Consider the following 115,343-nt stretch of genomic DNA (forward strand, 5'->3'; position numbering starts at 1 on the left):
CTTCTTCGGCATCGGGCGGAATTAATCCCCAGCGAAAATTATAGACTTTTCGTTCTCCATCCTCTTCATACACCACCGGAATAAGCGAACCGGGGGTAATATTATAGTCCGGTTTAAAAAAATCTTCTCGCGCCGTTGATACGCCAAATAGTTCTTCTGCTTCCTCTTTGGATGCCTCTAAGACAAAACGATCACTCATAAATTAATGATTTCCTTTAGCTTTTCACGTAGATTATGTTGCCTTTATACTAAGGTAACCGAATTAAAACCGCCAATGTTTCTTTTACCATGAACATCTTCATTAATGACGACGAACAGCGACTTAGAGCCGGATGGCGACTGTTAATTCAATTCATCTTCATGTTTTTGCTGGTCGGCTTCGGCATACTGGGCGTGCAGCAACTTTTGGCTGATCCGCTCATGGTGTACACCACCATTCCTCAATTTTTGGGAATAATCTTAAGCGTCTGGCTTGCTGCAAAACTGTTAGACAAACGCTCTTTTTTTGATTACGGAATTCATTTTAATAAGCAGTGGGTAAGAGACTTTTTCACGGGATGCCTGATTGCTGCCCTTTCTATTAGCACTATTTTTCTCATTCAGTGGTCATTGGGGTGGATAACTATTATTGAATACGGATGGGAAGCAGAATTGGAAACACCCTTTTTTACCGGGATTACCAGTTTCTTTATAGCTATGCTTATGGTAGGATTTCATGAAGAATTATTCTCACGGGGCTACCAACTTCTCAATATCACCGAGGGATTAAAATATCCCGCTGTTGGATTAAATAGCGCCCTTATAATGGCCATTTTACTTACGTCGTCCCTCTTTGGATTTATGCACTTCTTTAACCCCAATGCCTCATTTATCTCTACATTCAATATTATTTTAGCTGGTGTTGTCCTGGCTGTTCCCTACGTGTTGACCGGTAGTCTTGGGTTATCGGTAGGACTTCACTTCAGCTGGAATTTTGTAATGGGAGGTGTTCTTGGCTTTCCCGTGAGCGGTAAGAATATCGAATTTTCTATGCTCCAGATTAAACAATCCGGAGCTGATTTCTTTACCGGCGGCGCTTTTGGCCCCGAAGCGGGTATTCTTGGATTACTGGGAATGGCAATAATGTTAGGGGGATCACTCGTTTATATAAAGAATAGCCGTCGTGAACTAAACATTGATGAGTTGTTTACAAAAGACTATCAACAAACCACGAAATCAGATGAGCAAACGGCATAAGTTTTGTATATTCTGCTATTGATACGCATCGCTTGGTTTTGAAGCGAATGCATGAAGAACAAACATTAATAAAATGAAAGGTTAGAACGTTGAAGTTTGAAGAAATGACGTTAAGCCCCAATATCATGAGCGGGCTCCAAGACATTAATTACACCGAACTTACTGAACTGCAAGAAGAAGTGATCCCAGCTGTACTGGAAGGTAATGATGCACTCATAAAAGCCGAACCGGGAAGCAGCAAAATCGCCTCCTTTGTAATCCCTGCCCTTGAACAGGTCAACAATAGAGAGGATAAAGATGGCACCTCAGTTCTTATTTTAACCCCTAATCCCGAAGAATCGCAAGAAATTGATGAGCTGGTTTGGGCTATGGGCTATCACGCTCAAATTGAGTGCGCTTCCATCGATATGGATACCGATCTCGAAGAACAAAAAGAGGCTATCCAAAGTGAAGTGGAAGTTATCGCTGGCAATCCCGGCCCCCTCCTTGATGTTTGTCAGGATCTGAGATTTATATTCCGACACGTTGGATTAGTGATTATCGATGCCGCTGACGAAATGGTGGCTCTGAACCTTCAGGATAAAATCCAGAATATTTTAAAGCGTGTACTCAGTGAACATCAAACCCTCGTATATTCAAAAGAGGTTAATGATGATGTCAAAGAGCTTACCAAACAGCATACTAAAGATCCCGTTGCTATCGGATTTGAGGATAAGCCGGGTATGTTGACAGAACCTCCAAAGGTGGATCAAAACTTGACACAGGGATACATCTATGTGCCTAACCGGATGAAGATTACTACCCTGATGGCTCACATTGAGAATACCCCTGATGATAACTGCGTGATTTTTACAGCCTCAAAGCGCGGGACGGATCGCCTCTATCGAACCCTGCGAAAAAATGATATGAAGGCCACAAGCCTCCACGGAAAACTTTCGGATGAAAAGCGGTCACAACGCTTTGCTAACTTTACTAGTGGTGATGTCCAGTATCTCTTAGTTGCCGATATTCCTGCTGCAGAACTCGGTCTCGATCGCGTAACGCAAGTTATCAACTATGATGTACCTAACGATCCGAACGAATATCGTTATCGCGCCAGCTTAGTAGGCTCAGGCACTGCATCACGTATTGTATCGCTGGTATCCAAGCAGGATCGCAGTGATATTAACGAACTGGAAAACAGCTTGGGGCAAGCGCCCAAAGAGTTACCGCTTCCGGATAAAGTGAAACAGAAGCTAGAAGAACGCAAGAAACAGAAGAAGAAAAAGTCACGCGGCGGTAAACGTGATAACCGATCCAAGCGAGGCAACAATGGCCGTGGCAAAAAGAAGAAAAAGGATGATGAGCTGCAGCTCCCACGCCCAAGTTACGATAAGCTTAGTGGCGGTAAGAAGGGCGATTCCCCCAAAGATCAGAAAGATGGTGTTATCGGCCTAATCAAGAAGCTCTTTTCTTAGACTTATAATAATATTACAGATTTTTTAGAAGGACGGGTTGACGCTCGTCCTTTTTTTATTTGAGGGTGGCAGAACTATTCCAGCTCTAATTATCATATGCAAAAGAATAGGTAACACACACCGTTAGTCATAAAAAAAGCCCCGCCGGATAACCAGCAAGGCTTCTAAATAACTTCGATGGTTAAAAAAAGTTAAGCAGTCATCTTCTGCTTCTGTTTTTCCGCTTCAGCAAAGACCACATCTTTTATGGCATCAAATCCTTCGAGTGTTTTTTCAATGTGTTCTTTGGTATGAGCAGCCGTCGGTATCAGGCGAATTAACACAGTACCTTTGGGTACTACCGGATAAGCAACACCACTAACAAAAATACCGTGCTCTTCACGCATTTTACGCATAATAAGCTGACAGAGATCGGTACTTCCTTTGGTCAGGACCGGCGTTACCGGACATTCTGCAGGTAATACATTGTACCCCATGTCCCGGAGTCCACCACGCAGCATATTCGTATTTTCCCACAGCTTTTCTCTCCATTGGGGATTATTACGAATCATCTCCAATCGCTTGCGCGCCGACTTTACAATCGGCATGGGCACCGACTTGGCAAAAATCTGACTCCGTACATTCGCTTTCAGAAACTCTACAACGCGCTCATTAGTAGCCACAAAAGCTCCGATCAGGGCAAATGCCTTGGCGAACGTACCAAAATAAATATCAATTCCATCGTGGCAACCCAAATGTGTCCCCGTACCGGAACCATCTTCACCCATGGTACCTACGCCATGCGCATCATCAACAAGTAAACGGAACGGATACTCTTCCTTGAGGGCAATCATTTCATTGAGAATACCGAGGTCTCCGGTCATGCCAAAGGCGCCTTCTGTTACCACCAAAACTGCTCCATCATCTTTTTTCTTACGGTGGGCACGCTCCAACTGAGTCTTAAAACTATCAATATCGTTGTGCTTAAACACATACTTCTCTGCCATCGCCAACTGCTTTCCATCCACAATACAAGCATGGCTCAGCTCATCATAAATAAGAACATCGTTGCGATCTACCAGTGCGTGAATAACGCTCATAATGCCCTGGTATCCATAATTCAACAGAAAGGCATCATCTTTATGCACAAAATCGGCCAGCTCTTCTTCCAGTTTCTCGTGTTCAGTAGAGTTTCCTGTCATCAGGCGGGCACCCATTGGGCTACTTAAACTGTAATCTTGGGCTATTTTAGCGTCGTACTTTTTGATCTCTTCATTGCTGCCAATACCCAAATAATCATTGATGCTCCAGACGATAACATCTTCATCATTAAATTTCATTACAGGTCCCAGCGGACCTTCAAGTTTGGGGTAGGTATAATATCCGTATCCATCCGAAGTAAATTCCCCTAACGGGCTTGGTCTGGACTCCAGTTTATCAAATAAATCCATAAACTAATCTATACTAATTGTTTGGTTATGTGTAGATGATCTTTTGGAAAAGTCGAAAAAGTGGCTGTAAAAACATTTAAAAAAGGTAATGAAAATAACCCGCATGTCAAAAAGAGCACCCCTCTAATTATAGCCCCCTAAAATATTGATAACAATGTATTTAGGGATAATACAGGTCGATTCTTTTTAAATTTTTACTTCCCGGTATATCATTTTAATCGTTCCTACTCGTCAACTTGCTACCCTTTTCCAAAACCACCTTTTTGAGTAGCTCTATATCTTCCTTATCGGTACGCGGATTGATAAAACAAACCCGAAGTGCCGTTTTCCCTCTGATTTTGGTGCCCGTTAGAAAAACACGCCCATCCGATTCAATTTCCTGTATGAGTTTATCATTCAAGCGGTTTAGAACCGACTCTTCAAACCCGCCGGGGTTATATCGAAAACAAACAATCGAGAGCGGAACCGGGGCCATAAGTTCCAGGTTTTCATCTGAGTCTATGAGTTCCGAAAAATAGGTTGCCTTATCGATATCAGAAGCTATTTCTTTGCGCAAACGAGTTGCTCCGAATGCCTTTATTGTCATCCAAACTTTTAGTGCCTTGAACTCTTTAGTAAGCGGTAGGCTGTACTCCATCAAGTCGGTCCGTCCGCCATTTTGCTCATCAGATTTCAGGTAATCGGGAATAGTACTGAATGTCTTTCGCAGGTGGTCGGGATTTTTAACCAGGGCGCCACCCGCCTCAAAAGGAACATATAACCACTTGTGGGGATTTACCACCACCGAGTCTGCTTTCTCAATCCCTGAAAACAAACCACTTGCCCCCTCGACTTTCGCAGCCGGCCCTCCATAAGCCGCATCAACATGATACCACAGATCATAGCGCTGACAAATATCAGCAACGGCATTCAGGTCGTCAACGGCCCCTGTATTTGTCGTACCCGCTACGCCAATGGCACAAACAGGATGAAATCCCGCATTTTTATCGGTGCGAATTTGCTCTTCCAGCTGATCGATATCAATACGAAATTCATCATCAACTGGAATCTTGCGCAGATACTTTTTGCCCAAGCCCAACATATCCATCGCCTTGTCAAAACTGGAGTGCCCCTCCTCCGAAACATATACGGTCATCGGCCGGGAGCCATAGATCCCCTCATCCGCAACATCAACGGGTGCTTTAATTTTACGCGCTACGGCAAGGCAGTTAAAATTTGCCACCGATCCGCCACTAAGTAACACCCCTGCACTACGCGTTGGATAGCCGATAAACTCAGCTATCCAGCGCATCACCAAGCGTTCCAGTTCGGTACTTGCCGGTGATGAGTGCCACTTCAAGTTATTCTGATTGATTGACGCTTTAATCATCTCCGCCAGCACGGCCACTTGGTTTCCACCACCGGTGATGTATCCGAAATAACGCGGCCCGGCACTATTGGTAATGCTGCTTAATATCTTTTCACCGACCTCATCCAGCAGAGAATCCATGTTTTGTGAATCTTCCGGCAAAGGTTCATCCAGAAGTTCCTGCACTTCAACAGGACTTTTGCCGGCAAAAACTTGTGCTTCGCTGTGTTCTCGGTAGTGCGATATAATCAATTTACCCGCTTGATCTATCCAGCGTTTAAACTGTTTTAGGGAAACATCAAGACTCATTATCTGTAATATTTGTGTTGAAATATTTGATATGAAATAGGTGAATATAGCTCTCTTCTACAGAAACGCCATAGCTGAAACAGCACTCATCCAAAAGCATTAAAAGCCCTCAAAAAAGTACCTCCCCAGACCCAGAGTAAAAATCAGCCAGCCATAAATAACATGCTCTATAGTAACCCAAAACAGGGATTGTGTGCGTTTATATGTCATCCCAAACAATATACCTCCGCCAAAACTGAGCGCTACTGCCACCCAGTTTCCATATACAATGTGTAAAAAAGAAAATACCAATGCACTCAATAAAATATCACTGTTTTTGAAATAGAAAAAGTCCTTGTACCGGTGGAAAAAGAAGGTGCGATATATAAACTCCTGCGGCAATGCCGAAAAAAACGGATACAACACCATCACGAGCATCCAAATCCAGGGTCTTTCAATAGGGAAAGCAAATAAATATTCGGAATGCAAGAACCACGTTAATCCAAAGAGCCCCGGGGCAATTATCAAAAGTCGAAGTACTATGGTTTTACTTATCTCGCTATCATCAGATCTTCGAAACAGTCCTCTTCCGAAAGTGGGGTCATGCCAAAGCATATAGCCGCAATATACGGCAACCAACACAAGTAATACCAACTTAGGCAGAAGATTTACTTCCCAATACTCCACCAACGGCAGTCCTATAAAAATGACGATCCCTTCCAATATTAGGAGTCCTAAAATCGATGACCCAGGATTCTGTTTAGTATCACTTGTTTCAGCCATCATAAGCGAACGTATTTATACTCTGACATGTTTTTACCAATTGTCTTGTGTGGATTAAAACCTCACTTTTTGTCATAAAATTTGTACCTTTACCCGTTTATACAAACGCAAAAATAACTGAATGTCTCAGACCGATACGATCTCCGATAAAGACCAATCACAAACCGACGAAGATCGCCCCATTATAGTTAAAGGGGCTCGTGTTCATAACCTCAAAGATATTGATGTAGAAATACCCAGAAACAAAATGACGGTGGTTACCGGCGTCAGCGGTTCGGGCAAATCCAGCCTGGCGTTTGATACTATTTACGCAGAGGGACAGCGCCGCTATGTGGAAAGCCTTTCCAGCTACGCGCGGCAGTTTCTGGAACGCATGGACAAGCCTGATGTAGACTTCATGCAGGGCATTTCTCCAGCTATGGCTATTCAACAAAAGACCACCTCTTCAAATCCGCGTTCTACAGTGGGCACTACCACTGAAATTTACGACTACATGCGGCTCCTATATGCACGTATTGGCCATACGATCTCTCCAAAATCAGGCAAAGAAGTAAAAAAAGACAGCACCAAGACTGCTATTGAAGAACTGCACAATCAGTTTGATGAGGATACGAAATTTTATGTGCTGTTTTCTATTCCCGAACATGAAGAAAAAGGACTGGAAGACGAGCTTCGGGTGTTGAAAGAAAAAGGCTATCCACGACTGCTCCATATTGAAGACGAAAGTATTTTAGACCTGACAACGGATGATGTGGATCCCGATGACATCAACCCTGAAAATTATCGTGTACTGGTTGATCGTTTAATTTTAAAAGACGATGAAGATACCCGAACACGTATTGCGGGATCCCTTGAAACGGCCTTTCAAGAAGGTGGTGGACGCTGTTCAGTAAAAATTCGCGATGGAAAAGAACTTAATTTCAGTGAGCGTTTTGAACGCGATGGCATGGAGTTTATCGAACCAAAGCCGCAGATGTTCTCGTTTAACAATCCTTTTGGAGCATGCGACAAATGTGAAGGGTTTGGCAAGGTTTCGGGTATCGATGAAGACTTAGTAATTCCCGATCCCGAAGAAACGATTCGTAATGGAGCTATTGCTCCTTATAGCGGAGAAAAATTTAGTCGTCACCTGCGGGATCTCATCAAAGTTTCGGCGCGATACAGTCTGCCGATTGACACTCCCTACCATGAACTTGATGACGAGGTCAAAGAAATTATATGGGAAGGCAAAGATGAGTATATCGGTATCCGTCCGTTTTTTGAGGACGTTAAAAGCCAATCCTACAAGGTTCACATGCGCGTGTTCTATTCGCGCTATCGTGGATACAGCCGCTGCCCCGACTGTAAGGGCTACCGGGTGCGAAAAGATGCTCTATATGTAAAAGTGAACGACAAACACATTGGGCAAGTTGCCGAAATGACCATCGGTCACGCCCGGGATTTTTTCGAAAACCTGGAGCTTACGGAATTTGAAAAAGAAGTGGCCGAACAGGTCCTCTTTGAAATCCGAAAACGGCTCAAATATCTTGACGAAGTTGGCCTCAGTTATCTCACATTAAATCGATTAGCCAAAACGCTAAGCGGCGGCGAGGCACAGCGCATCAGCCTTGCAAACTCTTTGGGCAGCTCGCTGATCGGCAGCCTGTATGTGTTGGATGAACCCACTATCGGGTTGCATCCCCGGGACAACGACCGGTTGATCAACATTTTAAAATCGCTGCGTGATATCGGGAATACTGTACTGGTTGTAGAGCACGATCCCGAGATGATTAAAGCGGCTGATAATATCATTGATATAGGTCCTTTTGCCGGCGTACACGGTGGCGAAGTGGTATTTAGCGGATCATACGATAAGCTGCTCGAAGCCAATACCCTGACAGGGAAATATATCAGCGAACGCAAAGAAATTCCGGTACCTGAAAAACGTCGTAAAGGCAGTGGCAAAACGATCACCCTTGAAGGGGCAATGGAACACAACCTCAAAAGCCTCGATGTAGAATTCCCGCTTGAAAAGCTGATCTGTGTCACCGGTGTAAGCGGTTCGGGAAAATCTACTCTGGTCCACGATACACTTTATGCAGCTATCCAAAATCAAATGGGTACTTACAATGATGAAATTGGTCAACACCGGAAAGTTACCGGCACCAATTATATCGACTCGGTAGAAATGGTTGACCAATCCCCTATTGGACGGTCATCGCGGTCTAATCCTGCCACCTATACTAAAGCTTTTGATGGCATTCGCGACCTTTTCGCCGAGACGCGTCAATCCAAAATAATGGGCTACGAGCCGGGCCACTTCTCCTTTAACGTCCCCGGCGGACGTTGTGAAGCATGCCAAGGCGAAGGCATCCAAAAAATAGAGATGCAGTTTATGGCTGACATCGAGCTAACCTGCGAAGAGTGTGGCGGCAAGCGGTATCGCAAAGATGTGCTACAGGTTAAATATCGCGGCAAAAATATTCACGACGTGCTAAATATGTCGGTTTCAGAAGCCATTGAGTTTTTTGTGGACGAGGACCGCATCACCAATAAACTGCAAACACTTGAAGATGTCGGGCTTGGATACCTCAAACTCGGACAAAGTGCGCCGACCCTTTCCGGCGGTGAAGCCCAGCGAGTAAAACTGGCCAAGTTTCTCAGTAAATCAGCCGGCGACAGCACGCTCTATTTCTTTGATGAACCCACGACCGGACTTCACTTCGAAGATATTGCTAAGCTGCTCGACTCCTTCAACGAGCTCGTAAATAATGGACATACCGTCATTATTATCGAGCACAACTTAGATGTCATTAAATGTGCCGACCATATCATTGATATCGGCCCAGAAGGTGGTTTTGCGGGCGGACAAGTGGTAGGAACAGGCACACCGGAAGAGATCACCGAGGTTGAGGAAAGCTACACCGGTCAGTACTTGGAGGATGTGCTATAGTCCTATAATTGTTCCGATCTTTCAAATATAAAAAGCTGTGCTTCACTTTGAAGCACAGCTTTTTAAAGTAACTAAATTTAGTTCAGCGATTATTTGATCCTAACGTTTCGTATTACTCCTGATCCTTCATCTGGTATGTCGAAGCGATTTTTAAGCTCTTGGTAAGACATGTTTTCATAATTTTTATTCATTCCTTTGGTCTTCCCAGCAGACTGCCCTCCGGGAATAATTACATACCTATAAAAATTTCCGGTATCAAATGTACATGGATCAGTTTCCCCTTTCGGATGGTTTTCCATTCTAAGTTCTATCTCTTGGTAACTGAAGTCAAAATCAAGTCTTTGCCGATCGGTAGGACCACATCCAGTAATAGCTTCTACATGTGGCAGCTGTTGAATTCCATTATTAGCAGAAAAATCTATATAAACATTGACTGAGCCACTATCTATTATACTAGAATCAACTTTCGTTTCTTCAACCCAATATTTTCTGTACGTAGTACCAAATTCCACAAGCGAATCACTCCAAGTGGTATCTGTTGTAAATTCTGTCCAATCGGAGTAAATTACATTGGCGGTTCCCTCTTCGCCCTGAGGACCTTGGTCACCCTGTGGCCCTTGCTCTCCCTGTGGTCCCTGCGGGCCTTGTGGCCCTTCGGGGCCTTCACAGCCTACGATCATTGCCAATCCTATACATAGTGATAAGACAAACATTAGTAAATTGTTCGTTTTTAAATAAGTCATAGTTATTTATGCTTATTTAATTAGTATTGATGAGATGAATTAATAAATTTCCTTGACACTATTTACTTATTGGAAACCATCCTTCCTAAAAAATTGGGCGTAAATATTTACGATAGTTCTCCTTCTATGGGATGTTCTCATTTACCAATGATCAAATCTATTTCAATAAGAAACTACCTACACTTAGTATATGCGTAAGATTTTAGGAAAAGAGGACAAATTGATTATCTAACTGTCTTTACAGATTACGGCATTACAAATAATCCCAATAATCTACTATTACGAGACAAGTTCCCAACTACTTTATTTATTGAAGGGAGGAAAGCAAAAGCTAATCAGTATCTAAAAGATGTGTTGTAACAAGCTACTGGTCCATCGGTACAATTTGGCCCGTAGGCGTTATTTTTTCGCGGGGACCCGGTTCTTCTTGTGGAAATTTATCTATAGACACATTAGGATCACGATCGTTAGGCACGTAATGAACATGTGAGCCGTGAGAGACAGCCGTATACGGATTCGGGTTAAAATATCCGAGTGCATCAGCCAGTGCCACCGAAGCCAACACCACGACCAGAGCTATAAAAATGTATTTGAGCGTATTTTTTGAGGTCATATCATCACTTCCTTCTCCACTTTAAACAGCTTTATAAAGATAATATTGTCAGCTTGATTCCCGAAATGGTATTTTGAACATTTAAGAACTGCCGAATTCATCAGCGTATTATGCTGCGTAAGCTCATATATCTCAACTGGTCTGCATTTTTGAACAGACTTACCAACTTCCAGACCTTTCTGGTGGTGGGGTATATTATTTTCCTGCTGATCCTCTTTTCCAACCTGATCGGTTCTGCGCTGGTTATTGTGTTATTCGATCAAAATCCCATTGTCACTGACCAACTACCCTGGCTAACCGCTGAAATCCATCAGCTTATTATCCTTATTTTTGCCAATGTTCTTTGGATTCTCCATTTCTCTTTTACCAGCACCCGGCTGCTCAATATGAAGGAAAACAGGAAGCTACTAGCCTATGGATACCCTGTAAAAAAGCTGACTTGGTATTTAAATTTAATGGGCTTTTTCCATCCACTCAACGTCATCTACAATTTCACCTGGCTGGTTTTTTTGTTGATGCAGATTAAAAACCTGATGTACATCCCGGTAGTCATTACGGTCGTACTATTGAATTATGCGATTATCTATTCCATTAAACACCGGTTTCTCAAAATCGTTGAAAAGCGTTTTAAAATCATTGTTTTCAGCGCCTTGTTTATAATCTTTGGCTCCATTCAGGCGATTGCCATCATCTCGCGCCGTTTTGAACAAATCATTACCCATTACCTGCCGAGCGTCGAAATCATTAACAGCTATCTATTCTACACTCCCGGCGGTTTGCTGCAATTCACGGCCACCGGCACCTACAACTTGCCCACGGCATCAGCCATTTATGCATTTAGCGCATTACTTATCTTCCTGATTTTCCGCGATCACTTTTTTAAAACCCGTGAAGGATTACAACAACCTGTTAGAGAACGCAAAATTTTCAAACGGGATAAGCGGTGGTACTATCTGAAAAAATGGCTGGGACTTAATGCCGGCAAGTTTTATCACTATGTATTATCTCATTCCTACAACCGCTTGCAGCTCTTAACCATTGCCCTTATTCCCGCTGTATATATCCCTCTTTTGTTGCAGCTGGGTAATAGTTATTACAGCGCCTTACTTATCCCTACCATGCTGGCGGCAATTCCGGTAGCACTGCTTGCCATGGGCATGGCCAATATGTTTGGCTATGAAAACAAAGAATTCCTGCTTCATAAACAGTTTCCCGTTTCGTTTGAAAAGCAACTCAAAGAGCGCTTTTTAGGGATCATTGTCGTTCCTCTACTCATATTCTATGTGATTACAACCGCTGAGATCATTTATCTGCCACAGCTTGGGTCCGTTGTTGAAATTTATATTGCCAATACCTTCTTTTTTGTTTGCTTTACACTCGTATTCCTTTGGGCATCATTTTATTATTACAAAAAAGTTAACTATTCCTCCTTTAGCTTCAAGCATCCGATCATTTCCCAAAAAGTCACTTTTATGATGATGTTCCTGATATTCGGACTCGGCTATGCCGTTTTTGCGCCGCTGGGAGAATTCCAGATTTATCGACTTTGGGTGATGGGAGGATTAATCATTGCTATAGGAATTTACCTTTGGCGTGATATGGATCTGTTAGTCCGCGCTTTCAATAAACATATATTACACAAAGTTTGGGCAGATTCCGGCCAATAAGTCTAATATTCTATTACTGCTACTATGGATGAAGCGATCAAAATTTCGGGACTACAAAAATCATACGGCGCTACTTCTGTACTCAATGATTTTGAGCTGTCGGTTCCCGAGGGAAATATATTTGGCCTTATTGGTCCAAACGGTGCCGGCAAAAGTACGCTGATAGGCATATTAACAGGCCTGCTCGATTTCGATGAAGGAGATATTGTGATTAACGGACGCGAACTTAACGAGCAAAATGAACTTATGATTAAACAAGAAGTAGCCTCCGTACTTCAGCCACCTCTTCTTTTCGAGCACTTCACCAGCCATGACTTCCTACATTATATTTGTGATATATATGAGGTTGATCCCGAAACACGTCAGCAAAAAATGGACTCACTGCTGGAATATTTAGGACTCATGGAATTTGAGCATGCAAAAATTAACAAGCTATCCGCCGGAAGCCGGAAAAAACTCTCCTTCTGTGCAGCCATCCTCAGTGATCCTAAAATCTTGTTTTTAGATGAACCTTTTGAAAGCATCGATGTTATTTCAATTGGACGCATGAAAACCATTCTCAATCGCCTGCAACAAAAGGGGGTTACCATTATCATCACTAGTCATATTCTGGAAATAGTGGAGAACCTTTGTGATGATATTGCCATTTTGCACAACCAGAAAATTATTGCCTACCTCGATTCAGAAACCCGCAAGAAACTGCAAAAAGATGCCAGCCTCAGCGAGATTTTTGAGAGTTATGTACAGGTGGAAAAACCCAAAAATGATGTGCTTAAATGGCTCTAGGGATAGCTTTTTCAGATCCTGAAACAAGTTCAGGATGACATCTGATTAGTTACGCTTTTGATTTAATAGATCTTTTAGTTCTGGGTTTGACTTTTCAATCAAGTTAAATTTCCACTCCCGGTGCCAATTCTTTAACTGCTTTTCTCGTTCTATCGCTTCTTCTATATTCGGATACTCTTCGAAATAAAGTAACACATTCAAGTTATACTTAGCTGTGAATGTTGATCCTTTCCCATATTTATGAGTTAGTATTCTTTCATCTAACTCGCTGGTAACACCAATATAAAGTACGGTGCGCTTAATATTAGATAAGAAATAAACATAACCATTTTTCCCTGATGAATTTCTATACGCCATATCATTGTCCCTTAACATGTATTAAATAGTAACTGATTCAATGTGTAAGACCTTTTTTAGGCTATAAACTTACAGTTTTAACTTCTATGTCATCCTGAACTTGTTTCAGGATCTGCATATTTCCGTATCTTTTGGATAACACTGCGTTGAAATAAACAAATCAACCAAAACTCTTTCTCGGTAACACTATAGAAGCAGTACGGCTTACCGATCTTATACAAATCTTGCCATAATATTATGACCTCAGGATTTCGGCATACCATCACCGAAAGAAAAAGGAAATGACTTTACCCTCCTTGTTAGTTATAATAATACATTAAATGCCAATTCAGGGGCCTCGATTATGCAATCAGAAATAGCACGGAAAAAAGCCAAAAACCCTAATCACGAAGTGGGATATTTTGAACGCCTAGCCACCCATGTCCGCGATCTCCGCGACACCCCGCCCGATGTGTTTGAAGATGTTAGTTTTACGGATTGGTCGAGTCTGAGCTGGGAAAAAGTAAATCGTCCCTATAAAGTGGACAAATGGGCTGAGGGCAAAAAGAAGTGGGAAGAAGAACACGGCGAACGCATGGGGGTCAAAGAGGGCTGGAAGCACTTCAACAAATCTTTTCATCAGCTATTTATAAAAGACGTGCCCGAAGAGAAGCAGCAAACAAGATCAGCCATTTGGAACAACCTGATGAGCATGGATATCCATGGGGCGGGCGAAGCACTGGAAGAGCTTGTACAACTGCTGGTTTGGAACAAAGTGCATCGTGTGGAAGACGCCATCTGGGATCCCCGCGGCAAGCGTGCGCTATTTGAAGACCTCGACGTTGAAAAACCAGAAGTACTGTTTTTGGGTGCAGCCGACGGATACGAAGCCATGCAATTAATGGCGCAATATCCCGGCGGACACGCCGTACTGGTTGATTACGATGAGTTCTGCAAGACCGACCGCTATGGTAAATTTCCCGCTCAATATCCGTTTTTGGGAAACGATCCGGCTACCGGCAGCCAGAAGATATACTACAAAGAGGATATAAATATTGATTTTGTAGTCGAGGATATCCGTAACTTAAAATACGGCAAAGAGTTCGATATTGTAGTCAGTATAGGACTCATCGAGCATTTTCCCGATGAATACAAACACGAGGCTTTTGAAATGCATCGTCGGTTCTTAAAACCCGGCGGCTATGCTATTCTTACCACTCCTCGAAATCAGCTGCGGAGCAAAGCATTTTATACGGTAATGAGCGACTATATGAATTACGGTTACCGCGAGCTTATGGATGTTCAGCAGATGGGACTTTATGCCTGGGAACACGGCTTTGATATCTTGCGCGCCGGATATATCAAAGCTCATAACGGGCTTATTTGCAAGGTGCGTTAGCTTCCTTCCGCCTCTATTATCTTCACCGAAGTTGCTACTATGTTATACTCTTTTCCTGACATTTTCATATCGTCAGGATCTGCGCCGGCATCTTCTGCATAATGCTTGGCCTGATCTTCAGAAAGCTCTTTAACCTTAAGCACGCCCATTAACTGCACCTTCGAACCGGCAGCATCTTTCGGAATAAAGAACTTGTAATCCTTAAACGTAACGCGAATACTTTGATCTCCGGCTGGAAGGATGAAAAAACACCCTTTCTTTTGGCATACCTGTTTTATAACCCCCTTGGTTGCCACCTCCTGACCTTTAAATATATTACTGTTTCTAACTAAATATCCCGGCGAAAAAAACTGGGTATCCTCCGGGAACTCACTGCCATAAACCTCATAATTCTCTCCCGTTTCTACCGGCTTTGCCAGCTGTATGTTTTCAGCTGCATTTTGGGCAACACCGATATTTGTTAACAATAATATTCCAACAATGATAATAGCTAAATCTTTCATGGTCGATTTTATCTTTTTCGGTTCAAAATAATGGCGAAACAAGTTCACAAACCTTCTCAAGCATCTTGCGGTGTTCCTCGGTCATGGAATCTTTCTTGTGCGAATCAATATCCAGCTCGGCAACAAATTTCCCGTCTTTTTTTACAGGTACTACAATCTCTGCTTCCACATGCACGCTGCATGCCAGATAATTATCTTCCTTGCTCACATCCTGCACAACAAACGTTTCGTTCGTTTCCGCTGCCTGACCACAAATCCCTTTTCCAAATGGGATACGCGTATGATCGGTTTCTTCTCCGACATATGGTCCCAGCACAAGCTCACGATCGACCTCGGGATCAACAAGATAGAATCCTACCCAGTCGAAGGCGTCAACCTGTTCAGCCAATAACTCACAGATTTGCTGCAATTTTTTTTCACGGGATTGATCCTCACGATCTGCAATTTTGCTAACAGTACCAACAATCGATTCGTAATGTTGTCCTTTTTTTTGCTCCATCAATATTCTATTAAATGCTTAAAAATTTGAATCTAAATCTAAGATTAAATTTAACATTTGAAAAGGGTACTTCGTTGGGAAAAATGGTTCAACTTTTATCCACCATTTCCTATCTTTAGGGTCTATGTTTGAAGATTTATTAAGCCAAAGCAACGTTTTTACTACTTACTTATCGGGAACCACTACTCTTTTTATTGCCGCCTTCACCTCTATTATATCGGTTGCTAATCCCCTGGCTGCCATGCCCGTATTTCTTTCGCTGACTGATAACAATACCGATACTGAACGAATCTATGTTGCCAAGAAATCATCTTTCTACATGTTTTTAGTTCTGATCATTTTTCTTTTAATCGGAACCTATATTATGAGCTTCTTTGGCATCAGTCTGCCGGGAATTCGTATAGCAGGTGGACTCATTATTTTACGCGCTGCATACGCTATGTTAAATCCAGGTGTATCAGAGAAAAAAATATCAGATGAGGCCCAAGAAGCAGCAAAGGAAAAAGAGGATATTTCTTTTAGTCCCATGGCTATGCCGATGTTATCGGGCCCCGGAAGTATTGCAGTCGTTATCGGATTGGCTTCACAGGCTGAGGGAATTTTCGACCTAATCATCATGAGCGGTGCCATCGTATTGGTAGCTCTTATTTCGTACGGTGTGTTACGGCTGGCTCCGTTTTCAGCAAAGTATATCGGTCCCACCGGGATGAATGCCATTACCAGAATGATGGGATTTATCGCAATGGCCATCGGTGTGCAGTTTATCCTGAATGGAATTTCTAAGTTTTTTGGGGTCTGAGAAAGTTAAAAGTGAGAAGTGAAAAGCAAGAAGAAAAACCAAAAAGCAACTATTTTACAGTAATTGCTAAAGCTGTTTCAACTTAGATAACATAGCAAAAAATTCATTTATCAAATCATCGATACGCGCGAGTTCGCATTTTTTAGTAAAGCCAAGTTGTTTTGAGATTTCCAATTGTGTATCTATTTCAACCAAGGAAGATCTAGCTATTTCATAAAACCTTTTCCTTTCTCGCTTAGAAGATCGAGAAGCCCCTTCAGAAATATTAGATGGAACCGAAACAGAGACCCTTCGTAATTGACTAATTCATCTAAACTTTTCTTTACTCGGAAAATTATTAGTAACTGAATAAATCTCTGTTACAATTAAGATGCCCTTTTTCCAAACTTCTAACTTTTTATGATCAAATTTTAACATTTTATCAGGGTCTTGTTAAGATTCTTTAGTAAGCACCTTCACTAAGCAATAACTTACAATCTTATCTTTTTACTTTTGCCTTTTCCCTATTCAACGCTGTCTTTCCATAATCAGCCGCAAGCCATCAAGGGTGAGCATAGGATCAATAACATCAAAGTAGTCGGTATGTTCGGCAATTTTTTCAGATAAACCTCCTGTGGCAATCACTTTTACCGATCCTCCCAACTGTTTTCGCATTCGATCAATGAGTCCTTCAATCATACATAAATGACCGAGCACCAAACCCGACTGCATGGCCTCCATTGTACTGCCGCCAATAACCTGCTTCGGGGGCTCCAGCGGAATCTGCGAAAGCTGAGCGGTTTTCCCCACCAACGCATCAATGGTAACTTTTAGTCCTGCAGAAATAGACCCTCCCAAAAGTTCGCCCGGTTTTCTCACAGCCATCACCGTCGTTGCCGTACCAAAATCCACAACAATACAATCATCCTTGAACAACCCATAAGCGCCCACGGCATCAGCAATAAGATCAGCACCTACACTTCGGCGATTTAACCGTTTAATAGTTAACCCTGTCTCCACATCCCCATTCAAAATCAAAGCTTTGGTATGTGATTTTTTCTCAAAAACCTCGCTAATCGTCTGTGTAAGCTGGGGCACTACACTGCTGATGATAATCTGATCAAACCTGTTGAAGCCAAGATCAAATTCGCTGAACAAACTATTAAAAAGCACCGCATATTCATCGGCCGTTTTATCGGTATCGGTCTGGATGCGCCACTGGTGTTTCCATTCTCCTTTTGAAGAAGCTCCAATAACAATGTTACTATTTCCGATATCAAGGGCGAGCAGCATATTTCCACAATAATTTGGTTAACATTTTCAAGCAGCTAAAATAGGAGGGCTCTCAACTACTTCAAAATTTGTATTATATTATCATTTCTGATATGCTCCCTTCAGCGAACAACTGCAATAAAAGTTAACATCATGGAATCAGCGGATCGCCTGCATCGATTGTTTGAATACGATAACTGGGCTAACGAACAAGTCTTATTGAGCCTGCAAGACCACCTTGGTTTTGAGGGATCTGAAAGAGCTGTTACATACTTTGCCCATATTGCCGGCTCCCAACAAATGTGGATGAATCGCATTAATGGTAAACCGCTGGACGATATTCAAATTTGGCCGGATTATGGATTACCAGAGGCACTTCAGCAGCTTAAAACGTTAAATCAGCAATGGAAACAATTGATTGGGGCCAACAAAAACAAGTTGGATAACATCATCTCCTATACCAATTCAAAAGGAATTCCCTACGATACATCCCTCTCCGATATTTTATATCATGTTATCATTCACGGGCAACATCACCGGGCACAGATCGCCAAATTGTTACGAAATGCAAAAATTGACCCGCCGGCCACCGATTTTATCTTCTTTACCCGTTCGAATTAGTATATTCACCCTCCAAAAATCGCAATCACTAAAAAACGGCTTTTAGTTTGAAACTTATAGAACAAGCACTCAGCGCTTTTTCAAGTTTTATGTGGGGCATGCCGCTCGTTTACCTTCTGGTAGGCGGCGGACTTTTCTTTCTGATCTATTCACGTTTTGCCCCCTTTAAATATTTAAAACACGCCCTTGATATCCTTCGCGGCCGCTATGATAATCCAGACGATCCCGGCGATATCACCCACTTCGAGGCCTTATCAAGTGCCCTGGCTGCAACCGTAGGCATGGGAAACATCAGCGGCGTAGCTGTAGCTATCTTCATGGGCGGCCCCGGTGCTCTTTTCTGGATGTGGGTCAGCGCCTTTGTAGGCATGGCTACCAAATTCTTTACCTGCACACTGGCTATTCTGTATCGAGGCGAAGATTCTGAAGGCAAAGTGCAGGGCGGGCCGATGTATGTGATTCGCGAGGGACTCGAAAAAAAATGGGGGGATAACTGGACATATCTATTTAAACCCTTAGCTGGAATTTTTGCCTTGGCTGGGATTTTTGGTCCTCTCCCCATTTTTCAAGCCAATCAGCTGACACAAATCCTGCGCGATAGTATTTACATACCTCAAGGCTGGGTTACAGCCAACGCACATATGGGCGGGGATTTAATTACAGGACTTGTGCTCGTTGTATTGGTTTCCATCGTTATTTTTGGTGGCATTACCCGTATTGGAAAGGTTACCTCTCGACTGGTTCCTGCAATGGTTGTTATTTACGTAGGATGCGTGATTGCTATACTTGCTGCACATATAACTGAGATTCCCCACTACCTGGGACTTATTGTTACTGATGCCTTCACCGGAAAATCTGTGATGGGCGGTGCGGTGGGATCTTTGATTGTCATTGGTATACAGCGCGGCGTGTTTTCTAATGAAGCCGGCCTCGGAACCGAAGCACTTGCTCATGGTGCGGCAAAAACCAAAGAGCCGGTCCGTGAAGGATTGGTTGCCATGCTCGGACCCGCCATTGATACGATAATCACTTGTACGATGACTGCCCTTGCAATTTTGGTCACCGGAGTCTGGAAATCCACCGAAGCAAATGGCGTTACCCTTACCCTAAACGCCTTTAATGAGGCCCTCCCCGAATTTGGTACATATCTGCTCGTGATCTGTGTGGTATTTTTTGCAATTAGTTCTATGCTTACCTACTCGTATTATGGGACCAAGTGCCTGGGCTATTTGATTGGTGCTGACAAACAACATTGGTATAATTACTTTTATGTGGCTTCCATCATATTTGGATCTATTGCCTCTATTGGCGCTGTAATTGACCTCATTGATGGTATGTTTGCCCTGATGGCAATACCCACGATGGTTTCAACCATCCTGTTGGCGCCCAAGGTGAAAGAAGCGGCCACCAGTTATTTTAGTCGCATTGATACGTTTGAGACCTTTAAGTGACAAGGCCAACTAAATTTTACCGGTGAGAAATCCATCCTAAAACCATTATATTCAAGTAAATTCATTTAACTACTGATTATGGCTGATGTCATCCTTGGAATCGATCCAGGTTCGCGTAACACCGGCTATGCTATCCTCACCGAGGAGAACAACAAACTGGTAGCACTGCGCTGTGACGTATTAAAGATGGCCCATATGGACGACCACTCCGACCGGCTGCAATACATTTTTGAGGAAGTTTCAAAGATTATCGCTTCTTTTAATCCCGATACCTGTGCCGTAGAAACACCCATTTATGGCGTTGACCCATTGGCTATGCTAAAATTGGGACGAGCCCAAGCAGCGGCGATGCTGGCTATCACTAATCACGACATTGGGGTTACTGAATATTATCCCAAACAAGTAAAAAAGTCGATTACCGGAAATGGCAATGCCAGCAAGGAGCAAGTGGCTTTCATGCTGCGCAAAACTGTAGATCTGCCTGACGAAAAACTATCCAAAGATGCCACTGATGCATTGGCTGTTGCATGGTGCCATCTGATGAAGCAAAACAGTTTTAACCGGCAGGCTCCCAAATCCCAAGAGAAATCGCATCAAAATAACAGTAAATCAAGCTGGGCCGATTTTGTAGCAAATAATCCTGACCGGGTTAAAGATTGAATTTGCGAATACCACTCTGGATCCCGATATGTAGGGACAAGACATTGTTTCAAAATCTGTAAGCTTTTATTTATTGTATTATAGAACCTGAAAATACATTCAGGATGACATTAAATCTTATTTCTGTTTTCATAATCCTACTTTTCACATGATTGCATATTTAAAAGGCGTCGTCCACAATAAATCACCGAACCAAGTTATTGTTGATGTCCGTGATGTGGGCTACCTGCTTGAAATTTCCAATCAAACATACGATAAATTACCGGATACAGGCGACGAGGCGGAACTGCTGGTTTATCATCATGTAACTGACAACGATCAGCGGCTATTTGGCTTTGCCAGTCAAAATGAGAAGGACCTTTTTGAGCTATTGATTACGGTAAAAGGCGTAGGTCCAAAACTTGGGCTTACTATTCTTTCGGGCTTGCCCGCACAACAAATAACGGGCGCAATTGTGCAAGAGGATAAATCTGCTCTGTCGAAAATTAAGGGTATTGGCAAAAAGACGGCCCAGCGGATGATCTTAGAGCTTAAGGACAAGATATCAGAAATGGTTGATGCCACTTACTCACCGGAAGAATCCGCAAATATTAGTAGCAATGTAAAAGAGGAAGCCGTTTCTGCCCTGCAATCGCTCGGCTTTAAAAAGCGGGATGCCGAAGAATCGATTGAGCTTGCAGCCAAGGGCGAAGACGTTGATGGCAACGTGCAAAAACTGGTTAAAAAAGCTCTCTCACAAATGGATAAATAATACTGTTCTAATTTCTCCAATATTTGGGAATAAATATTACAAAGAGGGTAAACAGTTCGAGACGTCCGGCCCACATCAAAAAGGCCATCACCATTTTGGAAAGCGGCGAAAAGGCAAGATAGTTATCCATTGGTCCTACAACCCCAAATCCCGGGCCAATATTTCCTATACACGCCGCGGATGCGCTCATAACTTCCAAGGTCTCCAGCTCTAAACCAATACGGTACGATTCTATCTCTATAATCAAAGCTCCTATCAAAAAAGTAAATATATACAGCAGAATCATAATTGTGACACGCCGAGCAGTTGCATCTTTGATAATATTATTGCTAACACGAATCGTTTGAACTGCACGTGGATAGATGGTTGTAAAGAGCTGCTTAACGAATGCTTTTATAGTCACAATCCACCGAAAAACCTTAATTCCTCCACCGGTACTCCCGGCACAGCCTCCGATAAACATCATCATAAATAACATCGTTTTTGCCATCGAGTTCCATGTATTAAAATCATAACTCGCATATCCGGTCGTAGTCACAAAAGTCAGTACTTGGAATAAACTATGGCGTATAGCATCCTGTGGATTATCAAAAATGTCACCAGAAATCATTACAAAAATTATTCCCCCTGTGAAAAGGAGAATGAAACAGTAAAAAAGAAATTCAGTATCTTTATACAGTTTTCGGGGATTACCGGTAAACGCCCTCCACATCAAGGCAAAGTTAACGCCTGCCATAAACATAAATGGAATAATTATCCATTGTACTGTCGATGAAAAGGCAGCTATACTTTCAGCTTCAGGTGAAAAACCACCGGTGGGCATGGTCGTCAATGCATGTGCTACCGCATTATAAAGATCCATTTCAGGGGAAAGCCCAAGTAGATGAGATCCATAAAGCAAGCCGCCGAGCGTTATCGTAAGAATAACATAGAGCAACCACAAAATCCTTGCTGTTTCAACAATCCGGGGCGTAATACGATCGAACTGCGTGCCCGGGGCTTCAGCCTCGATTAATTCTGAACCCCCTACGGATAAACGAGGAAGAATAGCTATCCCAAGTACGATGATCCCCATACCCCCCAGCCACTGTGTGATTTGACGCCACAGCATAATTTCAGGGCTGTGGGTATCAAATGAAATGGAACCCATCACGGTAGCACCCGTTGTTGTAAAGCCACTCATGCTTTCAAACAAGGCATTAATGGGGGTAGCTATCGTTCCATTGCCGGCCAGCAAATAAGGAAGTCCGCCAACCAATGTAACTCCTAGCCACGTTAATGATACCAGCAAAAAAGTTTCACGCAATCCAAGTTTGGGATTTGTATCGAGTCGCTGCAATAAAAACCCACCAATTAAAGACACCCCGATTGGAATAATAAAAACAAGAGGGTTTTCCTGCCCAAATAATGAATACACAAATGGCACGCTTAGTGGTACTGCAAGCCACTTCAAAATAGCCCCGAACAGGCTTAAAACACAGAAAATATCAACCTGCTTCCTCATAATTTTTCCACCATATCTTCAGCCTTACCCGTTGTCAGAATAACTAACTTATCTCCCAATTTGATGATTGTATCCGATGAGGGTATAACAGAATGATTATGGCGAACTATCGCCCCAACAGCGAATGGCTGGTCAAAACGTTGTTTCAATTCTGTTATAGTTTTATCTAAAATTTGGCTTTCTGCATCAATTTTTATTTCAAACACCTCTCCAATATCATGCTCCAACTCCGTTACGTTGCCCGTATAACTATCTTGTATATAGCTGGTTATGCTGGATGCAACAACTTCTCTGGGATGGACAACTCGCGTAATATCCAATGATTCAAAAAGCGATAAATACTGCTGTTCATGAACAACACTTACTAATCGCTGGGTTTCATATTCTTTTCCAATCAACGTTGCCAATATGTTTGTGGCATCATTATCTGTACTTACCAATATGATATCAGATTCAGGAATATTTTCTTCTTCCCAAATCGAACGCTCGGTTATATCTGCCTGTAGCACCATGGCCTGGGACAGATGCTCGGAAAGGAACTGAGCCCGTTTCGGATCCTTTTCAAAGATACGTATGCTCAACGGGGTATCCTCCAATAACAAGGCCGTTTGGTAACCAACATCTCCACCACCAAGAATATCAAACGTATCTTGCACCGGTTCAATCTCCTTTGATGCGATTGATATTCCAAATTCATCCACCTTTTGGGGAGAGCCAAATACCATAATACGATCTCCTTCTTCAAAGACCGTATCCGTCGATACCAGTATAAAATCACTATCCCTAAAAATTCCAGCAATATTAATTTCCGAATATTTATCACTTTGCTGAACGGTTTTATCAATCAGTTCACTGCCACTTTCCAGTCTAAATTCCGACATTTTAACTTTTCCCTGGCAGTACAACTCTTCATTAATTGATTCTTGCCGAGTGGACTGAAACCATAGAAGATCAGTTATTTGCTTTGCTGTTAAATTTGAGCGGTCAACCATGGCATCAATACCAAATGCACCCTCTCGTGTTTTCCAGATGTTTGCAAAAGATGGGTCAGATACACGTGCAATGGTAAAACAATCTGTTAAAAGCTTTGCCATACTGCCGATAAGAACGTTGGTGCGATCTTCGGACGTTGTTGATAGTACAATTTCAGCCTCATCTATTCCCGCTGACTGTAATACCTCTTCCTCAAGTCCATTTCCTGCAGTCACATTAACTTCAAACGGTATGCGATCCAGGTTGCTGGCGTCTTTATCAATCATTGCGATTTCATGATTATCAATAAGATCTTCCATTACACTCAACCCCACCTGCCCTGCACCAACAATTAGTATTTTCATAACAATTTAATTTCTATCATTAATAAACGTGTGGAAATGATAACCAATCAAGAACTCTGTCAAATAAAGCTATAATTCAGAGCAGTATCCCATAAATCGAATGCCCCAAAATTATAAAAAGCTCCATCATCCCAAAAGAAATAACAATTATTTAACAGGCTTGCTGTTTCAATTGCCGATGGGGCTTTGTACTATTGCTTCTTCATTTATGAGCAATTCTTTACTTATCTTTAGATAACATAGCAATCAATTTTTGAGCCGTGTCTGACAAGCAAACCATCTTAGTAGTCGACGACGAACAAGATCTACTCGATTTAATTGAATATAATCTTAAAAAAGAAGGGTATGACGTCCTGAAAGCCGAAGACGGCAAAGAGGGTATCGAAATGGCTCGCGAGCATAAGCCTAACCTTGTGCTTTTAGACATCATGATGCCTAAAATGGATGGCATGGAAGTAGTGGAACGCATGCGCGCCGATAAAAACCTGAAGCATATTCCTATTATCTTTCTGACGGCCCGGGGCGATGAAAAAACAGAAGTTGAAGGTTTGGATAAAGGGGGCGATGACTACATCACTAAACCCATAAGTACCACCAAATTGATCTCCCGTATTAATGCTGTATTACGACGATTTGAGGAGACCAGTCAGATGACGGATAAAATTGAAGTGCATGATATCGTCATCGATAAAGATCGATATATTGTCACCAAAGGTGATGAGGAGTTTCAAATGCCACGAAAAGAGTTTGAGCTTCTATACTTTTTAGCCAGTCGCAAAGGCAAAGTATTAGATCGCCAAACACTGCTCAATCAAGTTTGGGGCAACAATGTTTACGTAGTCGACCGAACGGTAGATGTTCACATCCGAAAAATTCGTGAAAAGATCGGCAGTGAGTATATTGAAACAGTTAAAGGCGTCGGTTACAAATTTAAGGAATGAGAAAAAGACCTTTTCAACATTTATCTCTTCTTGCACTCCGCAGTGCCCTCTATTCGGCACTATTAATAGGCATTGCGGCCGGTGTTGCTGCTAAATTTTTTCTGGACACTACTCTAACCCACCTATTGCTTATCGGCGGGGGAACCTTCGTGCTATCAGGATGTATTGTTTTCCTCGTTATCAATAAACAGCAATTTTCCCGCCTTAAAGTGCTTAATCAAATTAATAAAAATATCCTGAAAAAACGGTTTCGTGATTATGAAGAACTACAGGCAAAAAACCACGATGAGCTTGACTACCTGATCAAGCAGTCGGTGCGGGCCAGCAAAACCGTCGAGCGAGAAATACAACGGCTCAACAGAATTGAAAATTACCGCAAGGAGTTTATCGGGGATATTTCGCACGAGCTTAAAACACCCATATTTGCCATACAGGGTTTTATCGAGACACTGCTAAACGGTGCTATTGATGATGAGGAAGTAAATCGAAAATTCCTCGAAAAAGCCATGCGAAACGTCAATCGCCTCATTTATCTCACCAAAGATTTGATGGAAATCTCCAAGCTTGAGACAGGAGAATTAAAGTCTGATATCCAAAACATCAATCTGGAAGAACTGATTATCGAGGTTGTTAATAATCTGAAATACAAGGCGGAAAAAGCCGAGGTCTTACTAAAAACAGATATCCCGCAGTCCTACAAAGTCAGCGCCGACCGTAACCAAATTCGACAAGTTCTAATAAACCTGGTTGATAATGCCATCAAATACAACGTTGAGGGTGGAAAAGTTACCGTAGGGGTAAAGCCATGGCCGAAAGATCAACATCGGGTATTGGTGTATGTAAAGGATACCGGTATTGGTATCGGCCAACAGCATATTGAACGGGTTACCGAGCGGTTCTTCCGGGTAGATAAATCTCGTTCTCGAGAAGACGGCGAAGGCACCGGCTTGGGACTAGCTATCGTAAAGCATATTATCAAAGCTCATAATGAAGAACTGTTTATTGAAAGTACTCCCAATGTGAGCTCTTCATTTAGCTTTACGCTCAGCAAAGTTAATCTTACATCCAAAGAAGCTGAACCAACCGATTAAGTCCCAATAAAGATTTTGATGAACAACTCGGAAACCACTATTCTATTTTTGATAACCGGCCTCATTACAGCCTGTGGATCGCATAAAGCAATGCCTATCCTGCAAAAAACACGGATGAAGGTCGTCAACAAACAATATCTTGAGGCTATTTTTGCAGCTGAGAAAATTGTAGAACACTACCCAAATACGCCATTTGCAGAATCCGCCCGAGATATTATTCATCTTATCAATAAACAACACCTCGACGAAGAATACACGGTCACCGTTTAAAGGCCAAGTGCTCCGGACAAAATTACTTCACACTTGTTCGTATTTTCGATACCTTCCCTTTCCAAATTCATCAATACAAACATCCATCTATTTTTATGTTACATGCCGTAATCATGGCCGGCGGATCGGGCACCCGATTCTGGCCGCAAAGCACTGAAACTCGTCCCAAACAATTTTTGAATATTTTTGGCGAACGCACTATGCTGCAGGATACCGTTGACCGCATTAAGCCCCTGGTTTCTGCCGATCGCGTTTGGGTGATTACCAATGACAAATATGTTGATTTGGTGCAAGAGCAGCTCCCTGAGGTACCGGCTAACAATATCGTCGGTGAACCGGTTGGCAAAAATACTGCTCCCTGTGTTGCAGCGGCAGCTACGCTAATCCAGAAAAAGGATCCCGATGGAACAATGGTTGTTTTGCCTGCGGATCATTTAATCGGTATGCCCAAAATCTTTTTATCCATTCTGGAAACAGCAAAAACCAAAGCCCAGGAACCGGGTGTGCTGGTGACTATCGGCATCAAACCCGATCACCCCGAAACAGGCTACGGCTATATCGAGTTTGATGAGGATACTTCGGAAAACGTGGAAGGCCGCCAAGTTAAAAAAGTGAATCAGTTCCGTGAAAAGCCCGACCTCGAAACGGCGAAAGAGTTTATCGAATCGGGTAATTTCTTATGGAACAGCGGGATGTTTATCTGGAAGGCTTCAACCATTCTGGATAAATTTAAGCAACATCTTCCTACCATTTTTGATGAAGTAGAAAAACTAAAGTCCTCGGTGGGGACAAAGAATCAAAAAGAAGCTGTTGATGAATTTTACTACGGTTGCACTTCCATTTCTATTGACTATGGTATTATGGAACAGGCCGGCAGCGTGTATGTTGTTCCCGGCTCATTTGAGTGGAATGATGTGGGAAGCTGGCGTGCGGTTTACGACTTAAGATCCAAAGATGAGGATGGCAATGTCGTTCAAACAAATACTTCTGCGACGGCTGACGCCAAGAATAATCTTATACAAAGTGAAAGTGGAAAAATGATTGCCCTTGTGGGCGTTGAAAATATCGCGGTCGTGGAAACAGATAATGCTATCTTGGTTTGTGATCTGGACAGCTCTCAGGGGGTTAAAAAGGTAGTAAACAAGCTCCGAAAGGATAACAAGTTAAAACGATTTGTATAAGGAGCCGTTTTTAATCAATCGTAAGCGTCAATTGGTCGTACGCCAATCGCACGTGTTCAGGTAATCGCTTGTTAGACTGCTCATGATTTACATATGAATTCATGTGGCAGAGATAAGTTTGCGGGATATCAAGCTCATTAGCGACATCCACTGCCTCAGGAATCGTCATGTGCGTGGGGTGTTCCGGCTTCCACCGCAACCCATCCAAAACCATCACTTTAGAACCCCGAATTTGTTCTTTCGTTGCATCGGGCAGTTCTTTAACATCCGTTATATATGACACATCATTAACGCGATAGCCCAACACCGTAACCTTACCGTGAACGGCCGGAAGTGGCGTAATCTTCAAATCCTGAAAAGTGATCGTATCACTAATTTCCTGTAAATCGATATCGGTTGCCCCGGGATAGCGGTTGGGCCCGAACATATACTCAAAACGGCGTCGAATAGCATCCAAGCATGTAGAACTGGCATATACCGGAATGGTTTGCTCCTGCTTATAGCAAAATGGGCGAAGGTCATCGAGCCCGGCGATATGATCCATATGTTCGTGTGTAATCAGTACAAGATCAATTTCCGAAAGTCCGGCACGAATGGATTGCAAGCGAAATTCGGGTCCGGTATCAATAACAATAGAAGACTCCTCGGTTTGTATCCACGCCGAACAGCGCCAGCGTATATTTCGGGGATCTCCATCGATTTGCTCTTTGCCAAATCCACCGGCAGTTGGGACGCCCATCGAAGTTCCGGTACCCAAAAACGTTAACTTCATCGCCTAAATATCAATATCCATTTCTTCAATTTCGCTGTCTTTGTACTTATCAAACCGATCCCACAATTCCTTAAGCTGCTTACGTACCACCGGCTTGATGTAAATATCGCCTAATTCCTGCTCTTTATTTTTAAGAACTCGGGCCAGCAATCCCACCTGTTGCTGCTCGGGTTTCTTCTTGTTTAAAACCACCAGCTTTTGTCCCTCCATCACGCAAGAATCTCCCCGAAAAGTTCCTTTTTCTTTGCGAATGGTATAGCCCAGTTGTTCAACAAGCTCTTCAAGTTCTAAAATCAGCTTTTCGGTTTTCATCAGATTAAAACGTAACTCCTATTTGAACACTGTGACCTTTCAAATCATAATCGTAGATATCATCTTCGATATCATATCTGCGTAAATCATATTTATACCCTATAGATAATCCCTTGTCATCAAATAACCGATCTATATACACCTTACCATGAGCATTAACGGTTCCTATTGATCCACCAAAGAATCCGCCCGTTGCAAAAGAAAATCCATAGGTGGGCACTGCTCCCACCTCAATACGAACATTTTTGGCAGGCCGCCAAACTCCATTTATACCTCCTCCCGCTGCAATCATTCCAAATTGAAACCTACTTACGGTAGGAAATATCAGTGATCGATCACTCGTAATGTTTGTATACCGTGATGCAATACGAAGGGGAATCTTAATATTTACGTTGGGGCTACTATAAATGTTAAGCCCAAAATCATAATTCCCGCCAGTATGAAAATACGATGCATCGTCAATGCCCGTTATTTTGCCCCCTGCCGAAAGATACAGGTTAAGTCCTACTGTATTATATCCGGCTATTATTACAGGTCCGTCGTATTCAAAAATTCCTGCCATTCCATCTCCACTGAAACTTCCCCTGAATGAAGCTTCCATAGACTCTATGCCTATAAATACTTCAGATAACGGGCTTCCGTATCGAGGTTCTGTCGCTCCCACCGAAAACATCTGCGCCTGCAACTGCTTGGTACCTACAGTCATAAGAATAAACAGAACGGACAAGAAGGAGGCTAAAACTTTATATTTTTTTTCGAAAAACAAGGAATTCTTTTTTATAGCTTTACATTTCATATATGTCATCCTTTAAATGAGTACAAAATCTATGAAAACCGCAGGACTCTTAATAATTCTTTTAACAATGTCATTATATACTGCTGATACAACCACAGATTCCGTTTACGAGTTCAAAACTACAAACATTGACGGAGAAGAAACATCCCTAAATAAATATGAGGGAAAAGTTTTGCTGATCGTCAATACCGCTTCGGAATGTGGCTATACTCCACAATATGAAGGCCTTCAGGCATTATACGAAAAGTACAGTGATGATGGCCTCGTGGTATTGGGTTTTCCTGCTAATAATTTTGGTGGACAGGAACCGGGAACGGACGAGGAGATTAAACAGTTTTGTAAGGTGAACTATGACGTTAGTTTTCCGATGTTTTCAAAGGTATCGGTTAAAGGTGACGACCAGCATCCGTTATTCTCATATTTGACAACGGCCAATAATCCTGATTTTACTGGTCCCATTAAGTGGAATTTTGAGAAATTTTTGGTCGACAAGAACGGCAAATTAGTTCATCGCTTCCGGAGTGATGTTAAACCACAGAGCGATGAGATATCAAGGGCAATAGAAAAGGAATTAAACAGTTAGATATGATGTATCCCTAATACATCCCATCACCATCCCGATGGAGGGCCGTAACTGATACTTACGGTCCTCCCTTTTTTTATTCAGTTGAGTAAGTGTGATGTAAGTAAAAATTCCGGTATTCGAACGTTTATTGATTTCCCGTCACTACGCTGCATAGTATAATAACCACGCATACTACCGCGATACGATTTTAGCACACAAAAGCTGTTGTACTCATGCTCAGTTCCCGGCTCAATCGTGGGCTGTATTCCAATTACCCCTGCTCCATCAACCTCGTGATCTTGTCCGCCGGAGTCTTTAATTTTCCAATATCTTCGTAACAATTGTACCGGCTGATCCCCCAAATTTCGAATGGTAACGAAGTACACAAATACATGTTTATCAGCAACAGGGCTTGATTCTTCTTCTAAATAGGTAGGCTTCACCTCAACACTGATATCGTGGGAAACCTCAACAAATGTGGGCTGATACATAAAATAAATTAGCTTAATTTTTTCCTATAGTAATAAATTCCCCATGTGAATCAAAAGATTGAAAATAGCATAAATTATGCTTGACATAAGAGCCAAAAGGTCGTTATATTTGGGCTCTCATTTGGTCCGGTAGTTCAGCTGGTTAGAACGCCTGCCTGTCACGCAGGAGGTCGCGAGTTCGAATCTCGTCCGGATCGCTTTTCGTAAGCCCCTGACTTTCAAAGAGTTAGGGGCTTATTTATTTTTCCCAATTTCATCGAAAATACCTCCTTACTTTTTTCGGGGACAACATAGGGACAACAGAATTGTGTATCCTCCCTTTCAAACTATACACAAAAGGAAAAAACTCTCTTCTCAAGAAAAAGAGCGCCTGCTAGATCTGTTTCTACAAGAACTGCGAATAGTTATTGATCAGTTCGGTGGGAGAATTTTAATAAGGATGGGAGGTTTTACTAAAAGGATCTTACACAAATTCTTTTAGATATTTAGTAGTCCTCTTAATTGAAGGGGCCTACTTTTGTATCAACAACCACATCATTCAGATTCCAAGTTAAGTTTAAATTCTCCTCTCACTTGACAGATTCAAAAAGTGCAAAGGTTATATCATCCAATCGCACTCCCAAGTGATGATCTGACACATGAGTAAGCATGCTCTCTTTTGGCAAATGCACAACTTTTTGTGGTTCCCCCTGTTGATCCATAATTAACCACTGAGATGTATTTCCACGATAATTTAGTTTTAACCATAATCGCTTCTGGGAATCTGTTTTCATCTCTTCCACCGGAACTTTCTGCTCCGGCAGTAGATCACCTAGTGTATTCCACTGCTGTGAGCGGTATGCTTCTTTAAGAGAATCACGTTCCTGTTGACTGATGGGTTGGGAAGGCAACTCAACAGAAATAGTCTTAAGAGTATCAAAAGCCGAAGATATCTCTGCAATTACATCAGAATCTGTCCAATATGTATATAACGTCTGTTCCAGTGGATTGGGTACAATTAGTTGCTTTGAAGAAAACAAGACCGTCGTTCCACCCCGCACCTCACCGTCTAAAACTAAACGGGCAAATCGCCGGTCCTGTAATTTTAGAGATTGTTCATAAGTATCGGTGTCAGCATTGTACCTTGTCAAAAAACTATGGGGCTGTTTGGTTTTATCTCTTAAATAAGCATACGAAGAATGCCAGAGCATATATTTATTATTGGCAGGAGCAGGATAAACTTTTGAAATCGTATTTCCTTCAAAAGGCGTGGGAGAATATTCATTCAGATATTCCAACTGCTTATCAAATTCAACCATCCTCTGATTTTTCTGATCGTAAAGCAAAATACCGCCATCACCATTTTTTGTAATAGCATTAATATCCAATACTTCCCCCGGACCTTTGCCTCTACGGGCTACCAACTTTTTGAGATTGCCCTGCTGATCCGTTTGAAGTAATACCTCTTGGTTTCGATCATACAACAAAAGAGAACCATCATCCCTTGGGATCGATGTATAGCCCAAATGTCCAAAATAAAGAGAATCGACCTGCTGAAATCTATTTATTTCCTCGGGATACTCGTGAGGTAAGCTTTCCAGAAATTGCTCGACGGAGTGATCATCCTTTTGACAGGACACCAGAACTAAAGTTAAGGTTAAAACAGATAACAAATATATGATCCCCGATTGATACCACCTATCCATGTCTAAACTCACTATGTTTAAGCTAATAATTTCTTCTCGATATTTAGCGATTTTATATCGAACGGACAAGATGCCCCCGTATAAGTACCGTCAAACCCGCGAAGTTTTGTCGCCAATATTTGTTTTCTCCCACATCCCCATCAACAACAGTATTAGTAATGTGCTCGTACCCAATCCCCAGATGACAATGGTCGAAAGTAGCTCCCAAAAATCGCTTCCTTCCATTATCATCAGAGGCAACAGGCCACCAATAGTGGTAAGCGTAGTAATAAGCACCGCACGCATCTTGTGCTTATAGACGTAAAGCCAGCTACGGAGCCCCTTTATACCCAATGATCGCATATACTGCTTTTCGTGCATAAGTAAAATAGCATTATTGACCACAACGCCCACACAGAGCAATGTACCGGCGATAGCTCCTCGATCAAAGGCCAGATCATGATACAGCGTCCCCATCATCACGCCGATCAGACTTAGTGGCACGGCCAGAATTACCACTAGTGGATCTCTCCAAGATTCGAGCAGTGCCGAGACGATCATCCAGACGCTCAGGATTGTCAATCCTAATAGCAGCAGTAGGTTTCGCGTATTGTCATCCTCCATACTGAAAATCCCTCCACTTCCGAACTCCATACTCATACCCACCGGAACCGGGGTCTGCTCAATAACGCTCTCTACATAATCGCGCCCCAGCCGATACGGTCCTAAAAAGTCTACATTTACCACCCGCTGATAGGACTGGTCTTCGCGTCGGATCATCGACTGACTTTTCTCGCGTCCCAGCTCTGCCACACTAGCCAGTGAAAACATCGTGCTGTCGGAAGGTGAAAATCGCTTTTCGGTCATCAGTTCTTCGCTCCGGTTTTGGCGATTGCTATTTCTACCAATCAGGTACATTTGTTGACCATCCAGTTCAACGCGTCCAAAGGTGTTGGTGGGATTCACATCCAGCGAAATAGCCGATAATACTTCCCTGCGGTTAAGTCCACTCAATGCCAGCTGTTGATCATTTAGCTGTAGATAATACTGATACAGATCGTCCCGACTACTCCAGCTGCCTGTTCCGTGGATATCCACCTCTTGCACGCGGCGGTTCTGCATGAGGCGACTACGTAGATCGCGGGCCAGAACCAGTAATTCATCGTACGAATATCCGGTAAGCGAAATACGGTGACTTGTTGAACTGCTTCCATACCCGGTACTGATACCATCTCCAAGCCCACTTACCGAAATAGCTGAGTTGCCGATTCGAGCGGCTAAAAACATAGCCTCGGCATAAAACTGGTAGGGTTCGGAACGACTCAGATATTCATCTTTGATATAAAACGTCAGGCGGGCACCACTGTATTCCGAAAGTTGCGTCTCATAAAATGAGAAGGCCTCTTCATAGGGTTCAGCAATTGCTTCATAATTTCGGGCCATTTTGTCCATCTCCTCCAGCGGTGTTCCTTGCGGCGTACGGATATTTACATAGATGCGCTGCTGTTGGTCTCTCCCTCCCCACGGGCTTCCAAAATAGGTTTCATTAAAAAATTGATACGTAATGCCGCCAATCCACGGATCAATATTATCTCGATTATCAAAATAAACCTGGGTAAACTCAGGCCACGTGGTATCTTCCCATTCAGGCGTTTCAACTGCAAAAATTGGGATACCAATGGCTAATATCAGTGCCCCATAAAACAACCAGCGGAATTTGTACCGCCAAACAAACAAATGCATTACCATCCGGCGTATCATCCCAAAAAATCCATTTTCCAATTTTCCGAGTTCTGACCCATTCCCATCAGCTGCCGGTACGATCCAGATCAGGGCATAAGGAATCCAGCTTAATGAAATCAGTATGGAGGAAATCAGCGTAAGGGAAAGCGCAATGGCCAGCGGAATCAGAAAAAGTTGCAGCTCCTCCATAGCAAAAAAGAGCGGGATAAATATTCCAATCGTCGTAAAGGTGCTTCCCAGTACCGGTACCAACGCTCGGGGCAACTGTTGCTGGATATGAGTAATGCGATCATTTTTATCCTCGGGTAGATTCGGATTCACCTGCTCAAAAACAACCACAGCATTATCGATGATAATACCCAGCGAAACCGTAAGTCCAGCAAGCGTGATAATATTAAGCGTATAACCCATGAAATAGAGGGTACTTACGCTCATCAGCAGAGAAAACAGAATACTGCCCAATATCACAAAAGGAGCTCTCAGGCGACGGATAAAAAGCAAGAGCACGCAAAAAACAACTAACAAACTCACGAGCGACTGATATTGCAAAGTCCCAAACTGTTTTCTGAGTTCTTCGGTAGCATCCTGCTCCAACTGCACCGTCATATCACCGGGGAGGACTTCCGTAATCCGATCCATCTCTGCACGAATGCGTTCTGCCACCCCAATAGCATCAGCTCCACTTTCTTTAACAAACTCCACGCTCAGGGCCGGACTCCCATTGATTCGCTTCAACCTTTTGGCAGGATAATCCTGAATACTCACTTCTGCAATATCGGTCAGCTTGATGGTCCGCGGACTACTCGGCAACTCGAGAGGCAGATTTCGTATAGCCTCCAACTTCGAAAACTGCGGTTCCACCAGCATACTGATTCGCTGGCCGGACGGCTCTACATAACCCGAAGAGCGCCACTGCAAATTATCACGAATGGTATTAAGCACCTGTTGCGGATTAATATTGTAGCGTTCTAGCAGATCGGTATCAAACTCTACCGTTAAGGCCGGATCGCGTGCCCCATTGATCTCCACCTCCGCCACCCCTTCGAGTCCCATCAACGGCAGTCGTAAATTCTGGCGGGCATACTCAAGAAGCTGACGAACAGGACGATCACCACTTAGCGAATAAACAACAAAGGTTTGCATATCCTGTAACTCCTCGGGCACCCGTCGGCTGATCGAGGGCCGTCGTAAGTTGGCGGGCAAATCATCCTGAAGCGAAAAAAGGTACTCTTGCAGCTCCACTTTACGGTATTCGACCGGGGCCTTTCTACTAAAGGTAACGGTTATTGTCGCCTGTCCTTCTCTCGAAATAGATTCAATACGCTCCACATCTCGCAGCCGATTGGCCGCCTGTTCTACCTTGCGGGTCACCTCCTGCTCCATCACTTCGGGTGAAGTACTACCCCAATTGTAGCTAACGGTAATAGAGGGCAGACTCAAATCAGGCGACATCTCCAGGGAGATATTCTGCCAGGCAACCACGCCGATGACAACCACCAGCACATAGCTGAGCGAAATAAAGTAACGTCTGTTGAATAGTCCTTTTAACATATTGACAATACATATAGACCTGTGCACACAACTGGCAGGGGATTTTTTAAGCCACTTTTATTCAAAAATCTATCTTACTAATCCTATAAGGGCCAATTGGCTTTAGATACTTTACCTTCTAAAGTGTTTCCAAAAAGAATATGTGATCCGTCTAATGATATAGCAAATCGAAGTGGTATCGGAGAGGGATGTTCTAACCCTTTATAAGTCACTATGGTTAAGTCTCTTCCATTATTGGGAAGCCAAGCTATCGTAACCGGTTGTCCCTCAAGAACATTTAGTAATACTCCTACTCCCTCATCATTTACTGAAATACCATGGGCATATGCAAATTGCAAAAGGGGTTTCCCACTATCTAATCGCGATTTATTTTCTTCTAACAGATAATCGAATAGCCCTTCAATTTCCGGGATCTTCAAACTCTTTTGCCATAACAGTGTTCCTGAATGGGAATATTTCTTCAAAGTGGCTGTAGTTTGTTGAAAGGAAAAAATCCCAGACTCATTACTGCTCAGCAAAACATTATTCTCATCCATTGCAGGGATGTTACCCGAAGAAATAGCCTGGCGCCGCTCATCCAGAGATGGCTTTCGTACATATTTCTTACTCACTGCATCACCGACATATTCCGACCTTTGGGATGTTACATCAATTACTTTCAACAAAGAACCAGCTTCACCACCAGATGGCATTACAAACTCTTGAAAATTAAGGGCTTCCATTCCCACTGGTAAGGTAGGAGTATCTAAGAAATCTAAGGATATATCTTTAATGTGATTACCCGAAAGATCGTACCTAATTAATTTTTGGGCATTATTATCATGAATCAAAAAACCTTGATCAAATTTCCAAAAACCTCCCACACTCAGGAATTCTCCCGGACCGTTTCCTTGTCTACCAAAGGAAAACAACTTTTGACCTTCAAGGTTAAATTTTAAAATCTCATTTAATTTTGCATCATAAATAAGAAATCCATCGGATACTGATTTTATCCAGGCGGGATTGGCTATATCCTTTGTATTATCCGCACTCAATATTACTGAAATATCTTCAACTATATTCCTTTCATAGGTCTTGTTCTTCTGATCAGAAGAACAGGAAAGAATAATCACAAGTAAAAATATAAGATGACACTTTTTGGATAAAAACATTACTTATTATTAAATGAGGATTCCTGCATAGCTAAAATAGTATGCCGAATATAACTTGTGGCTTCCGTATAGTCCTGTGGCTCTTTCTATATGAGACCAAACAGTTGCCACTCTCACGAGGATAAATCTGATAAGGAAATGCCCTTGGAGTTTACTATAATCTTCCTTGTTTGTGGGTATAAGTTTCGTTGTCCGAATAACCGATGAATCCTCCAAATCAAATATTTAACAGTTTGCTTATATAAGTTAAGTTAGGCAAACCTCAATTTAATAATCATTTAGACCTTCAATTTGTCCGATTCTAACGGTGGGATTGTTCCGCGCATCAATTATATAAAATCGATTGTTATCATCCTTCCACATTGAAGTTATTTTGGCTTGCTGTGTCTCGCTTGAAAATGAAAACTCATTTAATTCACCCACTCCCTGCATATTTCCAGACTGATCAAAGATTTCTACCTTAGTCACTCTTTTGTTATCTGCAATTTGAGCACTAAAATGAACTAGGCGACCATCATCTAGCGTAAAAAGGGCCAAGCTCTCACTATTTATTTTCCCAATGTAAGGCCCGCCTCCGCTGAATACAGTAAACTGTATCGTACCATCCTGGGAGTTGCTATTATTAGCTAACGTGTAAGCTTTATCTGGTGCCAGACTACCATTCAATGTATCAGTATTAACCCACCCATTCCTCTGTTTCTGGAACTCATATATATGGCCATCATAAATGCCCGGCACAAAATAAATGCGGCTTGAATCAGCTGCCACTGCATGACCAGCATTAATATTGACATTGTACAATTTTACAAATTCATTATTTGCATTCATTAAATCATCAACATGAGCAAAAGATGTAAAACGGGTTTCAAAGTTTTCATCAAAAATATGTAGTGCGCTAGCTTGAAAGTTGGTCGCTTCCCTCTCAGCACTAGGCTTTTTTCGATTTATCAACAACTTATCGGGTCTTAGCTGGTATAGTTTGCCTGGCCAAACCATGGCGTCCTTATTGGGTTTGACCGTCTTAATTACATTTCCTGTAGAATCAAAATATGTAATACGCCTATTCCTCCCATCTACTGTTATTAATTTGCCATCGCTTACTTCAAAAGCAGATATGCTATTAAATTCCCCGGGACCTTTACCCTCCCTACCAATAGACTGTATAAAGTTCCCTTTTTGGTCAAACACTTTAATAGCCAACTGATCGCTATCTGAAACATATATTCGACCTTCATTATCAACTTTTACATCCTTTGGAGACGTTAAATGCAATGCTCCTGAATCTTCTTTTCCTCCATCTAAAACAGCAACCTCTTTAAACTCAAGTGCTAGGAGGCTGGCCTTTTCTTTCACACCCTCTTCTTCGCAACCAACTATTAGCAACACAAAGAACAACCAAATACAACGTTTTTTTTCATTATAGACATTTCTCATAAAATTAGATTAAGGGAGGGGCAAAATCTCCCCTCCCTATTCATTTAAATTAACAGACGCAAACGGCATTACTTAAATTATCACAGCGGAGACAATAATCACCTTCAATTGAATCTGCTCCGGCCATTACATTTTTCATTTCATCTCGACTAAGTGTTTTTGAAAACTTCATAATAAGTCACCTTTGACTTTATTAAATATTAGATTAAAACCTGTTTTTGCTTTCTCGACCAAGTTCTCTGAACGTTTGTATATCAAATAATTATTTTGTGGTTAGTACTATCCTGTACTTAACTAAATACTCTGATCCTGTTTCTTCATTGGTCTTTTTGCTGTAGAGATACCCATTTTTGATATCATAAATTGGTTGGTCACGCGAAAGCTTTAGCTTTGCAAGCAGTTGACCTGATTCTTTCAGAATCCACCACTCGTACGTATCACTGATTACCCCCGTAGGGACGGCTACCCAAATTCGGTTCTTATCATCTACCTTCAAATCAGCGATTACCGGATTCGCCTCCGGCAGCTCTTCATCAACTTCATCCAGTTTATTCATGACATCATCTTGGCTATAACTGGCCTCCTCGGTATAATCGCTCAGGTCAAAGGGCGATCCCTGCACAGGATAATAAATAGCAGATTGGTAGGCGCCGTCGGAATCGTACTTTTTGATCAAAAATTCCTGCGACCAGGCCCAATATATGTCATCGTTAACGGACAGAACCTTTAGGGTCTTTCCCATAAAACGTAAAGGAGCAGAAGGGAAAGATGTTGGCGATGAGTTTCTTATTTTAAGCATTGATGAAAAGTTATGCGATTTATAATCTAATACCTGTCCCTTCCTATCCATTAACAGATATTTACTCTCCATGCGTCCGGCCGAAGATTTTGGTTCAATGAACGTAACAAGATAATTTCCGTCCGATCGGGGCCTAACGTATCCAAACTCAAAACCCGAAGCAGCCTTATGATCCGTGTTTTTAAACCGATCAAGTAGAATCGTGCGCTCAAGGGTATAATCATCGGTATTATATATATTTAACCGTTTATTGGTGAAATCAAAAACGATCACTTTACCGGCCTTAGCCTGCATATATACGATAAAGCCATACTCACCGGGGCCTTTACCCGGGCCCCCGATCTGGGTACGATAGCTGCCATCAACATTGTACACATATAGTACATTTGGGAAACCAAAGTCTTTCTTTTTATCAAAATCCTTGATGATTATTCTACCCTTATCATCCACTTTGCAGCCTTTAATTTGCGTTAAATACGGCTCTCCTGATTTCCCAAACGTTTGCTCGGGGACAAGCTTTACTGCGTACTTGGGTTTTGTATCTCCTTTAAAAACCGAAACGCTATCAAGATCATGAATACGTTGGGGAATTTCGTCGAGGACATGAATATATGCTACTTGATCTGCTTCTTTTTGTGAAGAACTATTGGAGCACCCTGCAAAAGCAGCACACAGAAATATGATCAGTACTAATTTTTGAAAATATTGCATGTTTTATATTCGTAATGCATGAAAACAAAAGGATATTTTAATACCCTTTTGTTTTATTAATTATATAATTTATTGATAATTCATATTGCATTGTTCAATCATATTATCGTGCGCACTTTGAACAGTATTTACACAGTCTATCTGATCCCAACCACTATACCAATCCATGCACTTGCTTGACAAACAATTATAATACGTACTTGTAGTTTTACAACTACTCCACTGGCAGCCCGAAGCTACTCTACCCGCCTTTACATTTTTCATTTCATCTCGACTAAGGGTTTTCGATAACTTCATAATAAGTCACCTTTAACTTTTATTTTTAATTTAGATTAATACCTGTTTTTCTATTAGCAGGTACAGGTAAAACCTGCTTTTGCTTTCTAGAGCTACCCCTCATCCAATGTAATCTCATACTTTACAATCGTTTCCACCCCCCTCTCATCTGTTTCTCGGGTATATATATAGCCGTTCCTCACTTCTTCGATAGGTTTAGCCCTCGGCCAGTCAAATTTCGTAATGATTTCACCATTTTTTTCCAGCACCCACCACTGATACACGTTCATATCTTCTACCGTTGTGGCAATCCAAAACCGATCTTGATCATCCATTTTCATATCAGTGAGGACCGGCCAGGTTGAAGGAAGGTCCATATTTTTCATGTTCCTGATATATAAGTCACGAACTTCGACTTCAACTGCGGATTCTTGTGTTAAAGGTATTTTCTTTAGTGGATAATAAAACGCCTGTTGATAGTCGCCCTCCAGGCTATATTCTTTAATCAAAAAATATTCAGGTCCGGCCCAGTAGATGGTATTGTCACTTGACAAGACAATAAATGCATTTCCAAAAAAGGGCTTTATGGGCAACAAACCCATAAGAGATCCTTTATGATAGGTACGTACTTCCTCTTTGAATTCGATCAGTTTATCGGATGCAATTTTACCTGTACTGTCAAGAGGATACAACAGACCTTTCATTTCTTTGTTTTGCCATCTTTTGGTTGGATTAGTGCCATGAGATACAAACTCTGCAAGGAAAGTACTGTTATCTCTCACGTATATTTCACGTACTCCCGGATAAGCCTTTGCCAGTGGCTCATATTCATTTCTATTTCTGGCAGGTACGATTATTTTATCAACGGTCAACGAATCGAGCGTAAATAGGCTTAATTTTTCTACCCCAAAATTAGCATCAGAGACATATAAATGATTATTGCGTATCTGTAGCTTTTTAATGTAACTAAATTCTCCAGGTCCCCTACCTTTTCGTCCAAGTTGGTTAATGAACTGTCCATCAGGGGCAAAAACATGAATTAACTGTTTTTCTACATCTGCAATAAAAACCCGGCCCGAATCATCCACAGTGATATCTCCCATTCTTCCTATTAAAACATTTTTGGAACTTCTATAAACAAGTTCTTTTTCGAACTCTATGGTTTTAGGGGGTATTTTACCAATCGAATAGACCGTTAGATTATTTAGTTCTTGAAATTTCCGGGGAGGTTCTTTCTTCTTTTCTAGAGAACATCCCCAAATACCGATAATTAAAAGTAGCAGAACCAATTGTGTCAATTTGATTATTTTCATCTTTTGGAAAAGATATGGGAATCCAAATTTTTTAAACTAAAATTTGTATAGAAGTTCTTACTATAATTAACGTATTGGCTCTTATCTTCAAAAAATAACCTCCCATCCACCCAGGTGGATAGGGAGGGATTTATAGAACTACTTACCTAAATACTATTGTCATCATTAATTCATGCAGGAAACTGACCACACCCTCCACAATCACCCATATCCATACAACCAGATAAACATAGTTCATTATACAGTTGATTAGCATTGGGTGAACATCCTATGAAAAGGATAATAATGGATAAAAATGTAATTTTTGACAGCTCCTTAAGCTCTTTTGAGAAAGTATTTCGAAACATTTATCTCCCTTTATTTACGCGTTATAATCTACAATCAAAGTGCTCTCTTATGATCACACATCTACTCGCTAAGGCTGTAAAACTCTTTAATTAATTGTTGGCTCACCCCTAGCATGCATCTCCATCTGTGGCTCTACGATCTGCAGGTGACTCAAGGCAAAATGCCGATCCACGGCAATAGTGTCGCCCGGAGCTATCTCTTCGTGATTGATGATTGCCCATTCACTATTCTGAGCTTCTGGCTCTACATATACCCATTGCACCTCATTATTTCCAGGGTGCAACTTAAACAGCAACGTGCGACCGCCGTCGCGCGAAAGAATGGCCGAACGCGGCACGCGCACTTTTCCCTCGTGCCGTATTATCTGAATGCGTCCTTCTATGGTCATACCAGGCGTCAAAATTCCATCGGGATTATCCGCCTCAACAATTACCGTCCCTGTTTTACTATCACTGTTAACTACCGGGGATACCGCTTCCACCGCTCCCATTAACTGCTCTCCGCCCGGGGCCGTCAACTGTACCTCCATACCACGATCAATATTGCTAAGTTCGGATTCCAGTACGTCAAAACGAACTCGTACGATGCGATCATCAACCAGTTCTCCCACTTGGGTTCCGGCATTAATATAGGTACCAGATGAAATGCGTCGGTCGGTAGCTAAGGTGCCGGTAAACGGCGCTGTAATTGCAGTATATGATAACTCTAATTTAGCCTGCTGCAACTCAAGCTCTGCCTGGGCCAATCCAGTTGTTATACGTACCATCCGATCTCCAGGATCGTCTCCACCCTTCTTGCCGTTAGCATCTGAACTCGAACGCATGCCCATCTCAATCTGATATGCATTAAGGGCTTCTTCATAGGCATTTTGTGCCTGCTGTACAGCCATTGCCCACTCCCGTCGGTCAAATACTAGCAACGTATCTCCTTCTTGTACTTGCTTTCCTTCAGTGATATACGAGCGCTGAACATAGCCGCTTATTTTGGGCTTAAGCTCTACCGATTCGTTGGCCTCCACCACGCCTTGGCTTTCGACAAACTGATAGATAGGCTCGTCATCGGCCACGGCAAAAACTACCTCCGGGCGTACTTCCGCTGATTCCTGCTCTTCTTCGGAGAGGGGAGTATCATCTTGGTTTTCATTGTTCTGACAACTCAACAAGATGAATCCCATACCTAACGCAAGTAATACTATCCAATGAAAATCGATGATATTTTTTTTCATGATGATATATTCAAACATATGTTTGATAAATAAAATACAAATGTATTGAGAAGCATTGCTTCGGGCAAATAGCCTAAACTATTAGTAGCATTGCCTATATATTATATCTATTCAAAAAAGATTCTTCAGTTTGTTTCTTATACTCTCATTTCAGACTCAACTTCTATTTCTCATTCTTTAATTTCTTGGCTTTTTTTTATTGCAAATTGCTCACTCCACTGAAAAATTATAGGCACCAGGTAGAGCGTCAGCACCGTACTGGTCACCATTCCACCCATCAGGGCCAAGGCCAATGACTGGCGAAAGGCGTAGCCGTCGCCGATGGGCAACAGCATGGGAAACAATCCGAAAATGGTAGTAAGGCTGGTCATCACAACGGGACGAAAACGATGCAATCCGGCTTGGGTAATAGCCTGGTGAAGATCTCCGGTATCCGCAAAATAGCGGCGCATAAAATCTACTTTCAGGATGGAATCGTTAACAGCAATGCCGGTTAAAATCAGGATGCCCATAAAGGACAGGGCATTCAAACTGATGCCCGTGGCCCAAAGCACCATGACCGACCCCACCCAGGCAAACGGCACGGCCACCAAAATAATCAGCGGATGACGCAGGCTCTCGAACTGCACCGACAAAATAATATAGATGATAATCACGCTGATCAGAAGCAACAATCCCATATCCGAAAGGAGTGAGGCTATGCTCAGTACCGCACCACCAACCTGTACTTCGGTACCCGTATCTTGAGCAAAATCAATCAACATATTTCTAACCTGCCCGTCGCTCCACCACCAATCGGTATAGCTGATATCTCCCATATAACTGAGCACTGGAGTCTGGTTGACGCGCTCGAGCTGCTCGGGTTCGGACGTTTGGTTGATGGTAACCAGCTTGGTAAGCGGTACTTTTCGATTATTCAGATCAATTGTAATATTACCGGGCTCGTAAAGCTTCCGATTATATCCGATCAGCCGGATGGGGACATTTTCATCCTGGCGGTTCCAGTCTGTGATCCAGCTCCCACGCGTCAGTGATTCCAGATAAGTTATCACCTCCTCTTCGCTAATACCCAACTGCAACAGTTCCTTGGTTTTAAAACGCAACTGGTAGGTATCAAGCTCCTGCTCGTATTGTTTGGAAAGCGTTATATCTAATCCGGATTGCTGCAGGCGTTGTTCCAGCTGTCCGGCCAGCTGCTCGCTCTGTTGGCGATCTTCATCGACAAGTCGAAAGAGTACCGGCGGCTGATTGGCTGAGGGCAGGATGTCCAGGGCATTCTGCGTACCCAACGGCTGACTACTCCATCCTGGCTGACCGACAAAATACTCTGATACCTCGCTCTGCACCCGGTCGGCCATAGCATAGCCGTCCACTGGTATGCTGATAGTAAATTTGTTAAGTCCTTCCTCAGAAAGATTCGACAGATTCGTCTGATCGGTATAGCCGCCGAGCACACGAATGGTCCGCCCCTCTTCTTTGCTATTGTTTACTTTTCGAATAAGTCCCTGTGCTGCCTGCTGCGTAGCATTTAACGAGGTATTGCCCGGCAATCGCACCTGGTAGCGCACTTCTTCGGGCTCCGTTTCGGGTAGCATGCTTTTGGATAACAACGTAAAGAGGAATCCGGCCATGACAAGCAGGAAACACATGCCGATCAAGAACAGCCCCTTACGGCGGAGTGCCCACTGCAAGCTTTGTTCGTAGCGATCACGCAAACGGTCGAAAAAAAGATTAAAGCCCAACATGGAGGATTCATCTTCCTCCTTCTGGAATTGGGTCACCAATACCGGCAGTATGAGCAGCGCCACTCCCAGCGATGCCAGCAGGCTTATCGAAAGCGTCCAGGCCTGATCCTGGAAAAAGGCGCCCTCGAATCCCCCTAAAAATACGAGGGGCAGAAATACCGAAATAGTCGTGAGCGTTGATGCCGTAACGGCCAGGGAAATTTCCCGAGTTCCAAGATCGGCAGCTTGAAAAATATTTTTCGACTGCGTGCGGTGGCGGTTGATATTTTCGAGCACGATAATAGCGTTATCCACCAGCAGACCTATGGCAAGGGTAAGTCCGCTGAGCGATACAATATTGAGCTGGATATCAGAGATATACATCACAAAAAAGGTCAGAAAGATGCTCACGGGAATAGCTACGCCAATGGTAAAAGGGGTACGCCAGTTGTCCAGAAATAGAAACAGCACAATAAACGCCAGCAGTGCTCCATACAGTAAGGTCTGCAACAGGTTGTTGATGGCGTTTTGGATGAAGCTGGCATTTTCTTGCAGCACGGTAATCCCAATGCCAGCGTTGCGCGCACGAAGCTCATCCAAAAGCGGAAGCAAGGTATCGTAGGCCTCGACGGTATTGGCTCCATACTCTTTTTTGACAAGCACGCTCAGCACTTCCTTGCCATCAACCAGCGAAAAGGACGTGGGATCAGCTTCGGCAAGCTGGACCTCGGCTACGTCGCCCAGCTTCAAAACACGTCCCGTACCAAGGGTTTTCAGCGGAACATCCTTTACGTCATCGATCGACTGAATGCGGCTCTGTATTTTTAGCGAATAACGGTACCAGCCGTCACGAAGTTCACCCATGGCGGTAAACAAATTGGACTGTGAAACCAGGTTTTCTACCTGACTCAACGAGACCTCATACCGATTGAGGGCTTCGGGGCGATAGCGTATTTGCACTTCGGGCTCCACCTCTCCTACCAGTACGGTTTGGGCGATCCCGTCGGCCTGCTCCAGCCTTCGCGACAGGACCTGCTCGGCCCATCGTTTAAGGCTCAGCCGGGTTTCAAAATCGGGATTGGGCTGATCCATGCTAGTTATCCCCAGCACGGCAATAGGCTCATCGGAGGCGGTATTTTGCACGAGTTGCGGACGATCGGCCTGTTCGGGCAGGGTAAAGCGAATTTGGTCGAGCTTTTCGCGGACATTCAGGAAAGACAGATCCATATTCTGTCCCCACTTAAACTGCAGTGATATGATACTCTGTCCCTGGCGCGCAAAGCTATGGGTACTTTCGAGTCCCTGTACAGTACTCAGTACCGCCTCCATCGGTTCGTTGATTCGCTGCTCAATCTCCCTTGGGGCGGCACCACTCCATTCGGTCTGCACCAGCAGTGTCGGCGAATCGACCTCCGGCAGCAGGTTTACCGACAGCTCACTCAGGGCGATCGTCCCAAAAATGAGCGTCGCCAGAATCAGCATGAATGCAGCTATGGGGCGTTTTAGTAGCACGTCTCTGATTTATATTTAAAAAACTGATACAAGTTTAGTGTATATTTTAGAGAGCACAAAATAGCTACATTATTTATGTCAGTTTCTTATAAAATGCAGAGAGTTTACATATTTCTAACACTCCAAAATTGCAAGAAATCTAAAGCCCTAACCATCCATTAGACAAACAAATTTCATCTTCAATTTACTGGTGATAGATCAAGTTGATATCGGGAGATCCGCATTAGACCAGTCTCCTCATCAGTTTCTTGGGTATAAACCTTGCCATCTTTTACTACTTCGATACTACGAGTTCTGGGCCATGAAAACTTCGCCAACAGATCTCCTTCACTGCTAATTACCCACCACTGGTAAATATCTTTATTATCAGTTATCGTTGATATCCATAATCGACTTTTATCGTCTACCTTCATTGCGTCAATAGCGGGCCAGGTAGAAGGATTATCGGCGTTGCGTAGCATATTCTTCTGTTGCTTGTTGTCATATTCTTTAACAACCTCATTAAGATCCAGCTCAATATTGTGATACGGTCGATAGATCGCTTTCTGATACGATCCCTCCGAACTATGAACCTTGATTAGAAAATCTTCCGTCCATGAGGTATATAGCTTGTTATTATCACCAACGCTAAGCAACGATTTTCGTCCATAAGGAGGCGCCATAAACATGATGCCATTATCGCTGCGATCTATGATAAATTCACGGCTTTGTTGTTGAAAAATTCTATCGGATACGATTTTCCCATCTTGGTCCATTAAATAAAATGACAAAGTACGCTGAGAACTTCCCTCGTCCCTCGCAAGTGATTCGCTGAAGTCAACCAACAACTTCCCATCGCTTCGGATAAAAAAACTGGCCGGATACGTACCTGCAAGTTCTTCGATATCTCGATTTTCCCGTGACAACGGGATGGCATGGGAAAATTGAAGTGAATCTAACTGGTAGACATTCACGCGACGCTGGCGAAAATCCTGTGCATATAACTGGTCGTGCTGATGCCTGAGTATTGAAATTGAACTAAACTCACCTGGTCCTTTTCCTTCATTTCCAAGCTGGCGAATATATCGACCATCAGAACGGTAGGAGTGAATTAAATTTTGATCTCCATCCCCAATAAATACCCGTCCCTGATCATCCACAACCACACTTGTGATCCGTCCGAGAATTACCTCCTCGGTTTCACCAAAAACGGCTTCTTGCTCAAAATCGATAGCATGCGCAGGTTCTGCCTCTGGCGATATTACTGACAGATTTTCAAGCTGTTTGACGTCATCCGGAATTTCAACTTCGGGTCCCGATGAACAGCCCGTAAGTAGCAATAATATTGAAATTAGAAGTATCCAAGTAACATTATCCTTGACCATAGCTTACAATTTTAATCGAATTTATTAGTGAATAAATTGCAATTAGATAGATGGAATTGCAACAAAAAAGCAGACAGTGAGTTAAGGTAGATCTGTTAGCTTAACGTTACTTTCATATATTTCTCTGCAAACATATCCGGCATAGGAAAGTAATAGTACTCTTCTTTATCGAAATCCCACTGGACAAAGCTGATTTCAAATACCTGGTTCTCTTCTTCTATATATTTATTGTATTTGTTTAAAATTTAGATCCGATTAGTTTGTTAAACCCTTCTTCACCCATGGGCCTCTTTTTTAAGTGTTTTGTTATATGGAAATACCTTTTTCGGCCCTAATTTGCACCCTAATTAGCCTAATTAGGGCTAATTTAGGGTCATTTATTAACTTAGTTAATAACTTTGATGATTTTTATCGGAATTTTTCGTATGTTCTATCTATATGGAACCGGAAGAAATCAAACAACTGCGACAGCGTTTGGGATGGAGCCTGGCCGACTTCGGTCGGTATTTTGGCGTTACGGCCCAAGCGGTATTGAAGTGGGAGCGTGGCACGGCCCGACCTAATGATTTCGCACTGGCGACCATGATACAGCTTCGAAGCAGGTTAGATGCAGCCGAAGGGGAGAAACAAAAACAACAATTCATAAATGGGCTCAGGCGTGCCCTTCTTACCGGAGGAATCGTTGCCTTACTGGCCTATTTGTTTAACACTGATAACTAACCATGGATACAACACATCAAACAATTACCCTTTCTACCGACAATCGTATATTCTTAAATGGCAAGCAGCTGGCCGAAGTGTTAGACGTTTCGCCCCCATCTCTAACCGAAGCTGTCAAAAATGAATACAATTGCGGAGGTTATCCTGTGGCCGAATGGGCAATCGTCTCAGATACCGGACGCATCAAAGGATATGACGTTCCCGAGTTTTTGGTTTCCGGTGAAAACCAAAATATAGAAAAACGGGCAAATCCAGAGGAAACCCACCCTAATAAGCCTAATATTAGCCCTAATAAGGGGCAAAAGCCAGCAGATAAGCCGCAGAATGTCATACATAATTATTCTTTGCTACCCGAAGGGGAAGATTATGTTCGGCCTGCCGGAATGATTACTCTACCCTTGGTATTAAAGAAAGCACTTGAAAAAGACAGCCCGCAAGGTCGCGCAGTAATTGGGGTATTATCAGCCTTGTTAGGGGCTATAACAGGTCATGCAGTAAGCAATAATGCAACGGGAGCAGGGATTGGTGCATTTAGTGGATTAGGCATAGCTATCCTTATGTATAAATATGTCAATCCGTATAACAATTTGAGCCACCCACCAGCTTCGGTGCACGAAGTATATAACCAAAAAGTCCTTGATACATCTACTCAATCTACAAATCAGTCAGGTTTTCTACCTAATTAGGGTTAATTAGGGCCCATATTAGGATTCCTGTCTAAAAGGGAATCATCTGGCTTTGCTTAATTGGGAAGAAAAGTCATACACTCCTCTGGCTTTTATTTGTATAGGAAAACAAGGCAGTGTAGATGAAGATAATAGCGCCAAGCAAGATATCAGGAGAGATCTTTAACATCATCGATGAAACGGACGAATATTTAGTATTAGTTTCACCCTACATACAAATTACGGGATGGCCAAAACTTTCCTCCAGGCTAAAACACGTGGTTAGTAAAGATATTAAGTTTCGCATGTATGTAAGAGACGGTCAAAAAAATCTGAAATCCATTGACCAGCTACAGAAATTAGGTATAACTCCTTACCTGATACCTAATCTGCATACGAAACTCTATTTCAATGAAAAAGAAGCCCTTACAACCTCTATGAATTTACTAAGGAGCTCTGACCAGCATTCCTTAGAAATTGGCCATAAAATAGAGACCGAGAGAGAATACGAAGATATTGTCGGATATTACAAGCGATATATTTACCCTTTTGAGGAGAATAAATCCAACTTTTCCACCACCCTTGAAGATGAAATCTATGTCAGATTAAAGAGCAATTTTCCAAAGCTTAAGATCTACTCGAACTACAACTCAATGCAAATACGAACAGGGAGCAACAACTTTGATATCGAGATAGAAAAACAAGGCCATGAATTTTTCTTAGTAATCAGATCTATTCTATCCGGGAAGGAATACGATTACCGGTCCCATCTATTAACAGATTTTTCTTTCCCCAACGATTTAGGTATCAACTTCATTGAAGGTGGAGAACGAAGTTATGATTTGGCAATCGGTTTTTCTAAAACCGGGATAAACTCTAAGCAGATTTCCAATGTCATCAACTCTGAAAAAGAAATGGTGGCAAAATTGATATTTTGTTTTATACAGAATATCGAAGATTTCAAATCATCGAAGCTTTTACGTAAAAACTAACCTGAATTTCGGTTAATTAGGGGAAAATTGCCGCTTAAGTACCCTAAAGGCCGATTTTGTCAAATTTCCATTCTAAGCGCCTATCTCCCACCTATTAATATTAAACCATTAAGAAATTTAGGTACTAATAAAAGTTTCTATCGAAACTTTTGTTTTTTGCCCTTTGGAATTACAGTTCTTAGAATGAGGTCTTAAAAAAGTTGGTTACTTAACAATTCAATTCTCATCAATTAGTAAGAATGAAAATAGAAAGTATTCAAATAGAGAATTTTCGGGGCTTTAATGATGAAACCATTAGTTTTGACAATTATACCTGTTTCGTTGGCGCAAACGGTTCTGGAAAATCTACAATCCTTGAAGCACTAAATGTCTTTTTTCGACAATATAAAGATACCTCCACAGATTTAAGCAAGCTTAAAGAGGAAGACTTTCATCATAAAAATACTGACGACCCAATACGAATTACGGTAACATTTTCAAATTTATCTGACCAGGCTAAAAATGATTTAGATGATTACGTAAGGCAAGGTAAGTTAATCGTAACTGCAGAAGCAGATTTTAACGAAAAGACAGGAGTTGCTGAAGTAACACAGTATGGAAGTCGTTTGGGCCTCGATGACTTTAGAAAATATTTTAAAGCTGATAGTTCGGGTGCGAAGGCTGAGAAGTTGAAAAACATTTACCAAAAATTAAGATCTGAATATCCGGATTTACCAGATGTATGGGTAAAAGCGGATATGGAAAATGCTTTACATGAATATGAGGAAAATCATCCAGAAGAATGTATCTCAATTCCAAGTCAGGATGAGTTTTATGGTTTTACAAGAGGGAAAAATAAACTTGACCCTCATATACAATGGGTTTACGTACCAGCCTCCAAGGATCTAACTGAAGAAAGTGAGGAATCTCGTAATTCTGTTTTAGGACAGCTACTTGAAAGAACAGTTAGATCTAAAGTAAATTTTGATGAAAAAACTTCAGAACTTCGTCAGAGTCTACAAGAGGATTATCAAGATATGCTTGAAGCCGAACAAGATGTCTTGAGTGAAATTTCGAATTCATTAGAAACAAAATTAAAATCATGGTCTCATCCTGATGTATCTGCCCAAGTACTTTGGAAAAACGATCCTGAAAAGTCAGTAAAGGTTGATGAACCATGGGCTTACATACAATTAGGTGAAAGGGGATTCGAAGGTGAATTAGCAAGATTTGGCCATGGGTTACAAAGATCTTATATGCTCGCATTGCTTCAAGAACTATCTGACATTGAAGACGAAGACGCCCCAAAGCTGATAATGGGTATCGAAGAACCAGAAATATACCAACATCCCCCACAAATTAGATATTTATCAGAAGTTCTATATGAGCTATCGGCAAAAGACTCACAAATAATGATGTGTTCACATGAGCCGCTTTTTATCCCTGGGGATAACTTTGAAGCTGTTAGACTGGTAAGAGAGAAGCAAAACTCAAAATCATCATATGTTACACGTATTACTTATGATGAGTTGGCCTCTGAATTAAATAATGCAGGACAAAAATTACTGAAAGAAAAAGGGGTATTAGCTAAACTTTATCCCATTTTAAATCCCGTTATAAATGAAATGTTCTTCTGTCAGAAATTAATTTTAGTCGAAGGGATTGAAGATGTGGCTTACGTAATGACCTATTTAATGCTCAATGAAAAGCTAAAAGACTTTCGCAAAAATGGCTGCCATATAGTGCCAGTAGGAGGAAAAAATAGGATTATCAAACCATTGTGTATTGCTAATCTTCTTGAAATACCCACATACGTTATTTGTGATGCCGATACAAACAAAACACGAAAAGATGAGATTATTAAACATAAAAAGGATAATGAAGCGATTTTGAATCTTCTTGGTTATGAAGATGAGGATAAATGGCCCACTAATACGATTTCTAAAGAGAATCTCACAATGTGGAAAACGAATCTAACAGATATAGTATCGGAAGAGTTGGGAGAGGACTGGGATACATATCTTGAAGACTCATACAATTACTATGGTCAACCTGGAGGACTTAAAAAAAATCGATTAGCTATATCAAGGACATTAAAAAATGCTTGGGAGGATGATACTAAATCATCTAAGCTTAATAAGCTTGTTAAGCAAGTAATTAATTTTGCAAATTAATAATTAACAAATTCGTTGACTATATACTGCTGTATGGAATAAATGAAATACTTAATAAACTTATTTTACTTAAAAAGGGGTATAAAAGTGACTGATGGTTATCCTTTCTCCCCCTTTCTAAGTTAATTAAGTAGCTTGTATTCAATTCGTGGACGCCCTCCGGTATCAGTTTTTATTTCTTCGATAATACCGGATTCTATATCTGAGTTTATGGCCTTATCAAGCTGGTCTTTATCAAAGTTGCTCATATTCATGAGGTTCGTTCTACTCATAACATTACCGGATTGCCTTTCAATAAGCTCCCGAATCTTCACGCGGTCGGCATAATTTCGGTTAAATATATAGTTACGATCTAACATATAGACGATGTGATTCAAGACCCACTCACTTAGTTCAATAGCCGCTTCCATATTCCGAAGAGAAATATCTTCATCAGGTTGGTCAAGTTGCTGAAATATGAGTGCAAATTTAAGCCCATACACATTTAATCGTGATATGTATCCCCCAATATCGGGCAATCGCTCAGAAAGAGATTCTGCTTTCCTATTGAGATTATGACTCCATTCTGTGAATATCTGCTCTGCTTCGAGGGAAATTATAACTGGCCTAGCATTAATTTCTACTAACTGGTCAGTTATATTTATAATCCTATTATATAGTCTGCTATTCGGCTTTTGAAGCTCGGTTAAGGCTCTAAACTCCTTAGTTCGCTCTTCCATACATATCGGAAGAATACGTTGTAAAAGCCCCGAAGCTCGTTCATTACTCGTCAAGGTTCGCTGGAAGTTTGGAAGCGTAGTAGCACCAGCCATACACCACACTGGATTTTCCAGCTCAATATCTCCAGCATTTTTTGTAGTTCTCCGTATAGAGTCTTCGGCGTCAAATATGCTTAGAGCCAGATCTCTCATAGAATTTCGTGGCCGAGTCAACTCACTCCATAGAGCCGTAAATTCCGAAGGCATAGAAGTTAAGCTTCCATTGTCTCTGAGCGACTCCCAAAATGTCAAATCTGAAAAGCCATCCGGGCAATAAAGCGTTCTTTTTATAGGCTCTGGATCATTGAATTCTTGATCGGAATCTTCGTAAAGCTCTTTTTCCTGCTCCCACCGCACCATATCCCTGTCATATTGGTCCTTAAATCGCTCCATGATCGGCTTAAATGGTTTCTTTGCTAACGTTAATGCCGTTGATTTCCGAAGAGTAGAACTTCCGGCAAATAACACGGTCCAAATGGTAGGATAAATGGTCATGCCGCCTACTTCTACATATCGGCGTCTCCCAATAGCAGAACCCGTAATAGCCAGAAATGGTGTTATTAGGAACTCATTAGGCACATCCGAAAGCGGACTGCTATAGGTTAAATAATCCTGTATGGCAGAAGGTAATTTATCTCGTAACCGCTCAGGAAGTCTTAAATCATCCGGTGATATATCCAGGTCATTTTTAGATGTTATAGATTGGGTTTCAGAATTTATTATTTCTCTTTGTTGATACAACTGCTTAAAAGTATCCTCATCTAATCCACTTTGGATTAAATCCGTAAAATCTTTCGAGTTACCACCAGTAGTATTCGAAATATTGAAAAGTGATACCTCTTTGTGTTCTGCTATGCTTTTAACGCCTGTTGTTAAGCTTTTAGCCGTTTTATAGGCTGCGTTTGTATCGCAATCCATGAGTACAAATATATTACTATAACTTCCTGTACGTATTTCGCCTTTAAGCCACGTTATCTGCTTCCTTGATAGTTTGGATATCTCTCCGGTTGCCAATCCAACTACATTGGGACCATCTGGATACGTTTGATGAAATAGCATGGCTTCCCGTGGAGATTTAGCTATAAGTAGAGCCTTTTTTTCCTCTTCAAGCCTACGAGTGCCAAAGAAACCCCCACTTGGAGAACTGCCTTTTAAAGTAGCAATCACTTTCTCCTTATTATCTCTCCGATAAAGCTGGCAGCCTGTTTCATAAGGAATAGCCATCCAATCGTGACCATATTTGTTTATGATGCCACAGCCGTAGAAACCCAAAGTATCATAAGCAAGCTGATCATAATTATACGCTTGTTGCACAACAACATGATCGGGCTCTTCCTGTAGCCTTCGCTGGGCCTCCGTAAGCCAAAGTATTCGTTCTGGAGTCCAGAATATTTTTGATTGCCTTGCTGGCCCCTTCGGTTCCCTACCATTAGAGTAGACGTTACTATTGTAGATACTCACCTGCTTATCAATCCAATGAATCACCTCATTTCTATCTACCTTCTTCATGTTTTCTATAAGAATGACGATATCTCCACTATCGCCATTTCCATGATCTCTAAAGGCACCTGTATTTATATTAAGACCAAATGATGGATTCTTATCTTCTCGAAGGGGTGAATTAATAGTGATCCATCCATTCTCATCAGGTTTTTTCTTGTCCCAATTGATCCCAAGCTGATTCAGAAGTAACCGAATGTCATTTGAATTTAACCGTTCGCTTACTGTCATATTAACCCCCGCTCGGCTAAATATTCAAAATACTCCCACGTCTCATCCACAATCTTCTTATCTCTTTGGCTCAATGGGTTAGGAATTCCAGGGATTAACTCCGAACTATTCCCTTTCGTTGAATGCTTCGGTAGCTCTTTTCCAATACTTTTTTCTTTATTAGGCTTGTGAGATATGCTTATATCCAAGCCTTCGTGTGATATGCATATTTCCATTATGCTTCCTCCATTTCGGTTTGGGGTTCAGCATAAGGACGATTTTCGAGCCACTCTTTGATATCGCTTTCGAGCCATCCGACGGTACGGGAGGATATCTTTTTTCTTTTCGGCAGTTCTCCGCGCTTTTCCATGCGCCATACGGTTACGGTTGATACAGAGAGGAGCTGGGCAAGTTCTTTGGGGCGTATTATTTTTATTGAAGTCATGTGATACCAGATTTAGTTAATTGTTACTGTCTGGTATCAGGATAAAGTCCCCGAAAGATGGATTTCTAATCCAACCAACAAAAAATTTTTATTTGTATATATAGATAGGATTCTATGCTAAAATATAGCCTCTGAATCCCAAGCGACTTTTATTTATGAAGGGGGTGCTGTAAACTCACTCTCAATCTTATAAAACAGATCGATAGATAAGGTGGATTTTAAGATGGACTAATTGGATTTTAAAATCACGGTGTGCGAGACGTATAGATCTCCTGATCTGGAAAGACCTTCTGGGCATAAAATTTAATCCACTTCCTAATCGTTTTCCGATCTGGCTTATCAGTGACTTCCTCATTGATACGCCTTTTAATGGCCTCCACCTTTCTGTTAATGCCCTCCAGATTATTCTCCAAAATATATTCTCGCGTGACAGTCATAGCTTGAGCTATCGTACGCGTACTATATTCTTGATAGCTCGCACCTTCTATAAATTCAATAGCCACCTCCCAGGGTTCTGGCCTCTCTATTCGCAGGTAGTCAATTTCGGAGAATTCTTTTCCTACAATTATCTGCTCAATAATGGTCTCCAACGGCATTATATCCCTTGCAAGATCTTCAGCCATCCTCAAAAATGGTTCTCTTTTATTAAGTAATGCCTTCAGCCCAGCCGTTGTTGAATCTATTAAATCCGTTAAAATAAATGCATCCAATTCCTCTACTACAGACTCCCAATTAGACTTGGCCATTTCTATATCAGCTCCTCCCAGAACCACATCTCTGCCAAAAAATCTAAGTTCTGGGAATAGGTTTAGATCAATACCCCCGTTACCTGTGTCTTCTCTTAAAGACAATTCTGCCTCATAAAAAATCACTTTCAGGAGATTTAAGATCTCAGAATTTATTTCATGGGCTTTATTTGACTGACGCTCGATTTGAGTAAAAAGTTTATCTCTATAGGAACTTACAATGTTCAACAAATCCACCTTGGGCGCTTTTAAATCAAACTTCCCTATCACCCTTTTATAATCGCCCAGACTTTCACTTATGGCCAGGATTCTTTTGTTCAAAAATCGAAAATAAGGCCGTACATACCCGCTCCCGGCTGAGTCCTCTTGGCCGAAAAACCGCTCATCGGAGGCGATAAATTGAATTGGTTCATTGATCCCAAAAATATCAATCCAATTTTTGTCTATGCCATTATTATCATTCCACAAATAGTAAAACTTTTCCTCAGCTGACTTATATCTATAAAGATCAGGATTACCAGTAATTGCCAAAAAATTGTCGTTCATAAATCTTTATTCAGTATCTTCTTCATCCTTTTCGTTAAGTATTTCATGTAACCTGTCGGCCCATTTGCTTAACGCCTTTCGCTTCTCCTCCAGGTAGTCATGACGATCATAAATTGCCGTTACTAAATTATCGCCAGACATTTTTTTGTGGTTTAAAATTTTCCCCAATACCGTTCGATCTACTTTAAGCTTGGCCAAATTAGTAGCCACTGTTCTGCGAAGATCATGTGGCCGGAAGTCTTTTACTTTGGATTTAGCTCGTACATTCTCCTTCGCTCTTTTTAAGTCTTGCATAGGCTCTCCTTTATTGACAGGGGACTCAAACACAAACTTACTATCCCCTGTCAGAGGCTTTATATTATTTAGAACCTCTTTAGCAAACCAAGATAGAGGCACTTCATTGGGAGTACTATTCTTTGTAATCGTTTTGGGAATAGTCCAAACATCATCCTGAATATAAGACCATCTCAACTTTGATGTCTCTCCTTTTCTTTGGCCGGTTAAAAGTAACATTTTGAAGATAGATTGGGCAGGCTCATTTTGAATTTCAAAAGCAGCCCATAGCTTTTTTATTTCTTTGTCACTGTAAACCCTGTCCCGCTTGTTTTCACCATGTTCAAATTTCGATGTGTTTGAGACAGGATTCGACTCAGCAAGACCTCGACTCATGCCGAAATTAAAAATTCGCGATAGCCGTGCCCTAATTCGGTTAGCCATAGTCGGAGATTTATCCTTAAGGGCTTTTCTGTCCAGCAAATTAATGATATCTCTTTGTGAGATTTCCTTCACTGGCTTCTTTCCCAAGCTTGGGATAAGCTCGTTATCTACAATGCGAATGTATTCTGCTCTCGTCTTCTCTTTTAGATTTGTCATCCCCTTTTCCTTATATGCTTCTGCTAATTCAGCAAAAGACATCGGATCAGGCTTATTCTTCTTTTTCCTTCTCTCCTCTAAAGGGTCAATCCCTTTGTTGATTTTATGCGAAAGGTCTCTTGCCACATCTCGTGCATCTGCAAGTTTAATTTTTGAATATGATCCAATCGTATATCTTTTGACCTTATCGCCAAATCGATACCGATATACAAAAGACTTGTGCCCGGTTGGCGTTACACGTAAGGCAAAACCAGAAACAACATCATCGTATATTTCTACTCTTTTTTCAGGGGCAGGATAGTTCCTAATAAATAAATCATTGAGTGCTTTTTCGGCCATAGGTTTATCTTTTTTAATTCTGTTGTCCCTGAACTCTCGGGACAACACGGGGACAACAGAATTGTTTAATGTAGAGTAATCAGTCGAAACCTATAGTACTCTATAACTACATGATATGCAACTAATTAGCGCACTTTTTAAACAAAAAGTAATTTTAAGAAATGCATGCCTATACTAACTGTCACGCAGGAGGTCGCGAGTTCGAATCTCGTCCGGATCGCAACACACTAAGCCGCTTGCTCGCAAAGAGTTAGCGGCTTTTTTGTTTGGGAAAGTTGGAACTACTTGAAAGGCTTTTATTCAAATTTGGGCACGATTTGGGCACCAAAATAATACTCCCCCCCTCTCAATAATTGGTTTTCGTAAGCTTTTTACTGTCCCAGTAATAATTCAAGAAATCGGTATGAACTCTAATCTAAAAGAACTAATTGGCCAAGCACAGCCAGGCTCATTACGATATTCCCCAACAATCACAATAAGTTGAGCAGCTTTTATCGAAGGATATTCCAATAAGGAAATGTATTGCGGTCGGTGCTATGAACGGAGCCATAAGTAAAAAACTTGCACATCTTCCTATTAGCACATTCATGATCTATAATCTTCTAATCCCCTTTCAGCATCTTTTCTTCTTGCCACTTCAGCTATCTCTTTCGGCACAACCTCTTTTCCAATTGGAAATAATGAAATCCCGGCAAGTTTAAAATGTTGTATGCCAAAAGGTATTCCGATAATTGTTATAAAACTTATTATCCCAGCTGAGACATGGCTTAAGGCTAACCAAATTCCGGAAAAAACAAACCAAATAATATTACCCAAGGTACCCAAACTCCCTGTACCTATGTCTTTTTTTCCGGTCAATTTATCTCGACTAATTGTTTCCTTCCCAAAGGGGAGGAATGCCAGTTTTGCAATCACAAAACAAGCTTTTCCCCAGGGTATACCAATAATTGAGATATACATGATAACTCCTGCAATCCACCAAAGGAGGCCAGCGACAAGTCCGCCAAACAAAAACCAAAGTACATTGCCTACTAATTTCATTAGATCCTTTTGATTTTCGAAAATAATATTAAACTGAATCTAATAGGTTCCTGACTCAGATACTTCAACACTATCTGTATTGAAATTGAAGGCATGTAACGTATTATTTATAAGTGATACTTTGAGCTTTTGAGCCTATACTCTTCTTCAGAATAGAGCTGATCTAAAGAGTTTTCTCCATAATATTTAAGAAAAACAGACTCCGCATATGAATCTTGCATACCTGCAATATAATCTATGATCAGTCTTTTCCTACTGTCATTTAAGCTATCACAGGGTCTATATTCAGGAGGGAGAAGCTGATTTTCTTTATTAAAACTTTTATCAATAAAAGCTTTGTATAATCCTTCTATAATAGCCTTTCCTTTTGCTTCATAAAGGTGGATTATATCAGACCTATTAATGCACTTAAAAGTTACTTTTTTAAGTGCTTTTGATAAAATACCCCACTTTTTAAAGCCTAATTCCTTCGGTTGTTCTGTATTGGTTTTGTTTTTCATTTCTTTTTCTACCTCAACTAAACCAATATCTTTTATTAAGGTATCTACAATTTCTGAGGTTAACTCTTTCTTGAAAAGGAAAGAATACTCTTCTGATGAATTAAAAGACTCCCCTTTATATGCAAATTTCCTACATTTATCTACAACCTCTTGAAACTTATCATCAGCGTTACTGTCAGGATACTCATTTTTTAGCCATATTTTTAATTCATGAATAAATTCATCAATCGTAAATAGACCTAAACTTAAAGAGTCCTCCAAATCATGCGCTGCATAAGCGATTTCATCAGCTATATCAACAATCTGAACATCAAGAGTTCGTAAACTTATATCATTCTTTTCAGCATATTCTTTTAGCTTTATATAATCATCTTGATAAAGATATTTATCATGATGATTTTTATCATCTTCTGAATAAATATATTTTGAGGTTCCCAATAATGACCTAAAAGTCAAGTTAAGTCCTCTGACATTGGGCACTTTCTTTTCCAGCTTAGTCAAAATTCTAACTGACTGTGCATTACCTTCAAAATTGATCTTTTTATCTAAATCATTTAGGATGCTTTCTCCATAATGACCAAAAGGAGGATGACCTAAATCATGGCTCAATGCACATGTATCAATCACATACATGTCCTTTCCATAGAAAGATAAATTATGATCTTTCATTGCTCTTCTAAGGTTACCAGCAATAGTTCTCGCTATTTGTGCAACTTCTAAGCTATGAGTTAACCTATTCCGATAAAACTTATCATGATGAATACCCAGTATCTGCATTTTACCTTGGAGCCGTCTAAACGAAGAGGAGTACAAAACTCTTGCATAATCTCTTTGATAATCATTGCGTTCACGCTCACTTATTTGAACATCATGTGCTCTTTCATCAAGTTCTTCTATTTCTCTATACTTCTCTTCTATATACTCTTTATCCTGTTTTGATAGTTTAACCTCTCTCTTTTGCAGGCTCATAACATTTTTGAATTATTAAAAATATTATTTAGGGGCTCTAATAAAGTAAATTATCCAAACAAATGAACATCATAAACTACTAATCCCCTTAGTACGTTAAACTATATATACTGGTACTATTTTTGATTGTACAAAATTTGTATACATTTACCGTATGGAAAGGAAAGAAGTTATAAAAATAAGCATATCAGGGAAGCACGGGAAACTGGAGCTAACACCTGACCTGTATGATATAAATGACATAAAGAGCCTGCTTGAGGATGTTGAAGAGATGCTTTTCCCTGATGGGAAAAAGGGGCGTCCACTTATATCCTATGAATTAGAGGAAGGTTCTGTTATTCACAAATTTAAGACCTCCCGTCAGACTGTTGTTGGCTTTGACGCTGTTTTACATGATGTTCAAAAAGAGTCCAGCATTGATCTTTTAGAGCACAAGTCTGCTCTTGCTTTTGAACGATTGCAGAAAACTGCTGACGAAAAAAATCATACATTTGAAATTTCTACATCTGTCTCTAAGTCTGATACTCCATTCATTATTTCACCAGAAACAACATGGCAAAGAACTGATGATATATGGGTTGAAGCCGAATTTTACTTCTATGGAGAACTTACCAATGCCGGGGGAAAAAGCCGCACTAATATACATATCGATACTAAAGAAATGGGATCGGTCACTATTCAAACTGATAAGGATTTTCTAAAAGAAAAGGAAGAAAACCTGTTATATCGGCCATACGGAGTCCGTGCAATAGGCAAGCAACACCTTCAAACTGGAGAAATAGATACCAGTACACTAAAACTTGTGGAACTCATTGATATACAACAAAAATATGATGAAAACTACCTTGATCGCTTGATTGAACAAGCTACCCCACATTGGGAGGGAATCGATGCGGATGATTGGCTGAATGAATTACGGGGTGACTATGAGTTATAGTGTATTGCTGGATACAAGCTTCTTTATCCGGCTGTTAACTAAAACCGACAAGTTACATTCAAACGCACGAGGGTATTTTCAATATTTCATAGACGAAGAATGCATTATGAAAATATCCACAATTTCAGTAGCCGAGTATTGTGTGCGAGGTGATCGTACCGACCTACCGTTTAAATATTTAGAAATTGTTCCTTTCAATATCGATCATGCAAAACAAACAGGAACATATGCCGATATCTTATTCAAGGATAGGGATATAAAGGATGATGACCTGCTTCCACGCCCTATTATCCCTAACGACTCGAAGTTATTTGCCCAAGCCCATCTTGATCCCGATATCGAATATTATGTGACCTCTGATGGTCGATCCGAGAAAACCATATCTACATTAAAGCAGGCAACTAAGGTAAAATTCAATTTTGTTAATATTGAAACTCCTTACCACGAAATGTTCGGAAAGCTACCTCTCTAATTCGGACCATATCTCATCTCTGGCCATCAAAATTTCAGCATAGGCAGAACGTACAAAAATATTTAGGTATCTCTCTCAGCTCCTCAATGCCCAAATATTTTATCGGCAAATCCGGGTCGAGCCTTTTGGTGACTGCCCGGATGATGAGCGCTTGGTATTGTTGATATCATTGAAGCCAATCCACTATACTCGGTCTACTTGCTGGGCCTGCATTTATCGCATACTATTTGATGACAAGAAGATGAAAGATCTACATGATCGCATGCTGGCCATACTGCTCAAAGAAGAGTGGGGGAGTGGCTTAATCCCGACAATCACAACACCAAATAGTTGCTTCAAAAAGTAGTCTGATAAAAGGTATGTTATTGGGAATACAGGTTCTCTATAATAGAAGTAGATATTTCCATACAAATAGGCTATTGATAGTAGCTGGTGGTAAGTCTTTAAGGCATATTTGTGATATTATTAATACTATGATTATTTAATAATTCATATGTATGTATAAATGTAGTTAGCCTTCAATAAAACTATCCTCGAATTAAAATCTAAAAATAATGCAATCAGACACTCTAAAGGTTTTAGATACACTGAATGAAAAGATTGACTTTTTGATACAAAATTCTGGAAGTAGCGATGTAATTTTAGCTGCATTTGTAGGTGCTGCAGCTGCTATTATCCCTCAGTTAATTATTTATGAACTTAGAAGAAGAAAGGAAAAAAATAATAAGATACTTGAGCTTAAATCAGAATTATTTAGACTCACTGAACTTTTACGCGATCATTATAGGGAATTAGCACTACATAAAGCACACAAGTTTTATTGGTGGGCTAATTATAGTCTTGAAAAAGAAAAGGAAGAGAATGGAAAAGAAAATGAAGCTAAAAAAATGCATGACTTTCATATGAGCTCAAGTGATAGTGTTAGAGAAACAGAGCTCAAAATATCAGAAACCTTTTCTCAGTACAATAAAGTGATTTCAAAATTACAAATGCTGACCAAGTACAAACAAAAGGTGCAAGAACTATTAGATAAGTATAAGAACTACGAACCTTCTAAACCGAAAGACTTAAATACAGAGATACCAGAACTTCTTCCAACTCTTGAAAGTGAAGAAGAAAATCGCCTTCAAAAAGAATATAAGACATTCTTAGATATCATTGATGAGATTAATAGTAACTTTATAACCGATTTAGAAAAATAATTCATTTTAGGCTAACCAACGCATCAAGTGGACGTGCCACGCCTTTACCTGTCAATTTTGGCTTCCTTAATTTCTGTCACTACATTTTATTTTAAAAACAACGCTTATCTACTTGCAACTTAGGCTACAATGTTACTATACACTCTTCAATATTAAAAGTACTAAATAGATGGTATCAGAAATCATAGCTTTCTTTTTAGGATTATTTACTTTGATTATTGGCGGATTTCTAAAAAAGAATATTGAAGAAGCCTATAAAAGAAAGAGGATAGCAACTAAACTCGAAGCATATCTAAATTACTGGACGAAAATTATAATTGAAAATGAAGCTGGTCTCAATCTCTTTACAGTTGCAAAGCTTTATGAAGAACAAAAAGAAGGCGCTATCATAAAAAATGATCCCAATGAACTTCAGAAAATTACAGATCGGCAAAAGGCTGAAATAAAAGAGCTATATTCTAATGAACACAAAGAGAAATTTGATAAAAATTTATTGGAAGTGATTGAGACTATTCAAGAATCTACTGAAGAAGAAATTCAAAATGATCTAAAGGATATCGATGATTTTTTAGAAATGATAAGGGAAAACAAATTATTTATTAGTGACGAAGAAGCTGCCTTTCTACCTTGGTTTACAACAGATCAAATAATTAGTATTCGTTTAAAAGCTGATAGGATTTTAACTAAACTACGTACCTTCACCATTCATCTAAGAAATAATAATGAGCCGGATGTTAAAAATACAACAAATGAATTTACCGATATAATTTGGGAAACAATTGAACTACTTCAAGGTATTGAAAGCCTAATTACGACAGCAAAAAGAATTAGGAAAAGAAACGTGATTTTTGAAGCATTGAACCCAAATGGTTAAGTAGGAATTTAATTATGTATTAACTTTCTTTTTACCTAAAGACTATTGGTTTTATAACCACTTCTTTCGTTAATTACTAAATAATCAACAACTTACGGGCAGCCCTAATCACGGGCGTTTTGCTTATGAAAGGAATAACAGAAACCCTTAGAACTACAGTACTATTCGTATGCTTACTTACATTAGTCGGTTGTGCAAGCGGGTCTGCTATTGTAACTGGGAATGAAAGACCGGCCACCAATCCGAATGATGTTAAGCTTTATCTTGACCCCCCTCAGGAATACGAAACCATTGGCATTGTAGAGGCCTCAAGTGAGATTCAGTTATCTTCCCAAGCTGCTACAGATCGAGCAATCAAGGAATTGAAAAAACAGGCGGCAAAAATTGGGGCCAATGGTATACTTATAACCAATACTGAGAGTAAATCTGGGGAAGTAGTTGGATTTAACTCTGAAGGTATTTTCTACGGGGATGCAAGTGACACAAAGACTGCAAAAGGAAGGGCTATTTATGTAACTCGAGAATAAATATTATATCTCCCATGACCGAAAATGAAGCCTTAAAACTTGCCAAAAAATATCTCTCGGATAACATTGACTTAGAAGTTCATTCCGAATCATCCCCTCCAAGTGGGATTTATCGGTCTAATCCCAGCAACGAAATCTTAATAAGTTTTTCGCTGTTCGACGAACCAAGGGTTGGTTCATCAAAACTCCTTTCAGTTTCAAAACTTGATGGAACAGTCCGATATATTGGTCATAAAGGTGAGTAACATTACTTCGTCTAATACCTAAAACAGTCAAGAGATGTCAAGATTTTTGAGCATGGAAATGCCGCTTAAGATCTCTAAACACTACTAATGCCCAAAAAAATCTTGCCTATCCTTTAGTAATTGTAGCAATAAAATTACTCTTTAGGTGCAATAATAGGTAGCTCATTCTATCGTCATCATCCTTTCGGAACCCTCATGACAATTCGTTCAAACAGAACACCATAATGTGGTCAAAAGTAGGACCAATTTTTTACCACCTGATTCTCAATTAGTTCAACGTATTTCAAATTTATGCAAGCATCATGAGCATCAATGTGCTACTCAAGAGCTCTAAACGCTACTTATGCTCAAAGATAATCTTGAACCTGCTTCCCCGATTATTTTAATAAAGTTACCTCTTTTGGGCGTTAAATGAGACAGTCCATGCGAAGGCAATTCTCATTGATAAGTCTTGGATACTACCTCTTCATTGATGATGTCACATTCTCAATTAGTAAAAGAGATTAAAAGATTTGGTGAGCATAACGAGCATTATAATGCTCGTTATGAGCTCTAAATACACTTTATGCTTAAAGTTTTCTTTTACAAGGTTTACCCATCCTGGACATTAATCGGGTATCCGTGTTAAGATATTTTCCTTTGTAAATTCTTTGTTTCTATCTCCTTGTTGAGACCACTCTCATTGTGTCATCATATTCTAAATCAGTTCAAGTAAGTTCAAGTTTATGCAAGCATCGCGAGCATCAATATGCTTGCTACGAGCTCTAAACACTATTGATGCTCAAAAATAATCTTGAACCTGCATTCACAAATTTCTGCCATAAAATTACCTTCCTAACCATCAAAAGACCAACTCATTTAACTGCTCGCGCCGAGCTCTCCAAGAGGGCATATATTTATCCAGCAGCTTCTTAAATCGCTCGGTATGCAAACGCTCTTCTAAGTGCACCATCTCATGGACGATTACATATTCCAGACACTCGGGCGACTTCTTGGCCAGCTCAAGATTAAGGATGATCTTTTGATCCTCTGTAATACATGATCCCCACTTTGTTTTCATTTGGCGAACTTGCCACTCCCTTACCTGCATTTCCATTTTCTGTTCCCACTTTTCAACCAACGGCGGGATCTGCTTCTTTAACTCCTTCCGATAGAACTCTTTGATTACCTCTTCCCTTTTCTCTCGGCTGGCACCCGGACGTACATATAGATCCATATACTTTTTATTACGGATCTGCACTTCGGGTGGGGCCTCGCGCTCTATGATATTAAGCAGGTACCGCTGCCCTTTAAAGTAGTGGCTCTCCCGCTGTACATACTGCCGCTCCGGCTGGCGATTTTGCTCTTCAAAGCCACGTATATGCTTCTTGATCCACCCGAGCTTGGATACAGCAAACATACGAACCGACTCCGTGCTCATGTCTGCAGGGCTCGATATCCGCACGCGTCCCGTAGGCGGATACACCGCCAGGTGCATATTCTTGATATCCTTCTTCACCACATCAATGTCGATGCCGGATACCGATATTTGTGTTTGCTCAATGTCAGTATTCATGCTGCTCGCGGATAATATCCATGATTTCATCCAGATTATAGTTGCCGGGCAATGCCTTTTTAACGGCATTCCGCAGCATCCGTTCCTTGATCGGATTCTCCTCGCGCCAGCCGTCTTTAGCGTTATAGCGGACGGTCTCATCCAGGGCCAGTGCCAGCTGCTTATCCTCACCCAAATTATCATACAGCGCCTTCTGCCCGTCCGTTTCGAGCTCTTCGGGGTATTTCTCTTGCCCCTCACTGCGCTTGACCTTCCGCGCCAGCTTCTCCAGCTTCTTTAGGTACCGAGCATATTCGGCCGCCTCCTGCTTGCGCTTACGAATCAGCTCCTCCAGCAGCTCCGACATCTTATCGTAGTACTTAGGATTGGCGGGACGCTCCTCCACAATCACCTTGCGGATATTATTCTCTATGGTCTCGGCCATTGCATCCTGGTCCTGTTGGATATTCTCTGAGACCACTTCATTTACAGCAGAAATGCCCTTGTTGACAATCAGGTCGACCAGCGTAAAATCATCGAGGGAGGAAATCTTTTTACTGTGCTCGGCGTCAATATACATATCGATCAGGTTACGCATACCCGGCTCGTAGGTTTTTAAGTCGACGTAATCGCCGCTGGCTTGCTTGATATCTTCCTTCAGATCCGAATAGAAGGTCACTTTTTGCTTAATATTAGCAGCTTCTTCTGCTTTATATCCCGCCTCATCCATCTCATTGGCCAGATCTCCGTAGGCCCGTACCAGCGAGGATACCATCTTGTAGAAATTAACGCGCTTCTCCTGGTCCTCCTTGATCTGATCTTCGGTCTTCCCGTCGGTATCGGTACCGAAAAACTCCTTGAACTCCTTTAACGTTTTGGGATGCACCGGCTCGCAGAGCGCCTCCACTTTATCGAGCGCTTCATCCAGCTTTTCTCTGGCCTGCTCGTAGCGATCCTTCAGCAACCCGTCTACATCTTCGTCGTCATAGCCCTCAAAGGCTCCACTGGTATAGGTGCTAATCGACTCTTCCAGACTTTCGAACAGATCCATGTAATCAATGATATATCCATACCGCTTGTCATCACCGTCCAGGCGATTGACCCGACAGATGGCCTGAAACAGGCCGTGGTCCTGCATCGACTTGTCGATGTACAGGTAGGAAGCCGGTGGGGCGTCAAAGCCGGTGAGCAGCTTATCTACCACAATTAACAGCTTCATACGCGCCGGTTCATTCACAAATTTCCTTTTGGCCTCTTCTTCAAACTCCTCGGTGGACTGCCCATCCAGCATCTCAGTGTAGATCCGATACTTGAGCTGCTCTTCAGTTTCACCCTGTCCAGTTTCTTCGCCTTTGATGTCGTTGATGTTAGGCTCAAAAGAGGTGACCACTGCGCAATGTCCTCGCAGGTCGGTCTGCTGGAAGAGCTCGTAATATTTGCAGGCCTCTGCTACCGATGACGCTACCAGCATGGCATTACCGCGACCGGATATCAAACGCGGTTCGGTCTCAAAATCTTTATAAATATCCGTGACTACTTTGTTCAAGCGCGACTTGGAGCTCAGCACTTTCTTAAGCGTGCCCCATCGCTGCTTGAGCTGCATCTTCGCGTAGTCATTCAGTCCTTTGGTCTCGGCCTCAAACCACTCATCTATGCTCTCTTGGTCGGTAATCTTCTGATCAATGTCCCGAGCTTCATAGCGCAAGTCGAGCACTACATTATCATCTACCGCCTCATCAAATTTGTAAGTATGAATATAGGGACCGAATACCTCCAGGCTGGTCTTTTTATCATCTTTGAGCAGCGGCGTGCCGGTAAAACCAACAAACATCGCATCGGGCAGGATGGTCTTCATTGCCTTGTGGAGCTTGCCCGACTGCGTGCGGTGGCATTCATCCACAAATACGTATATGTCGCCTTTAGCCTTAAAGTCGGAGGGCAGCTGCTTCTGGATGTCCTCAAGATACTGTTCTATGTCGTCTTCCCCGTCTCGCGCCCCAAACTTATGCACCAGCGAGGAGATGAGCGGGATATCGTGACTGTTGAGCTTGTCGATCAGATCCGCGCCGCTGGTAGCTCGCTCCATGTTTTCGTTGGCATCATTGAACACTCGCGTGATCTGCTTGTCCAGCTCCGTACGATCGGTGATCACCACCACCCGCGAATCAGTTACGTTCTCACGAATCCACCGGGCCAGCCATACCATCGTCAGGCTCTTGCCACTACCCTGCGTGTGCCAGATGATCCCGTCCTGCCGCTCGGCAACACTCTCCTGGGATGCCTTCACCCCAAAATACTGGTGCGGCCGGCTTACAATTTTGTTGCCCCCATCAAAGAGGATAAAATCATGCATGATCTCGATCAGGCGCTCTTTGTTGCACAGCTGCGTCAAGTGCTTGTCGAGGACATAGCCAAATTCTTGGTCGGTCTCTTCTTTCCACTCCTGGTAGAAGCGGTCGGGCGTGCCGGTGGTCCCATACCGAAGTCCTACGCTGTCATTCCCCGCCATCACCAACTGTATGGTGTTGAAGAAGGGCTTAATAAAATGGTTGGACTGATTATCTAAATTCTGACGAATGCCCTCTTCCACAGATACCTTCGATCGCTTCAGCTCCAGGACGCCCACCGCTATACCGTTCACATACAGCACGATATCGGGACGCTTGGTATGCGTTCCTTTCACCGATACCTCCTGGGCCACTCCAAAATGGTTGTTCTGCGGATGCTCCCAGTCGATAAAATGGACCGTTTCCTTTTTTGCCCCCTTCTCGGCCTTCACGCTCACCCCGTACCGCAGCATGCGATAGACCTTTTTGTTGCTGTCATACAAGTCATCCATCTGCACGGCCGCGGCGCGACTGAGCCTGTGCACTGCCTTGTTAATCAGCGGTTGAGCGATGCCCTGCTCCTGCATCCACTCCTGCAGCAGCTCTTCTTCTACATTTTTGTTATCGGCGCGGTCCTGCCAGTCGCCCAGGTAATCAAAATCCAGGCGCTCTTGAAATAATTGCAGTACTCTATTTTGAGTATTGCGCTCTACTTGTCCAACGTCACTCATTATTCAAAAAGATTTATGTATTGTTTGAATACGTAAAGTCTATTTCGTTCTGCTCCCGTTACCTCTGTTAATATATCAAGATCTTCTAAAGAGTCTATGAGTTTGTAGGCCGTAGGCATTGAGACATCGGCAGCCTTACTTACCCCTTCAGCTGTAATAACGGGACGCTCATATAATTGTCGGACCACCCGTTGCGCCTTGCCAACCCTTTTGCCCATCTCCTGCAGATCTTCATCCACTTTTTGCTGGAGCTGCATAATGGCGTCAAAAGTTTCGATACCATTTTTGGCAGTTTCAATAACTCCAGCTAAAAAGAACTTTATCCATTGTATAATATCATCCTTTTCCCGAACCCGCATAAGGTTGTCATAATACTTGGTGCGATGACGTTCAAAAAAATCAGATAAATACAGAATGGGCTGCTTTAAAATATCTCTGCTGACCAGATATAGCGTAATCATAAGCCTGCCCACTCGACCATTACCATCCAGGAATGGGTGAATGGTTTCAAACTGGTAATGAACAATCGCAATTTTAATCAGATCCGGTAAATGAATTTCCTCATTATGGACAAAATATTCCAAATCACTCATCAGGTCTGGAATACTCTCAGGAATAGGTGGAATAAACAGGGCATCGTTGATCGTAGCGCCGCCAATCCAATTCTGGCTCGTTCTGAATTGGCCAGGCTGCTTTTGCTCTCCCCGTACCCCCTGCATTAACACCTCATGCGTATTTTTAATCAGACGAGAGGAAAACGGCAACTCCTCCAGCTCATTTATAGCTACATCCATAGCTTCTATATAGTTCTGCACTTCCTCCCAGTCATCCCTCTTTTCCGGGGCAACACTTTCTTTGTCAAGAAGGGCTTCCTCCATGTTCGTTTGCGTACCCTCAATTTTACTACTCTGGGTTGCCTCCTTGGCCACGTGCATGCTAATGAACAGGTCGATATTGGGAATATATTCGGAATACATATCCAGCCTTCCCAGCTGCCGATCTGCCTGGCTCAATAGATTAAGGATCTCCATATTATCGAGCTGCCACTGCCGATTCATGGGATTGGGCTGAAAACTCTGGTAATGATCCTGATTTATATATGTACCTGCTTTAAAGTCTTTCACTTAACCTTTAATAAGAATTATACTATTTAATTAAATGGATCTTTCCTTAAATAAGGAAGATACTTATTTAAATCAATCGCCTATTCCTTAAATAAGGCAACCATTTAACCTGGTTATTAAAGATATCATCATAATATTAAATAAAGCGTAGCCTAATTTAAGGAAATGCTGATAACGTTAATTAAGCGCGTATCTAATTAAATAAAAGCCAAAACCTTAAATAAAATGAGGATGGTAACCACCTCAATCCTATATACGAAAAGCACGCTCGGGACAGGATCACACCAACCTCGTCTTCCCGGTTAGCAGCTCTTGCATCATGCCCTGCTTGATTTGCTCGTACTTGGCGCGCTTAGACTGCAAGGCCTGAATCTCCGTATCCATGTCACTAAGAATCTGGGCAATAGCTTTTTGTTCTTCGGTATTGGAAGGAATATATATTGGAAATTCTTTAATTCTTGATATAGCTAATTTAGGCTGGGCACCAATCGTTTTAGTTGTCTCAATTTCATCCTGTATTGCTGGAGACATTAAATAATGTTTGAGATAATTTTTATGACACTGAATGTTAGTAAGTTTATCAGCATTCTCTGTAAGATTTGCTCCGTCTAACTTTTCTGGAACCTCTCCAACTATTCCCAAAGTACCAGCAACAGAGATAAATAAATCATCTATAAATATTCTATAGTTTTTTATTTGATGATATGCTTCCTCAGGTACATACTGAATATTTTGAAGATTAACTCCACCCTGGTACATATCAGCAACCTTTATGTATGGATAAGAATTTTCTGAATCTTGTAAACTCCATCCTTTAGGCAACCTTTTCCCTCCTTTAACATCAACAATATCCTCCAAATTCTTCTCCTCCCACTCCTCATCAAAGCCTGGCAACCGTTTCTTGCCGGTAAGCAGCTGCTGCATGGCGCCTTTTTTGACCTGCTGCTTCTTTTCGATAAGGGCATCGAGTTCGGAAATCAGGGCATCTACATCGCTCAGGGCCTCGGCGATGGCTTTCTGTTCTTCAACGGTTGGGGGGAGGGCAACTTTATGCTCCTTTACCACATCCCAATCTGCCCGAGGCATATGTGTACCGGTTGACTTGTTTGAAGCTTCAATAAAACTATCTAACTGAACAATGTAATAGAGAAATTTGCTGTCAACCCCATCACCTTTTGGAAAGACCCATATTTCAGTAGAGCAAGCTCCGTCAAATTCCGCATAATGAAACTTACGTAAGTAGGGTCGTAGTTTACCAAATAGAACATCGCCCTCTGAAAATATAGTTTTTGTGCTTTTCTGGTCTTGCAAATTGGAATATCCATCAACTTGACCAGTTCCTTGCTGGATATGCTCAAGTTCTATACATCTAATATCATCCCTATCAGTCTTACCAGCTGAGATTCTTAAGCTTGAAGGTTTTGTAATATTTCCAAACTCCTGTTCCTCCCAATCTTTGGGAATCACACCAACTTCGGTACGCTTATATCCTTCGGGAACAGTATTTTTTTTCGGCTTTTCGGTAACTACTTCCATGCAATACCCATCGTTTCCAGGTGACTGTTTACTTTTTCCTCCAGCGCTTCCACTTTGGAGTCAATCTCTTCCACGGCGCGATCGTACCGCTCGGCCAGCTCTTTCAAACGTTGGGTGAGGCTGCGGGACACCGCCTCCACTTCATCTTCAATCTTCCCACGAATGTCGGGCAGCCACTTGTCATCAACCACCAGCGTTTTCACCTCATCGGGCGATAGTTCCGGGTACTTGTCATTCACCTTTTTGCGCAGCGCTTTTTCGGCTTTCTTCACCTTCTTCTTGGCCTTGGAAGCCGCATCGTAGGCGTCTTTGTATTCCCGAACTACTTCGTATTCTTCGGCATCCTCAGGACTGTTTTTAATCTCCTTCAACCGGCTCTTTAAATTGGTCTTGGTTACATTGCCGGCATCGCTCAGGCAGTTGCCCAGCAGTCCATCTTCGTGGGCATGCTCCTGTTCCAGCTCGTCCATCGTCTGGTCGGCCGTTTCCTGCTTCTGTTTAAGCTGTTCAATTTCTTTCTGCTCATCCGGGAAGTAGCGGTCGATCACCAGGGACTTAGGAATGAGCTCGCATTCAAACTGTCCTTTTTTGATCTTGCCCGTGCTGGTTCGTACCGGCTCCAGGGTAGCCTTCCATCCGTCCTCCACAATCATATAGACGTCATCCTTCATGGTATCGGCCCAGTAGTCCATCAGGTGCTGGTAGATGTCGTATTTATCAATGAGCGTGGTATCCGAATAGGCCCTCAGCAGATCCTCCGAAAGGTCTTCAATAAATTCTGTGGGACTGGTGTCTTCGGTGATACCCTTCAAGTCTTCGTAATGCTCATTCTTCCAGGCTTCAAATACATCATCCAGTTTGCGCTGGTATTGTTGAAACTCCGGATGGGCAAAGATGATATCGTTGATGGCGTCCTTATCCACCGTTAATTCAACATATTGCTCTCGCAGCGGTTCAAACAGATCTTGTTTTAGGGTAGGATACACCTGCCAAAATCGATCCAGCTCGTCAATATCCCGCTCGGGAATCCCGCCTTTCAGATGCGCCTGGAGATCCTGGATGTCCTCCTCTTCGGTGGTATCGATATAGCGAGGGATGTTCAGATTGTAATCGTTGTCGGCAATCTCTTCGTTCGGGACCATCCGGGCATAGCCTTCGGCTTCGCTCTGGCTCCGGAAATAGTCCACCACCTTATGGATGTCTTGGTCTCGCAGTCGGTTCTTGTTGCCATCTTTCTTATAACCCTCACTGGCATCGATCATAAAAATACCGTCGCGGTCCTCGGCCTGCTCCTTGTCCAGCACCAGGATACAAGCCGGAATGCCCGTCCCGTAAAAGAGGTTGCTTGGCAGCCCGATCACGCCTTTGATATAGCCACGCTCAATCAGGTTCTTGCGTATGGTCTCCTCGGCATTGCCCCGGAACAGCACGCCATGCGGCAGAATCACCGCCGCCTTGCCGGTGCTTTTCATTGACTTAACAATATGCAGCAGAAATGCATAATCCCCGTTGCTCTTGGGCGGCACACCAAAACCGTCGAAACGGCCATAAAAATCATTTTGCGGATCCAGTCCGTTGGTCCACGCCTTATAGGAAAAGGGCGGATTCGCTACCACATAATCGAAGCGTTTGAGTCCGCCGTTCTCCGTAAACTTGGGATCCGCCAACGTATTACCGCGTTTGATGCTGTGCACCGCTGTCGGCTGATTATGCAGCACCATATTCATCTTGGCCAGCGCCGAAGTGGCGTTATCCATCTCCTGTCCATAAATCGTAATATCAACATCAGCCTCGTTGGCTACCTTCAGCAGTAGCGATCCCGACCCGCAGGTGGGATCATAAACCGTATCCGTGGGCTTGTCCGCCTGCTCTACACCTACCACTTTCGACAGGATGCGAGAGACCTCGGCCGGGGTATAAAACTGTCCCTTGCTCTTGCCGCTCTCGGTTGCAAAATGGCGCATCAGGTACTCATAGGCATCGCCCAGCAGGTCGTCCCCGCCGGCGCGGTTGTCGGCAAAGTCCAGGGCATCGTTCTGGAAAATACCGATAAGCCGGCTCAGGCGATCTACCTTCTCCTTGCCGCTGCCCAGCTTATCGTCGTCATTAAAGTCTGTCTGGTCGATCACGCCCTGCAGTCCGTTGGCCTCGGCAATGGGTGCAATAATATCCTTATTGATGCGGTCCCCGATATCCTGCTTGCCCTTGAGCTTCACCATATCGTCAAAGCTGGATCCCTCGGGAATTACCAGCAGGGCATCATCCTGCCCGGCATACTTATCGGATACGTATTTAATGAAGAGCATGGTCAGCACATAATCCTTGTACTGGGAGGCATCCATCCCGCCGCGCAGCTCATCGCAGCTTTTCCAGATGGAGGAGTAAAGATCACTTTTCTTGATAGCCATATATTATTTGAAGTTGTATCCCTGGAATTGATTTTGATTTAAAATAATATTCTAAGGGCACTTATAAAGATGGATTTTGATAAGAATTGACTTAGTAATTAGACCAATAATAAATCTTAACAAACTTAATACGGAATTACTGAATCCAGTCCTTTAATATCTTCAGGGGTAGTAATGATAAGATTGCCGCCTAATCCATCTTGGTTTCTACCTATGTGAGTATCATCAGGATACAACACTTTATGCTGGGGATGATTATTTCTCAGGTTCCACCCGATGCACCCCTCAACCTGCCTGAGAAGTTTAGCTTTGATATCCAGCGGAGCAAAGAAAATACTAATAGATTGGATATACTTTACCGCATCCTCATGATGTTGCTGATATGCTTCTAACTGTTTAACAGGTCCTTGGGAACTTTTATCTCTCCATAAACCTCCCCAGAGTTGAACGCATTCACCCTTTGAGGCTTTATCCGGATCAAAGATTCCGTAATTAAATCCCAGGGTATGGATCAAATGCTCCTTTTGTCTTTTCCCCATTGACTTGGTTTGCCCCACGTAATGAATAAGATATGAGGCATCCTCCTCCTGGCGAAACGCCCATAAATACACTCCCGGTGATTGCGCATAGGGAGAAGTGAAAATTAAGTCATTCCCTTTATTAAAAGAATAGGGCCCCTGGAAGTTGACGTCAATATCCATAATAAATAATTGGTGATATCATAGTTTAAGCTGGCAATATCGTAATTATTATACTACTAAAATATTAGATTGAGAATTATACAATTGCCCAATATTACTTCATCAATTAAAAGAAATAGATCCCCGAGTAATTCTTTTTATTTTATCCGTTGACATTTAAGGGTAACATTAGGTTAGGGTTTAGGGGCATAGCAAGATAACCCTCTTCTACGTCCCATCGGTATCAAGGATTTCACAATATTAGGTTCCTGTAGAAAGAGTTTGTTATTCCGGTACCGTATTCTATCAATACTTACGAATCTTTTTGTTGGATTTCCCTTGAGTTTCACCGGAAGCTGGATTAGGTCCTGTTTCTTAAGTTCCGTAAATTCTGCTGGGGTCCAGTTAAGAACCTCGGCATAAGATTGTTTATTCTTAATATAGCCAACTCCAGCTGCGCTACTTCTTAGCCGTTGTGCTGTATTAATAGAAAGCCCTAAAATATTTGAAAGACTGGATAAGGAAATAGAGGCAGCGGGTGGCTCGGAGCCGTTGATGGTTCTCCCTATTTTTGGCTCTGACCGCTGCCTCCTTCCTGTTATTGCCAGAGATGCACAAACAACTCCGGCCAAGTATTCTTTAAAATTGTCTAAATCCTTTGGGTACATTACTGCGGCTCTGGCAAACTGCCAGTTCTCAATTTTGTGGATTCTATTAAACCCTCTAAAGTGATACCATCCAGCGGCATGATTATAACCGATCCAGTTCCAGTTAAATAATTCTGAAAAATGCCTATATACCGTTCGCTCACTCACACCCGTAAACTCTGCAATTTGTTTAGCAGGCCGTTGCTGCTTTCTTGCCTTACCAGAATAAAAAACAAACTTTGAAGCAAGGAATGTTTGTACGGGACGAACTCTAACCATACGTGAGCTCGCGAGAGAGAATAAAGCCAATTCCACGGGTATCATTATATAGGCCGGCTTCATTTAATTCACCTGTCTTGCCTAATAGGTGAACTGAGAAATAGCACAAGGGAACTGGCTAAACAATTGCTCAACCTATCAACAGGTACCGGTAATTTATTGACTATTTCACTGGAAGCTTGCTCTTTGACTGGTGGTCGTTTCATTATCTACTATCTTTTTCAATAGCATTACCACCATTATCCAACCATTCTTTTACTTCGGATTGGCGAAACCCAACAGCCCGGGGGCCAAGCTGTAGTTTTTGAACTGGAAACTTTCCTTCATCCATCCACCGGTAGAGTGTGGATATATGTATACCACCAAGTAACTTACATACTTCATTCGGGCGTAATATCTGGAGATCTGAATTGCTCATAGCTTATAGGCTTTTAGTTTTGATTAACCACCTATAAGCTATCTTTAAATTTTACCCCAGGTAAGATGAATAAGGGTTATTAATCCCCTTACTAACCCTCTCTTAAAAATGATAATTCATTAAGGCCAACTTTCGTCGGTGATCCTTCATTGCACTTAATGAAGGCTTACCATCACTTTCAGGATCCGCCTCATGTCTCTTAATCAGCTCTTGATCTATTTTGCAGAAATATGGCTTACCATTACGTTTATAGCATCCATCTTCTTGATGATATAATTCAAAAAACCATTTCTTGGTTTTTGCCTTAGCAAAATCTTCAGCCCGACCACCAGTTCCAGCTATTTTTAACTGTTCTTTTTTAGATAAGTCTTTGTAACGTTTTAATTCCCCAGGATAATTTTTTGTAATTATTTGCTTTTGGATATTCGTTAGAATCTTCAATTTATACTCTACTTTTGCAATATTCTCACAAATCAAAATTCCTTGCAGCACTGGATACGCTGCATAACCATTATATTTTTGGCCAGTAGCTTGTTCATATATTTCTAAAATCTTATTAGTAATTTTAAGAAACTGTATTACAGTATGTATTCTTAATTCAATCCAACCTATTCCATTAATAAATAAATCGTATATAAAACCCTTAAGGTCTGATTTCTTTTTCTTAAGATCATCATTGAATGGTTTTCCTTTACTTTCAGCAATCCTCTCAATGTTATCAATCATTTTGTGACACTTTCTCACATAACCTTCAAGATCATACTTCAGCCGCTTTTTCTGCTTTGGAATGTCGGATATTAAAGTAGCGAAGCCAACCTCTGCATTAAATTTATCTCTTGCATAAGCCTCAACATATTTATCGTAAAGCACTACTGTAAAATCATTTCGATTAGCCAATTCAATTTCTAACTCTTCTATTTCAAGTTCAATAATCCCACTTTTATACAATGCCTTCTCTTCCTTATTCATCTCTTGATCTAAGTCAATCATAGCTATCCTATATTTTTACTTTCTCATGAACTAATATTTTTTGTAATTCTAAAGCCCAAAGATTCATTGCATTTTTCTTTTCTTCTAAGTACCCATGACGATCATAAATAGCAGTTACCTGATCATCACCAGCCAATCCCTTATGATTTAGGATCTTACCTAATACGGTTCTATCAACCCCCAGTTTGGCCATATAAGTGGCAACCGTTCGTCGCAAGTCATGCGGCCTAAAATCCGAAACATCAGACTTTTCCTGTATCGTTACCCTTGCCCTGGTAAGCCATTTCATCGGTGCGTTATCTTCCTTAGGTGAGCAAAAGACATAATCGGTTTCACCGGTAAGTGGCTGAAGCTTATCAAGAATCTGCAAGGCCATGTCTGATAATGGGACAAGATGCTGCTCATTATTTTTAGCAAGGCGCGCCGGTATTGTCCATATGTTATCTCTAATATGATCCCACCTCATGTGCATGGTTTCTGTTTTGCGCTGGCCTGTAATTAATAGCATTTTCAAGACTGATCCGGTAGGCTCTTCCCAGTCATCGAAGTAGGCCCATAGCTCACGTATCTCATCCGGACTATAATACCGACTCCGTTTTTGCTCAACATCCTTACCGGTCTTGGTCTTTTTATACTTGGGCACGTTACTCACTGGATTGGCCTTTTCTGTTAAGCCTCTATCTATAGCAAAATTATAGATCTTAGATAACCGTGCTCTAATACGATTTGCCATAACCGGCGCGGGATCTTGACCTTTAGATTGACCATAGGCTTTGGCATCTAAAAGGCTCATAATCTGATTCCGGCTGATATCATCAATGGGATACTTGCCTAACTTTGGGATAAGCTCTTTGTCAATGATCCGCTTATATTCGGCGCGTGTCCGCTCCTTTAGGGTAGGCACATACTTCTCCTTGAACTCTTCTGCAAGCTCTTTAAAAGTCTTGGGATCAGGTTTATGTTTCCGCTTGTCCTTTTCAGCCTGGGGATCTATACCCGAATCAACCTTGGCCTTTATCTTTGTTACATCCTTCCGCGCTTCCTTTAGGGATTTTGCGGGAAATGTGCCAATCTTATAACGGCGCTGTTTGCCATTAAAATAATATCGGTAAGTAAATGTTTTTGTCCCCGCTCTTGATAATCGAAGCTGTAAGCCCTTTTCATTTTCATCGTAGAAAGTGATAGGCTTCTCACTTGGCTTGAGTGCCTCAATGAATTGGTGCGTTAGAGTCTTTTTAGGCATAACATGGTCTAATCGGCTAATACCGTGCCCAAATTCTAATTTGGGCACGATTTGGGCACAAGAATAACAGGCACTTAGCCATATTTAAAGGAATTTATAAGAATAAATGTACCCCCTAAAATCATGATAACCAAATATTTAGGCTATCTTAGTCTAAAATAAAAGAATTAATAAGAAGATTGTGTTTTCTACCTGTCACGCAGGAGGTCGCGAGTTCGAATCTCGTCCGGATCGCTTTTCATAAACCCCTAGCTTTCAAAGAGTTAGGGGTTTTTTTATTGGATTAAAAAAATTCAAAATTTCTTTAAAAACCCCTCTCGGGGTAACATCGGGGTAACAACGCGAGGGGTACTAAGGCGACTTTACGGCAAAATCCAATCCTCCAATTCTCGCAGTTTCAGACCCATCATTAAGATAATCTCTCTAACTTGGGTGAACTATGCTCTTGGGAAAATATCTTAGGCTTTACATTTCTTTTTTTACCGACTTTTCAAGAGCACCTTTTCAAGCTTCTTGCCCATCTCTTGATGTTTTTGTTTATCCATTTTCTTGAGATTTATGAGTTTCCACCGTACTCCCGGCATTTCCCTTAAGTGACCAACCGAAAATAAGTCCCATTTCGGTTCCGCTTGCTGAAAGCTTAAAAGGAATTCCTTCTGTTTGTCGGTCAATCTATTTAAAAGCAATTTCGGCAACTCTTCCTGAACTTCTACTAAATCATTTAAAGGAACAGGCTCATTGGTCATTCCTTCAAACTCAGCTTTATAGATATTCTCAATATCCACCGGGTTAGGATTTAACAATTCATTCAGGGGACGCGAATGGCTAACCAAATAACCTAGAAACGCCGTCACCATTTGCCCGGTTAATCCCTCATTTTCAAGCAATAGTTTCACATCAAAAAGGTCTCGGGGATGTTGGCGATCCAGTGCTGCACAAATCTTTCCGCCGTAAAGATCCTCCATCGATAGGGTAGGAATAGCTGCATACATTTCGAATTCATCCTGGACCCTAGCTACTAGCTCTTTCTCAACAGATCCAAATAATCTTCCTCGCAACACCGTGTTTACTTCCAACTTTACTTGGGAAGCATCACTTCTAATGAGGATCTTACTCAGTGTCCCACCACTTTTTTGCGTAGTAACGTTTGAACCAGGGATCCTTAATGAAACAGCTTCTGCTATGTGCTCTACTCCCTTTCTAATTTCACTTAATGATTCTTCCCTATTTTTAATTGGGATATACGTTAGATCAATATCAACGGATAGTCGCGGGAAATCCCGCCAAAAAAAATTAATAGCAGTTCCACCTTTGAGAGCAAATTCTTCAACTTCTGACACAATAGGTAGGACTTTTAGCAATAGCCGTACTTGATTCCGATAACGATCGATCATTGGTCCTCCCTGGATAACTCCGGTACTACTATCTTATATTTTTTATTTAGTTTACCGCCTTTCAATATTTCCCTTTTTCCTTTCCCAAAATCTATTTTTGCAGTATCTATTCTCTTGAGCCAACTATGTTGATGATGCTCGGCCATATACATAAATAGTCTCTTTACTCGTACCGAATTACACACTTCGAGTAAATCCTGTAGTACATTTGGGCGTAATGATCCAAGCCCCTCCATGATGTAATTAGCCTCATCAAAGCCTTCCTTCTTCGGTACATCATAAAGATACTCCAGTATCGCTCGTTCAGCAGATGATATTCGGACTTCTATCTCTCGAACTGTTGCATCTGAAAACGCATTTACTTCGTTCGAAAAAAGAGTAACAGACCGTATATCTAATTGGCTCTTCCACTTATCATAACTCTTAAACCATGACGGGAGCCATAGTTCAGGTGTTTTCCATAATATTACCTTGTCACGATCAGCCATTTTGATATAATGCCCGTAACCCTGCAACTCTAATGCTGTTTTACCCCCAACATGTATAGGGAGTTGTTCTAGTTTCTGCAAGGCATATAGGGCCCCTGTCCACGATACTTCATCGCCTTTTCTTTTATATGCTCCTTGGCCAATCCGCTCTAACCACCCACTGTTTTTATAGTTATCAACTGATTGCCGAGATACGTCCTGTCTCTTTAACCAGTTAGTGGTTATAACAGTGCCTTGAGGCCACTTTTGTAATATTTGGTTTATTTTTTTCAATATTTGTCAACGTTTTATTGACATATTTAAATATATTTAAACTAGCAATGGTTTAAAAAATACTATATTTGTCAACAAAATATAGACAAATATTAATTTTTTTAAACTAAATTAGCTTTATGTTCATAAACTTCTCTTGTTCACGAAACGTGAACAGTAATAAAAAAATGAACAAGAGAATTTGGAATTCAACTATGTGCTATTGTTTCTGCATAGGGTCGAATCACATTTTGTACTCTACATATTTTAGCAAATTTATCAATCTCATTGAATGAAGCTTTATTCTCTCTTATTCCATCTTTTAGAGCTTCTATCGCTACATCAAGACCAATCTTATTCCGGAATTTAAAACAATCAGCAATGGTCTTAGCCGGGCTATATACCTGAACCTCTATACCATCTATCTCATGGGTTTCTACGCCTTCGGTAAGACTATCTCCTGAAAACCTGTGAACTTTAATTGGAGGATGATCTAGCTTGGGGTTTCTCCTGGTTCTAGAAAGAGCTATATGAATTCTATGAGGAAGTTGCGTTGTCATACCATGAAAGTGCAGTGCTGAAATCAGACATATCCTGGCCGCCGGAATTTTCGTACCAATAATTGCCAGATCCGGATTGGACAGCGGCTCAGCAGAACTAGCTTTATATACTCCCCGTTCAAGCTTTTCCAGATATCCATGATCACGCATCCAATAAAGAATTCGACTGTGAATGCCTTCTTCAAGTGCCTCGGAAGTACGCATAATTCCACCGTGATTTTCAAACACGGCAAGCGTTTCCTTTATCTTTTCGTTGGATACAGACATAATTATAATTTTGCATACATTTATAAATAAGTGCATGCGATATTATCTACATAAAAACTACTGGAATCAATTCTAAACAACTAATCTCCCACCCTAATTAGCCTAATTAGGCCTAATTTAGGCTTTTTTATTAACTTAGTTAATGACTAAGATGATTTTTATCGGAATTTTTCGTATGTTCTATCTATATGGAACCACAAGAAATAAACCAATTACGAGAACGATTAGGATGGAGTTTAGCCAAATTTGGTCGCTATTTTGGTGTTACTGCACAAGCTGTTCTTAAATGGGAACGAGGGACGGCCCAGCCGAATGATTTTGCTCTAGCTACAATGATCCAGCTAAGAAAAAGATTAAATGCGGTTGAGGGGGAACAACAAAAACAACAATTCATAAATGGACTGAAAAGCGCACTTCTTACCGGAGGTATTGTTGCCTTATTAGCCTATTTATTTAACCAGGATGAATAACTATGGAAACCCAACCTACTGATAATACCTCTCTTACAGACAATTTTATATTCTTAAATGGGAAACAGTTAGCCGAAGTGTTAGATGTTGCAGCCCCTTCTCTTTCTGAAGCTGTTAAAAAGAGATACAATTGCGGGGGATACCCTGTATATGAATGGGCCGTTGAAACAGACTCAGGGCGCATTAAAGGATATGAAGTTCCTGCGTTTTTGGTCCCCGGAGAATATCAATTACTGGCCAAACGACAAAATCCAGTTGATGAAACACCTAAACAGTTTACTATTAGCCCTAATAAGGGTAAAAAAAGTGCAAATAAACCGGAACAGATCATCAATAACTATTCCCTCTTGCCGGAAGGAGAAGACTATGTCCGCCCCGCAGGGATGGTTACCCTACCGTTGGTACTGAAAAAAGCACTTGACCACGATACACCGCAAAGTCGGGCCGTTATTGGCGCTATCATAGCCATGTTGGGTGCTATTACCGGACATGCTGTTTCTAATAATGCTACGGGAGCAGGCATTGGGGCTATGACTGGATTTGGAATAGCTCTTTATATGTACAAGTATTCCAATCCTAATAATAGTTTGAGTAGCCAGCCCGTATTAACTCAATCGGTTAATAACCAAATGTTGTTAAAAGGCTATTCTGAAAGTTCTAATCAGTCAGGCTTTTTGCCTAATTAGACATCTATATAACACGTCTTTTATGGATCTTCATCAAGAAGTAAGAGTTCTAAATTCATCAGTTAAACTAATAACGAGTTATGTAAATTACTCCGTCTGTAATTTTCCTGATGACCGTTCTAAAATAGTAAAGACTGTACTCCCTAAGGGATTAAATGCAAAGAAATATTTTTACATACTACTCTTGGAGCTAATATCGGGAGTTAACAAGGAAATTATTCCAAGTAAAAATAAAGGTGATAATCTATTAAAACTGTTAAATAAAATATGTGATTCACCTCAATTAGATAAGGAATCAATTCATATAAATAAGTTAAATGAGGCCGTTTCTGAATTTCAGAGTTGGTTGATGCATGAATTCAAATACGAAATATATTCACAAAATATCGACGAAGAACTTTTAATTAAATTACTGAGAAAAGATGCTCTTTATTTAATTGGGAATAGGTACAAACATGCACTGCCTCGATCAAATAGAATACTAGAAAAACTATTGAAGATTTATAAAAAAAGTGGTGTAGAAATAAGTCCAGAAAAGGAAATTCTCATTTTAGAAGATATAGATAACTGGCTAATCGATGATTTTGGGGGTTATCATTTTACAAAATTGTGTGAATTAAGTGCTAACGTTTACAATGGAATAGTTCACTATGTAAGACCCGTCTATAATCGGGTTTATGTTAAAGAAGCACAATTCAGGTATTCATACAAAATACCTGAAGAAATTGACTCTGAAGATAGTAAATTCGAATTTTATGAGTTATTGAATAATATCAGGTCTCCATTCTTGCCAACTATAAAAACATGGAAACATTTAGAGAAAAAATATTAATGACTTTTTGAATAGGCTCGACTGTACATTAGACTTAATCTTACTGACTTAGTTATATCAAATTGTAATAATTTTATCCATTAATCTATTTCTTTGTGCTTGCCTCTGCCGATCAAGGATATATCTATCAAGACATATTAGGAGCTTATTTTATAGCTCAGAAACTTAGTGAAGGGAAAACATCTACAAAATTTAATTTTGATCATAAAAAAACTCCTGATGGAGTATCTGACAAGTTTGACGATCTTGCATTCTATCAAGAAGACCTAACAACGTTTCTACAGGTCAAATATAGCAATGATGACCATCAACATGCCTTAACCAAACAGGATTTTTCTTCGAGTGCTTCCTATGGCTTGGCACTATTTGATCTATTCGAGACATGGGATGCTTTGCATCAACCAAATTGTTCTTGGAGAGTATGCTTAGCATGGGATAAACCAGCCGCAGATGATCCTATTTCTAAAGTACTTACACAGATCTCAGATCAATATAGTCTCTTATCCGGAACGACATGTTATCAATTCGATTGTGATAAACTTTGGCCGGAAGGTAATGAAGTATTGCCTTCATGGAGAGCTCTTAAGGCTTGGTCTAAATCAGCTGACCGGGAGCAATTTAAAGCCTTTTTAGATTCCTTAATTATTGAAGTTGGGTATCCAAAGTCTTCACTTCTTCAAGATTACTCAAAGGGTCTTGAAAGCCTGTTAGCTCGTACTATTAAAAGTATTGGTATTGGTGTTTACCCAAACGATCATCTTAATGTTCGTCAAGTTGCAGAGAGCTTAAGTACCATTGCAAGAAGAATGAGAGCTACAAAAAATAGTACTCCTATTAGCTGTAACGAAATTGCTCAGGAGGTCGGCATAACCCAAGATTACGGAGGGATAGAGCAAAACTTTCCTGTTGATGAATCTTTACTCGTTGATACACCAGGACGTGTTGATCAAGTACTTAAGGCTTTAAAAGATCAAAATAAAGTAATTCTCACTGCAGAGCCGGGTGCTGGAAAGTCATGGTTTATTGAAAACCTCGAGAAATATTTAACAGACACCCAGACTGTAAAACACTATTGTTATACAGCACTTGAAGATCCCCTTTCTCTTGATCGAATCACTACCAACGTTCTGTATGGCAGCCTCATCACTCAAATACTTCAATCCGATCAAGATCTAAGACACTATAAGACTAAAAGGTACGCTTCAAATCTCGATGAATTGAACCGTCTGCTTAATAATATTGAGAAAGAAACACTACTAATCGTCGATGGTATAGACCATATTTGGAGAGTTTACCAAAAGAATAGAGGAGGAATTACTGAAGACGAGACAGCTATACTTGAAGCACTTACACAACTCGACTGCTCTAATCCTAATGTTTCACTCCTTGTAGTCTCACAGCCAATTGAGCAACTTAATGAACTTACATCTTTTGATAAATGCACATTAGACCCACTCAAAGAAGAATTCGTTAAAAACCTTTTAGAAAAACATGCTATCCAAAATTATGAAGTAGAGGGTGTTTCGCTTTCACAAGAGATTCATCAGAAAAGTGAAGGCAATGCTCTTTACATTAAATATCTTATCGACCATGCTGTTGAAAATAAGACACATTCCTCATTTGAATGGATAGCTTCACTCCCACCTTATGACTTCAATCTTACTGGATATTATCAGTATCTCTATGAGCAGATCCAGGAAGATGCCGGAGTTCCCAATGTTTTGTGTGGCGCAGACTTTTCATTGACAGAACGTGAACTCAGAGAAATAACTCATCGTGGAGATATTGTTGCTACACAACTCGAACAGTTAAAACCTATCCTCAATTATAAGACGGCTCATGGATATTCTATATACCATGAAAGTTTCAAGCGTTTTATAATTGACAGAATTAAGAAAGAGGGGGCTTCAATTGAGTATTTAGTATATCGGCCTCTAATTGAGTGGCTTGAAACTCATTCCTTTTTCAAATCAACAAAAGCCTATGGTCATCTTTTAAAACTTTATTATGAAGTTAACTCATATGATAAAATAGCAGAAACAATTGATATAGACTTTATCGATAAAAGCCTTTATTTCGCTCAACCCTTCCATAGAATCCGACAAAATCATGATTTGCAGAGAACATCGCTGAAATATGTCGATGAATTTACCCCGATGATTGTTATTGCAGAACAATCAAAAATCATCTATGAACTTGATCATGTCGCTGATAAAGTCCTTGTTAATTATCTTAATGCTATTAAAGGTATTCACGGTAGAGATTTAATGTATAGAGTCCTTTGGGATGGAGAACAGCTCTTAATAAACACTAAAGCTACCCTGAAATTTCTGACTCAACAAGCGTATGAAGGTGAATCCGTTATTCATTGGGATATTGTCTCCTTCACTTCAGGTATTCCCTATGAACAACTCGGTTTCGTCGCAGTTAAACTTCTTCATACCAACAATTATGAAAAGTTTGACGATCTGATTAAGAACGTGTATGAAAATCATACAGAAGCCTTCGAAAATATTTTGGACGAAATAGCATGGTGGAATATTTATGTTGGCGAAGATTGGATTGAAAATACACCTTTATTTAAAGAAATAATCACCACACTCAATGAACCATCAGCTATAAACCTTGAGCAAGCAGTAGAAAATATTGTCAAAAGCGAACATTTTGTCCATGATGAAACCTGGAGGAACAAGATTCGTGATGTTATCAATCTGACAAAGAGAGCATCAAAAGAAGAAATAGAAGATGCTATTGAAGTCCTGTCAGATTATAATTGGTTTCAAAACTGGCTGATTTATCTCATTAAAATTACGGAACTCTCAGAAAGGGAGGAATTTAGTAATGATGAGCTTATTGATGCATTTTCTTATCTAGTTCGAGATCTAGAACCGTTTAAAGGAGAACCCCGGGCTTGTGATCTTCACAAACAACTCCCTTTCATCAAAAAATCTTTTCACCGAGGTTTATTACTCTGTGATGGAGATCAAGCACTCCTTAGCTCATGTTTTGAACGTTTGGAAAGGGTAACCGAGCTAACTACAAGCTTCCAACGTTCATTCAGTGGTCCACTGGCTCAAGAAGAATTTCTAGAATTGATTGAGAGATATTTACCATCTGATGATGTACTAGAAAAATACGAAGATTATTACGGTCCCTTGGGCTCGAGAAGAGTCTACTCGGATGTGGCTGAAATTGCATTCGGATATGCCCGGATATTGAGTGATGCAGGAAAAGAAAAAGAGTCAAAGGAGAAGTATAAAGAAGGTATTCAGGCACTTACAGCATATGGATTTAGAAAAGATCGTACCTTTAGCGAAATATTGTATTCTAGTGTTCCTTTCCAAGAAACCTATGGGACCTTAGATACAGAATGGTTCTTTGAACTGTATCATATGTCCATGACTGTAGTTACTCATACAGACGGCAAGTCAACAAGTAGCTATCCAATTGAATGGTTTAAGGAATTTATAAAAGTATTTCCTTCTGATGCTCTGAGGTTTCTTGTAAGTGAAACACTAGAAAGTAAAGAAGCAAATTGGCATCAAGAGAGTGAATTCTTACACATCTTGGAAGAATATCCAGATATGTTTACCCCAACACAATGGTTCCTCCTGTGTAGATCTCTTCCCCTCGTATCTTCAGAAGAAATTATTCATAATGGCTTAAACGTGATTGATAGGATTGATGAAAACCTTCAAGAAGTCTATAACCGATGGTTACAATCTCGGCCTGAAGTTGATCAAGACGTAACATATTCAACGGAAATAGCAACTAAATTTGAACAGCAATATGGCATTTCTATTCAAATTGAAGAAGAGAATGAGAAAGATATTGATAAATCTAAATCACAATCTTCAGTTGAGCTACCAACAAATTCACTAGATGATACCCTGGCATTTCTTGAAACAAATGATTTCTCGGAACATCATGGATCTGCTTTTCAAGAGGTGGTCACTTCAAATTCTGACTGGGAAAAGAAGAAAGCAATACTTCGCCAAGCGGCTAAGAGTCTAAGGTATGGTCGTGACGTAGGAGACTGGGTGAATGACCTTTTTGAGGTTGGGAGTACTGAATGGCTTTATTTTAATGTTTCTCTTTTTGTGTATCTATATGACGGATGGTTGCACAGACTACACTATAAGAAATACCTACAGCACGCTTTTAATGTTGCACCTGATGAAACTCTTGAAATGTTAAAAGAAATAGTTGGACGCGGTGATGCATTTACCAATCTATTCTCTTGTAATCTCATTAAAGCTTTATCAGAGCTCAAGGTAGAAGAACAGCAAGTCAAACCCCTTCTTGAAAAAACCTTCCAAATAGTAAAACGACGGTTACCTCATCAACCAGACACGGAAATTAACCAGTCATTGTATGATGGACTTAAGGAGTTTAATCGGGATGAGATTTTTGTTGCACTCTTAATTGCTAGGCTCAAAACTCTAACCACTGAAAAAAATCAGGGTATTATCTGGTCATTGACTTATGTTGCAAAGACAGCACCCCAAGCACTATTTAAACCCTATTATTGGGCCTTTTCACATAATACTAAGCTTCTACCCATTCATAGGGCAGTTTTACTCCAGGTACTTATTGACAATGTCGATCAGGATGAAATTCCTGATGAGTTAATTGGACAACTGTTAAATACATATCCTACTGGATTTTTCCTCGAAGATCAGTACATACGATCATTTGTCGATTACAATTTAAAGCTGGATGAGTCTGCAGCAAAAAGTATTCAACTGGAAGCACACGAATATGACAGTGATTTCTTTCCGTATATCCATGTAAAGTATAGAAATCTCACTAAATATTTTTCCTTAGACGGGACATATAAAGCTTACAGTTTTAAAAGAGATGAAATTAGCAAAGAACACAGTTCCTATCAGATTCAAACACATAAATTAATTACTCCGATAGTTTCAAATGCTAATGCTGTATATGAGATAATAAATGCCCAATTTTACGGGGCCTTAAAAGAAATGACTAAATATCGGGATCCATCATATACTTGTAAACTAGATTTTTTCTTACCGGAAATAACTCTACAAGTTGGAGCTTTAGGAAAACGACCTTCGTGTATTCCGACACCGGAGAATTTCCCTTCTTTTGAAGCTCGTGATAAGAACAACACCTTTGAACAAAATGGTTGGATAGTAATAGCCTCAAAGGAAAAGGAACTTTATGGTGATAATATTGAACCTAAGAAACGTAGACATTCATCACTAGTGCTTTCCACTAGTGATGGTCCTACTCCTAAAGATGAGTTTTATGCTCAATACATCTTCAGAACAGACTATTATAAAGAAGAAAATCCTCCAGCTGACCTTCCTATATGTAAGCTTGATATTAATGATACACTTGAGTTCTCCCACATCATCTATGTCTCACCTTTTATTATCCAAGAACTGGAACTATCTATTGATACCAAACTTCATAACGGCTTTCAAGCATATAACAATGAGGGAGAAGTAATTATCAAATTGGCAACCTGGAAGGAAGATTACTTTGGTAGCGTAAGTGATGGAACTGAAGTCCCCCGTCTTGAAGGAGTAGCGGTGATGATAAGAAAGGACTATTATGATCGTCTATTAAATATTTATAAAGATGACAGTTGGTTTGTTCTTAAACAGAATGATACCCAACAGAATATTTGGTCATAAAGATAAATCAGGTATTGTATTTTATAATGGACTCAAAGAAAATTGTTGAAAACTTAATAAAAAAATTGAGAAATAGTGATCATCCGGTTGAGGGAGAGACCATTGATATAAAAGGTGTCTGGTATAAAGAAACTGGAAAGGAAGACTGGAAAGATGAGTTTGCAAAAGATGTTTGTGCAATGGCAAATAACTGGAGAGGGGAAAACGGTTACTTAGTCTTTGGTTTAAAAGAAAGACCAAACTTTATAAATGGTACTAATATTGAACTGGATGAATCTAATCTTCAACAAATAATTAGTTCAAAAGTAACTCCAGCTCCTACTATCACTTTAAAAAACGTAAGAATTAAGAATTCAAATATTTATGTATTGAAAGTTAAAGGACAAGTAACAGACCTACCCTATTTTGCCAAAAAGAGTGATAACAACGAGTATATCTATCTAAGAAGAGGAAGTAGCACTGATCAATGTAGGAAAGCAGATTTGGATCGAATATTAAAAGCGAAAAGAAAAACTAATATTACCATTGAGGTTGAGGCAAATGCTATTTCTCAAATAGATGATCTTAATTATAAATTTAGAAATGCAGATTTAGATGAATTTCTAAATCTATTACATAAGTTAAATCAATATACGGATAGTAATTCACTGAGAGTCCAACGAGAAGTTTTGAGTTGTATTTATGAAGCAGAAAGTAGATTAAGACGAAAATCTTGTACTGAAATCACAAATAAACTCTCTGAAGTAGCTCGTAATGCACTATATCCAATGCATCAAAAACATAAGATGAAGAAGAAAATACCTCTTGAAAAAATAGAATTACTAAAAGATGGAATAAATCTTAGTCATCAAATTTGTTATCGAGGAATAGAGGAACAAGACAATCCAAGAATCTTAGGAAGCGGAATTGGGATATTAAGAATAATCCTACGATTTTCTCATTTAAATGAATTGGATGAAGTTCAAAAAGAAACAATAAAACTATTTGAAAACCTTAAAAAAGCTGCAACGAAATCTGAATTTGATGAGGCAGTTGAATGGATTCAATTTCAAAAAGATGATGCTTTGGCCCTACATAAAGATAAATTGCCTGAACTCCCAAGCAATTTATCTAGCAAATTTGGCATTTAGTAGCTATCTCTAATTACCCTATAGAGAAAGAATTCTTTTGACTATGAGCCGCAATCAAATAATAAGCCTCTCAAAAAATATTTGTCCCGGTAAATAAACCCATAAAAAACGGCTTTCAAATTTCCATTCTAACGCCTGATCTCCTTCCGCAACGTATGAAATCATTAGTCTTTTATCGGCTTAGATATTGATTTTTATCTCGATCACTAAGAATATGGAGACCATCCAAAAATTGATCGATATAAAAGGAGAGCCAGATGAAGAAAATTACCTTCGAACGAAATGAACTCTATGAAAAGGTTTGGGAAAAGCCGGTATCCCATTTGACTGAAGAGTTAGGAATAAGCAGTCATAAACTATACAAGGCTTGTGAAGAGCTAGACATACCCACACCATCTTCAGGATATTGGGCAAAACTGAGACATGATAAAGAAGTCACTAAACCTGAACTTCCTGAATCAGATAAGGAGTCGTTTACTTTAACCATTCGTGAAGGAAAACAGAAATCGAAGTACAAAGAGAAATCCACTAAAACGATCTCTGTTCCAAAAAACCTTTACAAACCTCACAAATTGGTCAAACAAGCCCGTAAGAATCTTAATAAAAAATCCCTGAATCGTTTTAACCGGGTAAGAGGTGGGCGTCCCCTAGATATCTCTGTTGGACCTGATAACTTAGACCGAGGATTACGCATACTAGATACAATCATTAAAGAGGCTGAAAAGAGAGGTTACTCTATTCATTCCTTCTTAGATAACAGTTCCCATTGGATGTATTTTAAAATGGGCAAAGATAAAATCTTTTTTCAGTTAAGGGAAAAAGGGAAGCGTCGGAAACGAAAGCCAGAGGAAAAAGAACGGAGCTGGGACTACGATTATGAATACACTCCATTAGGCAAACTACAGCTTAACCTTTTGGGAAATAAATGGGGGCATCCTAGCAGGCTTATCACTGATACCAAGTCCCAGCAATTAGAAGATAGGCTCGATGAATTTTTCTTTAAGCTTGAATCAATGGCTGAGAACAAAAAACAGAGACGAATAGAGAGGGAAGAAAAACAACGTATCAATAAACTAGAAAAAGAAATCGAAGAAGCAGCTAAAGACCAATTTGAAAACGAAAGTGCAAGAAGGGCTGCTCTTGAAGAACAAGCTCAAACATTTACCAAATCACAATATATTTATGACTTTATAGATGAAATAGAGAGGGAGAAGGCACAATTGGATCTTACCAAAGAAGAAGAATTTAAATTTAAAGCTTGGATAATTTGGGCCACAAATCATGCTGATCGCCTGAATCCAGTTAAGCAAATAGTTAACGAGATTTTGAAATGAACAAGATGTTGTCTATTGACAGCAAATGGTAAGGTTTGGTACAAGTTGGGACTTCCCATTATGCAGCATCTAGCTTCAATAAATTAGTGACAGCAAATAGTTCTTTCTCAATCCTCCGCCATTCCTCTTTCAAATCTACTGTCTTAAAAGTTAGCACCTGATCCTTCCACGTATAAGTAGCATGAATAGAATCTCCCACGTCCGGATAAAGTAGCATTCCTTCAATTTTTTTATTTTGTGGATTAGGTATATGCTGCATGTAGGCAAAAATCTGATACATATTGGGAGATTTAAATGATATCGAACCTATATCTTCGCGCCGAGCCATTGTTTTGGAATAAAACTTAGTATCGATAATAATAATCCGTTCCTCATCCTCTAATACTATATCTGTAAACATAGAAGGGAGTAAGTCGTTGTGCTCCTTTACTGTTGACTCAAATGGCCAAGAAAAACTCGGGCTTTTGACTTTGTATTGATCCTGTTCTCTCTGATAAAAGTTAAAGACAAAAGCTTCAAATAGTCGAGCCAGCTTTTGATGATCTCGGGTAAAGTCGCGGAACTGGTATTGTTGGCCGGATTCATCCAGCGCCGAGGACTCAAAAATAAGCTGACAGACCTGTATCAAAAATCCGTAAAAAGCATTATTGCGATGGATTGGAACTTTAGTAAAATGATGTAGCTGTAAAATAACTTCTTCTACATCGGAAAATCGGTAATAAATTTCCTTAAGCTCCCGATGCAGTCCCTTCTCAATCACAGGCATCTGCAACAGACGTCGGACTGTTGATTTAAGGATGCGATTAGGTAACACATTACGGCTTAGCTCATCATACTGACACCATGCTTTTTTATTTTGGAAAGAAAGACCACCTAATGATTCATCAATTAATAGTTTTCCTCGAATACCAGGTATCTCTTCCTCCTTCTGACGGTAATTTCGATAAAGCCCTCGCTTAAATAAGTAGCTACACCCGTTTGCCAGCACTTTACCTAAGAGGTTTGCGACCTCCTCAAAATCATCAATCCCGGCCTTGGTTAGCTCGGCTTCATCCAGCTTATCCCAAGCGTAGCTTAGCAGATAGTAGATATTTTGGACAGGAACCTGCTTCATATTGTAAGTAGTTGTTCTTCGACTTCTTCTACTTTGGTAGGTTTATCAAACCAGTACTCGTTAAGCAGCGGTATAATTTCGTATCTGATAATATTTTTATACCAGTCTTCGTCACCGTCCTCAGTACCACAAAAATAGCTGTGACCAATTTGATAGCCCGGCCCAGGACCAAGCTCTTGTTTATCGGCTATCTTCTTATTCAGTTCACCGAGACGCTCTACAATTGTATCAATTAAATGATCTTCAACGCCTTGCTCTTTAAGATGAGCCTGAAACTTATCTCCGAAGTTGGGCATCATATCAATAAAGACGAAACGACGGCGGAGAGCATAATCAACCATGGCCAGCGAGCGATCGGCCGTATTCATCGTACCAATCAGGTGTAAATTTTTCGGGATATAAAAATCGGGATCATCCTCACCTTTACGGTACGGCAATTTTACCGTAAACTCAGAACCACGTTTATCATTTTCAATAAGCATCATCAACTCTCCAAAAATCTTGCTCAGATTCCCGCGGTTGATTTCATCAATTACTAGAAAGTAAGGTTTGTTTTCAGGATCTGATTTGGCCCGCTTACACATCTGCATAAAAATCCCGTCCTTCAACTCAAAGTGTTCTTCGGTGGGACGGTAACCCCGAATAAAGTCTTCGTAAGAATAGGATTGATGAAACTGCACTACCTCAATACGATTAGGGTCTTTAACGCCGGACATGAGCCAAGCCAAGCGTTTTGCTAAGAAAGTTTTCCCAGTACCCGGTGGCCCTTGTAGAATGATATTCTTCTTGTACTTCAACAAATCGAGAATATTTTTAAGCTTACCTTCCTCCATGAAGACTTCTTCCAATGCATCTGTCATGGTATAAGGTTGATACTGCTGGATCCCATTCATTGCAAGGTCACGTATCGTCAAAAACTCATCTTCCGTTAACTGGAACAGGCTGCCCTGATTGTTATTAAGCACTGAACAGTTTTCCAGTTCGGGAATAGATTTCAACGATTCCCAGCTTGGCTGATTTGGAGTAAACTCCTTCAGTTTGAAGGTAAACTTTTCTTTATCATCGTCATCTGTATGTAGGGCTTCGGTTACTTCTAATACCGCTTTAACTCGTTTTACAGGAGTAGATTCATATCCAATTATTAAATCACCTAATTCAACTTCTTGGAAGTGTTGGTATATTCGCCGTTTGTTTCCATTCTTATTATGGGAAGTATACCACTGCTCTTGTCCAACTTCGTTGTCAGAAAAACGCCAGATATCCGGATTCGCATTTAGCCACCAGTAATTGCGATCTTTGTCAGCTACCTCTTGACTAATGTCTGTTTCCTCTTCTTTGGATACATGATCTTCGTACAACCAACTAAAAAACTGGTCTAACTCTAACGGAACGGTTGTTTGTGTCCGTTGGCCGATAATCTCTTGATAAAGATCCAAAAGCGGGTTTAAATCCTCATTATACCGGATGAAAAAATCACCAAACGATTCACCACGTTCACGGGAAATATCTAATTCCAGGAAGGTAGTAGCTTCTTTATCACGACGGTTATAAAACACGAATTTCTCAGGAAATAAATATCCGACCAACTCACCGTAAAAAGATTCAGCCAAATATTTTAGGTGATACTCACTGTCCTTATCCAGCATTGCATTGATTCGATCTGACAAGGGATCATCGCCATAGGCCAGATATAAAAATGCCTTACGATAGCGTTCGATGTCATGGTTGGGATCACCGAAAGCTCGTTTTAAAGCCAAGGCATTGGTTGCAAGACCATGGACTTTTTTACCCATTTCTTGAAAATCACTCCAGTCAGCCTGCTCTAATTTTTCTTTTGTAAAGAACTCCTGAAAAAACTGATAGCGCGATTCTAGAAAGTCTGTTTCAGCAAAATGATTGTCTGCTACCTCCGAAAACTTTTCTAAATACCCTTTTGCTTTCGCATATTCATCTGATTCGGCCGCTAATGCTGTCCAAAGGAAGCTTTGCAGATCGAGGAATCCCCGCTTGACCTCAAAAGGGAGGGCATCACCCACAGCTTTTAAATCATCCTTTATGGTCTGGTAAACCTCACCGGTGGGACGATGATGCCATAAGTCACCTTTATCGAGCATTTCCAAAAATGCCTTAATCTCGGTGGGCTTTACAAACAGCTCTTCCTCAGGATTTGTTACAAACATGTAGTACGTAACAAAGGTCCATTTATTCGGCAATCCCTGACCTTCAGCCCAGTCACAAAATAGATCAACCTTTTCTTTACCTGATTCATCCCAGTGATGCTGTACCAGATGAGTAATGGGCTCAGCAAATGCTTCAAGATCGAGACTTTCATCATGCAATAAGGCAAGATCGCCCGTTTTGGGCGTGCCTTTATATAACAGATTATTGTCTTTATGACGACCTATTTTGAGAACTCGTTCATAAATTTCCTCATAATTTTCTTCCTGAAGCAGTTTTCTCATAGAATTTTTGGAAAACTGCTCCTGGGCATCACGGATGATACGCTGTTTGTACGTAATTTCTCTCTCAATAAATCGCGGATCGGTAAAGCCCTTAAAATTCGGAAATATCGCTTCAATTGATGACATTAGTTTTTGTGAGACCTTGTCAATCAAATCAATTTGATCAGCATCCTCCCAGTAGTAGTGCAATTTATCTTGATCGTAAACAAGAGCCTGTAAGAAAGAACTGTGATACTTTTTATAGGGTGACCGCTCCATAACATCATGGTATCGGTAGGCGCTACGGAGCCAAAAACCTGTTAATTCTTTTTGCTTTTCCTTCATAAAATCAGCTGATACTACAACTATTATTGCATCAACTAAATTATCTTTTTCAGCAAAAGAAGATCTATCATCGGGGAGTAATTTTAAACTACCTTCATAGTCTTCATCTTCTAATAATTTTTCATAATCGGGCTTATCCAACGTTAAAAGAAACTCATCTTGCCCATTATGATTACGCAATCCCAGATATAATCGGTTATTTAGATTTAGCGTAAACCGATTACGTTTTTGAGGAACAGTCAAAGCTATTTTGGGTGAATCTTTTGATAGCTTTAAATCATCGTAAAGCTCCCGAACCATTTCAGCAAATAGTTGTACATGCTCCTCTTTCTCAAATTGCTTTAACTGCTGGATTACTTCCTTCCTCTTGTCCTCATAATAGTTATTAAAAAAGTCTTCCATTGCTTTGATAGCCTCAGGAACTGATTGTCGTAAAAATTCTAGAACATTGATTAATCCAAAGTCATATTGATCAATTTTGGCAAATGTTCTTGGCCGAGGACTATCTGAAATTTGGTGGGAAATAGGATCGCTTAATTTATGGATATATTCTACTTCGATGGCAGGCTTTTCTTTTGAACCACCCATATCGACAAGTGGACCATCCTTACTGTACGTTGAAACAGCTTCTGCAATTCCGTAGTAATGATTCTTATCCATCACAAAAATAAGATCACCAATAGATAGCTCCTTAACCCAAGGCTTGATCGATGTTTTTCCTCTTAATTGATCTATTTCTATAGTGTGATAATCAATTTCTTGGTCTAAATAATCGAATGATAGTAAGTTTTCTTCTTTAAGGTATTCCCATTTGTCCGAATCAGCCAAGCGCCAGATGTTAATATCTTTCTTGCGAAGTTTCTCTTCTAAATTTTGTACTTCGGTTTCTTCTACCATAATCACTGATTTTCTTCTTTAAACAATCCAGTCTTCTCTTCTTTTAAACAGCTTAAATCGATATAGGCTCGCGAAAGAGGATGTTCTTTCTCTTTTTTACTTAGCTCGGTAAAAATTTCTGCCGGATTAAACGACTTCTCCGAGGATTGATATTCAATTAATACAGGATCAGAAAAGAGTTTGAATATGAAGTAGGATTTAGCCTCGGCGAATTCATCAACAAAGAAAGAATTCCTATATAGTTCATTCTGCTCAAATAGCTTTTGAAACGACTGAATTTGTTGCGCCTTGGCTTTCTTTTTGAACTTTAAAGCCCATCTTCGTTTTTCTTTCCGATCTCCGTTCGTACATAGATATAACACGGTACTCTCTTCATAAAAACCGTGGATTTTCTCTAAATTTCTTTTGGCTGCATATTCCAAATACTTGTTATTGAATGAAAGCTGTGGTGCAATAATCGCAGCACTTCGAATCATCAAAGGCCGAATAATTGATTGATTACACCCAACATGCGTCAGCAGTTCATCCCTGTGTTCCTCATTTCTAGTTAGGATGAATGATGCGACCTGGAGTGACGGGATGCGCTGCCAGCCAAAGGTATCATAATCTTCTTCCTCCATAACCTTACTGACAAATGCAGAAAGATCCTCTCTAAACGAATCGCTAATCCATTGTTCAAAGAAGTAACAAACCCAGGCGATCGAAAAGCTCCTGCGATCTTGTATCGATAATGAACCTTCTTTTCGATATGTATCTTTAAAGGCAGCAAGTTCAGTCTCAAGAAATCCGTTTATTAATTGAATACCTGTATGTTTTGTATTTATACCCATAAGCCATATCCAAATTAGCTGCTTTCTTCTACTACAGACAAAAACTCATCTAATTCATCTTTATTTAAAATAACCTTGAGCTGTTTTACTCCATCAATAGCTTTTCTTAGTTCTTTCTCATAAAGAGGAACAAAATTTTTATGAGAAGCAGGATTCATTATCCTTTTAACGGTATTTTTAACTTCTTCAATGATTTTAGTCTTGTCTTTCTTAATCTGATATTGTTTTATCAAAAAATCGTATAGTTCATTTTCTAACCCTTTCAAACGATATTTAATCTGTTCATCCAGATCTGGATCATTCCAATAATCCTCTTTGATCTTTTTAATAGTACTAAGAGGTAGATCTTTATTCACAAAAACTTTTTTGAATTGACGCTTTTGCTCACTAGAAACGATTTTTTGTGCTCGATTTAATTTATCCATTAACGGCACAAATTCTCCTGAGTCAGATGCTGCATTTAGACTTCTTAAGTATTTATCTAAGAGATTTTCTGTTTCTTTTCTGAGTTCATGTCCACATAGCTCTAATTCACCTTTTGCCAAGTAATCTTGTGCCTTTTGAATATGATTACGGGATTCAGTTATTTTAGGAGGAATATGATTCTTATCATTACTGAAGAATGAATAATATTTCCATTCGAGTGGTGATGTTCTTCTTTTTATAAGCTCATAAAACCCCTTATCATGGGTCAAAATTATTTTTTGGAACTCATCAAAGAACTCTAACTCTTGCTTATTCTTTTCATTGAGCACCATCTCAATAACATCCATTCGATTAGACATATCCAAACTGATAAGCATATCATCTAACACAAGAATTTTGAAGTCTGTGGTCTGTACTCTTGTACGTAAGGCACCAATCCGTACTGCAATTGCTATACGGGTTAACATTGATTCATGAAGAAATGATTGAGGGCGGTAAATAGCTTGCCATTCAGCAGACTCTTCATCCTTAATTTCTATATGTAATCTTATTTTTAAAACTTCTTGTCTCTTTGATCTGCTTTTTTCTTCCCAAATTTCTTCACGGACCTTTTTAAATGTAAATTGTTTATCAAATGAAAGATGAATCTTAGCTTGCTCTTCACCATTAAAAAACTGATTGTTTAAAAACCGATTAGCATTTTGCTCAATTTCTAAGAGTAAACTTTCTATTTCAGAATTAATATTGTCCAACTTTCTTTCGAAACTCTCCCTATTACGGGTGCCTTTGGCAATTACGGCTCCATTTGTTTGTCTTGGTACATCATTTGTCCTTTTTTTTAAGTAATCAATCCAGATCTCTCCTTCATCTGTTGTTAAAAAAGGGAAAATATCCCGTTCAAAAACAGGCCATAAATTTATCTCTTGACGATGGGTTGCATTATAAAAGTTGTGGAGCAGCTTATGATTAATGAAATCACTGGCCAGGTTTAGTTCCTGTATAGTTGTATCTTCATCTAGATTTGTATCAATGGTATCTTGAGAAATACGGTATGTATCTTCATTATCACTCTCACTACTGGTAACTATTTCGATATAAGCATCTTCTGAAGAATCCATGAAAATATTCCTGAGACTTTGATGCGTATCCTGATCTGTCTCATCAAAGACCTTGAAGTATTTTTCAACCTCTTCATTCTCCTTCACACTACTTTGTACAAAGGTATATAATGCCCAAAAAAGTGAAGACTTTCCCGAACCGTTGTTCCCATAGATAAGTATATTTTTACCATCAATAACTAATTCTTCCTCTTCTTGGAAAGCTTTAAAGTTTTTTAGCCTAATTCTTTCAATAAAACGACTCATATTGAAGCTTGGAGAATGGGCTTTAGAATTTTAGGGCTTCTTGCCGGAAATAGCTTAATCTTATTTCTAACTTCATTATCAGGATGAGTCCATTTATTGTATAAGGAATCAATTACTTCTTTTTTAGAGTTACCATCTAAATTTTCAAAATCTAATTTTTTCACCTCTTGCTTTAAGTCAGTATCTACGGCATGAATAATATTGAGTTCTAGGCCATCAAAATGATTCGGCAAAAATAAGTTTAAAGCATAAGAATCAACTATTTTCTCAAAAGTAGAATAAAGTGAAACCGCGTTCTTCTGTAAATACTTCATCATTTGGGATAAACAAATACATTGCGCAATGTGATTATTGATTTCTATAGGAATAGGCAACTGAATTATTTCATATCCCATTACATGATTATTGGTAGACGTTTTTCGATAAACCCAATCGAGTACTTTTGAATTTAAAACCACCAATAAATACTGACAATCCTTTTCATTCTGATTAATTAGGACCTTGTTAACGGTATGACCAAAAAGCTTTCTGCCCTTTTCTGATTTTGAAAAATGAAGACGATATTTATCGGTTGTACCAGTTACTTCTTGACATACCAAATATTCATGATTTAAATTAGATTTTATTTCTTCCTTAAAATTATTCTCTGGAATATATTCATCAACTTGGCTATCAATAAAATATCTATGAACATTCCTCCCTCTAATTAATGGTACATTATCCTGATTTTTAGTGAAGTATTTTTTTGAAGAAGTTAAATTTAAATCACCTTGATTTATATTTTCTATAATATCTTCAAAGTGAATTGAATTTTCTTTGATCTTCGAAATTATCTTTGAATCTCCAGGTCGATACAAGGGGATATAAAATGTCTCAGGATATAAAGACAGTAATTCTCTTTGGTTTATAGATTCAAATTCTAATTCATTAAGTGTTGTAATATCATTACTTATAGATAAATCAAAAAAGGTATCAGCACTACTTTCATTTTTTTGACTGATCAAGATACATGTTCCCTGTAACACATTTTCAAATACTTGACCTTCAATAGTTGGAGCTCTCTTAGGAAATTCTAAAACTTTTGATATTTGAGTATTTTCAATTAGCAGTTTCCTTGTATAAGTTGAAGACTTGTCGCATAACAAACTACTTTGAACAATTAAACAAACTATCCCATTGGTTTTGCTTAAGTTGTAAGATGCTTCAACGAATACTTTATATAAATTTTGTTTGCCCGAATCTTTACCTTCGGAAAATGGATATCTCTTAGCAGAAAGGGTGTTTTTTAATATTTGTTTATAAGGAGGATTCCCAATAACAATATCAAACCCCTTCAATGCTCCAAACATCCATTCTGGGTCAAAGAAACTTGAAGAGGTTACTTGATCATATGGGTCCCAGTTGGCTAGTTTTCCTGCTGTTTTATCCTCCCATCCATCATTTTTTAATAGGTTAGCAATCTCTTCTCTAATCTGTTTATCCCTTACTCTCCATTTTTGTTTAGTTTTTGGAGTTTTTGCTGAAAAATGATTGTGGCGGACACGTTCTAATTTCTTTTCTAAACGTTCGATTTTTGTATTCTTTAAGCTTAGTTGATCAGGCTTATCAATTCCAACCAAGGTATTTGCTGCTACAAATCGTGTTTCCAAATTTGGTAGAGGGCGAACTCCTAAATTTGTCTTATTTTTTTCCACATTCTGATCAACTACTAGAGAAATAAAAAACCGTAATTTGGCAATTTGTACGGCAATAGGTTGTATATCAACACCATAAATGCAGTTCTCTACTAAGAATAGCTTTCGACCGAAATCCAACTCATTGTTCTCAAAAGCTTCCTCAATATTACTAATAGATTCTTCTCGAACTTGAGGATCATCGATTGCTTCGGCTTTCGCTATTTGTCGTTCTTTCCACTCTTCATTATCTGGATCAATCTTATTTAAGATATGTACCATCTTCTGTAGAATGCCCATAGGAAAGGCTCCTGAACCACAGGCAGGATCCAATATCTTACTATTATCGAGTGCACTTATTATTGCCTTTATATCTTTCTCTTCCTTGAATGGCTGATCATCTTCATAAGAAAGCAATGCTCTTAGATTTTCCTCCAGATCGTCTTCCTTCCCTTTCCAGGGGTTTGAGCCAACCTTTTGTTCCATCTTCAATTGACCTTTTCGGGTACTATTACCAAACATATCACTCTGATCATCATCCAAGCCATAATACCCACCTTCGCTTTTTGTCAATTCATTCTTCAAATACTCTATCATGCTCTCGTCAACCATGTAATTGACGATTTCACGAGGTGTATAAAAAGAACCGGTCTGTTTTCGAGCAGTCTTCTTCGTTTCCGGGTTATAGCTGGCTAAAAGATTTTCAAATACTTTTCCCAATAGCTCTGGATCTAAGGCCACATCCTCTTCTAATGGGGTATTTTCCGAAATAGTAAATACATACTTGTTAAGAATGGGGAAGAGTCCTTGTACAGCTGCTTCTTTGTATTTTTTTGTCTTTTTACCGTAATCCTCACTTAAATCTACTTCTCTGTTATCGCCAAAAAACAAAAAGTTAGGCACTTCAAGTTCATTGTCTTCTCTATCGGAAAAACCATCAACTCTTTTAACATTACCGTCATCATCTCGCTTATCTAAGCATTCAAAAAGTCCACCATTTAAAAATGGTATATTCTTGAATAAATTGAGTCCTTTTTCTGTGTCTTTAAAGAATCGCCGATATCGATAAAGGGTAGTTACATTATAATTTTGCCCATCATTACGAAACTCTCGCTTGTGCATTTCTTGGTTAAATGTAGCAAAGAAAAGATTCTGTAAAATTGCCTTGTAATAATTTGAATCTTCTTCATCCCCGATCTCTACAACATCCGTAATTTGGCTTTTATTAAATAATGTCCGGGGAACCAAGTCTTTCTCTTTAATAAACCACGTAAATATCAACCTTGTGATTAATCGTATTACATTTTGTGCCCGATGCGACTTAAGTCTTTCTCGAAACTCTTTATCCTTTTCGTCTTTTTCTTGCTTTGGTTCACCAGGAAATGTGACATTGCGTACCGCCCAGAAATACCAATTCGATAGCTCTTGATAAAACGATTTATTAAGAACAGAAACATCTAATACCTCTTCCCGCCAATACTTATTAAGCTCCTTATAACTCTTAACTGCATTCCTTCCACTGGTCGGTATTGACAACTCGTTTAATATACGCAGATGCCCGGTATGGGGATTCTGTAGATGAATATCCCTTAATAGCGATACCTTTCCCGCCTTTTCTCCCTCTCTCCACTTTTGCTTGTATTTAAGTCGTTCGCAGTTGGCAAAAGCAATATGATCGCCATATTTGAAAACGACAACAACCGGGGTATAGTTATATGACCGATTGAGTATTCGGGTGATATCAGCCATGGCCGTTCGGGTGGGATTATCCTCCTTCAATTCAATCCCAAAAAGCAGAATACCATCATAGTCGGCAGCTTGCTCCTCTTTTAGTTTTTCAGGATCAGTATCTCGACTCTTATTCTTGAACGCTTTTTCATCTACCATACCATATAGATGCACATCGCCTACCTTTCTTCGTAGATCCTCATTTAGCGTTACTTTTTCTGGATTCAGGAAATCATCCAGCGGTCCAGGCTGAGGAATGCCGGGATGCGTCGGAATTTCAAGTGAATAAAAAAAGTGGTCCAATGCCTTTGAAAATGATTGTTCAGCAAATTGCTGTAGTACTTCTCTCATGGTTAAATATGTTGTATCAATAAATTATAAATATGCTCGTATGCTTCTTCCTGATCGTATTCAATTTCGGGTCGCAACAGTGCTTCAATATCACCCGTAAATTCCCGGTCCCGCATTTTCTCTATCATATTGAGCTCAAACTCTCTGGCGGTGGGTGGTTTGTTATCATTTTCTTCTATGTATGCCCGAAAGCAACGAATAATAGATTCGTTATCCACATCAATATGTGTAAGTGCATGATGTAGATCAAAAAGATCGCGTCCTTTTTTGCGTTGGTAGAGGGCGCGAAGTTTGGTGCCCAACAGCTCTTCCGGCTGGTAGGTTATGATATCAGCAGTTCCGTTATACCAACGATTGTCGACGGCAAATGTCTTTTTATTTAAATCCAGGACGTTTATGTGCTCTCTGGTATTGATCTCAATTTTAACACGCATCTGAGGTGGTGGTGGATGTTCCGTTTCGAATGAGTAGTATACCGTCCAGTTGTGATCGGCGGACTGCACCTCCCGATCCTCTTTCCCACCGAGAAATAACAATTGGTCTCGAATCGCTACAAGTATAGGTTTAATAGGCCCTTCCTTGAGCTGTACCAGATCAATATCCTCAGAATAACGAGCCTGTGGATGCAAAAATAATTTATGAAGAGCTGTTCCACCACGAAAAGCCAAGTGCTCTTTCAAAAGATCATGAGAAAAGAGCTGTACCAGTGCTCGTGAGATAACCAAGTCTTGTTCTACTTGTGCATCTTGTTGCCAGGGAGCTGTAGAACGCCAAGCATCTATATAAGCTTTTGGTATCATAATTCCGCTTCTATCTCAATATTCGGTATTATCTTCCAACGGTTAGGAGCCCGTTGATCTTCACTCTTATCCATAGTGCTTAGTTTTGCGGGATAATAGTTTCTATTATCTAGTTCCTCATATATGGCATCTGCCAGCTCAGCTTTCCTAAGTACCTTATCCAATATATAGCCTAACCGTTGAAGAGTTGTCGTTTGGTTAAAGCTCTCTGCTGTCTGTAAAAGCTTCGATGAAGTTATGCTATCGCATAGTTCCAATAGTACAGTAGCGGCTCTGTTATACCCACCAATTCGATCTACATAGAATAGCAGGTCAAAAGCTGTTAAAGAAGGAGAAGAAATATTTATAAAACCAGCATCCGTTTTTTCTTCTTCAATGTCCCTTTGATTCCAATCTTTTTTCAAGCAAAATACAATAGATTGTCGAGGATTATCAATCGGGCGTATGTAAGGCGGGTCATGAACTATAAATTGACGCTGTGGTTGCTGATGAGCAGCACCATGGTACATGGCAGCTGTCAAAAGACCTACATAATAATCACGCTCTAAGAACTTCATCAAATCATCTACAAAATATCCAAGTGGCAGTGTTTGCCGAGTTGCATATTCAGGTGGAATAATCAGATAGAAATTTTGTCGAAGACGAGAAATTCGTTCTTTTTTGAGAAGACGTTGGATTACTTTCTGGTAAGCCTCATCATTTAAATCAAACTCTGATCGTACTTCGTCTCCGGTAAAGGTATAGCGTCCTTGAGAGCGTAACCTATCCAAATAATCGCCAAGGTACTCGTATGTATTAATATTGCTCATTTTAGCTTTCACCTGCATAACTGGATGAATTCCGTCCACTTATGCAGTTAATAACTAAAATATTATTTAGAAACAAACATTTATTTGGCATAGTGGGCTTTAATATCACGAAACAACAAACCAGCCAACAAGATCTACATTATCTGCATCATATTTTTCCTGAAGGGACTTCCCGCTTTTCATAGTTTCTACCGCAGACTGATCTCCCTTTTGTAATTTCTGGACCAAATCAGAGGCACTTTGCCCAAGTCGCTTTTGCTTGGTACCATCTTCTAATTCTTCTTCTTTTACAATCTGATCTTTTAACCATTGCTGAATTGATGCCGAAAGGGTATCAATTGCTGATTGATCTCCGCTATCAATTTCAGTAGGAACAAAGCGTGGCTTGCCTTTATGAACTGTTAGTGCATCTAAAATTTCTTTCTGGTTCATATGCACATTATTCCCATCCTCATCAATATATACGAGGTCGAAATAATCATAACTAAAGCTTTTGACCTTGGGTGGCTTCGAGGGATATCCTAACAATGCTATCAAACCAGACTCTGGACAATGTTCTCCATCCTTTTTAAAACCGCTAAATACACCCCGTGGCATTGACTCATAAAACTCACGCTGATCTTTTAGCTCTTGAAATAAATCTTGGCGATACTTCTCAAGAGACAGATCATCAAAGCCAAGCCCCCGATCGCTGACTTCAATATCTTCCCACGTAGTTTGCATCTGTTCAAGCATACGTTCCTTCTGCTTTTGCTCCAACTTCTCATCAGCAGCCATCTCCTTAAACGATTCTGAGAACTCCATATGAACTTCAGAGCCTGCTAATTTCATAGCAGCCATTCGTTGTTCTACTCGCCCCTGCAGGTTTAAGTACTCATTAATATTTTCAGTAGGCCAAAAATTAACGCCATGAATAGTCTCATTTGGAGATCCTAAGCGATCAATACGCCCCATTCGCTGGACTACGCGTACCGGATTCCAATGAATGTCATAATTGACCACCATGTCACAGTCTTGCAAATTCTGTCCTTCACTGAGAACGTCTGTTGTAATTAAAAGATCGATTGGGTCATTTAAAATATCATAGGTTTTAGGATCTTCTTTCTTAACCCAATCACACCACTCAGCATATTCTTCATAAGGACTTAGACCGGATCTACTTGGTTCAAAATCCCACTCTTTGCCATTATACAATTTGGTGTAAGGGGCAAAGTGTTGGAGCAACTTCTCAAACTGCTTCGACTCTACATCAGAATCCCATCGTTTTGCATAGTCACCAGAAACTACAGCTAATTTTTCAAATCCCCGAGCCTTAAGCTGCTCAAAAAGGTACATTGCGGTATCTTTATAAGCAGTAAATACCACTACTTTTTGATTATTGTTATTAGTACCACTGGCACGTTTTTGTTTAATAATCTCAATCAGTTTTTGAAGCTTTGTGTCAATGCTCTGATGATTATTGGGCTGCGATAACTCTTGAGAAAGTTTTTCCTCGAATCGCTTGAGGTTAACCTTCATCATTTCCATTTCTTCAATATCCTGCTTTAGATCTTTCTTATAAGAATCCAGCATATTGTTTTCATCAATCTCTGAAAGATGAATTGGACGTTTTTTCCCTATCGTCAGGTTATCGAGCAGGTCCGAAGCCTCTTCATCTTCTTCAAACAGGTCATACTGATCTTCATCTTCAAGCTCTTCATCTTGTTGGATCTTTTGATAGGTTTTAATCTTGTCTAAGGCGTTTTGATGATGATCCAGAATGTTATTTACTGTTGCCTGAAAAGACTTCCAAGACGACTCCAGGCGTTTTACCATTAGTACATACATCATTCGGACAAGGAAGAACTCCCGTTGTTTTTCATCTCGAAGGGTGTCTTCGACATCTTCCCATTCAAGATACATAGAAGGTTGATAACCGGATAATTTTTCGGGAAAGTGATCTACTAATTCGTCAAAGCTCTCGTAGTTGCCAATTTCTCTTGGTGTAATAAAGAAGTTATCTGGGCTTTCTTTATCCGGAAACACTAACTCTGGCTGTTTATCCTCGATCATCTCACGCGTTCGGGCCAAAGTCAGATTATCCGTAAGTGAAAAGAATCTACGATCGAGGTCTTCAATCAATTCTCCAATTTGCCCATCATTTGATTCACTCCATTGGTTAAAAGAGCGTTGAGCATTTCGAAATAACGCTTCTAAGTTTCGAATGCCTAATGTCTCTTTGAAACCATCGTTTTGTCCTTGTACAATCAGCTTGAACTGATTACGTATATCGAGTAGGGTGTTATTAATGGGCGTAGCTGAAAGCATGAGAACTTTGATGTCCTCATTTCTAGATAGAATTTTATTTATCAGGTATTTATAACGTTTACCCTTATCATTCCTCAGATTATGACTTTCGTCGATTACAAATAGTTTGGGCTTATCATTCGTAAAAGTTTTATCAGCTCTATCCTTATATTTCTGCATCCGTTCTGGTTCCAGGTCGGTATGGAAGCGCAAGAAATAATCGAATTGATCTTTTTCAAATCGTGACTCTTGGTTACGAAGATATTGCCTCCAATTGGCTTCCAACTTCTTAGGACAAAGTACAACTGTTTCGCGACCCTGGAGTTGAAAGAACTTTATAATAGCCAGTGCACTCCACGTTTTTCCAAGGCCCACCGCATCGGCTAAGATTGCTCCGTTATACTTTTGGAGCATCTTTATCAGACTTAATACGCCTTTCTTTTGAAACTCATACAGTGCTTCATAAATAACAGTATTTTCAAGCCGACCCATTTGGCGGGAAAAGTCCGGGTCATCCGCATCTGTTAAGAGCTGATCCTTAAATAACTCAAAGAGTATCTTATAGTAGATATCACTGGGCTGATACTGTTTAAATATCTTCTGGATTTCTTCTATAAGATATTCTTTAAAGTCTATTTTTCTCTCAATCTCATTCCCTTCATCATCTTCTTTAATGATTACTTTGTTTTCATGAGCCTGCGAACGATTCCAAAGACTCTCAAACCAGTCAACCATTTCGTTGTACTGCGCAGAACCAAATTCAGCAACGTTAAGCTCAACGTTATGTGTTTTCTTAAGGCCAATACCCGCCTCTGTTAGGTTTGAACTACCTGAGAGATAATAGTTTTTTTGAGGATCACCATTCTCTGAACGAAATATATAGGCTTTTGCATGGCAAAAGTTAGGTTCTAAAGTCTTAGCCGAAACGTTTTCTTGCCTTAGAAAATCAACGGCATCACGCGCCCACTGATGCAATTTCAGAGCAGAATCTACCGTAATATCTTCATTTAATAAATCGAGAGCATGCTCCTTGTTATGGTTTTGATGAACGATTTCACCTAACACAAACCGATATTCCTTAATGTGATCGTTTAGCTTTCTTGAAAACCAAGCAAGTGCTCCAACTGTAAAATAGCCTGTAACTACGTCAAATTTTCCCTTATTTACATACTGTGAGATCCATTCGTGGACTTTTCGTGTCTTATTTTCTTCTTTCCGTCTTTCTGGCTCGTTGTCTAAAAGCATGAATAGCTAGTAAGTTCTACATAAAATTAGAATCAAAATATGGAGGAATATAATGGAAGGCGCAAAACATTAAACCCTCTACTTTATTAAATATATTTCTCATACTGATTCAAAAAAGAGATAACCATCCCAGCATTAACATCTGAGCCATTAAGCCCTTTTTGATCCCAAAGTTTAAAAAGTTGCCGTTCTTTTCGATTCGGCTTTGGTCCACCTCCACCACCGCCGGATCGTGAACAGGCTCCACTGAAAAACGTGCACTTACATCTCCTTCCCTAATAATCATTTTAACACAAACCGGTTGGCGGTTTCTCTTTTGTAACTGTTGGGCTATCCAGCGCTCTTTGATGTCTCCGTTCCGACGTTCTTCGTTTCCTATCTTAAGTGATACCATAATACTCTCCTTACTTTAATTGAGGATTTTGATGCATTATTAAAAGAAGGACCGACAACATGGTGTCAGGTTATATCTATATATCGGGTAGAAACACCAAGCACATATCAGTTCAAAAATTCAAATAGCATATCACTAATGACATTATCTATGTCATCGTCAAAATATCATGTCATTAGAATAGCCATTCATATCTATATTTCGGCACTATTCTTTGTTTACTGCCAATAATTAGAAATATAATTGACTGAAAAAGTTCTGAGCTTGGACCCTTTATCAAATTGCTAAAACACCCTTTATATATTGTTAAAGGGACTTTTAAGAGCATGGCCCCTAGCTTGTACCCCTGCTTGGCCCCCTTCCAAATATAAGCTCATAATTAGGGCGTAAACTCAAATAATATTAAATCATATCCCATGAAGCTGGATACCCCTTTTCATTTAATACAACGTCCAACTGGGAAACTAACTCTCGTCTTTTAAACTCATCCAAACCATATTGAATGAGGTAATCTCCCAAATCATAGCCTTCTTCTTTCTCATTTCTATCCGAATATTCTTCAAGCAACTTCGATACTCTCATATCGCAAAAGTATGATAAACTTTCGACTTTCTGTTGCCAATCACTGTAAGCCCCCAAGTCCGGAAATAGCGTAACACTCCGCCCCATTAAGCACTTACAACGCTCTGGTTTTAGGTTGGACTTGGAACCTGCAGCAAGCCACATAAATTCAGGGAAGTAAACACTGCTAATTATTGCTGTTTTCTCACTTTCAACAATGGCTACCGGGATCCTTTTGTCATCTGTTAGCAGGTGCTCTCCAAACAAACACTGCTGAAGATTGTAGCTTTTATATAACAGGCTATGCACCCAGTTAATATGTGGATAAGGGTCTTTGACTCGATGGCCACAGGTATCATATAGCATGACCTTACCGGTGCGGATCCGACCCTGGATATCAATTTGCCAAAAGACTGTTGCCCCATCCCAATGCTTGGAAGTTCCAATTTTGTAAGTATTGATTAAACTATTAACGGTATTGCTATCAAATAACGAGTGAAGATATTTTATAAAGGTATTCTGACCGTACTGCTTCAAACTTGCTGAATAATACTCGTCAGCAATGTAGTTAATTGGAAGGGGCATATCCTGTAAATTGCCCTCTACTTGCCAAAAGGCGACGTCGTCGTTTCCATAACTGTCTTTATACGGATTAAAGAAATAGCCGCAACTGCTTTCTCGATCACATCGTCCATATTTAGCTGGCAAATACTCTTTAGTCTGCTGATCCACGAATCTTACGAACCGTCTTTTGTCACATTGCGGACATTGATATTTCTTGCTGCTCTCATCCAGTATGTATCTGTAACTTTGGTTAGATAGGCTCATAAAAGTTTTTTCAGAAACTACATTTGCTACATTATCTACATGTGACCTTTCCTTAAAGTATTTAAACAGCTAAATGATGTAGCAGATGTAGATAGTGCAGGTTTAAAAGAAAAGTTTTTATTGTTGGGCTTTCTTTAGATACACCACATTCCCAGATGACTTGCGCTTTACTTGTATCCCGGAGTTTTTAAGCCGCTTACTAAACTTTCGTTTACTCACCGGATAATAGCCATCGTCCCCACAAAAGCCTTTGTACTTGCTATACAGCTCGGATAACCCAATATATATTTCAACGGACGTTTTATAGTTGCTTTCGTTCAAAAACATTTGCACGGAATCTGACTCAAGTCGGTACTGCTGATTTTGGAGTTCAACAGCATCACTGTAAGTAAACTCTCTCTGTCTCAAAAGTCGCTGCAGTCCTTCCAGTACCCAGTTGAATACACCCGACAACTCTGTTTGAATAATCTTGATTGCCAACTCTTTATCCTGTTTCGATTCTGGAATTGTTTTGTCAAAAGGAATGATCATGAAACGTCTAAAAAAGGCATTGGTATGCTCCACATCAGATGGCAACTCATTACAGTTGAAAATAAGTTTGGCATAATCCGTAAGAGTAAACGGTTCACCATACGGCAATCGGGCTTGAACGGGTTCTCCGGATACAAGCTGTTTAAAAAGGGCCGTCCCCATATTACCGTTGATCTCACTGGCATAATTAACCAGGCGGTTAGCCAGTTTGGCCCTGTAGTAGCCCGATTCATTTGTTAAAGACTGCAGCGTGTAGGTTGAAACATTCTCACTACCAAAAAGAGCATTTATTATCTCAAAGAATACACTCTTTCCATTTGCTCCAGTCCCATACAAGATCAGCGCTTTCTCCAGCTTTAACGTGGAGGATCTCACAAATACATATCCTATATACTCAGCGAGTAGTTGTTGCATAACCTGATCTGGTAAAACCTCATCCAAATACTGGGTAAATCTTGGCGCAGTTGCATCCTTATTGAACTCAAAGGGCAACTGGTAGGTTAAAAAATCAGTTCGTTTTGGGTTTCGAATTTTTACTGGATTTCTTTTGCCAGGATTAATTTCTACAGTCCCATTTTTAAGGTTGACAAGTACCAAGCCTTCAGGTTGTTTGGGCGTAGGAAGGTGAGCTATACTCATGAATTGCTTAAGTAATTTCTCTCTAAACTGATAATAATGAGCATCAAATTTACTAACCCCCATTTTATTGGCAGCATGTCCTAAAAACCCTTCAAATTGGCCTTCTTCAAGCTGGCTCCAATAGGCCCCGTTATATAAGTAGATGAAATCGTGCTTTTTGCATAGTCCCCAGTTGTTGTATTTGGCAACCTCCAAAATCTTCTCAATGGAGATTACGATATAATGTTTCTTGCTTAATTTGTCAGTCTCGGCCTCACGGTGGAAATTCACTTTCCCCACCATTTCCAGTAGTCGTTTCAGTATTTCTTTATGAGGGATAGGTGATGGGGGTTTTGCATGCTGGAGAACCCCATTTTTTAGTATTTCAGGCGTTAAACGGCTCATATCTAACTGGTTAGTTATAATTACTTTTGATTATGATTGAGAAAGGATTAAACACAAAAAATGGGCAGGTATGGCTAAAAACTCTTAGCTATACCCGCCCAATACTGCAACACTAATTGAGCACTTGCTGCCTTGGTTCTTCCGTACGCTCATCCATCCACTCTTCAATTTGTGAACGTCTCCAGCCAACAGCTCTTTTTCCTATCCGGACTTTCGGAGGTAGCTCTCCATTACTTATCATTCGATATAAGGTGGGAATAGAAATGCTTAGTAAATCAGCTAATTGATTTGGTCGTATAAGAGATAAGTTTTTCATAGGTCTAAAACGTTTGATTAGTATTTAATACGCTTCAAACCTACTGTTAATACAAACCTCAGGTAAGATGACAACGGTCACTTTCGTAGGGTGACAATTGTTACTTTGCCCCTGAACTTCGTTTCTTGTCAAATCTACTTTTGGCTCTTTTGAAACTGTAAAAAGAAGTGTATCTGGGTACCAACCCAAGCTCCGCTCTTAATTGTTCGATTACCTGGTAGACCTCTTCCCACTTACGATTATTGCTATAAAGCTCATAGGCAGTTATCCAATAATCATCTTTCTGTAAATCAAAACTCTTGAACACCTCTTCCTTAAGATCCTCTCTTTCTTGCTCACCCAGCTCTTCTGGCAGTTTAATCCTTTGTGGATAGGCCTCTTGATTTACTTTATGTATGACAAGTCCCAAAGATGTTAGATGTATCCTGTGGTCTATAAACCCATTGTAAAATTCATATAGGTCGAGAATTTCTTTTAGGATAGGCAGATCGATATTTACATTTTCTTCATCATAAATAACTTTGACAAACTTTTTAGTATCGGCCAGCAAATCTTCCATGATTTCAAATATATCTGGATAACAGATCTCTTCAGGCATTGAAATCAAATCAAGCAAGGAAAAAATTCTGGCTTTGAAGAATCGAATCTCAGTAGTATCTCCACTTCCATACTCCTTACTTAGTAGGAGTATTCCATTCTTGACCCTTTCTTTCCTCTTTTCCAAAGATCTATGTTTTGCATCTGACGTTTTGCCAAGTAGATCCAGTATGTTAGCAAAATCAGCCTGCGCACCAACGCGATGCTTATTATAATGGTCCGCATAAACGGTGAAGAAATGAAATAGTACGTTCTCTCTGCGTTCCTGCTCTTTACTAGAACTCCCTTCCCATTGTAAATCAGCTAAGGTTAGCCTATTTGTCATTCTTACCTGCCAACAATTACTTTGTTATTTTTCTCAGCCAGAATCTTTCGCAGGTTCTTGCTCCATAGCTCCAAGGCATCGTGCTTTTCATCCATATAACTGTGCCGGTCATAGATGGCCGTTACCTGTCCATCACCAGCCAGCCCCTTATGATTTAATATTTTACCTAATACCGTACGTTCTATTCCTAACTTAGCCAAGTAAGTTGCAACCGTACGCCTCAGATCATGAGGACGAAAATCAGAAACCTTCGTATTATTTTTGATTGCCTGGCGGACTCGACTTAGAGAATCAAGCGGGTTTTTAGGATTTTGCGGGGAAGCGAAAACATATTCACTCTTTCCATTTAACTTTTTCATACGGCCAATAATCTCTAAAGCCATTGAGGATAGTGGAACATCATGAGGTTGCTTATTTTTCGCTAATGAAGCTGGAATGGTCCATACTTTTCCTTGGATATCTATCCATCTCATCTGCATAGTTTCCGTTTTTCGCTGGCCACAGATCAAAAGCATTTGTAATACGGACTGCGTGGGTTCACCCCAGTCCTCAAAAAAGCCCCACAGTTTCCTGATCTCCTCTTCGCTGTAGTAACGGTGTCGTTTGGATTCCCCTTGTTTATAGGTGGATATATTTTGTATAGGATTCATTTCCACATGTCCTCTTTCCATACCAAAGGTAAAGATCCTAGATAACCGGGATCTTATCCGGTTAGCCATGGTAGGAGACCCATCCTTGTAAGCTTTTTTATCTAATATTTCTACGATCTCGTGTTTGGTAATTTTAACGACGGGGAATTTACCGAACACCGGTATTAATTCCTTGTCAATTATTCTAATATATTCTTTCTGAGTGTTCTCCCTCAAAGTAGGCAGATACTTTTCTTTAAACTCTTCGACCAGCTCAGAAAAAGTTTTCAGCCCATGGATATTCTTTTTCTTTTGTCTCTCTGCTTGGGGATCCAATCCATCTAATACCATAACCCTCAGTCTTGACACCTCATCGCGAGCTTCTTTTATGCCAACTGCATCAAACTGACCTATGGTATATCTACGAATCTTATTATTGATTCGGTATCGGTAGAAAAAAGTTTTTGTACCATTTTTGGTAACTCGCAGCCCCAATCCCTTTTCTCCCTCATCAAATATTTCTATTCTTTTACCCTTAGATTCTATTGCTTTTACAGCTTGGTGATTAAAACGTAGTGATGCCATTTATTTTTTTGAAATTGTTTATACCCCCAATCTCGGGGTAACAGCGGGGTAACACGATGTTGCGCTTCTCCGAGAATTGTTGATAATTAAAGATAACTACAATTTATTGTGCCCCAACTACTTACGTAAGTTTTGGTAGGCCTTAATAACTTACGAAATTTACTTTTAAATTGCTGTCACGCAGGAGGTCGCGAGTTCGAATCTCGTCCGGATCGCAACACACTAAGCCGCTTGCTCGAAAGAGTTAGCGGCTTTTTTATTTCCCAAAATTCGACTTATTTCCACCTTCTATTTTCGGATTTGTGTAACATTGGGGTAACAGAATTATACACATATACCCAATTTTTTCTTTCTCCACCCCGTAAATTCTGTGCGAAGTTTCTCTCTGCTCACTCAGCTGATTAACTTCCCTTCTTATCCCCAAACAACATTTCATTAGCTTCCATGGCTGGATCTTTGGGTGGTTCTGTTAATTTGGCTTCACTTTGATAAATTTTTCCTGCATAAAAGTATCAGGCATGAAAAAGCAGCTGGGTTAAATCCGATTTCCATTTTTCCAATTGCTCATCTGCCAACTCATCTTTTCCCTTTATTTGATCCTTCATAGTGATTCCTCAGTGTTATTTTAGTTAAAACCCTAATACGACTGATACACATGATCAAAGACCTCATTACAGGTCTGGGCGAAGAGTTGGCGGTCGTATTTGTCGGGTAGAATGCTATCCAGCTCTTTTTCGATGGTGACTTTCACATCGGCGATGCGCTGCTGCTGTTTGGTCCAGTCCATGACCAGCTTCCCCTGCTTGAGCTTTTCGATCAGCTCGGTAATGCCCTCCTTAATCTGGTCGCGCTCTTTCTTCGTTAACTCAATCTTCTCGTGCTGGGTGACGATATCGAATACTGCCAGCTGCTCTTCGGAGAGGTTTTCACGGACATGGCGCTCCTGCTCCTCATTTAAATCCTGAACGAAGTTAAACAGCTCCTCCAGCTGCATCTCCACCGACACGCTGTAGTTGTTGTACTTCTCGATCATCTCCTCGTAGCGCTCCTTGAAGTCCATGCGCGTGCGGTTCTGCTCGACCATCTCCTGCACCTGCTGCTCGATCTTGGTTTTCATCTTCTCAAGAGCCACTCGCTTGTGTTTCTTTTTGCCAAACCGTTCTTTGAGTTTGTCAAAGTCCACCTGCCCAATATCAATAAGCTCATTATCTCCATCGATCGTAATGGGTTCGCTGGCAATACCCTCATCCAACTTCTTCTCAATCTCTTTCTTTACCTCTGATATATCATCATTTTTCTCGGGGCCGATGACCTTGATGCGGTCTTTTATTGCTTTCAGGGCCGAGCGCACCGGCAGAAACTCTTCGGCGTCCGGGTCGGGCAGGATGGCTTTGTAGAGCCGGTCCACCACGTTGGCCTTCTTCATAAACTCTTTCTTCTTCTCGTCGTTGATGATTACCTCCTCCACCGCATCATCCACGGAATCACCCAGCTCTTCATACTCCACAATGGCTCGGGCAAACTCCTTCTGGTATTTGGAGGCTTCAAAACCTTCGGCCTGTATAATCTTATCGAGATCTACATCCTGCTGCTCACAGAACTCTTTGGCTTCGGCGATGGCCTCCCGAAGCTGATCTACGAGCTCGGACTTATCTTTAACGGGATTGGTGGCCTCGGGATCGTCGGGCTCGTGTCCGGTGGCATAGGTCGCCAGCGCTTTCTGCAGGTTGCGGAATACGCCCACGTAATCCACGATCAAGCCGTTGTTTTTATCGCCGTGCACGCGGTTGGCCCGCGCGATGGTCTGCATAAGGGTGTGGTTCTTCATCGGCTTGTCGAGGTAGAGGGTGGACAGGCTCGGGGCATCAAAGCCGGTAATCCACATAGCGCAGACAAAAACCAGCCGC

92 protein-coding genes and 1 tRNA gene (2 of these 93 only partly in view) are annotated in these 115,343 nt (G+C 40.5%); 33 read left to right on the forward strand and 60 right to left on the reverse strand.

The window, feature by feature from the left end; all coding sequences use genetic code 11:
• Positions 1–199 carry the 5' portion of an SOS response-associated peptidase gene (locus ACT3IB_RS09540; RefSeq protein ID WP_491538776.1) on the reverse strand. 476 nt of this gene lie to the left of the window's left edge, so 199 of the gene's 675 nt are visible here — the first part of the coding sequence; the start codon lies at positions 197–199; its stop codon lies off the left edge, out of view.
• An 89-nt stretch (positions 200–288) separates the two neighbouring features.
• On the opposite strand from ACT3IB_RS09540, the gene ACT3IB_RS09545 reads away from it, so the two are divergent.
• Together ACT3IB_RS09545 and ACT3IB_RS09550 are read left to right on the forward strand one after the other, a co-directional pair.
• Positions 289–1,236 (forward strand): CPBP family intramembrane glutamic endopeptidase, encoded by a 948-nt coding sequence (locus tag ACT3IB_RS09545; RefSeq protein WP_491538777.1) that lies wholly within the window; start codon positions 289–291, stop codon positions 1,234–1,236.
• A gap of 89 nt (positions 1,237–1,325) precedes the next feature.
• Positions 1,326–2,693 (forward strand): DEAD/DEAH box helicase, encoded by a 1,368-nt coding sequence (locus tag ACT3IB_RS09550; protein WP_491538778.1) that lies wholly within the window; start codon positions 1,326–1,328, stop codon positions 2,691–2,693.
• 191 nt (positions 2,694–2,884) lie between these two features.
• On the opposite strand, the gene ACT3IB_RS09555 is transcribed toward ACT3IB_RS09550, so the two are convergent.
• The 3 genes from ACT3IB_RS09555 to ACT3IB_RS09565 all read right to left on the reverse strand — a co-directional run bounded on the left by ACT3IB_RS09555 (position 2,885) and on the right by ACT3IB_RS09565 (position 6,545).
• Positions 2,885–4,123 (reverse strand): aminotransferase class I/II-fold pyridoxal phosphate-dependent enzyme, encoded by a 1,239-nt coding sequence (locus tag ACT3IB_RS09555; protein WP_491538779.1) that lies wholly within the window; start codon positions 4,121–4,123, stop codon positions 2,885–2,887.
• Between the two features lie 214 nt (positions 4,124–4,337).
• Positions 4,338–5,780 (reverse strand): pyridoxal phosphate-dependent decarboxylase family protein, encoded by a 1,443-nt coding sequence (locus ACT3IB_RS09560; RefSeq protein WP_491538780.1) that lies wholly within the window; start codon positions 5,778–5,780, stop codon positions 4,338–4,340.
• Positions 5,781–5,879: 99 nt separating this feature from the next.
• Complete coding sequence (locus ACT3IB_RS09565; RefSeq protein ID WP_491538781.1) at positions 5,880–6,545, reverse strand: CPBP family intramembrane glutamic endopeptidase; 666 nt, start codon at positions 6,543–6,545, stop codon at positions 5,880–5,882.
• 118 nt (positions 6,546–6,663) lie between these two features.
• Between ACT3IB_RS09565 and uvrA the strand changes: the two genes are divergently transcribed.
• Positions 6,664–9,474 (forward strand): excinuclease ABC subunit UvrA, encoded by a 2,811-nt coding sequence (gene uvrA / locus ACT3IB_RS09570; RefSeq protein WP_491538782.1) that lies wholly within the window; start codon positions 6,664–6,666, stop codon positions 9,472–9,474.
• An 89-nt stretch (positions 9,475–9,563) separates the two neighbouring features.
• Here uvrA and ACT3IB_RS09575 read toward each other — a convergent pair whose 3' ends face one another.
• Complete coding sequence (locus tag ACT3IB_RS09575; RefSeq protein WP_491538783.1) at positions 9,564–10,187, reverse strand: hypothetical protein; 624 nt, start codon at positions 10,185–10,187, stop codon at positions 9,564–9,566.
• Between the two features lie 394 nt (positions 10,188–10,581).
• Positions 10,582–10,830 carry a hypothetical protein gene (locus tag ACT3IB_RS09580; RefSeq protein ID WP_491538784.1) on the reverse strand — a complete coding sequence of 83 codons (249 nt, stop codon included), beginning with the start codon at positions 10,828–10,830 and terminating at the stop codon, positions 10,582–10,584.
• 149 nt (positions 10,831–10,979) lie between these two features.
• On the opposite strand from ACT3IB_RS09580, the gene ACT3IB_RS09585 reads away from it, so the two are divergent.
• A complete protein-coding gene (locus ACT3IB_RS09585; RefSeq protein WP_491538785.1) occupies positions 10,980–12,497 on the forward strand; it encodes a hypothetical protein in 1,518 nt (505 codons plus the stop codon).
• A 24-nt stretch (positions 12,498–12,521) separates the two neighbouring features.
• Positions 12,522–13,283 carry an ABC transporter ATP-binding protein gene (locus ACT3IB_RS09590; protein ID WP_491538786.1) on the forward strand — a complete coding sequence of 254 codons (762 nt, stop codon included), beginning with the start codon at positions 12,522–12,524 and terminating at the stop codon, positions 13,281–13,283.
• Positions 13,284–13,328: 45 nt separating this feature from the next.
• On the opposite strand, the gene ACT3IB_RS09595 is transcribed toward ACT3IB_RS09590, so the two are convergent.
• Positions 13,329–13,640, reverse strand: coding sequence for a GIY-YIG nuclease family protein (locus ACT3IB_RS09595; RefSeq protein ID WP_491538787.1), 312 nt, complete (start codon positions 13,638–13,640; stop codon positions 13,329–13,331).
• Positions 13,641–13,983: 343 nt separating this feature from the next.
• Between ACT3IB_RS09595 and ACT3IB_RS09600 the strand changes: the two genes are divergently transcribed.
• On the forward strand, positions 13,984–15,018 hold the full coding sequence (locus tag ACT3IB_RS09600) for a class I SAM-dependent methyltransferase (protein WP_491538788.1): 1,035 nt from the start codon (positions 13,984–13,986) through the stop codon (positions 15,016–15,018).
• On the opposite strand, the gene ACT3IB_RS09605 is transcribed toward ACT3IB_RS09600, so the two are convergent.
• Positions 15,015–15,521: a DUF4920 domain-containing protein gene (locus ACT3IB_RS09605; RefSeq protein ID WP_491538789.1), complete on the reverse strand. Its 507-nt coding sequence runs from the start codon at positions 15,519–15,521 to the stop codon at positions 15,015–15,017. The genes ACT3IB_RS09600 and ACT3IB_RS09605 overlap by 4 nt on opposite strands.
• A 22-nt stretch (positions 15,522–15,543) precedes the next feature.
• Positions 15,544–16,020 (reverse strand): GAF domain-containing protein, encoded by a 477-nt coding sequence (locus ACT3IB_RS09610; RefSeq protein ID WP_491538790.1) that lies wholly within the window; start codon positions 16,018–16,020, stop codon positions 15,544–15,546.
• Positions 16,021–16,144: 124 nt separating this feature from the next.
• Here ACT3IB_RS09610 and ACT3IB_RS09615 point away from each other — a divergent pair, with 124 nt between their 5' ends.
• Entirely contained in the window at positions 16,145–16,819 is a 675-nt protein-coding gene (locus ACT3IB_RS09615; RefSeq protein WP_491538791.1) for a MarC family NAAT transporter, read from the forward strand.
• Positions 16,820–16,885: 66 nt separating this feature from the next.
• Here ACT3IB_RS09615 and ACT3IB_RS09620 read toward each other — a convergent pair whose 3' ends face one another.
• Positions 16,886–17,125 carry a four helix bundle protein gene (locus tag ACT3IB_RS09620; protein ID WP_491538931.1) on the reverse strand — a complete coding sequence of 80 codons (240 nt, stop codon included), beginning with the start codon at positions 17,123–17,125 and terminating at the stop codon, positions 16,886–16,888.
• Between the two features lie 201 nt (positions 17,126–17,326).
• Positions 17,327–18,091, reverse strand: coding sequence for a type III pantothenate kinase (locus ACT3IB_RS09625; protein WP_491538792.1), 765 nt, complete (start codon positions 18,089–18,091; stop codon positions 17,327–17,329).
• 132 nt (positions 18,092–18,223) lie between these two features.
• Here ACT3IB_RS09625 and ACT3IB_RS09630 point away from each other — a divergent pair, with 132 nt between their 5' ends.
• The 4 genes from ACT3IB_RS09630 to ruvA all read left to right on the forward strand — a co-directional run bounded on the left by ACT3IB_RS09630 (position 18,224) and on the right by ruvA (position 21,553).
• Entirely contained in the window at positions 18,224–18,691 is a 468-nt protein-coding gene (locus ACT3IB_RS09630) for a DinB family protein (protein WP_491538793.1), read from the forward strand.
• Between the two features lie 47 nt (positions 18,692–18,738).
• Positions 18,739–20,142: an alanine/glycine:cation symporter family protein gene (locus ACT3IB_RS09635; RefSeq protein WP_491538794.1), complete on the forward strand. Its 1,404-nt coding sequence runs from the start codon at positions 18,739–18,741 to the stop codon at positions 20,140–20,142.
• A gap of 78 nt (positions 20,143–20,220) precedes the next feature.
• The gene (gene ruvC / locus ACT3IB_RS09640; protein WP_491538795.1) at positions 20,221–20,802 is read left to right on the forward strand and encodes a crossover junction endodeoxyribonuclease RuvC; all 582 of its coding nucleotides are present in this window, start codon (positions 20,221–20,223) and stop codon (positions 20,800–20,802) included.
• Between the two features lie 148 nt (positions 20,803–20,950).
• Positions 20,951–21,553, forward strand: coding sequence for a Holliday junction branch migration protein RuvA (ruvA, locus tag ACT3IB_RS09645; protein WP_491538796.1), 603 nt, complete (start codon positions 20,951–20,953; stop codon positions 21,551–21,553).
• A gap of 7 nt (positions 21,554–21,560) precedes the next feature.
• Here ruvA and ACT3IB_RS09650 read toward each other — a convergent pair whose 3' ends face one another.
• Entirely contained in the window at positions 21,561–23,057 is a 1,497-nt protein-coding gene (locus ACT3IB_RS09650) for a TrkH family potassium uptake protein (protein ID WP_491538797.1), read from the reverse strand.
• On the reverse strand, positions 23,054–24,394 hold the full coding sequence (gene trkA / locus ACT3IB_RS09655) for a Trk system potassium transporter TrkA (protein WP_491538798.1): 1,341 nt from the start codon (positions 24,392–24,394) through the stop codon (positions 23,054–23,056). The genes ACT3IB_RS09650 and trkA overlap by 4 nt, the downstream gene beginning before the upstream one ends.
• A 260-nt stretch (positions 24,395–24,654) precedes the next feature.
• On the opposite strand from trkA, the gene ACT3IB_RS09660 reads away from it, so the two are divergent.
• From ACT3IB_RS09660 to ACT3IB_RS09675, 4 genes are all read left to right on the forward strand, one after another.
• Positions 24,655–25,335, forward strand: coding sequence for a response regulator transcription factor (locus ACT3IB_RS09660; RefSeq protein ID WP_491538799.1), 681 nt, complete (start codon positions 24,655–24,657; stop codon positions 25,333–25,335).
• Entirely contained in the window at positions 25,332–26,426 is a 1,095-nt protein-coding gene (locus ACT3IB_RS09665) for a sensor histidine kinase (protein ID WP_491538800.1), read from the forward strand. The genes ACT3IB_RS09660 and ACT3IB_RS09665 overlap by 4 nt, the downstream gene beginning before the upstream one ends.
• Positions 26,427–26,444: 18 nt before the next feature.
• A complete protein-coding gene (locus tag ACT3IB_RS09670; RefSeq protein WP_491538801.1) occupies positions 26,445–26,696 on the forward strand; it encodes a hypothetical protein in 252 nt (83 codons plus the stop codon).
• Positions 26,697–26,791: 95 nt separating this feature from the next.
• Complete coding sequence (locus ACT3IB_RS09675) at positions 26,792–27,877, forward strand: mannose-1-phosphate guanylyltransferase (protein ID WP_491538802.1); 1,086 nt, start codon at positions 26,792–26,794, stop codon at positions 27,875–27,877.
• Between the two features lie 10 nt (positions 27,878–27,887).
• Here the strand turns inward: ACT3IB_RS09675 and ACT3IB_RS09680 are convergent, their stop codons facing one another.
• From ACT3IB_RS09680 to ACT3IB_RS09690, 3 genes are read right to left on the reverse strand one after another with little or no spacing between them, the layout of a single operon-like run.
• A complete protein-coding gene (locus tag ACT3IB_RS09680) occupies positions 27,888–28,649 on the reverse strand; it encodes an MBL fold metallo-hydrolase (protein WP_491538803.1) in 762 nt (253 codons plus the stop codon).
• A 3-nt stretch (positions 28,650–28,652) separates the two neighbouring features.
• Positions 28,653–28,961 carry a hypothetical protein gene (locus ACT3IB_RS09685; protein ID WP_491538804.1) on the reverse strand — a complete coding sequence of 103 codons (309 nt, stop codon included), beginning with the start codon at positions 28,959–28,961 and terminating at the stop codon, positions 28,653–28,655.
• Between the two features lie 4 nt (positions 28,962–28,965).
• A complete protein-coding gene (locus ACT3IB_RS09690; protein ID WP_491538805.1) occupies positions 28,966–29,727 on the reverse strand; it encodes a hypothetical protein in 762 nt (253 codons plus the stop codon).
• A 97-nt stretch (positions 29,728–29,824) separates the two neighbouring features.
• Here ACT3IB_RS09690 and ACT3IB_RS09695 point away from each other — a divergent pair, with 97 nt between their 5' ends.
• The gene (locus ACT3IB_RS09695; protein ID WP_491538806.1) at positions 29,825–30,340 is read left to right on the forward strand and encodes a glutathione peroxidase; all 516 of its coding nucleotides are present in this window, start codon (positions 29,825–29,827) and stop codon (positions 30,338–30,340) included.
• An 80-nt stretch (positions 30,341–30,420) separates the two neighbouring features.
• Here ACT3IB_RS09695 and apaG read toward each other — a convergent pair whose 3' ends face one another.
• The gene (gene apaG, locus ACT3IB_RS09700) at positions 30,421–30,813 is read right to left on the reverse strand and encodes a Co2+/Mg2+ efflux protein ApaG (protein WP_491538807.1); all 393 of its coding nucleotides are present in this window, start codon (positions 30,811–30,813) and stop codon (positions 30,421–30,423) included.
• Positions 30,814–30,936: 123 nt separating this feature from the next.
• Here apaG and ACT3IB_RS09705 point away from each other — a divergent pair.
• Positions 30,937–31,010 (forward strand) — tRNA-Asp (locus ACT3IB_RS09705).
• A gap of 372 nt (positions 31,011–31,382) precedes the next feature.
• Here ACT3IB_RS09705 and ACT3IB_RS09710 read toward each other — a convergent pair.
• The 9 genes from ACT3IB_RS09710 to ACT3IB_RS09750 form a co-directional block, all read right to left on the reverse strand.
• Positions 31,383–32,432, reverse strand: coding sequence for a 6-bladed beta-propeller (locus ACT3IB_RS09710; RefSeq protein WP_491538808.1), 1,050 nt, complete (start codon positions 32,430–32,432; stop codon positions 31,383–31,385).
• Positions 32,433–32,588: 156 nt separating this feature from the next.
• A complete protein-coding gene (locus tag ACT3IB_RS09715) occupies positions 32,589–35,771 on the reverse strand; it encodes an efflux RND transporter permease subunit (RefSeq protein WP_491538809.1) in 3,183 nt (1,060 codons plus the stop codon).
• 83 nt (positions 35,772–35,854) lie between these two features.
• On the reverse strand, positions 35,855–36,922 hold the full coding sequence (locus ACT3IB_RS09720) for a 6-bladed beta-propeller (protein WP_491538810.1): 1,068 nt from the start codon (positions 36,920–36,922) through the stop codon (positions 35,855–35,857).
• A gap of 267 nt (positions 36,923–37,189) precedes the next feature.
• Complete coding sequence (locus ACT3IB_RS09725) at positions 37,190–38,356, reverse strand: 6-bladed beta-propeller (protein ID WP_491538811.1); 1,167 nt, start codon at positions 38,354–38,356, stop codon at positions 37,190–37,192.
• A gap of 262 nt (positions 38,357–38,618) precedes the next feature.
• Positions 38,619–39,866: a 6-bladed beta-propeller gene (locus tag ACT3IB_RS09730; protein WP_491538812.1), complete on the reverse strand. Its 1,248-nt coding sequence runs from the start codon at positions 39,864–39,866 to the stop codon at positions 38,619–38,621.
• Between the two features lie 389 nt (positions 39,867–40,255).
• Entirely contained in the window at positions 40,256–41,455 is a 1,200-nt protein-coding gene (locus ACT3IB_RS09735; protein WP_491538813.1) for a 6-bladed beta-propeller, read from the reverse strand.
• Positions 41,456–41,888: 433 nt separating this feature from the next.
• Positions 41,889–43,028, reverse strand: a complete 1,140-nt coding sequence (locus ACT3IB_RS09740; RefSeq protein WP_491538814.1) for an efflux RND transporter periplasmic adaptor subunit — start codon at positions 43,026–43,028, stop codon at positions 41,889–41,891.
• 170 nt (positions 43,029–43,198) lie between these two features.
• Complete coding sequence (locus ACT3IB_RS09745; RefSeq protein WP_491538815.1) at positions 43,199–46,264, reverse strand: efflux RND transporter permease subunit; 3,066 nt, start codon at positions 46,262–46,264, stop codon at positions 43,199–43,201.
• A gap of 179 nt (positions 46,265–46,443) precedes the next feature.
• Positions 46,444–47,628 (reverse strand): 6-bladed beta-propeller, encoded by a 1,185-nt coding sequence (locus tag ACT3IB_RS09750; RefSeq protein WP_491538816.1) that lies wholly within the window; start codon positions 47,626–47,628, stop codon positions 46,444–46,446.
• Positions 47,629–48,066: 438 nt separating this feature from the next.
• Here ACT3IB_RS09750 and ACT3IB_RS09755 point away from each other — a divergent pair, with 438 nt between their 5' ends.
• The 4 genes from ACT3IB_RS09755 (at position 48,067) to ACT3IB_RS09770 (ending at position 52,158) form a co-directional block, all read left to right on the forward strand.
• Positions 48,067–48,348 (forward strand): helix-turn-helix domain-containing protein, encoded by a 282-nt coding sequence (locus tag ACT3IB_RS09755; protein ID WP_491538817.1) that lies wholly within the window; start codon positions 48,067–48,069, stop codon positions 48,346–48,348.
• A gap of 2 nt (positions 48,349–48,350) precedes the next feature.
• On the forward strand, positions 48,351–49,034 hold the full coding sequence (locus ACT3IB_RS09760) for a glycine zipper family protein (protein ID WP_491538818.1): 684 nt from the start codon (positions 48,351–48,353) through the stop codon (positions 49,032–49,034).
• Positions 49,035–49,156: 122 nt separating this feature from the next.
• Positions 49,157–50,005 (forward strand): phospholipase D-like domain-containing protein, encoded by an 849-nt coding sequence (locus ACT3IB_RS09765; protein WP_491538819.1) that lies wholly within the window; start codon positions 49,157–49,159, stop codon positions 50,003–50,005.
• Between the two features lie 239 nt (positions 50,006–50,244).
• Positions 50,245–52,158: an AAA family ATPase gene (locus ACT3IB_RS09770; RefSeq protein ID WP_491538820.1), complete on the forward strand. Its 1,914-nt coding sequence runs from the start codon at positions 50,245–50,247 to the stop codon at positions 52,156–52,158.
• Positions 52,159–52,280: 122 nt separating this feature from the next.
• Here ACT3IB_RS09770 and ACT3IB_RS09775 read toward each other — a convergent pair whose 3' ends face one another.
• From ACT3IB_RS09775 to ACT3IB_RS09800, 6 genes are all read right to left on the reverse strand, one after another.
• Entirely contained in the window at positions 52,281–54,647 is a 2,367-nt protein-coding gene (locus tag ACT3IB_RS09775; RefSeq protein WP_491538821.1) for a DUF3987 domain-containing protein, read from the reverse strand.
• A gap of 214 nt (positions 54,648–54,861) precedes the next feature.
• Positions 54,862–55,071 (reverse strand): helix-turn-helix transcriptional regulator, encoded by a 210-nt coding sequence (locus ACT3IB_RS09780; protein ID WP_491538822.1) that lies wholly within the window; start codon positions 55,069–55,071, stop codon positions 54,862–54,864.
• 245 nt (positions 55,072–55,316) lie between these two features.
• Entirely contained in the window at positions 55,317–56,363 is a 1,047-nt protein-coding gene (locus ACT3IB_RS09785; RefSeq protein WP_491538823.1) for a hypothetical protein, read from the reverse strand.
• 6 nt (positions 56,364–56,369) lie between these two features.
• Positions 56,370–57,575 carry a tyrosine-type recombinase/integrase gene (locus tag ACT3IB_RS09790; RefSeq protein ID WP_491538824.1) on the reverse strand — a complete coding sequence of 402 codons (1,206 nt, stop codon included), beginning with the start codon at positions 57,573–57,575 and terminating at the stop codon, positions 56,370–56,372.
• Between the two features lie 585 nt (positions 57,576–58,160).
• The gene (locus ACT3IB_RS09795; protein WP_491538825.1) at positions 58,161–58,616 is read right to left on the reverse strand and encodes a YccF domain-containing protein; all 456 of its coding nucleotides are present in this window, start codon (positions 58,614–58,616) and stop codon (positions 58,161–58,163) included.
• A 107-nt stretch (positions 58,617–58,723) separates the two neighbouring features.
• Entirely contained in the window at positions 58,724–60,085 is a 1,362-nt protein-coding gene (locus tag ACT3IB_RS09800) for a deoxyguanosinetriphosphate triphosphohydrolase family protein (RefSeq protein WP_491538826.1), read from the reverse strand.
• A 154-nt stretch (positions 60,086–60,239) separates the two neighbouring features.
• Here ACT3IB_RS09800 and ACT3IB_RS09805 point away from each other — a divergent pair, with 154 nt between their 5' ends.
• From ACT3IB_RS09805 to ACT3IB_RS09830, 6 genes are all read left to right on the forward strand, one after another.
• Complete coding sequence (locus ACT3IB_RS09805) at positions 60,240–61,022, forward strand: hypothetical protein (RefSeq protein WP_491538827.1); 783 nt, start codon at positions 60,240–60,242, stop codon at positions 61,020–61,022.
• A 106-nt stretch (positions 61,023–61,128) separates the two neighbouring features.
• Positions 61,129–61,494, forward strand: coding sequence for a hypothetical protein (locus ACT3IB_RS09810; RefSeq protein ID WP_491538828.1), 366 nt, complete (start codon positions 61,129–61,131; stop codon positions 61,492–61,494).
• A gap of 554 nt (positions 61,495–62,048) precedes the next feature.
• The gene (locus ACT3IB_RS09815) at positions 62,049–62,696 is read left to right on the forward strand and encodes a hypothetical protein (protein ID WP_491538829.1); all 648 of its coding nucleotides are present in this window, start codon (positions 62,049–62,051) and stop codon (positions 62,694–62,696) included.
• A gap of 169 nt (positions 62,697–62,865) precedes the next feature.
• Entirely contained in the window at positions 62,866–63,570 is a 705-nt protein-coding gene (locus tag ACT3IB_RS09820; protein WP_491538830.1) for a hypothetical protein, read from the forward strand.
• A 125-nt stretch (positions 63,571–63,695) separates the two neighbouring features.
• Entirely contained in the window at positions 63,696–64,097 is a 402-nt protein-coding gene (locus tag ACT3IB_RS09825; RefSeq protein ID WP_491538831.1) for a hypothetical protein, read from the forward strand.
• Positions 64,098–64,111: 14 nt separating this feature from the next.
• Positions 64,112–64,342 carry a hypothetical protein gene (locus tag ACT3IB_RS09830; RefSeq protein ID WP_491538832.1) on the forward strand — a complete coding sequence of 77 codons (231 nt, stop codon included), beginning with the start codon at positions 64,112–64,114 and terminating at the stop codon, positions 64,340–64,342.
• 841 nt (positions 64,343–65,183) lie between these two features.
• Here ACT3IB_RS09830 and ACT3IB_RS09835 read toward each other — a convergent pair.
• The 13 genes from ACT3IB_RS09835 to ACT3IB_RS09895 all read right to left on the reverse strand — a co-directional run bounded on the left by ACT3IB_RS09835 (position 65,184) and on the right by ACT3IB_RS09895 (position 81,220).
• A complete protein-coding gene (locus ACT3IB_RS09835) occupies positions 65,184–65,897 on the reverse strand; it encodes a M48 family metallopeptidase (protein WP_491538833.1) in 714 nt (237 codons plus the stop codon).
• The gene (locus ACT3IB_RS09840) at positions 65,887–68,934 is read right to left on the reverse strand and encodes a type I restriction endonuclease subunit R (protein WP_491538834.1); all 3,048 of its coding nucleotides are present in this window, start codon (positions 68,932–68,934) and stop codon (positions 65,887–65,889) included. The genes ACT3IB_RS09835 and ACT3IB_RS09840 overlap by 11 nt, the downstream gene beginning before the upstream one ends.
• Positions 68,934–70,058, reverse strand: coding sequence for a Fic family protein (locus ACT3IB_RS09845; protein WP_491538835.1), 1,125 nt, complete (start codon positions 70,056–70,058; stop codon positions 68,934–68,936). The genes ACT3IB_RS09840 and ACT3IB_RS09845 overlap by 1 nt, the downstream gene beginning before the upstream one ends.
• A gap of 279 nt (positions 70,059–70,337) precedes the next feature.
• A complete protein-coding gene (locus ACT3IB_RS09850; protein WP_491538836.1) occupies positions 70,338–71,594 on the reverse strand; it encodes a restriction endonuclease subunit S in 1,257 nt (418 codons plus the stop codon).
• A complete protein-coding gene (locus ACT3IB_RS09855; RefSeq protein WP_491538837.1) occupies positions 71,585–74,002 on the reverse strand; it encodes a type I restriction-modification system subunit M in 2,418 nt (805 codons plus the stop codon). The genes ACT3IB_RS09850 and ACT3IB_RS09855 overlap by 10 nt, the downstream gene beginning before the upstream one ends.
• 125 nt (positions 74,003–74,127) lie before the next feature.
• Positions 74,128–74,703: a hypothetical protein gene (locus tag ACT3IB_RS09860; RefSeq protein WP_491538838.1), complete on the reverse strand. Its 576-nt coding sequence runs from the start codon at positions 74,701–74,703 to the stop codon at positions 74,128–74,130.
• Between the two features lie 173 nt (positions 74,704–74,876).
• Positions 74,877–75,653 carry a hypothetical protein gene (locus ACT3IB_RS09865; protein ID WP_491538839.1) on the reverse strand — a complete coding sequence of 259 codons (777 nt, stop codon included), beginning with the start codon at positions 75,651–75,653 and terminating at the stop codon, positions 74,877–74,879.
• 160 nt (positions 75,654–75,813) lie between these two features.
• Positions 75,814–76,026 carry a helix-turn-helix transcriptional regulator gene (locus ACT3IB_RS09870; RefSeq protein ID WP_491538840.1) on the reverse strand — a complete coding sequence of 71 codons (213 nt, stop codon included), beginning with the start codon at positions 76,024–76,026 and terminating at the stop codon, positions 75,814–75,816.
• A gap of 102 nt (positions 76,027–76,128) precedes the next feature.
• On the reverse strand, positions 76,129–77,016 hold the full coding sequence (locus ACT3IB_RS09875; protein WP_491538841.1) for a hypothetical protein: 888 nt from the start codon (positions 77,014–77,016) through the stop codon (positions 76,129–76,131).
• A gap of 7 nt (positions 77,017–77,023) precedes the next feature.
• Positions 77,024–78,259 carry a tyrosine-type recombinase/integrase gene (locus ACT3IB_RS09880; protein ID WP_491538842.1) on the reverse strand — a complete coding sequence of 412 codons (1,236 nt, stop codon included), beginning with the start codon at positions 78,257–78,259 and terminating at the stop codon, positions 77,024–77,026.
• Between the two features lie 479 nt (positions 78,260–78,738).
• Positions 78,739–79,653: a nucleotidyl transferase AbiEii/AbiGii toxin family protein gene (locus ACT3IB_RS09885; protein WP_491538843.1), complete on the reverse strand. Its 915-nt coding sequence runs from the start codon at positions 79,651–79,653 to the stop codon at positions 78,739–78,741.
• On the reverse strand, positions 79,650–80,414 hold the full coding sequence (locus ACT3IB_RS09890; protein ID WP_491538844.1) for a type IV toxin-antitoxin system AbiEi family antitoxin: 765 nt from the start codon (positions 80,412–80,414) through the stop codon (positions 79,650–79,652). The genes ACT3IB_RS09885 and ACT3IB_RS09890 overlap by 4 nt, the downstream gene beginning before the upstream one ends.
• A 188-nt stretch (positions 80,415–80,602) precedes the next feature.
• A complete protein-coding gene (locus ACT3IB_RS09895; protein ID WP_491538845.1) occupies positions 80,603–81,220 on the reverse strand; it encodes a type IV toxin-antitoxin system AbiEi family antitoxin domain-containing protein in 618 nt (205 codons plus the stop codon).
• Between the two features lie 188 nt (positions 81,221–81,408).
• Here ACT3IB_RS09895 and ACT3IB_RS09900 point away from each other — a divergent pair, with 188 nt between their 5' ends.
• From ACT3IB_RS09900 to ACT3IB_RS09925, 6 genes are all read left to right on the forward strand, one after another.
• Positions 81,409–81,690, forward strand: coding sequence for a helix-turn-helix domain-containing protein (locus tag ACT3IB_RS09900; protein ID WP_491538846.1), 282 nt, complete (start codon positions 81,409–81,411; stop codon positions 81,688–81,690).
• Positions 81,691–81,692: 2 nt separating this feature from the next.
• Positions 81,693–82,376, forward strand: coding sequence for a glycine zipper family protein (locus ACT3IB_RS09905; RefSeq protein ID WP_491538847.1), 684 nt, complete (start codon positions 81,693–81,695; stop codon positions 82,374–82,376).
• Between the two features lie 22 nt (positions 82,377–82,398).
• Positions 82,399–83,208 carry a hypothetical protein gene (locus ACT3IB_RS09910; protein WP_491538848.1) on the forward strand — a complete coding sequence of 270 codons (810 nt, stop codon included), beginning with the start codon at positions 82,399–82,401 and terminating at the stop codon, positions 83,206–83,208.
• A 95-nt stretch (positions 83,209–83,303) separates the two neighbouring features.
• Positions 83,304–88,874 (forward strand): P-loop domain-containing protein, encoded by a 5,571-nt coding sequence (locus ACT3IB_RS09915; RefSeq protein ID WP_491538849.1) that lies wholly within the window; start codon positions 83,304–83,306, stop codon positions 88,872–88,874.
• Between the two features lie 26 nt (positions 88,875–88,900).
• Positions 88,901–90,004: an AlbA family DNA-binding domain-containing protein gene (locus tag ACT3IB_RS09920; RefSeq protein WP_491538850.1), complete on the forward strand. Its 1,104-nt coding sequence runs from the start codon at positions 88,901–88,903 to the stop codon at positions 90,002–90,004.
• 257 nt (positions 90,005–90,261) lie between these two features.
• The gene (locus tag ACT3IB_RS09925; protein WP_491538851.1) at positions 90,262–91,338 is read left to right on the forward strand and encodes a hypothetical protein; all 1,077 of its coding nucleotides are present in this window, start codon (positions 90,262–90,264) and stop codon (positions 91,336–91,338) included.
• Positions 91,339–91,396: 58 nt separating this feature from the next.
• On the opposite strand, the gene ACT3IB_RS09930 is transcribed toward ACT3IB_RS09925, so the two are convergent.
• The 15 genes from ACT3IB_RS09930 to ACT3IB_RS10000 form a co-directional block, all read right to left on the reverse strand.
• On the reverse strand, positions 91,397–92,452 hold the full coding sequence (locus tag ACT3IB_RS09930) for a 5-methylcytosine restriction system specificity protein McrC (protein WP_491538852.1): 1,056 nt from the start codon (positions 92,450–92,452) through the stop codon (positions 91,397–91,399).
• The gene (locus ACT3IB_RS09935; RefSeq protein WP_491538853.1) at positions 92,449–96,135 is read right to left on the reverse strand and encodes an AAA family ATPase; all 3,687 of its coding nucleotides are present in this window, start codon (positions 96,133–96,135) and stop codon (positions 92,449–92,451) included. Before ACT3IB_RS09935 ends, ACT3IB_RS09930 begins: the two co-directional genes overlap by 4 nt.
• 2 nt (positions 96,136–96,137) lie before the next feature.
• Positions 96,138–96,965 (reverse strand): hypothetical protein, encoded by an 828-nt coding sequence (locus tag ACT3IB_RS09940; protein WP_491538854.1) that lies wholly within the window; start codon positions 96,963–96,965, stop codon positions 96,138–96,140.
• A gap of 14 nt (positions 96,966–96,979) precedes the next feature.
• Complete coding sequence (locus ACT3IB_RS09945; protein WP_491538855.1) at positions 96,980–98,755, reverse strand: AAA family ATPase; 1,776 nt, start codon at positions 98,753–98,755, stop codon at positions 96,980–96,982.
• Positions 98,752–102,507 carry an Eco57I restriction-modification methylase domain-containing protein gene (locus ACT3IB_RS09950; RefSeq protein ID WP_491538856.1) on the reverse strand — a complete coding sequence of 1,252 codons (3,756 nt, stop codon included), beginning with the start codon at positions 102,505–102,507 and terminating at the stop codon, positions 98,752–98,754. The genes ACT3IB_RS09945 and ACT3IB_RS09950 overlap by 4 nt, the downstream gene beginning before the upstream one ends.
• A 2-nt stretch (positions 102,508–102,509) precedes the next feature.
• Positions 102,510–103,307 (reverse strand): nucleotidyl transferase AbiEii/AbiGii toxin family protein, encoded by a 798-nt coding sequence (locus ACT3IB_RS09955; protein ID WP_491538857.1) that lies wholly within the window; start codon positions 103,305–103,307, stop codon positions 102,510–102,512.
• The gene (locus ACT3IB_RS09960) at positions 103,304–104,155 is read right to left on the reverse strand and encodes a type IV toxin-antitoxin system AbiEi family antitoxin domain-containing protein (protein WP_491538858.1); all 852 of its coding nucleotides are present in this window, start codon (positions 104,153–104,155) and stop codon (positions 103,304–103,306) included. The genes ACT3IB_RS09955 and ACT3IB_RS09960 overlap by 4 nt, the downstream gene beginning before the upstream one ends.
• Positions 104,156–104,221: 66 nt before the next feature.
• Positions 104,222–107,647 (reverse strand): helicase-related protein, encoded by a 3,426-nt coding sequence (locus ACT3IB_RS09965; protein ID WP_491538859.1) that lies wholly within the window; start codon positions 107,645–107,647, stop codon positions 104,222–104,224.
• A 109-nt stretch (positions 107,648–107,756) separates the two neighbouring features.
• A complete protein-coding gene (locus ACT3IB_RS09970; RefSeq protein WP_491538860.1) occupies positions 107,757–108,041 on the reverse strand; it encodes a hypothetical protein in 285 nt (94 codons plus the stop codon).
• Between the two features lie 402 nt (positions 108,042–108,443).
• Positions 108,444–109,430, reverse strand: coding sequence for a DUF6371 domain-containing protein (locus ACT3IB_RS09975; RefSeq protein ID WP_491538861.1), 987 nt, complete (start codon positions 109,428–109,430; stop codon positions 108,444–108,446).
• 117 nt (positions 109,431–109,547) lie between these two features.
• Positions 109,548–110,984, reverse strand: coding sequence for a DNA primase family protein (locus ACT3IB_RS09980; protein WP_491538862.1), 1,437 nt, complete (start codon positions 110,982–110,984; stop codon positions 109,548–109,550).
• Positions 110,985–111,096: 112 nt separating this feature from the next.
• Positions 111,097–111,300, reverse strand: coding sequence for a helix-turn-helix transcriptional regulator (locus ACT3IB_RS09985; RefSeq protein ID WP_491538863.1), 204 nt, complete (start codon positions 111,298–111,300; stop codon positions 111,097–111,099).
• Positions 111,301–111,400: 100 nt separating this feature from the next.
• Complete coding sequence (locus ACT3IB_RS09990) at positions 111,401–112,222, reverse strand: hypothetical protein (RefSeq protein ID WP_491538864.1); 822 nt, start codon at positions 112,220–112,222, stop codon at positions 111,401–111,403.
• A gap of 2 nt (positions 112,223–112,224) precedes the next feature.
• The gene (locus tag ACT3IB_RS09995; RefSeq protein WP_491538865.1) at positions 112,225–113,436 is read right to left on the reverse strand and encodes a tyrosine-type recombinase/integrase; all 1,212 of its coding nucleotides are present in this window, start codon (positions 113,434–113,436) and stop codon (positions 112,225–112,227) included.
• Positions 113,437–114,073: 637 nt separating this feature from the next.
• Positions 114,074–115,343: the 3' end of a type I restriction endonuclease subunit R gene (locus ACT3IB_RS10000; protein WP_491538866.1), read on the reverse strand. 1,922 nt of this gene lie beyond the right edge of the window; only the last 1,270 of its 3,192 coding nucleotides appear in the window; its start codon lies beyond the right edge, outside the window — the gene reads right to left on this strand; its stop codon occupies positions 114,074–114,076.

The organism is Fodinibius sp. GM21 (assembly GCF_058386955.1).

Coding starts and splice junctions, on each gene's coding strand:
- ACT3IB_RS09545 (WP_491538777.1), top strand. CDS start 289: ATGAACATCTTCATTAATGACGACGAACAGCGACTTAGAGCCGGATGG.
- ACT3IB_RS09555 (WP_491538779.1), bottom strand. CDS start 4,123: ATGGATTTATTTGATAAACTGGAGTCCAGACCAAGCCCGTTAGGGGAA.
- ACT3IB_RS09560 (WP_491538780.1), bottom strand. CDS start 5,780: ATGAGTCTTGATGTTTCCCTAAAACAGTTTAAACGCTGGATAGATCAA.
- ACT3IB_RS09565 (WP_491538781.1), bottom strand. CDS start 6,545: ATGATGGCTGAAACAAGTGATACTAAACAGAATCCTGGGTCATCGATT.
- uvrA (WP_491538782.1), top strand. CDS start 6,664: ATGTCTCAGACCGATACGATCTCCGATAAAGACCAATCACAAACCGAC.
- ACT3IB_RS09575 (WP_491538783.1), bottom strand. CDS start 10,187: ATGTTTGTCTTATCACTATGTATAGGATTGGCAATGATCGTAGGCTGT.
- ACT3IB_RS09580 (WP_491538784.1), bottom strand. CDS start 10,830: ATGACCTCAAAAAATACGCTCAAATACATTTTTATAGCTCTGGTCGTG.
- ACT3IB_RS09590 (WP_491538786.1), top strand. CDS start 12,522: ATGGATGAAGCGATCAAAATTTCGGGACTACAAAAATCATACGGCGCT.
- ACT3IB_RS09595 (WP_491538787.1), bottom strand. CDS start 13,640: ATGGCGTATAGAAATTCATCAGGGAAAAATGGTTATGTTTATTTCTTA.
- ACT3IB_RS09600 (WP_491538788.1), top strand. CDS start 13,984: ATGCAATCAGAAATAGCACGGAAAAAAGCCAAAAACCCTAATCACGAA.
- ACT3IB_RS09605 (WP_491538789.1), bottom strand. CDS start 15,521: ATGAAAGATTTAGCTATTATCATTGTTGGAATATTATTGTTAACAAAT.
- ACT3IB_RS09610 (WP_491538790.1), bottom strand. CDS start 16,020: ATGGAGCAAAAAAAAGGACAACATTACGAATCGATTGTTGGTACTGTT.
- ACT3IB_RS09615 (WP_491538791.1), top strand. CDS start 16,145: ATGTTTGAAGATTTATTAAGCCAAAGCAACGTTTTTACTACTTACTTA.
- ACT3IB_RS09625 (WP_491538792.1), bottom strand. CDS start 18,091: ATGCTGCTCGCCCTTGATATCGGAAATAGTAACATTGTTATTGGAGCT.
- ACT3IB_RS09630 (WP_491538793.1), top strand. CDS start 18,224: ATGGAATCAGCGGATCGCCTGCATCGATTGTTTGAATACGATAACTGG.
- ruvC (WP_491538795.1), top strand. CDS start 20,221: ATGGCTGATGTCATCCTTGGAATCGATCCAGGTTCGCGTAACACCGGC.
- ruvA (WP_491538796.1), top strand. CDS start 20,951: ATGATTGCATATTTAAAAGGCGTCGTCCACAATAAATCACCGAACCAA.
- ACT3IB_RS09650 (WP_491538797.1), bottom strand. CDS start 23,057: ATGAGGAAGCAGGTTGATATTTTCTGTGTTTTAAGCCTGTTCGGGGCT.
- trkA (WP_491538798.1), bottom strand. CDS start 24,394: ATGAAAATACTAATTGTTGGTGCAGGGCAGGTGGGGTTGAGTGTAATG.
- ACT3IB_RS09665 (WP_491538800.1), top strand. CDS start 25,332: ATGAGAAAAAGACCTTTTCAACATTTATCTCTTCTTGCACTCCGCAGT.
- ACT3IB_RS09670 (WP_491538801.1), top strand. CDS start 26,445: ATGAACAACTCGGAAACCACTATTCTATTTTTGATAACCGGCCTCATT.
- ACT3IB_RS09675 (WP_491538802.1), top strand. CDS start 26,792: ATGTTACATGCCGTAATCATGGCCGGCGGATCGGGCACCCGATTCTGG.
- ACT3IB_RS09680 (WP_491538803.1), bottom strand. CDS start 28,649: ATGAAGTTAACGTTTTTGGGTACCGGAACTTCGATGGGCGTCCCAACT.
- ACT3IB_RS09685 (WP_491538804.1), bottom strand. CDS start 28,961: ATGAAAACCGAAAAGCTGATTTTAGAACTTGAAGAGCTTGTTGAACAA.
- ACT3IB_RS09695 (WP_491538806.1), top strand. CDS start 29,825: ATGTCATTATATACTGCTGATACAACCACAGATTCCGTTTACGAGTTC.
- apaG (WP_491538807.1), bottom strand. CDS start 30,813: ATGTATCAGCCCACATTTGTTGAGGTTTCCCACGATATCAGTGTTGAG.
- ACT3IB_RS09715 (WP_491538809.1), bottom strand. CDS start 35,771: ATGTTAAAAGGACTATTCAACAGACGTTACTTTATTTCGCTCAGCTAT.
- ACT3IB_RS09720 (WP_491538810.1), bottom strand. CDS start 36,922: ATGTTTTTATCCAAAAAGTGTCATCTTATATTTTTACTTGTGATTATT.
- ACT3IB_RS09725 (WP_491538811.1), bottom strand. CDS start 38,356: ATGAGAAATGTCTATAATGAAAAAAAACGTTGTATTTGGTTGTTCTTT.
- ACT3IB_RS09730 (WP_491538812.1), bottom strand. CDS start 39,866: ATGCAATATTTTCAAAAATTAGTACTGATCATATTTCTGTGTGCTGCT.
- ACT3IB_RS09735 (WP_491538813.1), bottom strand. CDS start 41,455: ATGAAAATAATCAAATTGACACAATTGGTTCTGCTACTTTTAATTATC.
- ACT3IB_RS09740 (WP_491538814.1), bottom strand. CDS start 43,028: ATGAAAAAAAATATCATCGATTTTCATTGGATAGTATTACTTGCGTTA.
- ACT3IB_RS09750 (WP_491538816.1), bottom strand. CDS start 47,628: ATGGTCAAGGATAATGTTACTTGGATACTTCTAATTTCAATATTATTG.
- ACT3IB_RS09755 (WP_491538817.1), top strand. CDS start 48,067: ATGGAACCGGAAGAAATCAAACAACTGCGACAGCGTTTGGGATGGAGC.
- ACT3IB_RS09760 (WP_491538818.1), top strand. CDS start 48,351: ATGGATACAACACATCAAACAATTACCCTTTCTACCGACAATCGTATA.
- ACT3IB_RS09765 (WP_491538819.1), top strand. CDS start 49,157: ATGAAGATAATAGCGCCAAGCAAGATATCAGGAGAGATCTTTAACATC.
- ACT3IB_RS09770 (WP_491538820.1), top strand. CDS start 50,245: ATGAAAATAGAAAGTATTCAAATAGAGAATTTTCGGGGCTTTAATGAT.
- ACT3IB_RS09775 (WP_491538821.1), bottom strand. CDS start 54,647: ATGACAGTAAGCGAACGGTTAAATTCAAATGACATTCGGTTACTTCTG.
- ACT3IB_RS09780 (WP_491538822.1), bottom strand. CDS start 55,071: ATGACTTCAATAAAAATAATACGCCCCAAAGAACTTGCCCAGCTCCTC.
- ACT3IB_RS09785 (WP_491538823.1), bottom strand. CDS start 56,363: ATGAACGACAATTTTTTGGCAATTACTGGTAATCCTGATCTTTATAGA.
- ACT3IB_RS09790 (WP_491538824.1), bottom strand. CDS start 57,575: ATGGCCGAAAAAGCACTCAATGATTTATTTATTAGGAACTATCCTGCC.
- ACT3IB_RS09795 (WP_491538825.1), bottom strand. CDS start 58,616: ATGAAATTAGTAGGCAATGTACTTTGGTTTTTGTTTGGCGGACTTGTC.
- ACT3IB_RS09800 (WP_491538826.1), bottom strand. CDS start 60,085: ATGAGCCTGCAAAAGAGAGAGGTTAAACTATCAAAACAGGATAAAGAG.
- ACT3IB_RS09805 (WP_491538827.1), top strand. CDS start 60,240: ATGGAAAGGAAAGAAGTTATAAAAATAAGCATATCAGGGAAGCACGGG.
- ACT3IB_RS09810 (WP_491538828.1), top strand. CDS start 61,129: ATGAAAATATCCACAATTTCAGTAGCCGAGTATTGTGTGCGAGGTGAT.
- ACT3IB_RS09815 (WP_491538829.1), top strand. CDS start 62,049: ATGCAATCAGACACTCTAAAGGTTTTAGATACACTGAATGAAAAGATT.
- ACT3IB_RS09820 (WP_491538830.1), top strand. CDS start 62,866: ATGGTATCAGAAATCATAGCTTTCTTTTTAGGATTATTTACTTTGATT.
- ACT3IB_RS09825 (WP_491538831.1), top strand. CDS start 63,696: ATGAAAGGAATAACAGAAACCCTTAGAACTACAGTACTATTCGTATGC.
- ACT3IB_RS09830 (WP_491538832.1), top strand. CDS start 64,112: ATGACCGAAAATGAAGCCTTAAAACTTGCCAAAAAATATCTCTCGGAT.
- ACT3IB_RS09835 (WP_491538833.1), bottom strand. CDS start 65,897: ATGAATACTGACATTGAGCAAACACAAATATCGGTATCCGGCATCGAC.
- ACT3IB_RS09840 (WP_491538834.1), bottom strand. CDS start 68,934: ATGAGTGACGTTGGACAAGTAGAGCGCAATACTCAAAATAGAGTACTG.
- ACT3IB_RS09850 (WP_491538836.1), bottom strand. CDS start 71,594: ATGGAAGTAGTTACCGAAAAGCCGAAAAAAAATACTGTTCCCGAAGGA.
- ACT3IB_RS09855 (WP_491538837.1), bottom strand. CDS start 74,002: ATGGCTATCAAGAAAAGTGATCTTTACTCCTCCATCTGGAAAAGCTGC.
- ACT3IB_RS09860 (WP_491538838.1), bottom strand. CDS start 74,703: ATGGATATTGACGTCAACTTCCAGGGGCCCTATTCTTTTAATAAAGGG.
- ACT3IB_RS09865 (WP_491538839.1), bottom strand. CDS start 75,653: ATGATACCCGTGGAATTGGCTTTATTCTCTCTCGCGAGCTCACGTATG.
- ACT3IB_RS09870 (WP_491538840.1), bottom strand. CDS start 76,026: ATGAGCAATTCAGATCTCCAGATATTACGCCCGAATGAAGTATGTAAG.
- ACT3IB_RS09875 (WP_491538841.1), bottom strand. CDS start 77,016: ATGATTGACTTAGATCAAGAGATGAATAAGGAAGAGAAGGCATTGTAT.
- ACT3IB_RS09880 (WP_491538842.1), bottom strand. CDS start 78,259: ATGCCTAAAAAGACTCTAACGCACCAATTCATTGAGGCACTCAAGCCA.
- ACT3IB_RS09885 (WP_491538843.1), bottom strand. CDS start 79,653: ATGATCGATCGTTATCGGAATCAAGTACGGCTATTGCTAAAAGTCCTA.
- ACT3IB_RS09895 (WP_491538845.1), bottom strand. CDS start 81,220: ATGTCTGTATCCAACGAAAAGATAAAGGAAACGCTTGCCGTGTTTGAA.
- ACT3IB_RS09900 (WP_491538846.1), top strand. CDS start 81,409: ATGGAACCACAAGAAATAAACCAATTACGAGAACGATTAGGATGGAGT.
- ACT3IB_RS09905 (WP_491538847.1), top strand. CDS start 81,693: ATGGAAACCCAACCTACTGATAATACCTCTCTTACAGACAATTTTATA.
- ACT3IB_RS09910 (WP_491538848.1), top strand. CDS start 82,399: ATGGATCTTCATCAAGAAGTAAGAGTTCTAAATTCATCAGTTAAACTA.
- ACT3IB_RS09920 (WP_491538850.1), top strand. CDS start 88,901: ATGGACTCAAAGAAAATTGTTGAAAACTTAATAAAAAAATTGAGAAAT.
- ACT3IB_RS09925 (WP_491538851.1), top strand. CDS start 90,262: ATGAAGAAAATTACCTTCGAACGAAATGAACTCTATGAAAAGGTTTGG.
- ACT3IB_RS09930 (WP_491538852.1), bottom strand. CDS start 92,452: ATGAAGCAGGTTCCTGTCCAAAATATCTACTATCTGCTAAGCTACGCT.
- ACT3IB_RS09935 (WP_491538853.1), bottom strand. CDS start 96,135: ATGGTAGAAGAAACCGAAGTACAAAATTTAGAAGAGAAACTTCGCAAG.
- ACT3IB_RS09940 (WP_491538854.1), bottom strand. CDS start 96,965: ATGGGTATAAATACAAAACATACAGGTATTCAATTAATAAACGGATTT.
- ACT3IB_RS09945 (WP_491538855.1), bottom strand. CDS start 98,755: ATGAGTCGTTTTATTGAAAGAATTAGGCTAAAAAACTTTAAAGCTTTC.
- ACT3IB_RS09950 (WP_491538856.1), bottom strand. CDS start 102,507: ATGAGAGAAGTACTACAGCAATTTGCTGAACAATCATTTTCAAAGGCA.
- ACT3IB_RS09955 (WP_491538857.1), bottom strand. CDS start 103,307: ATGATACCAAAAGCTTATATAGATGCTTGGCGTTCTACAGCTCCCTGG.
- ACT3IB_RS09965 (WP_491538859.1), bottom strand. CDS start 107,647: ATGCTTTTAGACAACGAGCCAGAAAGACGGAAAGAAGAAAATAAGACA.
- ACT3IB_RS09970 (WP_491538860.1), bottom strand. CDS start 108,041: ATGGTATCACTTAAGATAGGAAACGAAGAACGTCGGAACGGAGACATC.
- ACT3IB_RS09975 (WP_491538861.1), bottom strand. CDS start 109,430: ATGAGCCTATCTAACCAAAGTTACAGATACATACTGGATGAGAGCAGC.
- ACT3IB_RS09980 (WP_491538862.1), bottom strand. CDS start 110,984: ATGAGCCGTTTAACGCCTGAAATACTAAAAAATGGGGTTCTCCAGCAT.
- ACT3IB_RS09985 (WP_491538863.1), bottom strand. CDS start 111,300: ATGAAAAACTTATCTCTTATACGACCAAATCAATTAGCTGATTTACTA.
- ACT3IB_RS09990 (WP_491538864.1), bottom strand. CDS start 112,222: ATGACAAATAGGCTAACCTTAGCTGATTTACAATGGGAAGGGAGTTCT.
- ACT3IB_RS09995 (WP_491538865.1), bottom strand. CDS start 113,436: ATGGCATCACTACGTTTTAATCACCAAGCTGTAAAAGCAATAGAATCT.